This window comes from Cryobacterium sp. Y11 (assembly GCF_002929535.1).
Classification (GTDB): Bacteria; Actinomycetota; Actinomycetes; order Actinomycetales; family Microbacteriaceae; genus Cryobacterium.
This window is the reverse complement of the sequence record NZ_PJJO01000061.1, coordinates 400,055-515,397: the sequence shown is the minus strand read 5'-3', so window position 1 is coordinate 515,397 and position 115,343 is coordinate 400,055. Positions and strand designations below refer to the sequence as shown.

Below are 115,343 nucleotides of genomic sequence, written 5' to 3'. Positions count from 1 at the left end.
TGCCCGACATCTGGCGCATCCTCGTCAACGCCGGGTTCGAGTCCGGACAGGCATATGGCAAGTCGCTGCGCAATGTGAAGAGTTGCGTGGGGTCGACCTGGTGCCGGTTCGGCGTGCAGGATGCCGTCGGCCTCGCCATTCGGCTGGAATTGCGCTACCGCGGGCTGCGTGCCCCGCACAAATTCAAGTTCGGGGTGTCGGGCTGCGCCCGGGAGTGCGCAGAGGCCCGCGCGAAGGACGTCGGAATCATCGCGAGCGACAGCGGCTGGAACATGTATGTCGGTGGCAACGGCGGCTTTCAGCCCGCGCACGGGCAGCTGCTCGCGACCGACCTCGATGAAGAAACCCTGATCAAGTACATCGACCGCTACATGATGTACTACATTCGCACCGCCGATCGGATGCAGCGCACCGCTCGGTGGATGGAAGACCTGGGCGGCGGCCTCGAACACGTGCGCGACGTGGTCATCAACGACTCGCTCGACCTCGCCGACGAGCTCGAACAGGCCATGCTCGCCCACGTCGACAACTACGAAGACGAATGGGCCGCGACGCTCGCCGACCCGGAGCGGCTGCGCCGGTTCCGCTCCTTCGTGAACGCCCCGACCGAACCAGACCCGAGCATCGCGCTCGTTACGGAGCGTGACCAAATCAGACCGGCGACTCCGGCCGAACGAGCCGCATCGGGTACTGTGCTTCTAAGTGGAAGCCGCATTCCCGTTCGAAAAGAGTAAGCAGATGACAGCCCGCAGTTCCCGCTCAGTTGGGCACGTTACCCCCGGCCAAGTCACCCTCGTCGGCGGTGGGCCCGGCGCCGCTGGGCTGCTCACCATCGCCGCCGTGACGGCCTTGGCCCAGGCGGGTGTCGTGTTGTTCGACCGTCTCGCCCCCCACGACGAACTCGCCCTGCTCGCACCCCACGCGACTCTCATCGACGTCGGTAAGCGAGCAGGCAACCACCCGATCTCACAGACCGGAATCGAAGAACTCATGGTGGAGCACGCCCTCGCCGGCAAACGCGTGGTGCGGCTAAAAGGCGGCGACCCCTATGTGTTCGGGCGCGGCAGCGAAGAAGTGCTCGCCTGCCACCGCAACGGCATTGCGGTGACGGTCATTTCCGGCGTCACAAGTGCGATCGCGGTGCCGGCGGCGGCGGGAATCCCGCTAACCCATCGCGGCATCAGCCACGCGTTCACCGTGATCAGCGGCCACGCGCCGCTCACCGACAACGAACTCGCGGGCCTCACCCTGCTCGGCAGCACCATCGTCATACTGATGGGCGTCGGCACGTTGCCGACCCTGAGCCAAGGATTGCTGCGCCACGGCATGCCCGCCACTATGCCGGTAGCCATTATTGAACGTGGCTTCAGCGCCACCCAGCGCACGACCGTAAGCACGCTCTCGACGGTGCTGGCCGATGCCGCGGCGGCCAGCGTGCGTAGCCCCGCCGTTCTCGTCGTCGGCGAAGTCGTGCGTCTCGCCTTTAGTGGCGACGCCGCCGCGGAAGTTCTCGTGGCCCATGCTGCCGAGTTCGCGATGACCGACTGATGGCGGGAGCGAATGACGAAAGCTGGCCCGGCACCACCGAACCGATCGAAGCCGCTGCCCCGTTTCTGCAGCCGAACCAGCTCGAAGGCTTTCGCATTGGAGTCACCAGCGATCGGCGTTCGGGCGACCTGATCGACGCATTCGAGCGCCGCGGGGCGCGGATTGTGCACGCCCCGACGCTGCGCATCGCGCACTCCCAGCAGGACGGCCCGCTGCTCGATGACACTCGCAGCATGATCACAGCACGTCCCGACATTCTGCTCGCGACCACCGGTTACGGGGTTCGACGGTGGTTTGAAGTGGCCGAGGTCGATGGAATCGGCTCCGACCTCACCGAAGCCCTATCCGATACGACAATTCTGGTGCGCGGGCCGAAGGCCCGTGGCGGAATTCGCGCGGCCGGGCTGAACGACTCGGGTATGAGCGATTCTGAAACGACAGCGTCCCTCGTCGATAAGGTTTTAGCCGAGTATCCGCCGGGGCTGACCATCGGCATTCAGGTACACGGGGCCACCGACGAGGTGCAGCTCGACCGACTGCGCGCCGTGCACGAGCGCGTGCTCGTGGTCGCGCCGTATCGCTGGATCGCCATCGACAACAGCGACGAGCGCGTCTACAAGCTGGTCGAGGCCATTTGCGCCCGCCAGCTCGACTGCGTCACGTTCACGAGCGCGCCGGCCGTCGACGCCCTGTTCACCGCGGCCGAGGGAATGGATGTCTACCCCGAGCTGATTGCCGCGCTCCAGACCGAGGTCTGCGCCGCCGCCGTCGGCCCGGTGACCAGTGCGCCGCTCGTAGCAGCGGGCATCACGCCCATCCAACCGACCCGGTTTCGCATGGGCGCGCTGATTCGGCTGGTCTGCGAGCACCTAGAACAGAACATGATCGAGCGCGTTGAGACCCAGAACGGACTCGTCCAGCTACGCGGCTCCATCGTGCAGATCGGCAATGAACGCGTGCAGCTTCCGCCGACGGCGCTCGCGATTCTGCGCGCGTTGGTACGAGCGCGCGGGGCGGTCGTCTCCCGCGACGACCTCACGCTGATGCTGGCCGGCGACTCCGACGATCACGCCATGGAAGTCTCGCTCAGCCGGCTGCGGCAGACGCTCGGCGTGCCAGGGTTGGTCGCAACCGTGGTCAAGCGCGGGTACCGGCTCAACGTCTAGGGCTTCCGGCACACAAATGCCGGGTTCTGCCACTGCGAACTTCAGTGGGAGAACCCGGCACAGGTACGAGCAACGAGCCTTACGGACGGTCGGCCGGGGCAGCATCCGTTTCAGATTCGACTGCGGCGACAGCGTCAGCCGGGTCCTCTGGCAGCTCTTCGAGCAAGCCGGGCGGCGGCGTGATCGTGACCACGCCGTTCTTCACGTCGACGCTGGGCACGATGGCCTTCACGAACGGGATCATGACGTCGCCGGTGGGCGTCTTGACGATCAGCAAATCTTGCGCTGGCATGTGTTCGAGGCGACCGATGGTGCCGATGCGCACACCGTCACGCATGACGGCGAGACCGACCAGCTGGTGGTCGTACCAGGCGTCTTCTTCATCCGACTGCTCGGCGACGTCCGCATCGATCCAGAGGATCGCCTTCGCGAGCGTTTCTGCCGTTGACCGGTCGGGAACATCCTTGAAAAAACCGACAGCGTGCTGGTTGTACCAGCGCAACTCGACGAGTTCAATCGTCTTGCCGTGCCAGGCCGAGCCGGTTGGAACCTGCAGGGTGAACACGGCGCCCGGGACGAAACGTCGTCCCGGGTCGTCCGTGAACAGTTCGAGCTTGATTGCTCCCTTGAGGCCGTGAGCCTTGGTCAGGCGCCCCACCCTTAACTGCTGGGTGCGGTCCTTCTCGCTATCGTCCACAGATCTAAAAATCGGTGTCGACGACGTCAACGCGTACGCGTCGACCATCGGCCAGAGCCGCAACGAGGGTGCGCAGGGCCTTGGCGGTGCGACCAGCACGACCAATGACCCGGCCGAGATCCTCGGGGTTCACCCGAACCTCGAGCACATCACCTCGCGCAGAGTTCTTTTCTGCAACGTGCACATCGTCCGGGTGATCAACGATCCCCTTGACGAGGTGTTCGAGCGCGGGAGCAAGCAACAGTTACGCCTCGTCGGTTGCTTCGGCAGCAACCTCTTCTACCTTGGCGACCGGCTTCTCGACCTTGGGCTTGAGAACCGGCTTCTTCTTCTCATCAGCGACGAAAGCAACCTTCGGTTCCTTCACCTTGACGGTGTTCTTAGCGTTCTTGTCACCCTTGAAGATGCCCCAGTCGCCCGTGAGCTTGAGGAGCGCAGCAACCTGCTCGGTCGGCTGAGCGCCGACGCTGAGCCAGTACTGCGCACGCTCGGACTTGACCTCGATGACCGAGGGCTCTTCCGTGGGGTGGTAGATGCCGATTTCTTCGATGACACGACCGTCGCGCTTGGTGCGCGCGTCGGCAACGACGATGCGGTAATACGGTGCACGGATCTTGCCCATGCGCTTCAGACGGATTTTGACAGCCACAATTCTCCAGTGTTGATTCGGTGTTTGGCGAACCTTGGGCCGTGAGCGTGGGGGCACACTCGGCATAAGCTCTATAGGATCACGCTGCACCGAGATAGAGGGTCGGGCACAACGGATCGCGACTAATCATTCTGTCAGAGATTCGTTGCGCGGTGTTAATCGAAACCCGATAATCGAAACTCAATGACTTTTGCCTGCCCACCCAAGGAGCGCCCGTGCCACTGGACTTTGCCCGATCCGCACGCTCGACCGTGGGCATCGAGTGGGAGGTCGCGCTCGTCGACCGGTCGACCGGCGATCTGGTCAATATCGCCGACGAGGTGCTCGATACCCTGCGCGGCCCTGACGGCTCGGCACACCCGACGATCACCGGCGAGTTGCTGCTCAACACGGTCGAGCTGGTGTCCGGCGTGCATAATACCGTAAGCGGTGCGGTAGCGGATGTCGCCGGCCAGCTCGGCGAGGTACGCCGCGTTCTTGCGGAACGCGAGGTCGACGTCATCTGTAGCGGATCGCATCCGTTTGCGCAGTGGTTTGACCAGACCATCACCGACAAGGCGCGGTACCACAAGCTCATTGACCGCACCCAGTGGTGGGGGCGCAACATGATGATTTGGGGCATTCACGTGCACGTGGGCATTGAGGACAAGGCCAAAGTCATTCCGATCATGAACGGCCTGCTCAGCTACGTTCCGCATTTGCAGGCGCTGAGCGCGTCAAGCCCGTTCTGGGCTGGCATCGACACCGGGTATGCCAGCAACCGCTCCCTCATGTTTCAGCAGCTGCCGACCGCCGGCCTGCCGTGGGATCTGCCCGACTGGGAAGCGTGGGAGCGTTACGTCGACGACATGGCGGTGACGGGTATCGTCGAGGACGTCACCGAGGTGCGCTGGGACATTCGCCCCTCGCCGCGCTGGGGCACGATCGAAATTCGGGTCTGCGACGGCGTCTCGACCACCGTGGAACTCGGCGCGATCGCCGCGTTCATCCAGTGCCTGGTCGAGTGGATGTCCACCCTTCTCGACGCGGGCGAAGACGTACCGCGCATGCAGCCGTGGTTCGTGCGCGAGAACAAGTGGCGGGCGGCCCGCTACGGGCTCGATGCACAGATCATCCTCGATGCCGTAGGCACCGAGTGCCTGGTAACGGATGACGTGCGTCGCCTGATCCAGACCCTCTCCCCCCTCGCCGAGCGGCTCGGTTGCCTGCCGGAGCTGCTGGCCCTCCACCGCATCATCGACGACGGCGGCAGCTATCAGCGGCAGCTCGCCGTCGCCGCTGCAAACGGAGGCAGCCTGCCGGCGGTCGTTGCGGCACTCAGCCACGAGCTGGCGCAGGGGCTCGGGAGTTAGTTTCAGCTCCGCAGGTGCGGAACGCCTAGTATGCAAGCAGGTCACAGAATTCCTGACCGGTGCACCACTGAGCAAAGGCGAACCGTGAGATACCTTGTGGCTGCACTTCGGCTGGCTGTCGCAGTAGTGGGCATAGTGGCGATTGTGTCGACGTTCTACGACACGGCCACTCGCGCGACGATCAACCCGTTTAATTTTTTCGGGTATTTCACCATGCAGAGCAACATCATTCTGGTACTCGTGCTGCTGGTCACCGCACTCGTTTCCTTCTCTGGACGACGCCAGCGGCCATCGTTGGTCGTGGCGCGAGGCTGCGCCACAACCTACATCGTCATCACCGGCGTCATGTACAACGTGCTGCTGGCGGGACTCGAGGGCGGCGTTTCCCTCGCGTGGGCCAACACCGTGCTACACATCATTCTGCCCATCTACGCCGCCCTTGATTGGGTGATCTTCAGCGATCGAAGCCCCCTCCCCGTCAATAAAATATGGATTCCCCTCGTCTACCCCATCGTGTGGATCATCGTCATCATCATCCGCGGGGCAACCGATGGATGGGTACCGTACCCGTTCTTGGACCCGGCACAGGGCTACGGTGTCGTCGCGCTCTACGCCCTCGCTATCGCTGTGGCCACTGTCGTGTTTGCTGCCATTGTCTGGGGCATCAGCCGAGTGCACGGTGTCCGCAGTTCTGCACTGACCTCAAACGCACGGTGACCGGCACCCCACGAGCGCCGTTCAGCATGTCTGACGCAGTTCCCGTGGTGCGGGTGTGACGCGGGAGCATCCGCTGGCCTGCGTAGGGTCAGGCGTTTTTGCTGTCGCGCCAGGCTAGCCAGTCGATGGCTGGGCCAAGGTCGTAGTCTGGGCCGGAGATTCCGACCGTGAACAAGCGGGTGCCGAGGTCGTAGAGAGCGTCGGCGTCTTCCACGGTGCGGCCGCGCAGCTCGGTGGAAATCTCGATCTCGCTGATATCGCGGCCGACCTCGTCGCACCAGGCGGCGAGCACGCCGAGCTTGTGCTCGAGTACCTCGGGGTTGGAGAACGAGTGCCAAATGTCGGCGTGCTGGGCGACGATGCGCAGGGTTTTCTTCTCTCCGCCGCCACCGATGAGCACCGGGATGTCGCGGGTCGGCGGCGGGTTGATCGTGGCCCAGCGAGCCTTGATGCGGTTCAGGCTGTCGTCGAGGGCGTTCAGTCGGGTTCCGGGTGTGCCGAATTCGTAGCCGTACTCCTGGTAATCGCGCTCGAACCAGCCCGCTCCGGTGCCCAGAAGAAAACGTCCGCCGCTGATGTGGTCGATCGTTCGGGCCATGTCGGCCTGCAGGTCGGCGTTGCGGTAGCTGTTGCAGTTGACCAGGGCGCCGAACTGGATGGTCGTGGTCTGCTCGGCCCAGGCAGCGAGGATTGTCCACGATTCAAAGTGCAGGCCGTCTGGGTCACCGTTGAGCGGAAAGAAGTGGTCCCAGTTGAAAGCGAGGTCGAAGCCTCGGGCCTCGACCTCGGTGAGGGTGTCACGAATCTTGGAGTAGTGGGCATGCTGCGGGGCGATCTGCACGCCCATCCGCACGCTCTGCTTCGCCGCGCTCTGCTTCGCCGCGCCCGATTCGTTCGTCGTCGAGGTCATGTACCCACCCTAGGGCCACGCCCCGGCCGCGCCTCGGTGGCCCATTCCGCGCGGGTTCCCAGCTCGTTCACTGGGCCCACCTTATGAACAGGGGCCCAGTTTATAAACTGGGCCCGCGGACGGGGCCCGGGCCCCGTCCCAAAATAGGCCGGGCACGGGGCGAGCGGATGCTACCGGCCGAGCATTTTCTGCAGGGCGGCCATTTCTTCTTCGGTGGGGCCGCCTGCCTTGCCCTTGCCGGGCTGGGCGCCGGAGCCGAGGCCGAAACCGGAGCCGACGGCATCCGTTTTCGTGGTCTCGCCGGCAGGCTTGACGCCCGCGGCAATCGCGGCGTTTTCGGCGGCACGCTTGGCCGGGTTACCCGACTTGGAGCCCTTCTTCTTTTGTTGTACCTTCGGCTTGCCACCGTATCCGGCACCGGGGATCGGGCCCATGCCGGGAATATTGGGCATACCGCCCTTGGCGACGGTCTTCATCATCTTGGCGGCCTGCTCGAAGCGTTGCACGAGTTGGTTGACCTCGGTGACGCTTGAGCCGGATCCCTTGGCGATGCGCAGGCGACGGGAGCCGTTGAGCAGCTTGGGGGTGGTGCGTTCGAGCTTGGTCATCGACTGGATGATGGCCTCGGTGCGCACGATCTCGCGCTCGTCGAAGTTTTCGAGCTGTGCCTTCATGGCTCCGGCGCCGGGCAGCATGCTCATCATCTTCTTGATCGAGCCCATGTTGCGCAGCTGCTGCATCTGGCCCAGGAAGTCGTCGAGGGTGAAGGTGTCGGTCGCGAACTTCTCGGCGACCTTGCGGGCCTCATCTTCGTCGAACGCACCCTGTGCCTGCTCGATCAGGGTGAGAATATCACCGAGGTCGAGGATGCGGCCGGCCATGCGGTCGGGGTGGAACGGCTCGAAGTCGTCGAGCCCTTCACCGGTGGAGGCGAACATGATCGGGCGGCCGGTCAGCGAAGCGACCGAGAGCGCGGCACCACCTCGGGCGTCGCCGTCGAGCTTGGTGAGCACGACTCCGGTGAAGTCGACGCCGTCCTGGAAGGCCTTGGCGGTCGCGACGGCATCCTGGCCGATCATGGCGTCGATGACGAAGAGCACCTCGTCTGGATCGATCGCCTTGCGGATGTTGGCGGCCTGCTTCATCAGCTCCGCGTCAACGCCGAGGCGGCCGGCGGTGTCGACAATGACGACGTCGTGCACCTTTTGCAGGGCGTATTTCACGCCATCGCGGGCGACCTTGACCGGGTCGCCAACACCGTTGCCGGGCTCGGGTGCGTAGACGGCGACGCCGGCCTGCTTCGCGACCACCTCAAGCTGGGTGACGGCGTTCGGGCGCTGCAGGTCGGCGGCGACGAGCAGCGGGGTGTGGCCGTCTTTGGCGAGCCACTTGGCGAGCTTGCCGGCGAGGGTGGTCTTACCGGCACCCTGCAGTCCGGCAAGCATGATGATGGTCGGTGGCTTCTTGGCGAACTCCAGCCGCCGCTGCTGGCCGCCGAGAATGGTGATGAGTTCGTCGTTGACGATCTGCACGACCTGCTGGGCTGGGTTCAGTGCCTTGCTGACCTCGTCGCCAAGGGCGCGCTCGCGCACCTTGCCGGTGAAGTCCTTGACGACCTCGAGAGCGACGTCGGCGTCGAGCAGGGCGCGACGGATCTCACGAACGGTGCCGTCGACATCCGCTGCGCTGAGCTTGCCCTTGGTGCGGAGGTTTTTGAACGTCTCGGCAAGACGATCTGAGAGGTTTCCAAAAGTTGCCATTATGCGGTCAGTTTATCGCAGCCGGTGCGATCAGCCGTTCGACCGCGCGGATGACGTTGGCGCGTCGAGTTGCTATCGCTGCGGAGTCGAACGTGCCGCCGGGCTCGTGCACCCAGGCGGTGGCGATACCGAAAACGAGCGTCATGAGCTGCTCCGGTTCCCAGCAGACGTCGACCCGCCCGGCCGTCTGCGCCAAACGGATGCGGCGCACCTGTTCGTCTCGATAGCCGAGCATCACTTCGAGGGCCGGCAGCCAGGTACCGTCGGTTTCGAGCCGCGCCCAGTCGATCATGCGCAGGTGGTCGCCGTGGCGCACCGCGTGGTCGAAGAGTGCTCCGGCGAAGGCCGGTACATCGTTGTCGGTGAGCACTGCGTCGCTCGAAAACTCGCGCAGATTAAGCTCCAACACCTCGAGAAACAAGTGTTGCTTATCGGGGTAATAGGCGTAGAGACGTTCTTTACTGGCCGAAGCTGTCTTGGCAATTCGATCGATGCGCGCCCCGGCGAGGCCGTAAGCGGCGAACTCCGTGCGCGCCGCCTCGAGAATGCGGGTCTGCGGGTCTGCTCCATTGCGTGCCATATCTCGATTATAGCCAATTTCGTCGTGCAGAACGAACTAGTTCGTTCGGTATGATTGTGTTCATGTCGACCCCCAGCATGAGCACCGATCCGCCCCGTACCGTCCCGGTCTCGTTGGCGGCCGCAGCATCCGCTTCTACAGGTGAAACGGCAGCGAACCCGCGGCGCTGGTGGCTGCTCGCCATCGTGGCGCTCGCCCAGCTCACCGTCGTGCTTGACGGCACCATCGTGAATATCGCGCTCCCCCAGGCACAGACCGCGCTCGGCATGAGCGACGGCGACCGCACCTGGGTCGTCACCCTCTATTCGCTCGTGTTCGGCGCGCTGTTGCTGCTCGGCGGGCGCATCGCCGACTTCTGGGGGCGTAAACGCTCCTTCATCGTGGGGATGGCCGGGTTTGCCATCGCCTCCGCCCTCGGCGGTGCCGCGCAGAACACCTGGGAGCTACTCGCCGCGCGGGGCTTGCAGGGGCTGTTCGCCGCCCTGCTCGCTCCGGCCTCGCTCGCCCTGCTCACCGTCAACTTTCCCGGCGGCAAGGACCGCATCAAGGCCTTCGCCGTCTACGGTGCGATCGCCGGTGGAGGCGCGGCCGTCGGCCTCATTCTCGGCGGCATGCTCACCGAATACGCGAGCTGGCGTTGGTGCCTCTACGTGAATGTGCCGATTGCCGTTGTCGCGATTGCGGCCGCCATTCCGGTGATTCGGGAGAGCAAGGCGCACGGCAACACGAAATACGACGTGCCGGGGGCTATTCTCGTGGCGCTCGGTCTCGGATCCCTGGTTTTCGGCTTCGCGCAGGCCGAGAATGGGTGGGGCAGTTGGCCCGTGCTCGTCTGCCTCCCGCTCGGACTGGTGCTGCTGGCACTGTTCGTGGTGGTGGAAAGCCGGTCTAATCATCCGCTTCTGCCCTTGCGCATTATGATCAACAAGGTTCGCGGTGGGGCCTTTCTCACCGCGCTACTGTCGGGTGCTGCGATGCTCGGCGCGCTGCTCTTTCTCACGCTCTATTTTCAGATTGTGCTGGGATACACGCCGATTCAGTCGGGCCTCGCTTCCCTGCCGATGACCGCGACAATTATGGTCGGTGCGGGAGTGCTCTCGAAGTATCTGGCCAACACCGGCGTGCGCATTCCGATGACCGTCGGCCCGATCGTCGGCGCGTCCGGGCTGCTCTGGCTGACCCAGATCACCGTGGGCGGCAACTATGCGCTGGAGGTATTGCCCGGGCTTATTCTGCTCGGGGCCGGAATGGCGATGATCTTCGTGCCATTGCAGAATGTGGCGCTGTCGGGAATCGCCGACCACGATGCCGGTGCGGCGAGCGCGGCGGTGACGGCCATGCAGCAGATCGGCGGATCGCTCGGAACCGCGCTGTTCACCGCGCTCTATACCGCTGCGGTGAGCTCGTACCTGATCGGCAAGGTGCCCTCGCAGGCTGCGCAATTTGGCGCCCTGGTGAGCGGATATCAGTCGGCCTTCCTGTGGGCGGCCGTCATCATCTTCGCGGCGGCGCCGATTGCATTCTTCCTGGTGCGCCCGCGTAAAGAAGACCTACTCGGCACCGGCTCGGCTGCGCACGTCGGCTAGCTTGCGGGCTGGTCTGTCATTCGCGCTCCGGGCCCACCTTATGAACCGGGGCCCAGTGTATAAACGGTGCCAGTGGACGGGGCCCGGGCCCCGTCCAGAAGGCTTAGTTGTCTAGGGCTACCAGGACGGTGTCGCCGTGCACATCGATCGTGACGACGAGCAGGCCGTCGGTGTCGTCGGGGCTGATCGCGTACTCGAGGATCGCGAAGGGGGCCTCGCCTCCGCTGTGCTGCGGGTGAAAACCAATGCGCTGGAGGCGCAGCGATCGCAGGAAGTCGATCTGCTGGTCACCGGAATCCCAGATTATGGCGTCTTCGATCGCCTCTGCGTCCATCTCGTCGAGCTGCTCCGCGATGTACTGGCTGGTCACCGAGACCTCGGCGGACAGGTCGGCCACGAGAGACTCCCGCACCTGCGAGTCGAGGTCTTCGATCGAGCTAATCATTGCCGCGGCGATGTCGAGGGCTTCGGTCGTGACCGAGGCCTCGTCGGGCGAGCTGAGGTCTACCTCGACGCTCTGGTCGCCGAGTTCGGCGGAGTCGGACCAGTAGACCTCACCCTCGTCGTCGTCGCCGAGAATTCCAAAGAAATCGTGTTCGATGCTCATAGTGCTCCTCTAAGGTTTTTCGATCAGCCGACGAGTTTTTGCGCGAACACGTGCGGGGTGAAACCGGTGAGGTCGTTGATGCCCTCACCCTGCCCGACCAGTTTGATCGGAATGCCGGTCTTCTCCTGCACGGCCAGCACGAAACCGCCACGCGCCGAGCCATCCAGCTTGGTCAATACGAGGCCGGTCACTCCGGCATGCTCAATGAAGGCTTCAGCCTGGGCGAGCCCGTTCTGGCCGGTCGTTGCATCCAGCACGAGCAGAACTTCGGCGATCGGCCCCTGCTTCTCGACGACGCGGCGAATTTTGGTGAGCTCGTCCATCAGGCCGCCCTTGGTCTGCAATCGACCAGCGGTGTCGATGAGCACGATCTCAATGCCCTCGTTCTTCGCCTTCTCCACGGTCTGAAAGGCGACGGATGCCGGATCCTGGCCGGTCATCTGCGGCTTGACAATCTGCGCCCCAGCTCGCTCTGCCCAGGTTGCCAACTGCTCGACCGCACCGGCCCTAAACGTGTCCGCCGCACCGATCACGACGCTGCGGCCGTAGGTGTGCAGAAACTTGGCGAATTTGCCAATCGTGGTCGTTTTGCCTACACCGTTGACGCCGACGACGAGCACGACCGCTGGGCGCTCGGAGAGCGTCAGCGTGGAGTCGAGAACCGAGAGCCGTTCCTCGATGCCCTCGCGCAGCATCCGTTGTAAATCAGCCGGGTCGGTCGTGTTGTATTTGGCGACCTTGGTGCGGAGGTCGGCGACGACCGATTCGGTGACGGTGGGGCCGAAGTCCGCCTTCAGTAGGGCGTCTTCAAGGTCGTCCCAGGTGTCGGCGTCGATGGTCTTCTTCGTGAACATTCCGCGCAGTGCGCCGGAGAGGGACCAGGGGGTGCGTTCAGCCATGTGCCTAGCCTACGGGGGCCGGGCCGGGCCAATGTCATGGACCCTTCTCGGGGGCCACCATAACGCCGCCGGTGCTAGGCGGTGCATTGTGACGTTGTGCTACCTTCCGTGACCGGGCGTTACCCCCGTTTGAGCGCAAAACGCGCGGGAGTAGCTAGCTTTTCTACAACGCGCGGCGGTTGATGTCGATCGTCGTTCGAGACCAGAAGGAGCAATCGTGTCGCCGAAACTGAGCGAGAGTGCAGCACCCACCCGAACGGCCCGAGTGCAGACGCGCCCGAACGGCCAGTGGAAGATCGACGGCACCGAACCGCTCAACGGCAACGAGGTCTGGAAACAGATCGATAACGGCCTCGCTGTACGTGGCCGCATCGAAGAAATCTATTCCAAGCAGGGTTTCGACTCGATTGACGCCACCGACCTGCACGGCCGTTTTCGCTGGTGGGGTCTCTACACGCAGCGCAAGCCCGGCATCGACGGCGGCAAGACCGCCACGCTCGAGCCGCACGAACTCGAAGACCGCTATTTCATGCTGCGCGTGCGCATCGATGGTGGCCAGCTCACCACCGAGCAGGCCCGAGTGATCGGTGAGGTTTCCCGCGACTTCGGGCGCGACGTCGCCGACATCACCGACCGCCAGAACGTGCAGCTGCACTGGATCCAGATCGAGGACATGCCCGAAATCTGGCGTCGCCTGGAGGCCGTCGGCCTGGAGACAACCCAGGCTTGCGGCGATGTACCGCGCGTGTTTCTCGGCTCCCCTGTGGCCGGCATTGCCGCCGACGAACTCATTGACCCCACCGCGGCCATCAATGAGATCGCGCGCAAGTATCTCGGCACCGACGAATTCGCCAACCTGCCCCGCAAATTCAAGACGGCCATCACCGGCCATCCCAGCCAGGACGTTGTGCATGAGATCAACGACATCGGCCTCGTCGCCGTCGACCATCCCGAGCTCGGCATCGGTTATGACCTGTGGGTCGGCGGCGCCCTCAGTACCACCCCGCGCTTTGCCGAACGGCTCGGCGCCTTCGTGGCCGAAGACCGCGTGTCAGATGTCTGGCGCGGCGTCACCTCGATCTTTCGGGACTACGGCTACCGGCGCCTGCGTGGCAAGGCACGGCTGAAGTTTCTGTTGGCCGACTGGGGCACCGAGAAGTTCCGTCGTATTCTCGAAGACGAATATCTCGGCTACACCCTGCCTGACGGTCCGCCAGCGCCTCGACCCAAGACGCAGGGCGACCACATCGGCGTGCACAAGCAGAAGGACGGCCGCTTCTACATTGGCGTCGCCCCCTTCGTTGGTCGTGTCTCCGGCCAGACCCTGACGAAGCTCGCCGACCTGCTCGAAGCCCACGGTTCGACGCGGCTGCGCACGACCCCGCACCAGAAAATCGTGGTGCTCGACGTGGCCGAGGAACACGTTGAGCCGCTCATCGTGGCCCTCGACGAGCTCGGGCTGTCGGCCCGCCCTAGCTTGTTCCGCCGTTCCACCGTCGCGTGCACGGGCATTGAATTCTGCAAGCTAGCCATCGTCGAGACCAAGCAAACGGCAACGGATGCCATCCTCGAGCTCGAGAAGCGCCTCGCCGGCATCAAAGCCCCGCACCCGATCACCCTGCACGTAAACGGATGCCCCAACTCCTGCGCCCGCATTCAGGCGGCGGACATCGGGCTCAAGGGTCAGTTGCTGCCGGATGGAAACGGCGGCTCGACCCCCGGTTTTCAGGTGCACCTCGGCGGCGGCCTCGCCTCGGTCGACCGCGATGAGGCCGGCCTCGGCCGCACCGTGCGCGGCCTCAAGGTGACCGCCGATGACCTCGCCGACTACGTTGAACGCCTCGTGCGCCGCTTTCTGGCCGCCCGCACCGACGACGAGACCTTTGCCCAGTGGGCGCACCGCGTCGACGAGGAGAACCTCAAATGAGCGCCATCAACCTCAACGCCGACAAACTGAATGCGCGAGCCACAGCATCCGCTGCTCCCACTCGCCCGTTGCCGCCGCGCCGTACGTCCGCCGAGTTGCAGGCCGTCGCCGAACACGGCTCGGTCGAACTCGCTGCAGCCGCCAAGGCCAACGGTCGCGAGGCGACTGCGGCCGAGGTCGTCGCCTGGGTCGCCCGCAATTTCAACGCCGACTCCGTGGCCGTCGCCTGCTCGATGGCCGATGCGGTGCTGCCCGAGATAGTGTCGCAGCAGCTTCCCGGCGTCGACGTGTTGTTTCTCGACACCGGCTATCACTTTGCCGAAACCTATGAGACTCGCGATGCGGTCGCTGCAGCCCTGCCGGTAACGGTCGTCGACGTGCTGCCGCTCACGACGGTGCCCGAGCACGATGCCGCGCACGGCGCCGAGCTGTTTGCCCGCGACCCGAACGCCTGCTGCGCGATGCGCAAGGTCGAACCGTTGCAGCGCTCGCTCAATGGTTACGAACTGTGGTTCACCGGGGTGCGCCGCGACGAGGCCCCCACTCGCGCCAACACGCCGCTGGTCACCTGGGACGAACGCAACGGCCTGGTCAAGGTCAACCCCGTTGCCGCCTGGAGCTACGACGAGCTGATGGACTATGCCACCCTGCATCAGGTTCCAGTGAACGTGTTGCTCTCTCAGGGCTACCCCTCTATCGGTTGTGCCCCCTGCACCCAGCCCGTTGCGGTGGGTGCCGATCCCCGTTCCGGCCGCTGGGCCACCCTCGACAAGACAGAATGCGGGCTCCACCTGTGACCACGTCAATTGCTTCGCACCGCCTCTCCGAACTCGACGTGCTTGAGAGCGAAGCGATCCACATCATTCGCGAGGTCGTCGCCGAGTTCGAACGCCCTGTGCTGCTGTTTTCCGGCGGCAAGGATTCCGTCGTGGTGCTGCACCTCGCCGCGAAGGCGTTCTGGCCGGGCAAGATTCCCCTCGCGCTGCTGCACGTTGACACCGGTCACAACTTTCCCGAGGTGCTTGAGTTTCGCGACAAGACCGTGGCAGCACACGGGGTTCGGCTGACCGTCGCCAAGGTTGAGGACTACATCAGCGACGGCCGCCTGGTCGAACGCGCCGACGGCACCCGCAACCCCTTGCAGACCCTGCCGCTACTCGATGCGATCGCGGCCGGCCGGCACGACGCCGTCTTCGGCGGCGCCCGCCGCGACGAAGACAAGGCCCGCGCCAAGGAGCGCATCCTCTCATTGCGCGACGAATTCGGCCAGTGGGACCCGCGCAACCAGCGTCCAGAACTGTGGAACCTCTACAACGGCCGCCACACGGTCGGCCAGCACGTGCGTGCCTTTCCGATCAGTAATTGGACCGAACTCAACGTCTGGCGCTACATCGAACGCGAAAACATCGAGCTGCCCCCGCTGTACTACGCGCACGAGCGTGAGGTCTACCGCCGCGACAACATGTGGCGCGCGGTCAGCCCGGTCAGCCCGGCGAGGGCCGACGAAACCGTCGAAACACGCACGGTGCGGTACCGAACGGTGGGCGATATGAGCTGCACCGGCGCGGTCGACTCGCTCGCGGCATCCGTTGCCGATGTTGTGCGCGAGGTGGGCGTATCGACCATCACCGAACGCGGCGCGACCCGCGCCGACGACCGCATCTCAGAAGCCGCCATGGAGGACCGCAAGAAGGAAGGCTACTTCTGATGCGCGCGCCCATCTTTGCGGTCGGCGTGACCGTGGCCGCGACGCTTCTGCTGAGCGGATGCTCCGGTGCGGCCGCGGCCACCGGGCCGGTCCAGGAAGTCCGCCTCGGCTACTTCGACAACCTCACCCACGCCCCGGCCCTGGTCGGCCTCGAGAAGGGATTCTTCACCGACGCCCTCGGCGAGACAACCCTGAACGCCCAGGCTTTCGGAGCGGGTCCGGCCGCCATCGAAGCGCTCAGTGCCGGAGCAATCGATGCCGCCTATGTGGGCCCGAACCCGGCCGTGAACACCTTCGTGCAAAGCGCTGGACGGTCAGCCGTGATCGTTGCCGGTGCCACCACTGGCGGCGCAGCCCTCGTCGTGCGCGACGGTATCGACTCCCCCGCCGATTTGACCGGCACGATTCTCGCCTCCCCGCAGCTCGGTAATACCCAGGACGTAGCCCTGCGCTCCTGGCTGAAAAGCGAGGGGTACGCGACCAGCATCACCGGTGGCGGCGACGTGACGGTTGCCCCGACCGACAGCGCCCAGGCACTCACTCTGCTTCAGGGTGGGCAGATCGACGGTGCGTGGCTACCCGAACCGTGGGTATCCCGCCTGGTGCTCGAAGCGGATGCTCACGTACTCGTCGACGAGGCAGACCTCTGGCCGAACGGCGCGTTTCCCACGACCGTGCTGCTGGTCCGCGCGGATTTCAACCGGGACCACCCGGAGACCGTTCGAGCGCTGCTTCAGGGACACACGGCATCCATTGCCTGGCTGAATGAGTACCCGAACGAGGCGGCCGCCGTGATCAATAAGAAACTGGCCGCCGATACCGGAAAGCCACTCGCTGACGCGGTCATCGACCGCGCCCTGGGAGCCCTGCGCTTTAGCAATGATCCCCTGGCCAGCACCTTTGAGGTTTCGTTTGAGCATGCGGTCGCTTCCGGCACCGCCAAAGACGGCAACCTCATTGGTTTGTTTGACCTGACCCAGCTCAACGGCATTCTTGCCGCAGCGACAGGTGCGCCCATATCGGCCGCCGGACTCGGAACGGAGTAATCATATGACCCTGACGATTGACACCCACAACCTTGCTGCGGAAGCCGCCGTTTCAGCCCCCGCCGGCACCCTGTTTCGCTTTGCGACGGCCGGTTCGGTTGACGACGGCAAGTCCACCCTGGTGGGCCGGCTACTGCACGACTCAAAGGCTATTCTCGCCGACCAGCTCGAAGCGGTCGCCCGCACGTCTACCGAGCGGGGCTTTGGCGGTGAGAGCGGCGGCATCGACTTCGCCCTGCTGACCGACGGCCTGCGCGCCGAGCGCGAACAGGGCATCACCATCGACGTGGCCTACCGCTACTTCGCGACGCCCGCCCGATCGTTCATACTCGCCGACTGCCCCGGCCACGTGCAATACACCCGCAACATGGTCACCGGCGCCACCACAGCGGATGCCGTCATCATGCTCATCGACGCCCGTAAGGGGGTACTCGAGCAGACTCGCCGGCATCTGAGCGTGGTCGCCCTGCTGCGTGTGCCGCACGTGATCATCGCGGTCAACAAGATCGACCTCTTGGATTACGACGAGGCCGCGTACCGCGAGGTGGAGGCAAGCGTTCGCCAGGTCACGGCCGAACTCGGCCTCGGTTCTGGCTTGCCCAGTGAGGTACACGTCATTCCCGTGTCAGCCCTGGTCGGTGACAACGTCGTCGACCGTTCGGCGCGTACCCCCTGGTATGCCGGACCGAGCTTGCTCGAACTGCTCGAAACCCTCACCGTGATCGACGATCGTGATTCCACCGGCCGGGCCATCGAGGCGTTTCGTCTTCCCGTACAGCTCGTGCTGCGCCCGCAGGGAGCGGTCGTCGTCGCCCCCGAACTCGCCGACTCCTACCGCGATTACCGGGCCTATGCCGGGCAGGTCGCGAGCGGCAGCATCAAGGTTGGCGACACGGTCAGCGTCGAACCCGGCGGCGGAACCAGCACGGTCACCGGCATCGACTTCGCCGGAGTTGCCCTTGACGAAGCCTTCGCGCCGCAGTCGATCGCCCTGCGTCTGGCCGACGACCTCGACATCGCCCGTGGCGCCGTGATTGCAGCAGCGGGTACCCTTCCGCCGGTCACCCGCACCCTCGAAGCCGACCTGTTTTGGCTCGATCCGCGCCCGCTCGCACCGGGAGCGCGCGTTCTCGTCAAGTTCGGCACGACCGTCGTTCAGGCCCTGATCAGTGCCGTCACCGGCAGGCTCAATCTCGCGACGCTCGGCGCGGAACCGGCGACCGGCCTGGCCGTGAACGATATCGGGCAGGCCAGCATCCGCTTATCGCGTGATCTGCCGGTGGAACGCTACCGGCAGAACCGCCGCTCCGGCGCGTTCCTGGTGATTCACCCGCAGGACGGCGCGACGCTCGCCGCCGGCATCGTCACGGCGCCGGGCGAGGCCACTCCCGCCGGTGACGGCTCCGGTGCTGGCTCGGAAGTGTCACCGTGACCATTCTCACCGACGCTTCTGTCGCCGTATCCCCGACCGCGTTGGAACCGGCCGCGATCACGATCGAGGCCCTCGGCAAGCGCTACGGCACCGGGCCGCTCGTGCTCGATAACATCAACCTGTCTATTCCGGCTGGCCAGTTCGTCTGCCTGCTCGGGGCGAGCGGATGCGGCAAGTCCACCCTGCTGAACATCATTGCCGGACTGGAGAAGCCGACCGAGGGCGCCGTCACCGTGGCCAGCGGCAAGGCCGCCGTCATGTTTCAAGACGCTGCACTTTTTCCCTGGCTGACCGCCGGCCGCAACGTGGAGCTGGCCCTAAAACTGCGCGGGGTCCGGCGCAAGGACCGCTGGGGCGACGCGCTCGAACTGCTCGATCTGGTCAACCTGGCCGATGCCGCCGACAAACGCCCGCACGAACTCTCCGGCGGCATGCGGCAGCGGGTAGCGCTGGCCCGCTCGCTCGCGCAGGACCGCAAAGTTCTGCTCATGGACGAACCCTTCGCCGCCCTCGATGCCATCACCCGCGACCTGCTACACGAAGAACTCGAACGGGTCTGGCGTCAGACCGGCCGCACCATCGTCTTCGTCACGCACAACGTGCGGGAGGCCGCCCGGCTCGGGCAGCGTATTCTGCTGATGTCGTCGCGCCCCGGGCGCATCGCCAACGAATGGACCATCTCCGACACCCAAACCCGCCGGATTGAATCCCCCGAAGTTGCCCGATTGGGCGACGAGATCACCGACCAACTGCGAGAGGAGATTCGCCGTAATGCCACCTGACGCTCGAATCGACACCATTCGCATCGCACCGACCAACGACCCCAGCCACGACGAATTGCGCCGACTCGAATCGGGCCTTGACTCGCTGCAGGCCGTTCCCGACACGCCCCACGGAGCCTTTCGCCGCACCCTCGACGGTGTCCTGCCGCCGATTCTGCTGCTCATTGCCCTCGTCGCGGCCTGGCAGGTCTACATCCTCATCGCCAAGCCCCGCCCCGACCTGATTCCCGGCCCCCTCGACGTATTCGGCGCGTTAGCCAGCGCCTGGTCGAGCGACCGCTTGCAGCTCGCGGTTGCCACCAGCCTCGAGCGCGGCGGGCTCGGCTTTATCATCGCGGTCGTCATTGGCACGCCGATCGGGCTACTGCTAGCCGAGTGCCGCCCGGTGCGCCGCGCTCTCGGCCCGCTACTGTCCGGTTTGCAGGTGTTGCCCTCCGTCGCCTGGGTTCCCGCCGCGATCATCTGGTTCGGCATCTCCGACGCCACCGTCTACTTCGTCATCCTGATGGGCGCTGTGCCCTCGATAGCCAACGGACTCGTCTCCGGCGTCGACCAGATTCCGCCGCAGCTACGCCGGGTCGGCACGGTACTCGGTGCCTCGCGCTTTGAAATGGCCACCCTGGTCGTGCTGCCGGCCGCGCTGCCGGGTTATTTTTCGGGTCTCAAGCAGGGCTGGGCCTTCGCCTGGCGTTCGCTGATGGCGGCGGAGATCATCGTGATCGGCGGGAACATTGGCTTCGGCCTCGGTACGATGCTCGACCAGAACCGCGAGCTCGCGGACCTCTCCGGCGTGCTCGCGACGATCCTGGCGATTCTCTTCGTCGGCATCCTGGTTGAGCTCGTGATCTTCGCTCCGATCGAGCGTCGTCTGCTGCGCCGCCGCGGACTGATGGCCGCCGGTCTGCGCTGACTCGCGCATCCACTCTCTTATATTCGCTGTTGAAAGGCTTGCGCCATTGAAAGGCACACTATGATTCCCGCTCCCTCTGCCCTTCGCGTCGCTATCATTGGTGCCGGTCCGGCCGGCATCTACGCCGGAAATATTCTGAGCCGCCTCGTGCTTGAGGCCGGCCACGAGGTGGCCATCGACCTGTTCGATGCTCTGCCGGCGCCGTACGGACTCATTCGCTACGGCGTCGCCCCCGACCACCCACGCATCAAGGGCATCGTGAAGTCGTTGCAGGAGATGCTCGACGCCGGCACCATACGCTTCATCGGCAACGTCACTTACGGCACCGACCTAAACCTCGCCGACCTGCGCGAGCGCTATCACGCGGTGATCTTCGCGACCGGCGCCATTCTCGATGCCCCGTTGGCTATTCCCGGCATCGACCTGCCCGGCTCGTTCGGCGCCGCCGACTTCGTCTCCTGGTATGACGGCCACCCCGACGTGCCCCTGGACTGGCCGCTCGACGCGACCGACGTCGCCGTGATCGGCAACGGCAACGTCGCCCTCGACGTGGCCCGCATTTTGGCCAAGCACGCCGACGATCTACTCACGACCGACATTCCCGCCTCGGTCTATGCCGGGCTGGCCGGTTCGCCGGTGACCGACGTGCACGTGTTCGGTCGTCGCGGGCCGTCGAAGGTGAAGTTCACCCCGATCGAGCTGCGCGAACTTGCCGACATTCCGGGCGTCGACCTCGTTGTCTATGCCGAGGATTTCACGTCCGATCCGCACAGCGAAGCGCTCATCGCCAGCAACAACCAGGTCAAGATCATGACCCGTACGCTCAACGGATGGCTGACCCGGCCCCTGCAGGGCGCCTCCCGCCGCCTACACCTACACTTTCTGCATGCGCCGCTTGAGGTCTACGGTGACGAGCGGGTGGAGGGCATCCGTTTTGAACGCACCGAACACACCGGAGATGGCGGGGTGCGCGCGACCGGGCAGATCGTCGACTACCCCGTGCAGGCCGTCTATCGCGCGGTCGGCTACCGGGGCAGCGCCCTGACCGAGGTGCCATTCGACGCGGTGCGCGGTGTGATTCCGAACGACGGCGGGCGGGTGCTTGACGCGGCAGGCGAGCCTCTTTTCGGCCTCTACGCCACCGGGTGGATCAAGCGCGGCCCGGTCGGCCTGATCGGGCACACCAAGGGCGATGCCCTGGAAACCGTGACCCGACTCGTGGTCGACCTGCCGGCGCTCGTGGCCGGCAACAGCGCTGATGTGTCGTCCGACACGATTCTGGAGTTACTCGCGGAGCGCGGGGTCGAGTTCACGACTTGGGCGGGCTGGCGCACCCTGGACGCGCACGAGCAAATGCTCGGCTCGCAGGACCTCTTTAATCCCGGTCGTGAGCGCGTGAAGGTCATCTCCCGAGCTGAACAGGTCGCGATCTCTCGCGCGGAAGCGTTGGCGACGCTGTGACCTATGTGATCGCGTTGCCTTGCGTTGACGTGAAAGATCGTGCCTGCATCGACGAATGCCCGGTGGACTGCATTTATGAGGGGGAACGCTCCCTCTATATCCACCCGGACGAGTGCGTGGACTGCGGAGCCTGCGAACCGGTCTGCCCGGTCGAGGCCATCTACTACGAAGACGACCTGCCCGAGCAATGGGCCGAGTACTACAAGGCCAACGTTGAATTCTTCGACGACATCGGCTCCCCGGGAGGCGCGGCCAAGGTCGGCGTGCTCGCCAAGGACCATGCGGTGATCTCCGCCCTGCCCCGGCAGGTCTAGCGGGTAGGTCAGACTCTCGATCAGGGGTTGAACCATTGCCGTTCCGAGTCAAGGACCAGGCGCTGCGCGGGACTTACGGCCCTGCGCGGGAGGTACGCCACTGCGCGGGACCTCGAGCCTGACCGCACCTCCCGCGCAGCGCGATACGCGAGAGCTGCGCCAGTGCGCCGGAGTTGGGCCTCCCGCGCAGCGGCGTAACACGCGCGCAGCGTGAAACGGATGCCCGCAGAACCCGGCTGCCGGCAACCAGCGGCGGCCATGACACCCTGCAGACCAACTACAGTCTCATGTCTACAAGTGTCAACTTCAACAGGGTATATGACGTCGTCGGGATGCACGACGCTAGACGATTGTGGACGAATCACCAAGTGTCGGTTGTTGAAACACCTCAATCCTTGAACGCTGTCGACGCACTGACCAATTCATAGAGGAAGGAAGTCAACAATGAGCCCTGACGCTGAGAAATTGGTAGCGCAGGTCACTGCCCAGGCCGAAGCGACCCGCGACGACCCGATGCCCGCTGGCATCGCCAGCACTCGTCCGAATACGTCGGTACCAGTGGCAGTCCGACTCGCAACCGACGACGTCGCAGCGATCGAGGCTCTGGCCGGCAAACTCGACATACGGATGTCGGCTCTGTTACGCGGCTGGATCCTTGATGGACTCGCCGCCAAGCGCGAGGAGTCCGTCGCAACGGCCCTCGATCGAGTCACAGCAGACAGACAACGGCTGCGTGAACTGGTCGCGTGACCGGGATGCGGAGCGAGCCTGAACTCGTCCGCCATCGGTAGCAGTCACCGCTGCGCAAATAAGTCAAGCGCCGTTCGGCCCGCCGTAGCCAATCGCGGCCAGGCCAACGTGTCAGGCAGCGTGCCAGGCAAATGTCTCGCGCGCGCTGGCCAGGTGCGCGAGACGCCGCAGGTTTAGCTCGCGGCAGCGGGTTCCCGCGAGTCGGCACGCGTTCCGACGCGTTGGCCGACCACGGCGGAGACCCCGTCTTGCCGCATGCTGACGCCGTAGAGGGCATCCGCTATTTCCATAGTGCGTTTCTGGTGGGTGATGACGATGAGCTGGCTGGTCTCGCGCAGGTCTTCGAAGATGGTCAGCAGCCGGCCGAGGTTGGCGTCATCGAGGGCCGCTTCGACCTCGTCCATGATGTAGAACGGGCTCGGTCGGGCCTTGAAAATGGCGATCAACAGGGCTACGGCAGCGAGCGAGCGTTCGCCGCCGGAGAGTAGCGACAGCCGTTCGATCTTCTTGCCGGCCGGCTTAACCGACACCTCGATGCCCGTGGTGAGCAGGTTGTCGGGGTCGGTCAGCCAGATGCTGCCGCTTCCGCCGGGAAACAGTACCGGGAATACCTCGGCGAACGCCGCCTGGGTATCGTCGAACGCGGCCGAGAAGATGGTCTGCATCTTGATGTCGATGTCGGCAATGATGGTCAGCAGGTCGCTCCGGGTCGAGGTGAGGTCGGTGAGCTGCTCGGTGAGAAAGCGGTGCCGCTGTTCGAGCGCCGCGAATTCTTCCAGCGCGAGCGGGTTGACCCGGCCCAGCTGGCCGAGCTTGCGTTCCGCGGCAGCGAACCGTTTCTGCTGTTCAGCTCGGTTAAAGCGGATGCCGCCGGCCGCGCTGCCCGCGGACGTCGCGCCATCACCCCAGGCGCCATGGTCGCTCCAGTCGTGGTCGTCGGTGTCGCTCGCCCCGCTGCGGCGCGCGTTGCTTCCATCGGCTGTACCGACGTCGGTGCGCTCAGAGGTGATCGTGCCATCGGGCGGAATCAGTTGGTCTGGCCCATATTCACCGACGAGCACATCTTCGGTCAGTCCCAGTTCACTGCCGGCGCGTTCGAGCAGGGCCGAGAGGTGCAACTTCTTCTCGTAGATCTCGAGTTCGAGGCCGTGCACGTTATCGGTGATCGACGCCAGGCGCTCACGCAGGGCGTTCTCGCCCTGCCGCAGCTGCTGCAACTCGGCGTTCTGGCTGGTGCGTTCAGCCTCAGCGTTGACTAAGCGCAACCGTGCCTCGGCGACCGAGCGGTCGGCCGCGGCGAGCACGGCCGGAAGCGCTTCGGCGACGCGGGAAGCGGCATCCACTTGCCGGCGGCGAATAACAGCGCGACGAGCTGCGGCCTCGGCCACCGTGCGGTCAGCCACGAGCTGCTCACGCAGGGACACGACGCGCGCCTCGGCCGCACGCACCCGTTCGCGAGCCGTTTCGACCCGGAGGCGCGCCTCGACCTCGGTCTCGCGGTCGGCCTCAAGCTCACGGTATAGCGCGTCTCGCACGGTCGCATCGAGGAGAGGTCGCGGCCGGGACTCTGCGGTCACCAGGGTGGCGGCCGCCTGAGCTACGACCGCTTCGACCTCGACAACGGCGCTGCTGGCGAGCTTGAGTGCGGCGGCGACCCGCTCGAGGTCGGCGGCAGCAGCATCGGCCTGCACCGTGAGGCGTCCGCGGCGTTCCGTCTGAGTGGCGAGCTGGGATTCGAGTGCGCGCACGGCCACCCGCGCGTTCACCGACTGCTCTTGGTGCACCTGCAGCAGGCTGCGCTGTTCGCCGAGGTCGAACCGTACCTGCTCGATGACCGACGTGACGATTGCCAGCTTCTCGGCGGCGGTGTCGCGTTCGGCAACGAGTTCGAGCTTGCTCGGCCTGGCGCCGGAGCCACCGCGCACGACCCAGGGGCTCAGCACCTCGCCGGCGAGCGTGATGATCGTCAGCGAGTCGGGCAGTTGGGCGGCACGGGCCAGGTCGAGATCGTCGGCGATCACGGTCTGAGCGAGCAGCGCGTGTACTCCGGCCGGCCCGTCGACGACGGACCTCGCCCAGCGGATGCCGGCCTTCGCATCAACATCGACGGCGGGATAAGCACCGGGATCGGCACCGGGATCAGCACCGAGATCAGCACTGGGATCAGCACTGGGAAAGCTGGTGGGAAAAACAGTAGGAGTAACGCCAGGATCGACAGCTGGAGCAGTGGTGTCGCCACCGTCAGCGATGAGGAGCTCTACCCTCCCAAGATCATCGGTGTGCGCGTGCCCGATGGCATCTAGAGCCGCCTCGCGGTTCTCGGCCAGCACCGCGTCGGCCAGCGACCCGAGCGCGGCGGCGATCGCTGCCTCGAAGCCCGGCTGGACTTGCACATGGTCGGCCACCAAGCCGCGGATACCGGCCAGCTGCGCGCCGAGGAGCGCGGTGGAGCCGTCTTTTTGGTCAAGGGCGAGGGAAAATGCACCCTGACGGGCCGCCTGGGCGTCGCGTTCTCGCTCGTGCCGGTGCAGCTGGTCGCGCAGCCGCTCCACCTCGGCCTCGATGCGCTGCACCGCGGCTTGCGCCAGCTCGAACACCTCGGAAAGGTCGCCCGAGTCGGGTTCGTCGGCGAGCACTGTGGTGTCAAGCTCGTCGAGCTGCTGCTGCGCCTTCCGGCTGCGATCGGTTGCCGCGTCGAGGGCGTTTTGCTGCCGTAATTGTTCGCCGCGCACGGCCGCAAGCCGAGACGCCGCAGTCTCGGATTGGCCCCTCAACTGCGAAATTTCAAGGTCGTGCCTGGTCACGAGCACGGCCTGCGCGGCGATGTCTTCGTCGACAGCGTCGAGCTGCAACCGTGCGGCCGCGCTCTGTTCCCGGGCGCTGCCCCAGGCTGCCTCAGCCACCCCGATGCTCGCCCGCAACTGCTCGACCTCGTCCGCAGCATCCGTCAGCATGGCCGGCGTGACGCTGGAGGCGGGAGCAGAAGACTCGGCCTGCGAACCCAGCAGGGCCAGCCGCTGGTTGGCGAGGGTGAACAGGCTACGTAGACGTTCCTGTACCGATTCGAGGCCATAACTGGTGCGGCGGTCCCGGTCAACGGCATCGCCAGTCTGGGCGAGTTCGAGCCGTTGCACGCGCCCTTGTTTCTGCGTGAGCTGCTCCTGTAGAACGACGCGTTCAGTGTGCCGTTCGCTCTCGACGCGATTATGGGAGTCGAGTGCCGTGCGCAGGGTAATGACGTCGTCGGCGAGGAGTCGGGCACGGGCGTCACGCACGACGGCCGCGATGGTCTGCGCCTCCCGAGCAATTTCGGCCTGGTGGCCGAGTGGTTTGAGTTGCCGGCGAATCTCTCCGGCAAGGTCGCTGAGCCGGGTGAGGTTGGTCTGCATGGCGTCGAGCTTGCGCAAGGTCTTCTCTTTGCGACGTCGGTGTTTGAGAATACCGGCGGCCTCTTCGATGAAACCGCGGCGTTCCTCGGGGGTGGCGCGCAGCACCGCGTCGAGCTGGCCCTGCCCGACGATGACGTGCATCTCGCGGCCAAGCCCGGAATCGCTGAGCAGTTCTTGCACATCGAGCAGCCGACAGGTGCGCCCGTTGATGGCGTATTCGCTCGCGCCGTTGCGAAACAGGGTGCGCGAGATGGTGACTTCGGAGTATTCGATCGAAAGCGCGCCGTCGGCGTTATCGATGGTGAGGGTAACCTCTGCCCGGCCGAGCGGTCCTCGGGTCGACGTGCCCGCAAAAATGACGTCCTCCATCTTGCCGCCGCGCAGGGTTTTCACGCCCTGTTCGCCCATCACCCAGGCGAGCGCGTCGACCACATTGGACTTGCCCGACCCATTCGGACCGACAACACAGGTGACGCCGGGCTCGAACGCGAACGTCGTCGACTGCGCGAACGATTTGAACCCCTTGAGGGTGAGGCTCTTCAGATACATCGGTCACCCTTTCGGTCGCTTACCCGTGAAGCAGTGGTCGCGGGGTTGATTCAACGCTACCTTGCCCCACCGACACTGACCGGGACATCCGTTTCTGCACAGGAGTGGCGTGCAGAACTGCGAAGATCACCGTGATGTCGACGGCTTTCGAGGCGGTGCCGGGGGCGGGGGTGAAATTGTCCGCTGTTCTGTACGGAGCCAGGCGCACGGACTACTGTGGCGCAGCATGAGCAACTTCTCGATCGAGGAACTCGTCATTCCTGCGTCCCCGAATGCGCCCGGCTGGCCTTCCTGGGAGGCAGTCGCCGCGCTCCGCAACATCGTCGAAGCTGAGGGTTTTGGCACGGACGACCTGCAGTACTCGGCGGACGAGCTGCTGCCGGGGTGGCTCAACACCACATATGATCCCAAGCGCATGTTCGTGGCCCGGGTCAACAGCACCGTCGTGGCCCGCGCCACCTACGAAACCCTGCTCGAACCGAATGACAACCATGCCTGGCTGGGCGTGCAGGTGCTGCCGGCTTGGCGCCGCCGTGGCATCGGTGCTGCCCTCGCCGACCGGGTCGAGGCCCTAGCCGCGACCGAGAACCGGCGCGAACTCATCGCCTACACGGTGTCCGCCGAGGCCACTGGCGAACGTCTGGCCGCCCCGACCGGCTTCGGTTCGGTTCCGCGCGATAACCCCGAGGTGCGTTTTCTTCTCGCCCATGGTTATCGCCTCGAGCAGGTGGAGCGCGGCAGCCGACTCGCCCTGCCCGCCGACGACAGCGTAATCCGCCGCTTTCGAGCGGATGCTGCGGCGCGGGCCGGTCGCGATTACACCGTGCACTGTTGGAGCGGGGAAACTCCCCCGCGGTGGCGCGACGACCTCGCACTCCTTTTTACCCGCATGAGCACCGATGCCCCGACGGCCGGTCTCCAGGAGCCAGAAGACGTCTGGACCGCCGAGCGGTTGGTGAGCGCAGAGGCCTCCCGCGCTGCCAGCCCGCGGCGTATGCTCACCGCGGCCGCACTGTTCGAGCCGAGCGGTCATCTCGTCGCCTTCACTCAGCTGTCAGTTCCGGCCGAATCCAATCGGTCCGTTGGTCAGGAAGATACCCTCGTGCTTCGGGAGCACCGCGGCCACCGCCTCGGCATGCTGCTGAAAAGTGCGAATCTGGAGTATCTTGCGCAGGCGAGCCCCGGGCATCCGTCGGTGACAACCTTCAACGCGGAAGAGAACCGGCACATGCTCGACGTCAACGAGGCGCTCGGTTTCGTGCCGATGGGCTATGAGGGTGCCTGGAAACGCGTCGAAACGATCGCTGGCCTCGCCGAAAAACACTAGGTCGCTCGCGATTCATGGTGCAACGCGTACGCCCAACTGCTGCGCCCCGGTTCGGAGTCGCTGGCCTTACACTGCACACACACTGTCGGCGCCTCCGATCGCGCGAAAACTTGCCAGGTGCACTGCGTCGGCACCTCGAAGCGCGTAACTGCTGGCGAGTTGTCCCACACGTGCGGTGACGGTGTCAGTAAGTTCAATCGCCCTGACGGTCATCCACACGTGTTCCCATCCCGTCTCAGCGCGCGCCTGTTGATCCGGGGTAAGTCGATGCGCTCGCCCCGCTGCGGCCAGAGCGGCACGTACTTCGGGATAGGCAAGTTTGCTCGACACAGCCGCGTCGCAACCGTCCCACAGATCGGCAGCGAAATCGCTGCCCTCCTCCTCGACGATCAGCTTGACGAATGCGCTGCTGTCGAAGTAGACGATCGTCATGCGCTTTAGCGGCGCTGTTCGGTGACGAGACCGGCCACCGGGCCGCTGGCATGGGCCCTCAGAATGCCGCGGGCCGCGGGGTGCCACGCAGGCCCTCAATACCCCCTCCCAAACGAGCCGCTCCAAAATTGAGGTGGTGTCCACTTGGGTCAGGCGAGCCACCGGAACACCCCGATCCGTCACGACGACCTCTTCACCACTTCGCACCCGTTCGATCCAACTCGACAGCTCTGCGCGTAAGGTGCCGATCGCTACTTCCATGTCGCGACCGTACAACTGACAGTTCCAGATTGGTACAGATTGGCTCCTCCCCGTCTGCGCCTGGTGGCTGGCAGTCCGCAGACCGGGTTGCGTTGGGCGCATAGTGGTCTCGACCACCGGGATGGGCGCGTTACGCGGGAACTGCGCCGCTACGCGGGAGGCCGAACTCCGGCGCACTGGCGCAGCTCCCGCGCGGCGCATGGCGCGGGAGTAATGGCCAGACCCGAACCCCCGCGCACTGGCGCACCTCCCGCGCAGCGTGCAGGACCGCATCGGCCTCGATGCACCAACGCCAGCGCAGCCAACGCCCAGCGCAACGCGGCTACCGCAGCCGCTGGCAGCGCGGGCAGAAGTGCGAGCCCCGGTTCATGAATTGCTCACGCACGAGAAGGGTGCCGCAGCGGGAGCACGGCGTGCCCTGCCGGCCGTAGGCCTCGAGGCTGTGCGCGAAATAGCCGGACTGACCGTTCACATTCACGTATTGGGCGTCGAAGCTGGTGCCGCCCTCGGCCAGGGCGCGTTGCAAAATGGTGCGCACGGCCGCGAGCAAGGTCGTGGCTTTCGCGTGTGACAGCGATGCAGCCGGCTGCTCGTAGTGGATGCGCGCGGCGAACAGCGCTTCGTCGGCGTAGATATTGCCGATACCGCTGATCAGGTTCTGGTCGAGCAGGGCCCGTTTGATACCGGTCTTCTTGCGCGCCAGGGCCGCGAAGAAAGCGCTCGCAGAAAACGACGGGTCGATCGGGTCGCGAGCGATATGCGCGACCTGCGACGGAATGCGGTGCTGCCAGGCGGCATCCGCTTCGCTGGTTGCCGAATAGCCACCGGAAAACCCGTCAGCGGTCGGGCCCATGGTATCGACGGCCATGCTGCCGAAGATGCGCTGGTCGACGAAATTGACCCACAGTTCGCCGTGGGTCGGGTGTTCCAGCGTCAAACGGATGCGCAACATACGATCGGGCGCCGCTCCCGGTGCGCGCAGCAGCACCTGGCCACTCATCCCGAGGTGAATGACCACCGCGCGGCCGCTGTCGAGCGGCAGCCACAGAAACTTGCCGCGGCGCACGGCCGCGAGAATTCGTCGCCCAACAAGCCGCTCGGCGAACGATCCGGCCGCCGGCGCGTGCCGGCGCAAGGAACGCTCGTCGAAGATTTCGACCCCGGTAACCAGGGCGTCGGTCACGGCCGGCTGTAGGCCGGCGCGCACGACTTCAACTTCGGGCAGTTCCGGCATAGGCAGAAAAGTTAGAGTGCGTTGAGCCGGTCGATGGCGTCGCGGGCCGCGGCCATCTCGGCGAACTTCTTGCTCGGGCCAACGCCCTGGGCGGTCACGGCCGAGCCGATAACGACCGTCGCGACGAACACCTTGGAGTGATCGGGTCCGCTGTCCTCGAGGGTGTAGACAGGAACGCCGACCCCCCTGCTCGCGGCGAGCTCCTGCAGGCTCGTCTTCGGGTCCATCGACACGCCGAAGTGGCCGGGCTCGGCCAGAAGCGGCTCGATCAGGCGCAGCACAAACGCGGTGGCGACTGCGCCACCAGCATCCAAGAACGTCGCGCCGATAAGCGCCTCAACGGTGTCGGCCAAAATGGAGGCCTTGTCGCGTCCCCCGGTGAGAATCTCGCCCCGACCGAGCAGAATGTACTCGCCCAGATCAAGGCCGCGAGCGATCTGCGCGAGGGCTGCCGTCGACACCAGACTGGCCCGGCGCTTGGCGAGGTGCCCCTCGTCGAGGTGAGGGTAGCTGCGGTAGAGCATGACCGTGACGGCTTGACCCAGAATCGAGTCGCCGAGAAATTCCAGACGCTCGTTGGTGGGAATGCCGCCATTTTCGTACGCAAAAGACCGGTGGGTCAGAGCAAGCTCCAGAATCACCGGTTCAATCTGCACGCCGAGGGTCGCCAACAGGGGCGACCGCTCGGTCTTCACGCTTTTCATTGACCGAGTTCTGGTCTATGGAGCAGCGACGACTTAAATGTCGGCGACTTTACGGCCCTTGTATTCCATGAACAACGGGGTGCCGGTGGAGTCGGTGACGACCTTGGCGCGGTGAGGCAGGCTGTAGACAACCTTGCCGCCCTCCATGGTCTTCACGAGGGTGGGAGGCGTGGCCTTCCACTGCGCGCGACGCGAGTGGGTGTTGGAACGCGACATCTTGCGCTTCGGAACTGCCATGACTACTTCTCTTCTCTGTCTGAAACATGGGTGTCCGCACCCATGTCGTTGTCTGTGGAAGCCGTGAACCCCGCCAGCGCTGACCACCGGGGATCGAGCGCATCGTCGGAAACGAGTTCGGGCAATTCGTCAAGCGGCTGTCCGGTCTCACTGTCAAGACCAGGGCAATCCCGCCGACATACCGGCTGGAACGGAAGTGATAACACTACCGCGTCCCGGATCAAAGATTCCAAATCGACATGGTCGTCCAAAATCTCAAACTCGAAGGCTTCCTCCTGAGGATAACCGAAAAGCTCCGCAAAATGAACTCGAACCGGCAGGTCGATGTCTTTCAGGCAGCGGCCGCACTCGCCAAGCGCCCGCGCATACACCTCGACGCTCACCAAAATTCCCTCGTGCATCGCCTCAAGCCGCAGCTCAGTCGACAGAATCGACCCGGCTTTCACGGCTACGAGGCCGGCGCCGAGGTCGTCGGGCACTGCAATGTCGAGGTGGCGTTCGTGCATGGTGCCTGGGCGGTTAATGAGGTCACGCACATCGACCGTGTACGGCGTCTTCTTGAACTTAGTCACGGTCGTAAATTGTACGCTTTCTGCGTGGGTGCTCCGTTCAGGAGGCGATCGTGCTGGCCCGACGCTCGCCGCCCAGCAACGCACCGAGCGCGGTGAACAGCGAGGCAGGCAAAACAACAGCCCGCAAACGGATGCCGACACTCGCGCACCGGGTCAGCGCGCGCACGACCCGGGTAAGGTCCTCGGCCAGGGTCGGTGCCGGCGCACCGGCGCGATCGAACCGAGACCGCTCGACCGCGAGCAGCACCCGTTCCAGCGCCTCCGCTGTGGCGGCGTCGAGGGTGCCGAGCCGCTCCAACCGTGCCGCGAAGGCACGCGGAGTCTCGGTGTCTGGCACGGGAATCCACTGATCGCGACAGGTGTGCTGCAACTCGGTCCACGCGGTGGTTGCGCCGGCCTCTCCGGAACGGATGCGGCGCAGCCGCCGGCGCCGCAGCATCCGTCTGCCCGCTGCCGGCAGGAGGAGCAGCACGAGCCCGAGCGCGCTGAAGCCGACGACGGACGACAGGTTGCTGGCGCCGGAGGCCGTCTGCGCGGCGGCGCCGCCTTCGAGGGCCGTATCGTCGGCGAGCCGGTCGGGGCTCAGACCGGGAGCGCTCGTGGCGGCGGCTCCACCTGGCAGCGCCGACGATGTGCCGGAATCCACTATCGTCTCGTAGTTGGGTACCGTGCCGCGGCCCGGCGTCGGCTCAAATCGCACCCAGCCGATGCCGACGAAGTACAGCTCCGGCCAGGCGTGCAGGTCGTGCGAATCAACGTCGTACCGCACAGCGCCCGTCTCTTGGTCCTGCGATTTCACGCCGGGTAGATAGCCGAGCGACACCCGAGAGGGAATGCCGAGCGTGCGCGCCATGGCAGCCATGGTCGCAGCGAAGTGCACGCAGTACCCGCGCTGGGTTTGCAGAAACACGCCGATCACGTCGACGCCGCCACCGTCATAGCCATCTTCGACGGGCGCTTCGGTGTCGTAGGTGAAGACGCTGCTACGCAGGTAGTTCTGGATGGCAACGGCGGCGTCATAGTTCGACGCCGTTCCGGCCGTGACCTGCCGGGCCGTCTCCTCGATAATGAGCGGCGGTTCCACCGGCAGTTGAAGATTTTCTTGCACGCTCGCTGGAAAGTTTGTGCTCGAGCTGCGCAGCTGCGCGGCGGTCGGTTCAAGTTCAAGCGCCGACACCGTGTACTTCTGGCCGAAGGTGTTCGCTGTAACGCTTGCGATTGCCCGGGTGCGGCTATCCCAGTACCAGCGGCCGGTGAGCCCCTCGACGCTGGTCGCGCGGGCCGGTGCTGGCAGCCAATGACTGTTGACGCCGTCGATCACGACCGCGGTCGACGATTGGGTGGTCTCCACGTTGGCGGCGAGCCCGAACGGACGCTGGATGTCATCGACGGTGTTGCGGGTGTCTGTTCGATCTGTGCGCGCCGTCCAGTTCAGTCCGATCACCTCGTCGAGGGTCAGCAGGGTGAAATATGGCCGCTCCGTGCCGGTGGACGTGTAGTGAAACGCTGGCCCGGCCTTGGGACGACGCAGGTCCTGGCCCAGGCTGATCATGGGGCTGACCCCGCTTCCAAACAATAACCCGCCGGTTCGGGGCGAGACCAACCCGCCCGCCGTCAGCGCTGGCGCAATCGCACCGAGCACCAGTGCACTGACAATGGCGATCGATCCCACCGCCAACGTTCCCCACATTGGCCCGGGGCCGCGCGGCTGCGCGGCACGGTACGACCGGGGAGCGAGCGGTCCGACCGGCGGATGCCGCGTCTCCTGCGCTCGATGCACGTAAACGTCCACGCGCAGCAGCAGCAAAAACGCGATGGCAGCCACAATAAGCGCGGGGAGGTCTGCTCCGTCCTCGATAACAAAACTAGGCGCCAGCAGCGGCACCAGCACGGGAACCGCACCGAGGGCTGGCCAGCGAAAAGTGATGGCCAACAGGTCCATCACAACGGCGATGAGCCCGGTACCGCTGGCCAACAAGAAGAGGATGCCGATGGTCACCTCTGCTGGCGTGCTCTGCTGGGCGATGGAGGCCACCCCTGCGTCGACCAGGCCGCTGAAAGTCTGCACCGTTTTTGGCGTCGGAAGGAGCCAGAACAGCCCGGTTCCCGCGCCGAACAGCAGCGTCAGTGTTCCGACGAGCACCGCGGTGTTCGCGAATGGAACGACCCGGCGAGGCACTCCCAGACGTCGAAGCACCGCAGCGCCAAGCAGCACGGCCGTTGCCACGGCCGCACACACCCACCACCACGCGCTACCCCGCAACAACGGTCCGAGGGCCGCACAGGAGATCAGGAGCAACAGCAGCATGGTGAGGGCGAGAGGCCAGAGTGCGGCATCCGGGCCGCCGCGCCGGCGCCTCACCGGTCGCGGCGGTATGGGCACGGTCGGGTGCTGTGCAAAACCGACCGCTGGAGCCGGCTTGGTCGCCGGGCTAGTCATGAACGGAGCCTTGCTCCTGAAATACGCCCTCCCAGGCGCCGGGCAGGTCTTCGGCCGTCTGAAGCTCGACGCAGCGCCAGCCGGCCTCCTGCAGCCGCTCGCGGGCACGCGCGACTACGGTGCGTGCCACCAACGCGACGGCGGGCTCGCAGTGACGGGCGAGCGCGACGAGGTCATCGACATCCGCTTCAGAGACACTGGCGAGCATCGCAAACGTCGGCAGAGAGAGTTGCGCCCCGCGGAGCGCTGCCCGCACCGGAGCGCGGCGCGCCGCGGCGATGCGCTCGCTGCGACTGGGCCACGGAACCGGAACCACGCTCGCCAGGCTCTCCAGCAGCATTCGGTCACCGCCGGGAGCGCGGTAGACGGCCGGCACGTCACCGTGCAGCCCGCCCAGAGCCTGCTCAGCGCCACGAGTCTGCTCCCCCCCGGGCAGGAGCTGGCTCGCACCGAGTTCGCTCACCTCGACGCGGTAGCCGGCATCGAGCAGGTGCACACCAACGGATGCCGCCAGCTCGACCACGAGTTCGAATGCGGCCACGAGATGCGGCGGCACCCGACCGGCACCCATCGCAGCGCTTCCAGCCAGGGTGGTGTCAAGCACGATACGGGCCTCTGGGTTGCTGCGCGACTCCTCCTGCCGCACCATGATTTCGCCGTGCCGAGCCGTGGCCGGCCAGTTCACGCGCCGCATCGGGTCACCCGGGCGGTATTCGCGAGCGATGAGTTCGTCCGAGGTCACACTCGCCTGACGCAATAACTCGCGGATCGAACCGTCATTGCCGGTCTGGCCCAGTGCACTGCCCGGCAGGGGTATGACCCGCGGCGTCACGATCAGGTCATGCGGTTCACCCGCCACACGCGTGCTGTGGGCGAATCCAAACGGGTCATGCCGGGAGACCAGTAGCGGACCAATCTCGTACACCCCACGCTCCCGCGGCGTCACCGTGTATTCGAGCCGCACGCTGTCGCCGGTCGCGCCAAATTTGTCCACGAGCAACAGCGGGCTTGCCGCAGCCACGTTGATTCCGGGTTCGGGAGTGTCTGACCAGCTGGCACCGCTCAGCGGTGTCGCCGAGAGGTTGCGCAGCTGCAACGAGACGACACTTTCTCCCCCAGCGGGTACGACCGATGGGCGAAAGGTACGGATCACCTCAACGCGGGCTGGGCGTAGCGATACGTAGCCGATCGCCACGAGCGGGGCCATGGTGAGCAGCCCGGCCACGAAAATGAGGTCCCGGCTGTTCACCACCACGGCGGTGATGAGCAAAACAATGCCGGATGCGAAACACAGTCCGCCGCGCAGGGTAAATCGTGCGCGCAATCGCACTGCCAGATGCACGAGCCAGGCCGGACGGGTCACCCGTCCCGAATCACCGACAGCGCGCGCGTCCATCCGCTACGGCTGTCCTGCTGATCCAACCGGCCGAACCGGAACGGCGTGCACCGCCGGCGTCTCCCCCACTGGCACGGGAGTATCGGCCAGAATGCGGCGCACGATATCGTCGATCACCGGCCCGCTGTCCTGATGGTGATGCCCGAGCGCGCGGCTGGTGGGAACCAGTCGGTGTCCGAGCACGGCAACGGCGAGTGAATCGATGTCGTCGGGAAGTACGTATTCTCGGCCGTTCAGGGCCGCTTGTGCTTTCGCAGCGCGGATCAGCTGCAGCGTCGCGCGCGGGCTGGCGCCGAGGCGCAGATCGCGATCATCGCGGGTGGCCCGACTAATATTCACGGCATATTCTTTGACCGCGGCCGAGGCGAAAATTGTGCGGGCCGTGTGCATCATCGCCCGCAGAGTCTCGCCCGACACGACGGCCGCGATCAGCGCGAGCGGGCTGTTCGTGTCGCGTGAGTCGAGCATGGCCAGTTCCGACCGGGAGTCGGGATACCCCATCGAGATGCGGGCCATGAACCGGTCCCGTTGCGCCTCAGGAAGGGCATAGGTGCCTTCCATCTCGATCGGATTCTGGGTGGCAATAACGGTGAAAGGCAGTGCCAACGGGTAGGTAATGCCGTCGACGGTAACCTGGCGCTCTTCCATCGATTCCAGCAGCGCCGACTGGGTTTTCGGGCTGGCGCGGTTGATTTCATCACCGATGACAATATTCGCAAAGACCGGCCCTGGCTTGAATTCAAAGCGGCGCTCCCCCTGGTTGAAGACCGATACGCCGGTCACATCGGAGGGCAGCAGGTCGGGGGTGAACTGGATGCGTCCGACGGTGCAGTCCACGGATCGAGCGAGTGCCTTGGCGAGCATGGTCTTGCCCACGCCGGGAACATCTTCGATTAACAGGTGGCCTTCGGCGAGCAGCACGGTCAGCGCGATCTGCACCGCCTCGTGTTTGCCGTCAATGACCGTCTCGATGTTGCGCATGATGGCCCGACCCGCGGCTTGCAATTCGGACAGGTCTACCAGCTCGGGCAGATCACCGGCTGACACGTCCGTGACCCGCACTGTGTCGACCGACGGCTCTGAAGCGCGAGGCGACTGATCAAATGCCGAGGCGCGCGCCGGCTGATTCATACTCGCGACCGCTCCAGATATTCAGCGACGGCTCGTGGCACGTACGGCGAGACGTCGCCACCGAGGCCGGCCACCTGACGCACCAGCGAGCTGGAGACGTGGGCGTTGGCGGGATCCGGCAGCAGAAAGACCGTTTCGACGGCAGCCAGGTTGCGATTGACGATGGCCATCGGAGTCTCGTAGGCGACGTCAACCTGCGAGCGGATGCCCTTCACCAGCACGCTCGCGCCGACATCCATGCAGTAGTCAACGAGCAGGCCCATGCTCCAGCTGGCGACGACGATGTTTGTCGGCAGCCCGGCGTCTTTGATGGCTTGTTCCAGCAGCGACACGCGCTGGCTGATCGGCAGCAGGGCCGATTTGTCGGGGTTGTGCACGACAAGAACGTGAAGTTCGTCGAACAAGCCGGCCGCGCGATTGATCACGTCCAAGTGGCCCAGTGTGACGGGGTCAAATGATCCAGGGACGACGGCGATCCTGCGCATGGTCACACCCTACTGCCACAGACTGACGGTGCGCTGCCCGGTAGCGGGCGACGAGTGAGCATATTCAACCTTTCACGAGCCAGGTGCGCTCGGATTCGTTCAGCCGACGCGCGATCGCGTCGCGCAGGGCCGGGTTGGTGCGGATGCCCGGATCCCCCGAAACGAGGTGGTACGCGGCTTGTCGCGCCTCGGCAATTAGATCGCCGTCCACAGCTACCCGCAGAAAACGCAGCGACGTTCCCTCGCCGGATTGCATGTCGCCGAGCACATTGCCCTCGCGACGCAGCGCCAGGTCGAGTTCGGCGAGCCGGAAACCGTCGAGGGTCGCGGCGACATCACCGATGCGCTGGCGGGCAGGCGACCCGGTGCGGGAGTTGGTGACCAACAGACACAGCCCCGGCACACCGCCACGTCCAACTCGACCACGCAACTGATGCAACTGAGAAACGCCGAAGCGTTCAGCGTCCAGCACCACCATGGCCGAAGCGTTGGGCACGTCCACACCGACCTCAATAACGGTCGTTGCGACGAGAACGTCGATCTCACCGTCGGCGAACGCGCGCATGATGCGATCTTTTTCGTCGCTCGTCATGCGTCCGTGTAGGGCTTCTATACGATATTCGGCCAGCGGCGCGAATCCGCGCAGCTTCTCGTGCACGGTCTCGACGTTGGCGAGCGGAATCTTCTTGTCGTCCTCGGACACTGGTTCTGTCGCGGCCTCTGAGCCTTCTTCAATCTCGGCTGGCGAAATTGCCGGGCAGACCACAAAACCTTGCCGTCCGAGAGCGAGTTCCTCGGCCAATTTGGTCCAGATGCGTTGAAACCAGCTCGGGTGATCTGACAGCGGCACGACAATGCTGGTGATGCCCTGACGTCCGGCCGGCAGCATGCGGATGGTGCTCACGTCCAGGTCGCCGAATACGGTCATGGCAATGGTGCGGGGAATCGGGGTAGCCGTCATGACGAGCACATGCGGTGGCTCTGCGCCCTTGAGCCGTAGAGATTCCCGCTGCTCGACGCCGAACCGATGTTGCTCGTCAATCACGATCAGACCAAGATCGAAGAAGGTCACGGTGTCACTGAGCAGGGCGTGGGTGCCGATCACAATGCGTGACTGGCCAGATACCGTGCGCAGCAGGGCCTTGCGCTTCTGCGCTACCGGAAGTTTGCCGGTGAGCAGGGTTGGCATGAGTTCAGCCGCGAGATCGGGGCCGAGCAAGGTCGTAATCGACCGCAGGTGTTGCCCGGCCAGCACCTCGGTCGGCGCCAGTAGCGCCGTCTGGCCGCCGCTATCGGCCACGGCCAGCATAGCCCGCAGTGCCACGACGGTCTTGCCGGAACCGACCTCGCCCTGCAACAAACGGTTCATCGGGCCGGACTGGGACATGTCGGTAGCAATTTCGACCGCGCAGATCTCTTGGTCGACCGTGAGCACGAAGGGCAACGCGGCGTCAAAGCGTTCCAGGTACCCGCCGGGCGTTGGAACACGCGGCCGGGTGCGACGCTCCCTTGCCAGGCTGTGCCGCTGCATCAGCGCGCACTGCAGCACCCAAGCCTCGGTAAATCGCAGGGTGTTCTGTGCGGCCATCCACTGTTTTTCATCATCCGGGCTGTGAATCCAACGGATGGCCTGGGTGTGGCTGAGCAGGCCGTGTTCGGCCCGGAGATCGTCGGGAACAGGGTCCGGCAGAGTACCAATGCGCCGCAGGACCTGGTCGATCATCATTTGCAAGTTCCAGCTGGGTTCGGCCGCCGTTGCCGCGTAAATCGGAATGAGCGGCTTGCGCCGGAGCCGCACCGCCGGGTCGTCGCGCTCCTCTTCTTCTTCGCTCTCAAAGGTTTTATACGACGGATTCGTCAATTGACTCTCGCCCCTGTACACGCGCACTTTGCCGGAGAAACTGCCGCGCAGGCCTGGTCGTAATTGTTTGAGGCGCCACTCCTGGCTATTTTTACCGAAAAATGTGAGGGTGAACTCGCCTCCACCGTCGGAGATCACCACTTCAACGATTGTGCCCGGCCGCGACGACATGCGTTTTTCATGTACAGAAACAATGTCTGCGATGACCGTGATGTTGGCGCCGGGCGTGACTTGATTCAGGGGCCGGAGCACCTCGCGGTCGGCGTAATCACGGGGGTAGTGGCTGAGCAGATCGTTGACGGTATGCATGGCGAAGGCCTTCAACAACGCCGTGGCCTGAGGCGCGCTGAGGGCTTTTTTCAGGGGAGTGTCAAGCGTCAGCGGTTCACGCTGGGGAACTGGCAATGCAACACCATCGAATTCGGGGCCATGGGTAGCGCTCGAACCGGTCATAATTCCATCGTAAACCGAGCCTCCGACAGGGCAGCTAGGCTCAAAGAGTTATGACGCGAATTATTTCCGGGTTTGCCGGCTCTGTGACCCTGGCCGTTCCAAAATCGGGAACGCGGCCGACGAGCGACCGGGTGCGCGAAGCCATTTTTTCGGCACTCGACTCACGGGACGCCGTGTACGGCATGCGCGTGTTGGATTTGTATGCTGGCTCCGGCGCATTGGGCCTCGAGGCTGCCAGTCGCGGGGCGCGGGTGGTGACGCTCGTCGAGAACAGCTATGGAGCCGCGGCCATGTGCCGTAAGAACGCCGAAGCCGTGCAGCGCTCAGCGCCGACAGGCACCGAACTGAAGATTGCGGTGTCATCGCAGGCGGTCCAGTCGTTTTTGGCCGCTACTAAGGACGGCTTCGACGTTGTGTTCATCGATCCGCCCTATGACCTCAGCGAAGTCGAGCTCGGGCACAATTTGAGCGCGCTCGCTCCACTGCTGGCCGAAGACGCGCTCGTGGTGCTTGAGCGCAACTCGCGCTCACCCGAGCCGGACTGGGGCGCGCAGCTCGCGCTCGAACGTCGCAAGGAGTACGGCGACACGACCGTCTGGTACGCCTCCCCCATCGAACAAAACTAGCCCGCCGCACCGTCCCAGCCACGGTAAGGGTCCCAGCCGCCGTGAGCGTGTAGCACGCCGTCGAGCGTGATCGATCCGGCCGGGAGAGAAGCGGATGCCTCGGTGACAGTGCCGAGACGGCGGAAGCTCGCCGGGAGAACGGCGTCGGACGCAAAGGTAGCCAGCAGCCCGTGGTCTTCGCCGCCGCCGAGAGCCACCTCGATGCGATCGCCCAGGCGGGCGGAGTCGAAGTCGATGGCGACGCCGCTAGCCCTGGCGATACGACCGGCGTCGATGGCCAGCCCGTCCGAGACATCGAGCATGGCTGTGGCTCCGGCGAGGGCAGCGATCGGACCGCTCTCGATCGGCGGCTCGGGGGTGAGCTGGGCGGCCACCTCGCGCGGGTGGGTGAGCTTGAGAGCATTGGCACGGTCAATGTCGGGTACTCCGTTGGCGTCGACGCCGAGGCGAAACAGCAGCTCAAGGCCGACTCCGGCATCGCCGAGGCGCCCAGAGAGGGCCACAGTGTCCCCGACGCGCGCACCAGAGCGCACAACAGGGGCTCGGCCCTCAAGGTCGCCGAACGCCGTCACGGCGAGGGTCAGGGCGTCGGAAGCCGACAGGTCGCCGCCGACTACTCCGCAGCCGGGAGCTAGGGCCTCACAGCAATCGCGCAATCCGTCCACGATGCCTTCCAAGACCGAGACCGGTGTCGACGGCGGAGCAGCGATCGCGACGACCAAGGCGGTCGGGCGTGCGCCCATAGCGGCCACATCGGACAGGTTGGTCGCGGCAGCCTTCCAACCCAGATCGTGCGGTGTCGACCAGGCCATGCGAAAGTCGGGGCCCTGAATCATCATGTCGGTCGTGACGACGAAACGGCCGTCGGGCGCGGCGATGACGGCTGCGTCGTCGCCGGGGCCCAGTAGTTGGGCGGCTGCCACCGGCAGTCGCGGAAAGATCCGCGCCAGAACGGCGCCCTCGCTGAGGTCTGCGAGAGTCTCGCTTGGCGAAGTCGTTGGTTCGGACGTGGCGGTGTCCGCAGCCGTCGGCGTATCCGTCAGTTCAATCGCGGCCAGTCGCAGCGAGGACTCCGGAGTGGGCGACGGCGTGCGGTCTGAACGCGGGGCATCCGCAGCAGTAGTCATGTAAGAAACGGTAACCTGAATACGATGTCTCACCGATTCCTGCTCCCATACTCCGTGCCGCGACGCGCAGCCGTGGCCGCCCTGACCGTTCTGGCGAGTGCGCTGCTGCTCGCCGGCTGCGCCGCCGCCGTGCCGCTGACCGCCGCCCCGGATGCCACCAACGTGACCTGCGCCGACGTCATCGTGCATCTGCCGTCTACGGTCGCCGATCAGGAGTCACGGGAGACGAACGCGCAAAGCACCGGAGCCTGGGGGGACCCTGCCGCCGTACTGTTGCACTGCGGCGTCACGGTACCGGCACCAACGACGCTGCCGTGCCTGAATATCAACGGAGTCGATTGGATCGAAGACGACTCCGCGGCTCCGACGTACCGATACACCACGTACGGTCGCGATCCGGCCATCGAGATCGTGATCGACTCCGAAGTCGTGAGTGGTTCAACGGCGCTCGTCGACGTGTCCAACGCGGTCGGTTATGTGCCGGTGACCGGAGCGTGCATCGGCGCCGAAGACGTGCAGCTGCCTGCCGACGGGGCCACGACCGCTCCGTAGCCTCTGGTCTGGTTTCTCGTGTAGGCGCGTTCCGCAGACCGAGTCGCGTTGGTCGATGGGGTCTCGGCACGCTCGACCAACGGGAATGGGAGCGTCCCCGAGGCTGGATCACGACGATCGATGGCCAGCTTTAGCGCAAAAACGCCTCAATACGTCGTCGCGATGACACGGTTCCGAGCGCGGCAACGGGTCGGTTGCCTCTACTTTGCGCTACGCGGGAGATACGCCACTGCGCGGGAGGCCAAACCCCCGCGTAGCTGCGCAGGTCCCGCGAAACGCGTGGCGCGGGAGCTACGGCCCGGCTACAGCTCCCGCGCACTGGCGTAACTCCCGCGTAACGAAGTCCAAGCCAACGCATACCGGCGGACTCGGCGCTCAGGAGCCGTGGCGGGCGTGGGCCATGGCTACAGCGATGAGTTCGTCGATCAGCTCCGGATAGGTATAGCCGCTGGCCAGCCAGCAGCTCGGGAACATCGAGATGCTCGTGAAACCGGGCATGGTGTTGATCTCGTTGATGACCCAGCCGGTCGCCGTGAGAAAAAAGTCCACCCGGGCAAGTCCGGCTCCGCCAATGGCCTCGAACGCACGAATCGCTAAGTGCTGAACCTCGGCTAATTCCTCGGCAGTCAGTGGCGCAGGGCAGACCAAATCGACACCGGGTGCATCGAGGTACTTCGCGGCAAAATCGTAGAAGTCGCGGCCGGTCACGACGACCTCGCCGGCCACGGAGGCGCGCGTCGGATCGCCAGGGCGCCCCTGTAGCACGGCAATCTCGAGTTCGCGACCGATGAGCCCGGATTCGATCAACACCTTGTTGTCTTCGGCGAGTCCAACGGTCATCGCCTCGGCCAGCTGATCCGGCGTTGAGACTCGACTAACGCCAACGCTCGACCCAGCACGCGCCGGCTTGACGAAGGCGGGCAGCCCCAGCTCCTCCAGGGCAGCGTAAGCCGTTCCCGGGGCTTCCGCCCAGTCACTAGCGCTCAGGGTACGCCACGGCGCTACCGGCAGTCCCGCCTGCTGAAAGACGCTCTTGGCAAAGTGCTTATCCATGCCCAAAGCGGATGCGAGCACTCCCGACCCGACATAGGGCAGGCCGAGGAGGTCGAGCATGCCCTGAATGGTGCCGTCCTCACCGAACGGTCCATGCAAAATTGGGAATATGAGGTCGACCGGGCCGAGCGAGCGCTCACCCGCTGCATCGACGACGGTCATTTCCCGGCTCGACGCACTCTGCGGCCAGCGCACCCTGCTGCCGTTGTCAGCGACAACGGGCAACGCAGAAGAGTTGAGGGCGAACTTGGCCGGGTCGTTGTCTTCGAGTACGAACGCGCCCTCATGGGTGATTCCGACCGGAATGACGGTGTACGCTTCAGGGTCGAGGGCTGCCAGCACCCCGCCCGCCGTGGCGCAGCTGATCGAGTGTTCGCTGGAACGCCCCCCAAAGAGAAGCACCACCGTGAGCTTGTCCATCGTCAAGTGTCCTTTCGCCCTGCGGTTCGCCGGAGTCAGTTGTGAGGTGCGGCGCAATGTCGCGGGGGTTGAGTGTGCCGTCGAGAACCTGACGTACTTGTTCGACGATGGGCATCTCGACGCCCTTGGCGCGGGCGAGTTCGAGAATGGGCTTGACCGACGCGAGGCCTTCAGTGGTCTGCTGCATCTGCGTGACGACATCGTTGATGCTGTAGCCCTGGCCGAGCAGCCGTCCAGCCGTGTTGTTGCGCGATAGAGGCGACTGGCAGGTGGCGATGAGGTCGCCGAGTCCGGCCAAACCGGCCAACGTCTCTGCCTGGGCACCATAAGCAACGGCAAAGTCGGTCATTTCCACCAGGCCGCGCGTAATAATCGACGCCTTGGTGTTCTCGCCGTAGCCGACACCGTCGACGATGCCGATGGCGACCGCTATAAGGTTCTTCAGCACGCCACCGAACTCGGTACCGATGACGTCGGTGTTGACATAGGAGCGAAAGTAGCGGTTTGTGGCGAGTTTGGCCACGGCCTGCGCGGTCTCCAGACTCGACGAGGATACGACGGCGCCGGTGGGCTGTTCCTTGGCGATTTCGAGGGCGAGGTTGGGACCGCTGATCGCGGCGATGCGATCGGGGTCGATGCGCAGCACCTCTTCGATCACCGTGCTCATGCGCATGCCGGTCGCGCGTTCAACGCCCTTCATGAGCGAGATGACAATCGCGTTCGCTGCCAGATACTCTTCGACCTGCTTCAAATTCTCCCGCAGGGACTGGCTCGGCACCGAGACGAACACCATCTCGGCGTCGGCCAGGGCGAGGTCGAGGCGGCTCGTGGCGCGCAGACCCACCGGCAGGTTCACGCCGGGCAGATAGTCGCTGTTGCGACGGGCCTCAGCAATCTCCCTGGCCAATTCGGGGCGGCGAGCCCACAGAACGACGTCAGCACCGCCATCCGTCAGAATTTTAGCGAATGTCGTTCCCCAACTGCCCGCACCTAAAACGGCCACCCGGGTGCCTGGTTGAATCTTGGGCTGCTGGGGGGTTCTAGGCTTCAAAACGACCGGTCTCTTTCTGGTTGTGCTCCGCCGGATTCCAGCGCTTGACCGGCGCTTTTTCGCCGCGCAGATCTTCGAGCAGCGAGGTGATAGCCACCATCACAACCGCTGTCGCTTCGTTCAGCGTTGCCATGTCGAGGCTGCGCCCCCGAAATTGCGAGAGATCAACCGGGTCGCCAATTTTCACGGTGATGGTTTTGCGGGGAAAAGGGTGAATCTTCTTGGAATATCGTTCCATCAGGTGCTGGGTACCCCAGTGGGCGGCCGGCACGATGGGAATCCCCTGCTCGAGCGCGATACGCACGGCACCGGTCTTGCCGCGCATCGGCCACAGGTCTGGATCACGGGTGAGCGAACCTTCCGGGTAGACGACGACCATCTGGCCCTGGTCGACGAGGCGCTGGGCGGCTTTCACCGGTTCGCTTCCGCGCACAGAACCGCCGCGCTGCACCGGAATCTGACCCGATTTGCGCAGTACAGCGCCGATGACGGGAATAGTGAAAATTGATTCCTTCGCTAAAAACCGCGGCATCCGCCCCAATTTCCAAGCCACGACGCCCATGACCACCGGGTCAATTTCGCTGTAGTGGTTTGGCGCGAACACAAACGCGCCGGTGCGGGGAAACTTGTCCGCGTCGATGATCTCATACCGCGCGGCGACGTTCATCACCGGCAGAATCAGCCCAGCGAGAATCCAGAACGCGCTCGGACGGCTCTTCTCCGAACGGGTTCGGGTCGGTGTCTTGAAGGCGGCGGGAACGTCGTTATTATCAGGCACGCGCCTATTATCCTTCGAGATCGAAGTCCGCCCCCAAAAGCCGCAGCTTGCCGATGAAGTTCTCGTAGCCGCGGCTGATGATTCCCACATTGCTGACCGTAGAGGTGCCATCCGCCGAAAGCGCCGCGATTAGGTGGCTGAAACCGCCGCGCAAGTCTGGCACGACGACGTCTGCGCCGTGCAGCTTCGTCGGTCCGGTAATGACGGCGGAGTGATTGAAATTGCGCTGGCCAAATCGGCACGTATGGCCGCCGAGGCATTCCTTGTGAATTTGAATGGTGGCGCCCATCTCGACGAGCGCGTCAACGAAGCCGAACCGCTGCTCGTACACCGTTTCGTGCACGATGGACGTGCCGTGTGCCTTGGTCAGCGCGATAACGAGCGGCTGCTGCCAGTCCGTCATGAAACCGGGGTGAACGCCCGTTTCGATAATGACGGGCTTGAGATCGCCGCCGGGGTGATAAAAACGGATGCCGTCATCGTGGATGTCGAACGCGCCACCGACCTTGCGGAAGACGTTGAGAAAGGTGATCATCTCGGCCTGCCTTGCGCCACCGACGAAGATGTCACCGTCGGTGGCGAGGGCTGCGGCCGCCCAGCTGGCGGCCTCGTTGCGGTCGAACAGTGCGCGGTGGTTGTAACCCACCAGGCGTTCGACGCCCTCGATGCGGATCACCCGGTCGGTATCGACCGTGATGATGGCGCCCATCTTCTGCAGAATGTTAATGAGGTCCATGATCTCGGGCTCGATCGCCGCACCCTTGAGCTCGGTGAGGCCCTCGGCCCGCACCGCGGTGAGCAGCACCTGCTCGGTAGCGCCGACGCTCGGGTACGGCAGCTCGAGTTTGGCGCCCTTGAGACCGTTCGGCGCCGACATCCGAATGCCGTTGGGCTGTTTGTCGACGACGGCGCCAAATTTGCGCAGCACCTCGAGGTGAAAGTCGATCGGGCGGTCGCCGATGCGGCAGCCGCCGAGGTCGGGAATGAACGCCTCGCCGAGCCGGTGCAGCAGCGGTCCGCAGAACAAGATGGGGATGCGGCTGGAACCGGCGTGGGCATCGATGGCGGCGAAGTGCGCGCTCTCCACATTGACCGGGTCGAGAAGGAGCGTTCCTGGCTCGTCGCCCTCGGTGACCTTGACGCCGTGCACCTCGAGCAGACCGCGAACGATGCGAACATCGCTGATGTTCGGAACGTCCTTGAGCACGCTCGGGGTCTCGCCGAGAAGAGCCGCGACCATGGCCTTGGTGACGAGGTTTTTCGCCCCCTTCACCTCGATCCGGCCGACCAGCGGGCTCCCGCCGCGGATGGTGATCTTGTCAGCGGTCAAACCAACGGATGCTCCGTGGTTTTGAGCGCTGCCCCGCTCGTTCGCCTCGCCGTGGTCCGGCGCATCGTTCAAATTCTTTGCCTTGGTCACGTCGGTGTCGCTGAGAGTGCTCACAAATTACCCGTCCTGGTACAAGTTAGTGCCGTGCAAATTACTGCAAACTATTAGGAGATGATTCGGGGGAAAGTGCGGGAAGGGTGCGTGGCAACCATGATTCCCGTTTCGCTTCGAATTCACTGATTCGCGCTTCATCACGCAGGGTCAACCCGATGTCATCCAGACCTTCGAGTAGCCGCCATTTAGTGTAATCGTCGATTTCAAAATTCACGGTTAGATCGCCGACACTCACCGTTTTACTCACCAAATCCACGGTCAACTCGATGCCGGGGGCTGACTCGACGAGGTTCCAGAGCGTCTCGGCATCCGCTTCGCTGATCTGACCGGCAAGCAGACCCTGTTTGCCAGAGTTGCCGCGAAAAATGTCGCCAAAACGGGGGCTCAATACCACGTCGAAACCGTAGTCGCGCAACGCCCACACCGCGTGCTCACGCGAGGAGCCGACGCCGAAGTCGGCCCCGGCGATGAGCACCCTTCCGCCCTGATACTCCTTCTTATTGATCACGAATTCCGGGTCGAGGCGCCAAGCCGCAAACAAGGCATCTTCAAAACCGGTGCGCGTAACCCGCTTGAGGTGCACGGCCGGGATGATCTGGTCGGTGTCGACGTTGGAACGGCGCAGCGGTACAGCGATGCCGGTGACGGTGGTGAATTTCTGCATGTTACTGGTCTCCATCCTGAACGAGGTCCCACGGGCCGCTGAGTGTGCCGCGGATAGCCGTGGCGGCCGCGACGAGTGGCGACACCAGATGGGTGCGGCCCCCCTTGCCCTGACGGCCTTCGAAGTTGCGGTTGCTGGTCGAGGCGCAGCGTTCGCCGGGTTCGAGCTGGTCGGGGTTCATGCCGAGGCACATTGAACAGCCGGCGAAGCGCCATTCGGCGCCGAACTCCAGGAAGATCTTGTCGAGTCCCTCGGCTTCGGCTTCGATGCGCACCCGGGCCGAACCGGGAACGACCATCATGCGCAGCCCTTCGGCCTTGGTTTTGCCCGTGATGATCTCGGCGGCGGCCCGCAGGTCTTCGATCCGGCTGTTCGTGCAGGAGCCGAGAAAAACAGTGTCGACCCGTATCTCCTTCATCGGCGTTCCGGCCTTCAAGTCCATGTATTCCAGCGCCCGCTCGGCCGCCGAACGCTCGTTGGCGTCAACGATCTCAGCCGGGTTCGGCACCGAGCCACTCAGAGACACGCCCTGGCCGGGGTTGGTGCCCCAGGTTACGAAGGGTTCGAGTTCGTTGGCATCGATGATGACCTCAGCGTCGAAGGTTGCGCCCTCATCGGTGGCCAGAGTCTGCCAGTAAGCGACCGCAGCGTTCCAGTCGGCGCCGCGCGGGGCGTGTGCCCGACCCTCGAGGTAGTCGTAGGTGACCTGGTCTGGCGCGACCATTCCGGCGCGGGCGCCGGCCTCGATCGACATGTTGCAGATGGTCATGCGCCCCTCCATGGAGAGCGCGCGAATGGCCTCACCACGGTATTCGAGCACGTAGCCGGCTCCCCCGCCGGTGCCGATCTTGGCGATCACGGCGAGAATGATGTCTTTCGCGGTCACGCCGGTGCGCAGGGCGCCGTTGACGGTGATGGCCATCGTCTTGAACGGGTTGAGCGGCAGCGTCTGGGTAGCCATGACGTGTTCGACCTCGCTCGTGCCAATGCCGAGGGCCATCGCGCCAAACGCGCCGTGAGTCGACGTGTGCGAGTCACCGCAGACCACGGTAATGCCGGGCTGCGTCAGGCCGAGCTGGGGGCCGACGACGTGCACGATGCCCTGTTCGATGTCCCCCAGTGAGTGCAGGCGAACGCCGTACTCGGCGCAGTTACGACGCAAAGTCTCGATCTGGGTGCGGCTGGTCCGGTCGGCGATGGGCTTGTCGATCGCGAGGGTCGGAGTGTTGTGGTCCTCGGTCGCGATGGTCAAATCGGGCCGACGCAGCGGCCGGTTAGCTAGATGCAAGCCGTCAAAGGCCTGCGGGCTGGTGACCTCGTGCAGCAGGTGTAGGTCGATGTAGATCAGGTCAGGGGCGCCGTCTTCACCCTTGGTGACAAGGTGCTTGTCCCAGACTTTCTCGGCCAAGGTGCGTAGTCCGGTGTCGGAACCTACGGCAAATGTGGGTATTACGTTGGTCATTTTGAGCGTCTTCCTCACGAATCGATGGCAGCCACGCCGAACGCCGCGACGAGGGAGGCCTCAGTACAGGGACTCGTCGCGGCACAGAAGAAGTCGGTTCAGCACCATGGCATCAGGGTAACACCTCGCCCAACACCGTGCGGCACGAGCGCCTCAGACGACGGTCGACTCCACGTAGACAACACTCACATTGTCCCGACCTCCGCGCGCGATGGCCTCGTCGACGAGAATGTCAGCGCGCGTGCGCCCGGCAGCATCCAAGCGGAGATCCAGGGCCAGCACCCGCGCAATATCCGCGTTATCAAGTTCCTTCGTTAAACCGTCAGAACAGATCAGGAAGGAGCTTTCGCCGGTGGCCGGCAGCAGCCAGACGTCGGCGTCGACAAATTCGTCGCCTCCGATCGCTCGCGTGATGACGTTCCGTTCCGGATGCTTCTCGGCCTCCGCGGTCGAGATCAGGCCGGCATCCACCATTTCTTGCACGGCGGAGTGGTCGACAGACAACTGTTGAAGAACGCCGTTGGTGTAGGTATATACGCGGGAGTCACCGACGTTGAAGGCCATCCAGTGATAGCCGACTTCGTCTCCGGCATCGACCAGGGCGATGCCGGCCAGAGTCGTTCCCGATACCGCCGTACCGGAATCTTCGACCGCGCTCAGATCACGCACGGCATCGTTGGAGGAGTGGATGGCATCGAGGATACGTTCCGGCGTCGACGGCAGATCCCTGGCGATATGCTCGTCGAACACGCGCAACACGGTCTGGCTGGCGACGTCACCCTGCGCGTGCCCGCCCATACCGTCAGCCACGAGAAAGACCGGTGACTGAGCAAGAATGCTGTCTTCGTTAATCTTGCGCACGCTACCGACGTCGGTGCGTGCGCTGTAGCGAAGTCGTGCGGTGGCGGTGAAAAGTTCAATCGTGCTCTGCTGATTCAGAGTCATAAAAATCCCCCATTCGCCGACGCCCGGCTTCGATCAATCATTCCTTGGCGTTTACCGAAATCTCTTCGGCGAGCGTGTGCCCACGCTTCGTGGCGTCATGGCGTGCCTTGATCAGGCTTGCGATGGTAGCCACAGCCATGCTACCGATGATGACGCCGAGCGAGGTCCAGGTGTCGATTTCCGGGGCCCATTCAACGCCGTGCCCACCGTTGATGAAGAACACCTCATTGGTATGCAAGGCGTGCAGCACGAGCTTGACACCGATGAAGGCGAGAATGACCGCGATGCCGTACTTGAGGTACTCCAGACGTTCGAGCAGCCCACCGAGCAGGAAGTAGAGCTGGCGTAGGCCCATCAGCGCGAAAATATTGGCCGTGAACACGATGAACGGACTCGTCGTAATTCCGAAAATTGCCGGAATGGAGTCGAGGGCAAAAATCAGGTCGGTGGTGCCGATCGCGATGAACACGATCAGCATCGGGGTGAAGACCTTCTTGCCGTCAATCACGGTGCGCACCTTGGAACCGTCGAATTCCGACGAGATGCGAATGCGGCGGCGCAGCAAACGAATGACACCGTTTTCTTTATCTTCGGTCTCCTCCTCCGACGAGAACGCCTGCTTGACCGCGGTGTAGAACAAGAACGCGCCAAAGATATAGAAAATCCAGCTATAGCTTTCGATCAGCTGGGCGCCAAGCAGAATGAAGATTCCACGGAGTAGGAGGGCGATAATAATGCCTACCATCAGCACTTCCTGCTGGTATTTTCTCGGCACCGAGAACCGGGCCATGATGATGACGAAGACAAATAAGTTGTCGATCGACAGGCTGTACTCGGTCAGCCAGCCAGCCAGGAACTGCCCGGCGTGCTCGGCATCACCGAGCACTAGCATGAGCAGCGCGAAGACGAGGGCAAGCCCGACATAAAACGCCACCCACAGGCCAGCCTCGCGCATGCTCGGAACGTGCGGACGTTTATAGACGATGAGCAGGTCAGCGACCAGAATAAGGGTCAGAACGACAAGTGATCCAGCTTCGAACCAGAGCGGGAGAGCGAGTTCCATGGGGCCTTTCAAGGGTGAAGGAGTCGGTGTTACAAAACCCGAAAGTCTCTCCCGCAGCAGTAGGACCAAAACGGAACCAACCGGTGCCACCGCGACCGGGGCCCCGTCACTGCGGCCCGTATTGACGATCGCGACATAGAACCCGATGGGGCCCAGAGGGATACTCCCCTTCGCTAGCAAAATTCTACAGTGCTTGTCATGCTCTCTCGCGCATGGGCGCCCGAACGCCACACAACTCAAGCCCATCTACGCCCCAGATCAGCCAGTAGCCGCACCGCCAGTGCCGCACCCACGCGTGCGCCGTGGAGCCTATAGTTGGACGCTATGACTATGGACCGCTCACGATGACGGCCGCCGACATTTCGAGTGGCAACATCGACTGGTCTCAGAACGGTCAGCCGGCCCATGCGCCCTGGCGATCGGCCAACAGCGCACCGGCACCGAAGCGCGTTGTGCCGGTCGACGATACGATCACAGCAGATGCCGCCTACCGCATGGCCTCACAGGGCGTCGCGATGCTCTGGACCGGAGACTTCCAGAACGCCCGCCAGATTCTGACGGCCCTCGAGCACCGCACGCGCCCCCGCACCGATAGCACCGAGCGCACGACCGGTGAGCTGTTTTACCGCTATCGCCAGAACCGTTCACACCGAGCCCGAATTCTCGGGCTGCTGCTCGTTCCGCTCGGTCCCGGCAACGTCATCGCGCTGCGTCGGGCGCCCGATCTGCGTGCGGCGACGATCGAGGCCTACGGACTCATCACTGAGGGCTCCGTGGTATCACTGCACGAGGTACTGGGCAGTATCGGCGCCCATCAGTGGCGCACTAAGGGCATTCCGGTGGCGGCGCTGAACGCCTTTATTTACCCGCACTACGGCACGTTTTTTCCGGTGCGCAGCGAATACGTCGACCTCGTGGCGACGGCCCCGCTCGCCGCGCCGAAGGTCGCCTTCGACATCGGTACCGGCACCGGCGTACTTGCCGCGGTGCTCGCAACCCGCGGAGTGCCCCGGGTGATCGCAACGGATATCGAACCGCGAGCCATCGCATCCGCTGAGGAAACAATGTCACGGTTGAACCTGGGTGACCGGGTCGAGGTTCGACTGGCCGATCTTTTTCCCGAGGGACGTGCCGATCTGATCGTCTGCAACCCGCCGTGGATTCCGGCCACAGCACACTCGTTGCTCGACGCTGCCGTCTATGATCCAGGCTCGCGCATGCTCAAGGGTTTTCTGGCCGGCGTGAGGGCACACCTCGAGCCTGGTGGCGAGGTGTGGCTGGTGCTCTCCGACTTTGCCGAGCTGGTCGGACTGCGCTCCCGCGACGATCTGATGGCCATCATTGCTGCGGCCGGACTGCGCGTGATCGGGTCGCTGAACGCGCCAGCAGTGCACACGCGCGCTGCCGATTTGAGCGATCCGCTACACGCCGTGCGGGCCGCTGAAGTCACCTCGCTCTGGCGTCTCTGCCTCGTCGAATAAGCCCCTCGCATCGGTGCCACCCGGCGCACTGGAGAGGCCATTTTCGGGGAAAAATGGGCACTCGCCAGCGCAGCGGGCCCGTATTTCTGCAACAATGGAACTTTGACCTTGCCCATTTCTCGGGTAAAAACGTCCTGTAAGCCGGGCATCCCAACAAAGGAATCCCAAATGACGGATCAGACTTTTCAATTAATTGCGATCGTTTTATACCTCGCTGGCATGGTGGCCATCGGGTGGTTTGCATATCGGCAAACCAAAGATCTTGACGACTATATGCTGGCCGGACGACGGCTGAAACCGGGCACAGCAGCACTCAGTGCCGGCGCCTCCGACATGTCCGGCTGGCTTCTGCTTGGCTTGCCGGGCGCCATCTATATTGGTGGTCTGGTTGAGGCCTGGATGGCTATCGGCCTCACCATCGGCGCCTGGCTGAACTGGAAGTTCGTGGCCCCGCGGCTGCGCTCGTACACCAAGGTATCCAATAACTCGATCACCATCCCGAGCTTCTTCGAGAACCGACTCAAGGACTCCTCGCGCCTGCTGCGTGTTGTCTCCGGTGTCATTATTCTGGTGTTCTTCACGTTCTATGTCGCTTCCGGCATGGTCGCCGGCGGTGTGTTCTTCGAGAGCTCCTTCGGCTCCACCTTCTTAACCGGCATGCTCATCGTCGCCGGCGTCACCCTGCTGTACACGCTGTTCGGCGGCTTTCTCGGCGCCACTCTCACCGACGTCGCCCAGGGCATTCTCATGCTCGTCGCGCTCATCGCTGTGCCGATCGTCGCGCTCAACGCGACCGGCGGCATCACAGCAACGCTCGACTCCATTCGCGAGGTGGACCCGAACCTGCTCTCCATCACCGCTGGCGGAACAGCGCTGGGAATCATCTCGGCGGCGGCGTGGGGCCTCGGTTACGTCGGGCAGCCGCACATCATCGTGCGTTTCATGGCTCTGCGCAGCCCGCAGGACGCCACGGCCGGTCGCCGCATCGGCATTGGCTGGATGATCCTCACCGCCCTCGGCGCCGTCGCCGTGGCCCTGATCGGCATTGCGTACTTCCAGCAGAACCCGGATCTGTCGTTGGCTGACCCCGAAACGGTGTTCCTGATGCTCGCGCAGACGCTGTTCCACCCGTTCATTGCCGGCCTCGTGCTCGCCGCCGTGCTGGCCGCCATCATGAGCACCATCTCCTCGCAGCTGATCGTCTCCTCCTCGGCCCTGGTCGAGGATCTGTACAAGATCATCGGCAAGAAGGATGCCTCGAGCAAGCAGCTGGTCATGCTCGGACGCATCGGAGTACTGCTGGTCGCGATTGTCGCTGGACTCATCGCGCTCAACCGCGACTCGACCATCCTGGACCTGGTCGGCTTCGCCTGGGCCGGTTTCGGTGCAGCCTTTGGCCCGGTAGTGCTGCTCTCCCTGTACTGGAAGAAGCTCTCGACCTGGGGCACGCTGGCCTCGATGGTGACCGGCGCCGTCGTCGTCTTCATCTGGGGCAACTCCCCGTTGGGCGACACGCTGTACGAAATCGTGCCCGGCTTCGCGGCTAGCCTGATCGTCGCCGTCGTGGTGTCGCTTGCTACCTACAAGCCCAACGCCGAGATCGATGCCGAATTCGATGCAGCGGCAGAACAGGGCCACGCCGATTACAAGGCGCCGGAGTCTGTGTCCGTGTAACACAGCACCCGTCATAACACTGGCGCCTGCCGCCGGCCTTCACGGTCAGCGGCAGGCGCCAATGTCATTCCCGACAGCACGGCTCGCTTTAAAAAACGAAAGCCCGGCACCCTTCGGAAGAAGGGAACCGGGCAAGTGTGACCCCAGCGGGATTCGAACCCGCGTTACCGCCGTGAGAGGGCGATGTCCTAGGCCGCTAAACGATGGGGCCGTTTTTGCAACTTACCGAGTATGCCACACGGAGGAGCGCACTTCCAAACTGAGCACACGCGGCGCGTCGCGACGGGTTGGTACAGCCGTCGCTCGTGCTTGCAGAAACACCATCCAGAAAGCGGATGCTGTTGCGCCAGGGCTCCAATCGCGGTTAGCTCGGGGAATGAAACTGACCAAGCTGGAGCACGCGGCCCTGATCATTGAGCTCTCGGGCAAGAAGCTCTACATCGACCCCGGGTCGTTCACCACGGCGCTCACCGGGACGGCGGGTGCCGTGGCCGTGGTCATCACTCACGAACACGCCGATCATTGGACTCCCGAACAGCTCGTGCGCATCATCGAGATGAATCCTGACCTCTGCATTTTCGCTCCGGCCGGCGTGGTTGACGCCATTGCAGCATCCGCTCTCAACGGTATTGCCGTTACCACGGTCATGGCCGGAGATATCATCGAGGTCGCCCCGTTCACCCTGCGCTTCTACGGCGCGACGCACGCGGTCATTCACGAGTCGATCCCGGTCATCGGCAACGTTGGAGTGTTGGTCAACGACGAGTTCTACTACGCCGGTGACGCCTTCACGATTCCCGAAGGTGTCGATGTAGGCACGCTCGCCGTACCGGCAGCAGCACCCTGGATGAAAATGAGTGAAGCAATGGACTTCGTTCTCGCCGTGAAGCCCAGGCGCAGCTTCACGACCCACGAGATGCTGCTTTCCCGCGCGGGAAAAGAACTGTCGAATGCACGAATTCGGGGTGTGACAGAGCAGGGCGGCGGGGATTTCTTCGCGCTCGAGCCGGGCGAGAGCCTCGACATGTAAGCACGCCGACGCTGGCGCAACGCTCGGAGGTGCCCCTTCAGGTAACGTGCAGCAACTGCCTTTTAGAGTGCAGTTACGACACAATGCGCACCCGTGTGGGTGGCACAGAACTGAGGTAGTCCGATGAGCTCTGAGTGGGTAATTGATGCGCACGGCCTGGAGAAATCCTATGGGTCTGGCACGAGCCGTTTCGACGCGCTGAAGGGCGTGTCGGTACAGATCGCAGCCGGTGAAACCGTGGCCATCGTCGGCAAGAGCGGCTCGGGCAAGTCGACCCTGATGCACCTGCTGGCGCTGCTCGACGAGCCCGACCAGGGCACACTCGAGGTAGCTGGCCAGACTGCGAAGTCGCTGTCCAAGCGCGCCGTCAATGAGCTGCGCAATAAGGAGTTCGGCTTTGTCTTTCAGCAGTTCTTCCTCACCCCCAATGTGAGCGTGCTCGACAACGTCATTTTGCCGCTGAAGATCGCTGGCATGGGCGGCAAGGAACGACGACGCCGCGGCATGGAGGTTCTTACGCAACTCGAGCTCGCCGACAAGGCCGGCAACAAAGCGACCACCCTCTCGGGCGGGCAGAAGCAGCGCGTCGTGATCGGTCGGGCCTTGGTGAACGCTCCGCGCGTGATCTTTGCGGATGAACCGACCGGAAACCTCGACACCGCCACCGGAGCCGTGGTCGAAGACATCCTCTTTGAACTCAATCGCAGCCAGGGCATCACGCTCGTCATCGTCACCCACGACGAGGAACTCGCCGCCCGCTGTGACCGCCAGATCTACATTCGCGACGGACTCGTCGTGCAGCACACGGCCGCCCGCTCGGCCGCCCACAGCGCGGCCGCACCCACGAACACAGAAGCCCACAGTGCGGCCGCACCCACGAACGCAGAAGCCCACAGCACCGCCGGAGGCGCAGCATGAGAACCAAAGACCTCATCATCTCCGCGATCTCCAACACCTTTCGCAGCAAGCTGCGCACGACCCTGACCGTTCTGGCGATCTTCGTTGGAGCGTTCACCCTCACCCTGACTAATGCCGTCGGTGCCGGGGTCAGCCAGTACGTCGACGCCCAGGTTGGCGCCCTCGGCTCCCCCGACGTGTTCATCATCACGCAGGCCAGCGACGCCAGCACGGCCGGCGATGGCCCCGTGAAGTATGACGCAGCCAGTTCCGCGTCGGTGGCGAGCCAGCAAGGTCCCCCTGGAACAACGACCAAGGCGCTAACGGATGCCGACCTCGCGTCGATCGCCAACGTCGCCGGTATCGAGTCGGTCGACCCCATCCGTGCCGTGCAGGCCGACTACATTGAATCCGAGTCAGGAACCCCGTACGAGTTCAGCATCAATGCCACCTCGGCGGTGACCACAGCCGACCTGACGGCGGGCGCTCAGCTCGACGGCAGCGCCAGCGCGGCGCAGCTCGTGCTGCCAGATACTTTTGTGACTCCGCTAGGTTTTGCGTCGGCGGCCGACGCGGTGGGGACATCCGTTTCGATCGGTATTACCGACATTCTTGGTGCGAAGCACGTGGTCGCTGCCACCATCGTCGGCGTCTCACTGGAGAGTCTGCTCGCCTCGGGGGCCGGAGCCAATGATGCTCTGATCGCCGAATTGGCCGATGCGCAGTCCGGCGGAATCGATACCGCTGTGACCAGCTACGGTGTGGCCGTAGCTCACTTCGACACCGCGCTGTCGGCCGATGGCATCACAGCCCTCAAAGCCGATCTTGCTAGTGAGGGCTACACCGCGAGCACGATCGCAGACCAGCTCGGTGCCGTGCAAACCGTGATCACCGGCATCGTGGGTGTGCTCAACGCCTTCGCGGTGATCGCCCTGATTGCTGCCGCATTCGGAATCATTAATACTCTGCTGATGAGCGTGCAGGAACGCACCCGCGAAATCGGTCTCATGAAGGCCATGGGTATGAGCGGCGGCAAGGTCTATACGCTGTTCAGCCTCGAGGCCATCGTGATCGGATTCCTCGGCAGTGCGCTCGGCGCTGGCGTGGCCATCGGCCTCGGCTCGGCACTGAGCGCCGTGCTGTCGCGAGGCTTGCTGTCCGGTCTGCCCGGGCTGAACATCCTGCTCTTCGAACCGGCCTCCGTCGCGCTCGTTATCGGCCTGGTCATGCTCATCGCGTTCCTCTCCGGCACCCTGCCGGCGCAGCGCGCGGCCAAGCAGAACCCGATCGAGTCCCTGCGCTACGAGTAGCACCCGGCTAGAGTTCAGACGCCAACGGCAACCATTTCAGCAGCGCTGTCCGCAACTTGGCCAGGTGCAGGGGGCGCAGGAGGTACTCGTTCATGCCGGCTATGCGGCTATGCTCGGCGTCGCCGGGTCCAGCGCTGGCGGTCATGGCCATAATCGGCATGCGTGTCCCTGGTGGTTCCGCCGCCCGAATGGCCGATGCCAGTTCAAAGCCGTTCATCCCCGGCAACTGGATATCCATCAGAATCAGGTCCGGCAATTTGTTCCGAGCGAGCAACAATCCGCTTTCGGCGTCAACGGCTCCCAGAGTCGAGTGGCCCGCCCGGCTCACGAGAAGAGTGGCGAGCTTCATATTGAGGGGATTGTCTTCAATAATACGAATTCTGGCCACAGCATCACCCGCCCGCCTGGCCGCTCCGACGGCCTTCCGACTTGAGAGCTCGTTTGACCTCGGCCAAGAATGACGTTCGGTTAAAGTTCTCGGTGCCGAGCACACGCACGGGCTGGCTCGGGTCGCTGTTCACCGCTGCCGATTCCTGCCTGGTCAGCGGCTTACCGGTCACGATCAGCACGGGAATATGTTCGGTCCGCTCTTCGCTTTGTAGTGCCAACACGACTTCATAGCCACTAAACCCTTCCATCATGAGATTGAGCAGCACGAGGTCCGGATGCAAGCGCTGCGCCATCTCGATGGCGTCATCCTTGGTGAAGGCCCGTTCAACCACATATTCTGGGTGGGTCAAGAAGCGTGCGATCACGTCAACAGTTTCGGGATCGTCATCGGCAACCAGAACGCGACGGGTGCGCAGCGCGTCGGGGCTGAGGCCTAGCGCCTTCAACGACTCTTGCAGCGCAGCCCGGGTGATCGGCTTCTCTAGCACGGCGGCCGCGCCGTGGGTCAATGCCAGGCTCACGTCGGTGTTCCCCGCAATAATCACGATCGGAACCGCAGCGAGGTCGGAAAACTCGTGCAAACGCAACAGAAAACCCCAGCCGTCAATCCCCGGCAGACGGATGTCCAGGGTGATGAGACTCAGATTCTGATGCGGAGCAATTTCCAGCCCTTCTTCGCCGCTGGTAGCGACAATGACTTTAAATCCCTCGGCCTCCAGCAGGAGGCGAAGCACTTCAGCGCCCTTGGTGTCGTCCTCAATGACGAGAGCAACGTGTTTCTCCTCCTGTCCATCGTGTGCGGGTAGACCTTGCGGGTTCTCGGACGCCCCCGGCGACCTTTCCGTCGACACCCCCGAGGCATTGTCCTCTCGGTCAGGCTGGTAGGGCAATGCCGAGGCACCCAGGGTGCTCTCGTCTTCTTGGTTCGAAACGTCACCCCGTGCCGCGCCTGCCGGTTCAGGGTCGATAGACAAGAAACCGTTCTCTCCTGCACCGACCGCTGTGCGGTGTTCGTGGTACGGATGCGGCTTGGGCTTGTCGTGTACCGGGTTGGGTGCTACGCCTCTACTTTTCGCTGCTCGGGGCTCGGCGCCACCCCGCGAAATTTTCACCTCCGTGCCCGACCAAGCTGGCGCGACATCGTCCGTGGCGCCCAGCGGAATCCAGATGACAAAACTGGCACCCTCACCCGTCTCACTTGCCACGGCCACCGTGCCCCCCTGAAGCTCCACTATTCGTTTGACCGTGGCGAGACCGAGTCCAGTGCCTTCAAACTTTCGCGCCAAGGTGCTATCGATCTGGCTGAAGGCGAGAAAAAGCTTGGACATATTCTCGGCGGAAATCCCCATCCCCGTATCGTCGACACGAATCTCTAAAAAGTGTTTAATGTCGCTCTTGGGCAGCGGAAAATCATGCACCGGCCGAGTACCGGCGATAGTACCTACGGCGCCACGGGCTACCCGGTTTGCTTTGAGTGTGACCGTCCCGTTGTCGGGTGTGAACTTGACGGCGTTGGACAAGAGGTTATAAACAATTTGTTTGGTTCTACGTCGGTCAAGCAGCGGATCTCCCAGGTTTTCCGCTCCCTCAAAGGCGAGGTGCAGGCCACGCGCCGAAGCATCACCTCGTACGATCAACAGACTTTGGTTTAGTAGCGCACGCACATTCACCGGTTCCAACTCGATGACCATCATTCCAGCCTCAACTTTGGATAGGTCGAGGATGTCATTGATCAGGGATAAGAGGTGGTGCCCACTGGAGTAGATGTCCCCGATGTACTCACGCTGGGTAGTGGTCATCTCCCCCATGAGACCGTCCTTGAGCGCCTCAGAGAATCCGATGATGGCGTTCAGCGGGGTGCGTAATTCGTGCGACATCGTCGCGAGAAACTCCGTCTTCATGCGGCTCGCGTGTTCCAAATCGATATTCGTTTTACGGAGCGCACCCTCTAAACGCTTGCGCTCGGTTACATCACGGGCCGAAGCAAAAACACCCTGAACCACCCGATATCGATCATAGAAGGTCGCGGCGTTGTAGGAGACGTCGGTCTCTTTGCCGTCGATAGAACGCACCGTGAGTTCGTAATCGCTCACCGTACTCTCCACCAGAGCACGCTTTATCGCCGTGTCAGCCCGGGCTGGATTGGTAAAGAAGTTACGGCAGGGTGCGCCGATCAGCTCGTCCCTGGTACGCCCGGTCAATTCGATCATCTGCTGGTTCACGTCAGAGATGATCCCCCTGGTGTCGGTCATCATGAGCGCATCAATGTTGGATTCGATGAGAGACCGGGTATAAAACTGTTGGTCCCGCAGTCGTTGGTCGAGTACAGACTGGGCGATCGATGCCTGGTTACGCGCCGAATTGTCGGTAGTGATCAACAGATAGCCAATAATCTTCTTGTCGGCGTCGCGCAAGGCAGTGACCGAAATCGTGGTCGGAAAACGACTGCCATCCTTGCGAATCGTCGTCAAATCATAGATGTCCTCTATGCCCCGGCTGGCCTTGTACACGAGTGCTTCAAAGCCAGGCTCAACTTTCGCCCCGACCGCAGCACTCAGCTCAGCCGCCCGGGCGATGATTTCTTCTGGATCGTGCAAGTCCCCCGGCACGACCTTGTTTACGATTTCCTCCTCGGTGTAGCCCAGCATGCGCTGCGCACCCACATTGAAAATTTGAATGACGCCATCGGCGTCGGTGGCAATACTTGAAAAATTCACGCTGTTAAAGATCGCGTCCTGCAGGCTGACGGTCTGTCGCGAGAGTTTCTTCTTCAAAACCTTTTGGCGCTCGTTCGAGTCACCCGCATCAGCCCCCGTCTCGGTTGCCACGGGGCCCCGATCAACTATCGACGCGTGGGGATAATTTTTGCGTCCGTGGCGTGTCATAGTCGTTACGCCTTCCATGATCAATCGACTGTGCGGGCGTGCCTGCCAGCATCGCTCGCCGGTACTGAGGAAGAGGCTCACGGTAGGCAGCTTCGCCTCACTAGATAATTACGCGTCGACGAGAACATTTTCCTCAGTCAAAGGTATAGCACGCAGCAGAAAATGACCCCTATCGGGGGGACGATATCACCGCCGGGACTGTCTCTTAAACAGTGTTTCCGGCCTGACGTGCTGGACATGGTTCGGGCGGGAAAGGTGCCGTGGTGACGACACTTGATGCTGTGACGAAGAAAACGAAATCTGAGCCGATCCGTGAGGCGGTGGCGGCGAAGGAATGACTGCGCTTGGCTCAGGAGCAAGGCCTGGCCCTGGGCGGTCCGAATAGGCTGCTAGGCCAGTTCACAAAAACATTTCTTGATGCCGCGCTGACCGAGGAAATGACCGATCACCTCGACCATGAAAAGAACCGTGCCCCGGACGAGCGCGACGACAGCAACGTGCGTAACAGGACTCGAGCCAAAACGGTGATCAGTCCCACGACAGGGGTGCGTGGAGGATCAGCATGATGTAAATTAGTAGAAAAATTTTTAATGGCGAGCAATTCGCTTTGACACGGCACCACGTCGAACGTGCGGTTCATCTGCCGTGAACCTCACAGTTGACCGCTATTTCCTTTTGGTCGATCGAGGAAGGCGAGCTGGACATGACACAGGCTGAAAGCAAGAACGAGACTTCGCCGCACGAGGAACTGGACTCGGAAGAGCCCACGCTGACGAATGACGAGTATTCAGACGCACAAAAGAACGCTGCCGATAAAAACTTGTTGGAACAGACTGTCAGCTTGCAGAATGCAATTTTTAACAGCGCGAATTTTGTCAGCGTCGCCACCGATGCCAAGGGTGTTATTCAGATTTTCAATGTGGGAGCTCAGCGTATGCTCGGCTATACCGCTGATGATGTGGTGAACAAGGTTGTACCGGGATTCATGCATGATCCTGACGAGATCAATGCGCGGGCGGCAGCGTTGAGCGCTGAATTCGGTAAAAACATCAAGCCTGGCTTTGAAGCGATGGTTTACAAGGCGAGCCGGGGAATTGAAGACGTCTACGAACTGACGGCGATTCGCAAAGACGGCAGTCGATTTCCTACGACAGTGTCCGTTTCGGCGTTGCGAGACAGCGACGCCGAAATTATCGGTTATTTGCTGATCAGTACCGATAATACGGCGCGCAATCAGGCTGCGGTCACGCAGTCGGCTCTCGATCAACGGCTTCGTGACCAGCAGTTCTATACCCGTTCTCTTATCGAGTCCAACATTGATGCTCTAATGATGACGGACACGACTGGCGTCATCTCCGATGTAAATCAACAGATGATTGAACTCACCGGGCGCACCAGGGATGAACTCATTGGTGCTCCGTGCCGTAATTTCTTCGTCGATCCCGTTCGGGCTGATACGGCCATTAGGCGAGCATTGGCCGAGAGTAGGGTCATCGATTATGAACTCACCGTGCGGGCGTTCAACGGTGATGAAACGGATGTGTCATACAATGCGGCCACATTTTACGATCGTGATCGGGTGGTGCAGGGTGTTTTCGCCTCGGCCCGCGACGTAACAGAACGTAAGCGTTTTGAGAGCGCTCTGCAGAAGACGAATCTCGAGTTGGAACGCGCTAATCGTTTGAAGACAGAGTTCTTAGCCACGATGTCTCATGAGCTGCGTACTCCGCTTAACGCCGTCATTGGCTTTTCCGAGGTACTCAAGGAAGGACTCGTAGGGAACTTGACCGAGTCGCAGCGTGAATACATCGAGGATATTCATTCCAGCGGCCTCCACCTCTTATCTCTCATAAACGACATCCTCGATCTGTCCAAAATCGAAGCAGGAATGGTGGACATTGAGCTGGAATCAGTCGATGTGCGGTCCCTTTTAGAGGAGAGCCTCACGATAGTTCGCGAAAAGGCCGCTCTGCATAGCCTCCACCTCATGTATCGGGGCGGGGACGACTTAGGAACTCCGCTCCTCGACCGGCGCAAGATTAAGCAGATTGTGTACAACCTGCTGGCTAATGCAGTGAAGTTCACCCCCGACGACGGAACAATAACGCTTTCGGCGAAACGAGTCACCCGAAGCGCGGTAGGAAAGATCCCCGGCACATGGTCGGTTCATGATTTTCCCCTACCGAAAAGTGCTGTCGACAAATTTTTGGAACTACGAGTCGACGACACAGGCATAGGAATCTCCGCTGAGAACATATCGAAGCTTTTCCTTGCCTTTAGTCAAATTGACAGCAGCCTGGCACGAAAATTCGAAGGAACCGGGTTGGGACTCGCCACGGTCAAGCGGATAGTGGAGCTTCAAGGCGGAACCGTGGCCGTTGCCAGCGAGGAAGGTGTCGGATCTAGTTTCGTCGCTTGGCTTCCCTTGGGCGCGAGCGACACTCAAGCTCCGGAATGGACGGGCACAGGAATGAAGGTGATTAAGCCTGACGCCGTGCTTCCGGACGCGGAGAGTTGGAGCCCAGCACCGACCAGGCCCGAAGACAGGAGCACACCGCAAATCGGCAGCACCCCCAACGCCGCGCCGACTACTCCACCGAGTGCAGTGGAAAATGGCGTCGCGGTCGTTGCCGGTGAGGTCGTACGGCCAGAGGGCACAGCCTCGGAGGGTCAAGACAACGAATTCCGGGTCGAGACCGCGAGTGACAGTACCGTCGGGGTTAGAAATTCTTCTTCGGAGCGGCCTATGAACGACGCGAACGTCAAGCTGTCAGACGCCACAGACGTTGCGACCTCAGACTCCACAGGCGTCGCGCCTCCGGACGACACACAGGCAGACCCAATGGACGCCACAGACGATGAACCAGCACGTCCAATCGTTGAGGCTTTGCATGAAATCGCGGAAGGGGCCGCATCTTCTGAGCACCACCTCGCGTTGGTCATCGACGACGACGCGAAGGGCGCCGAAATGCTTCAGGTCCTGCTCGAGGCTGAAGGCTTCCGCGTCATCGTCGCCGGTACCGGCAAAAAAGGCTTGGAAATTTCACACACTCAACAGCTCAGCGTCATCACCCTCGACGCTCGTTTGCCCGGAGTCAACGGCTGGGGCTTTCTGCTCCGGCTGCATGAGTACTCGGAATTCGCTGCCGTGCCCATCGTCATTATCGTTGGTGATGGCGACGTGAGTCTCGCCCTGACCCACGGAGCGGCGGCCGTGCTGGAAAAACCAATCAGCGAAGAAGCGCTGCAGCAGGCGCTCGAGGCGCTCGGGCTCAGCCCGGATGCCCGCCGCACCCGTCGGGTTCTCGTCGCCGACGACGATCCCGAGACAGTCGACGTGATCGCACGATTCCTGACGAGACCGGAGTACGTCATCGAACGCGCCTCCAGCAAGGATGAGTCAATTGACATGGCACGACGCCTGCATCCCGATCTGATTCTGCTAAACCTTATGATGGAAGACTGTAGCGGCTATCAAATCGTGTACACCCTGCAACACGACCCCACAACCGAACATATTCCTGTACTCGTCGTGACGGGCAAAAAGCTAACCCATCAGGAAGCGGCAGCGGTCGAGAGCGACCCGTCACAGCCGGTCAGCGTGATCGGAGCTGATAAGTTCAATCGGCGTGCCTTCTTGGACGAGGTTAGACGCGCACTGTCAGCAAGCGCCCAACGCGCAGCAGAGTCATGACTGTGGGCAAAATATTGATCGTCGAGGACAACGCCATCAACATGAAGCTCGCCACGTTGCTTGTGCGCGCCGCGGGGCATATCGCCATAGAGGCCATCGATGCGGAGAGCGGCCTCCTACTGGCACACAGTGAGCTTCCCGATCTGATTCTAATGGATGTGCAATTGCCCGGTATGGACGGATTCGAGGCGACCACCATGCTCAAAAACGACCCGATAACAGCCTCTATCCCGGTGATTGCCCTCACGGCGATGGCCACGACACGTGATGAAGACAGAGCGCGAAACGCCGGCTGCGACGCGTTCATTACCAAGCCATTGCAGGTCCAGGAAGTGCACGATGCCATTAAATGGCTGATGCCACGAACTGACAAAGAAACCAGCTAAAACTGGGCCGTGCCACCTTTCCTCCTGCACGGCGTCGTAGATGGCAAATCAGAAGTTGACTCGGATTATCACCTCATCAACCAGCATCCGTTCGATCACAGTGACCTGTTCAACCTTGGGAGAAATCATTGGGTTTTACAAGACTGATCGCCGGGGCATTTCTCTGATGACGGCCACATCGACAATGCAGTTGCACGAACCTGAACCGAGTACATGGCCCTATCGAGAGCGCGTTTTCTGATTCGACTACACACTGGCACTCATTACTCGCCGGTGTCGCCGGTGAAAATGCGAGGCGGCTTTTTGCCCACTAGTCGCGTCTCTAGAAAAAAGAAATTCCCTTGGTTTCCGCGGAAACCAAGGGGAAAAAGCTGGGGTACCTGGACTCGAACCAAGAACAAATGAACCAGAATCATCCGTGTTGCCAATTACACCATACCCCAATGCCTAATCCGAAGATCGGGCCGAGTAGTAGCCTAGCCCACTCGGGCCAGAGAGGCCAAACCGGGGTGTCCCCCGGCGAGTCTCTCCGGCCTGACAGCGCCCTACTCGGAAACGATGACCGCCAACGCCCGGTCAAGGCGATCCAGAGTCTCGCCTTGTCCGAGAATTTCCATCGACTCAAACAGCGGCGGCGAGATCTTGCGGCCAGACAGCGCGACCCGCAGCGGCCCGAAAGCGACGCGCGGCTTGAGGCTCAGTCCCTCGACGAGCGTCACGGCCAGCAGCGTGTGCACCCGGTCGGTGGTCCATTCCGCTGACGGAATACTCGCAAGAGCGGTGCGAGACGCACCGAGAATGTCGGCGGCATTTTGCGGGAGGGAGGCGAGGGCATCCGCTTCAAGAACCAGGTCGGTGCTGGTCACGAAGAGGAAACCGAGCATGGCGGGTGCTTCGCCGAGCAGGGCGATGCGCTCCTGGATGAGCGGTGCGCCCTGGGCGAGCAGGGCCAGGTCGGCCTCGCTGGGGGTCTTTGCGAGCACGCCGGCGGTCACCAGGTAGGGAACCAGTCGGGCGGCGAAGTCTGATGCCTCGAGCTGACGGATCTGGTCACCATTAATCGATTCGGCCTTCTTGAGGTCGAACCGGGCCGGGTTCGGGTTGACGTTGACGACATCGAATGCGGCGGTGAACTCGTCGATCGAGAATACGTCGCGGTCGTGGGACAGCGACCAGCCGAGCAGGGCGAGATAGTTGAGCAGGCCCTCCGGAATGAATCCACGGTCGCGGTGCAGAAACAAGCTCGCCTCGGCGTCACGCTTGGAAAGCTTCTTATTCTTGTCACCCATGACGTAGGGCAGGTGACCGAAACGCGGCACGAAGGTGGTCACGCCAATGTCGATGAGCGCGTGGTACAGCGCGATCTGACGCGGGGTCGACGAGAGCAGGTCCTCGCCGCGCAGCACGTGTGTGACACCCATCAGTGCGTCATCGACCGGGTTGACGAAAGGGTAGAGCGGATGCCCGTTCGGGCGCACCACCACAAAGTCACTAAACGAGCCGGCCGGGAAAGTGATCTCTCCCCGAACCAGGTCATCGAAGGAGAGCTCCGTGTCCGGCACCCGCAGGCGGAGCGCCGGGGAACGACCCTCGGCGCGGTAGGCGGCCTTCTGCTCCTCGCTGAGGTCACGCTCGAAGTTGTCGTAGCCCATTTTCGGGTCGCGGCCGAGGTCGCGGTTACGCTTCTCGATCTCTTCACCGGTGACGAAGCTCTCGTAGATGTGGCCGCTCGCCTGGAGCTGCTCGATGACGCCACGGTAGATGTCGTAGCGCTCGGACTGGCGGTACGGAGCCTGCGGCCCGCCAACGTCAACGCCCTCGTCCCAGTTGAGCCCCAGCCAGCGCATGGCGTCGACGAGCTGCAGAAAGCTCTCTTCGCTGTCACGGGCGGCGTCCGTATCCTCGATGCGGAAGATCATTTTGCCGCCGGTGTGCCGGGCGTAGGCCCAGTTAAACATGGCGGTGCGCACGAGGCCGACATGCGGCGTTCCGGTCGGCGAGGGGCAGAACCGCACGCGAACGTCGGTTCCGGTGGCGGTAGAAAACGGGTGTGCAGTGGTGTCAGACATTACTCATGATTCTAGTTGCGCGGGGCGTGCTCCCTCACGTTCCGGGCCCGGGCTAGGAACGTGCGCCCATGATCTATCCTGGGCCCGGATTCAGAGGGTGGGACCGGACAAGGGCGCGGCGCCCGCAGTCTTACCGGGCGACGAAATCGCAACCAACGCGCGCAGCGCGGCGGCAAGTGCAGGAACGCGCTCGGCACCGGCGGCCGTCACGGCGTGCAGGGTGCGGTGGTCACGCCCGGTCGTGGCACGAATCACAACGCCTGGGCGAGCGCCGACCGAATCAATCGCCAGGGCCGGAAGAAGCGCCACCCCGATACCGGCCTCGACTAGGCCGAACACTGCGGCAACATTGTCGGTCTCGTAGAAGATGCGCGGGGCAAATCCACGGCGATCGCAGAGCTCGAGCAGGTGACCGCGGCAGCGGGGGCAGCCCGCCACCCAGTTCTCGTCGGCGAGGTCGCCGAGGTCGATACCGCGCGCATCGCGCGCGCCGGTGTCCCGTGCCCGCGCGATGGCACCGGGCGGGGCTATGGCGGGTACAGTGTTGCGTGTTGCGCCGGCGAGCGGATGCCCGACCGGCAGCACGAGCATCATCTCGTCTCGGCGCAGGGTCGCCACCCGCAGCCCCTGCGCGCTTTTCCGATGCGGATCCACCCGGTCTCCCGGATAGCTGAACGTAATGGCCAGGTCGGCGCGATTCTCGCGCACAGCCGCAACGGCCTCGGGCGGTTCAGCCTCCAGATAGGTGATGCTGATCTGGGCGTGCTGCTGCTTCATGCGCGCAAGCAGGCTCGGCACGAGCGTAGCGGATGCCGACGGGAACGCCGCCAGACGCACGAGCCCAGCTCGCAGCCCCTTCAGCTCGGCGATCTCCCCCTGTGCTGCATCGAGCGCCGTGGCCACGGTTACGGCGTGCCGCGCCAGCACGAGGCCAGCCTCGGTCAGTCGCACGCCGCGGCCGACCCGCTCAACCACGGCGAGCCCCAGTCGTTGCTCAAGGCGCTTGAGCTGCTGGCTCACGGCCGGCTGGCTGTAACCCAGGGAAGCCGCTGCGGCCGTAATGGAGCCGTGGTCGTGCACCGCGCTCACGACCTGCAGGGCCTGCGCGTCGAGGTCGGGGCTATCACCGAGCAGATGGATCATAAGGATAATCATAATCCCGGCTTATGAATTGCATCGGATACTGGCGGTTGTCGTATGGATACCCCACGGGCACACTGGAACCATGAGTCCCGCAGCCCTTCGCACCAATAGCCTCGCCGCCAACACCGAGACCACCGGGGAGAGCGGCACGAACACTGGTGCGATCATCCGCACGGACTCGAGCGCCAGCACCGTCACTCTCGCCGAAGCCCGCACCAAATACACCGCCGGTCGCGGCTATCTCGCCGCCTGCACGCTCGGGCTGCCGACGATCGACACGATCGCGGCGATGCGCGCAGATACGGAGGCCTGGGCCCGGGGAGAAGCTTTCGCCGCACAGTACGGCGATATCGTCGAACGTGTGCGCACCGGATATGCCGACCTTGTGGGCGTCACCTCGAGCCGGGTGGCGATTGGCTCACAGACCTCGGTCTTGGCCGGAATGGTAGCCGCGAGCGTCCCCGACGGTGCCGAAGTCGTGCTCCCGATCGGCGACTTTAGCTCGATGGTGTTTCCCTTTCTGGCCCAGGCCCACCGCGGCGTGACCGTGCGGCAGGTGGAACTTGCCGATCTGGCCGCAAGCCTGACGCAGAACACCTGGCTCGTGGCGTTCTCTCTCGTGCAGTCCGCCACGGGCATCCTCGCCGACAGCGATGCCATTTGCGCTGCCGCCCGAAAAACTGGCACCTTCACCCTGTGCGACACGACGCAAGCCACAGGGTGGATGCCGGTCGACGCATCCGCTTATGACGCGACGATCTGCCACAGCTACAAATGGCTCGGCGCCCCGCGCGGCGTCGCCCTCTTCACGGTATCTTCCGCATTCGCCGCGGAGCTGCACCCGGTGAACGCCGGATGGTATGCGGGAGACGACGTGTGGGCGTCCTGTTACGGCCCGGCAATGGCCCTGGCCCCGAACGCCCGCCGCTTCGACGTGTCTCCGGCCTGGCCAGCCTGGGTCGGCGCCGAGCCGGCGATCGACCTGTTCCGCAGCCTCGACCTGGCCGAGGTGCGCGCCCATAATGTGGCCCTGGGTGATGCTCTCTGCGATGGACTTAGCCTGCCTCGCCTCGGCCAGGCCATCATCAGCTGGCCGGATGCCGATGGCCGTGACCTTGCGCGCCTCACCGCCGCCGGCCTCACGGCGTCGGGTCGGGCCGGCCGCGCCCGCGTCGCGTTCCACCTCTTCAACGACGAGGACGACGTGGCCCTAGCCCTGGCCGCGCTCCGCCCCTAACCCCTCGGACGGGGCCCGGGCCCCGTCCAAGGGCCCAGTTTATAAACTGGGCCCACGGTCACAAGGTGGGCCCGTGATGCGACGCCCACGGGTCACGCCCCAGGCACCGCGCGTGTCAGGCCGGGCGCACCACGGGGTTCACGAGTGCCCCGATACCGGCAATCGCCATCGACACCGTGTCGCCGTCGACGACGGTCGCTGGCGTGTCCAGCGGTCCGGCCAGAATTACGTCGCCGGGCAGCAGGGTGAACACGCTCGAGGCGAACGACACGAGCGCCGCAACGGTGTCCTCGGTCGTGCGGTCGTCCTCGCCGAGTTCGACGGCCTGAAATTCCTCATCGTTGATGAGTCCGCGCAGGGGCGACAAGGCCTCGTCAAACTCGGTCTCGATGACCGGTCCGAGCGGCAGGAACGTGTCGAAGGCGCCGGCTAAACCCGACGAGCGGTCCGCCGCGGTGACGACCGTCGCGACGGTGTAGCCGAAGACGCGACTGGGGGCATCCGCTGCTGAGACGTTCTTGGCGATCTTGCCGATGATGATCGCCAGCTGACCGTCGACCTCGACCCGCTCCGACGCGGCAGGCAGCACAATGGCGTCGCCGGGCCCGACGACCGCGGTGTTTGGCCTCAGCACGAACGCCTCGGCCGACACCATCGCGACGATTTTCGAGCGGGGAATCACCGGCGCGAGCAGCTTCACGTCGGCCAGGGCGACCCGGTCGCCGGTTGTGTCGAATCCGGCGAACATCGGGTCGCTGGTAAGCACGACCAGTTCGTCGTCGTCAACGATGCCAAACGCGATGGCGCCCTGGTAGCTGTAGCGTGCGATCTTCACGTATCTCATTCCCGCCCGCAAAGGCCAAAAGGTTCAGTTTAGTCGAGGCGGGTGAGCCAGCCGTGACGGTCGGGCAGGCGCCCGTACTGAATGTCGGTGAGTTCCTGGCGAAGCGCCAACGTGATCTCGCCGGCCGGGGCATCCGCGTCGCCGATCGTGAAGTCGCGCGCCTTGAGCTGGCCGATCGGGGTGACCACTGCGGCGGTTCCGCAGGCGAAGACCTCGGTGATGTCACCGGATGCGACGCCCTCGCGCCACTCCCCCAGCGTCACGTCGCGCTCCTCAACGGTCATACCGCGATCGCGGGCGAGCTGCATGATGCTATCGCGCGTGACTCCCTCGAGAATGGTTCCGGTCAGGCGAGGAGTAACAAGGGTGTCGGTGCCGTGCACGAAGAACACGTTCATGCCGCCGAGCTCGTCGATGTGGCTGCCGGTCTCACCGTCGAGAAAGAGCACCTGGGCGCAGCCGTTTTCGTAGGCTTCCATCTGGGGCAGCAGCGAGGCGGCGTAGTTTCCACCACACTTGGCGGCTCCGGTTCCGCCGCGGCCAGCCCGCGAGTATTCGGTGGACAACCAGATCTTCACCGGGGCGACGCCGTCGGCAAAGTAGGCGCCGGCTGGGCTGGCGATCACGTAGAAGCTCACCTTGTGGGCGGCGCGCACACCGAGAAAGCTCTCGTTGGCGATCATGAACGGGCGCAGGTACAGACTGGTCTCGGGCGCAGATGGCACCCAGTCGCCGTCGATTGCGACGATCTGCTTGACCGATTCGATGAAGTCGTCGATCGAGAGTTCGGGCAGTGCGAGGCGTTGGGCCGAACGCTGCAACCGCTGCGCATTCTTCTCCGGACGGAAGGTCCAGATTGAGTTGTCGGCGTGCCGGTAAGCCTTCAGCCCCTCGAAGATCTCCTGCCCGTAATGCAGCACCGAGGATGCTGGATCGAGCAGTAACGGTCCGTAAGGCGTGACGCGGGCATCGTGCCAGCCGGTATCGACCGACCAGTCAATCGTGACCATGTGGTCGGTAAAGTGCTTGCCGAATCCCGGGTCGGCGAGAATCTCGGCACGTTCGGTTTCGGCGCGAGCCTCGGTCGACGGCGTCACGGCGAAATTCAGGGGAAAAGTGGTGGTCTTGCTCATTTGAGTACCTTGTCTGTCAGAAGCGTCACGATGGCGTCTCCCACCTCAGCCGTGCTGCGTCGTGCCGTGGCGGTGCGGCGCGCCAGGTCGTCGGTGACCGCCTCGTTGACCCGAGTCGCAGCATCCGTCAGACCGAGGTGGTCCAGCAGCAGCGCCACTGAGAGGATGGCCGCGGTCGGGTCGGCGACTTGCTGGCCGGCGATATCGGGGGCCGAGCCGTGCACCGGCTCGAACATGCTGGGAAAGCGACCCGTCGGGTTGATATTTCCGGAGGCTGCCAGGCCGATGCCGCCGCTGATTGCCGCTGCCAAATCGGTGAGAATATCGCCAAAGAGGTTGTCGGTGACGAGTACATCAAATCTACTCGGATTCGTGACGAAGAAGATCGTCGCAGCATCGACGTGCAGATAATCCACCGTGACCTGGGGGTATTCGAGAGCCACCTCGTTCACGATGCGCTGCCACAGGCTGCCGGCGAAGACGAGCACGTTGGTCTTGTGCACGAGGGTGAGGCGTTTGCGTTCTCGTCCCTTGGCCACCTCGAAGGCGTAGCGCACGACGCGTTCCACGCCGTAAGCGGTGTTGACGGAGACTTCGTTGGCGATTTCCTGCGCGGTGCCGCGGCGGATGGCGCCGCCGTTGCCGACATACGGGCCTTCTGTCCCCTCGCGCACGACGATGAAATCGACCACGCCGGGGGCGGCAAGCGGACTCGTCACGCCGGGGTAAATGGTGCAGGGTCGCAGGTTCACGTAGTGATCGAGGGCGAAGCGCAGGCCGAGCAGCAGCCCGCGTTCAATGTTGGCGTCTTTCAGGCGCGGATCGCCGGGAACGCCGCCGACGGCGCCAAGCAGGATGGCGTCATGCTGCTGAATCGACGCGAGGTCGGCGTCGGTGAGCACATCGCCGGTTTCGAGGAACCGGGCGGCCCCGAGCAGGAACGTGCTCGTCTCTATCGTGACGTCGTCGCGAGCGGTGACGGCGCCGAGCACCTTCACGGCTTCAGCGACAACTTCCGGTCCAATCCCGTCTCCGGGAATGACTGCGAGTTTGATAGTACGAGACATGCGGCTCCGAATCAGTCAACAAACACCTGAATTGCGTATAGTCAAACCTTACCTTTCTCACTGAAGTGCCTAGGCTGGTCACCAGCGCACCATCAAAGGAAAGCGGGAAATGATGAGTATCGGACTGGGAATCTTTCTGTTGGTCGTCGGCGCCATTTTGGTCTGGGCCCTCGATATCACCGTCACCGGAGTCGACCTGCAGCTCGTGGGCTATATTTTGCTCGCCGCCGGTGCGCTCGTCACGATCCTCGGCGTCGTGCTCATGACGCGCCGCCGCAACAGTGTGAGTACCACTCGCACGATCGCCGACCCGGCGAACGGCGAGCAGGTCACCCGCCGCGAGAACTCGATCGACGACGTCTAAGCACCTGCTCGCGAGAGCGGAAAAAGTGTTGCTTCACGAGTGCTGAAGCAACGTTTTTCCCGCTTTCGAGTGGTGGTTAGCGGGCTCGGCGCAGACTTATCACGGCCACTATGGCCGCGCCTAACACGAGGGCTACACCGATCCAGGCGCTCAGCCCGACGCCGCTGTCGAAGGCGTGCCGCGCCGAGTCGAGCAGTTGCCTGGCCGTGTCGGCGGGCAGCTGGCCGGACACCGCAACCGCGCCGCCCAGGGTTTCTCCCGCTGCCAGCCGCTCGGCAGCGGTCAGCCCGTCGGGCAGCAGCACGGCCGCGCGGTACGACGCCGTGAGAATGGTGCCGAGAATCGCCGTTCCGAGTACCGCCCCCAGTTCGTAGGCGGTTTCCGACACAGCGGATGCCGCCCCCGCCTTATCCGCCGGAGCCGTCGCCACGATCAGCTCGTTCGAGACAGTCTCGGCCGCCCCGATGCCAACGCCAAGCAGCACGAACGCCACGCCGATCCACGCGGCATCGATCTCGCCGCCGCGCACGGCGATCGAGGCAAAGCCCACCGCCGAGAAGAGCAGGGCGATCGGCACGACTCGCGACGGGCGCACGCGGCGCGCAATCGGCACAATAACCAGCCCGGCCACGATCATCGCAACCAGTCCCGGCACAAGCACCAGCCCGGCCACCATCGGCGACAGCCCCAGCACGAGCTGCAGGTGCTGCGAGATGAAAAACAGGCATCCGACGAGCGCGGTGACGCTCAGCAGGTTGATGCCGACGGCTCCGCTGAACGAGCCACGCCGAAACAGGCTCATGTCGAGCATGGGGCTGGGCAGGCGCAATTGCCGACGCACGAACAGCGCGCCGAGGGCCAGGCCGAGCACAACCGGCGCGACGGTGAGCGCACTCGGCCCGTTCTGCGCGATGGTCTTGATGCCGTAGACGATCGGCAGCATGGTTGCCAGCGAGAGCACGATGCTCAGAAAGTCGATGCGACCCGGCTTCGGGTCGCGCGATTCGGTCACGAGCAGCGGCGCCAGCACGAGCAGCGGCAGCAACAGCGGAACGGCGAGCAGAAACACCGAGCCCCAGGCGAAGTGCTCGAGCAGAATACCGCCGACGACCGGGCCGAGCGCGCTGCCGGCCGCAAACCCGGTGGCCCAGATCGCGATAGCCAGGCGGCGTTGGTCACGGTGCACGAAGGTCGACCGCAGCAGCGACAGGGTCGATGGCATGAGCATGGCGCCGAAGAAGCCGAGCACGGCGCGAGCCGCGATGAGCCAGTCGATACTCGGCGAGAAGGCCGCGGCCACCGAGACCACGCCGAAACCGGCCGAGCCGATCAGGAGCAGGCGACGACGCCCAATGCGGTCACCGAGGCTGCCCATGGCCACGAGCAGGCCGGCGAGCACGAGCGGGTAAATGTCGACCATCCAGAGCAGCTGTACACCGCTCGGCCGGGTCGCCTCCGAGATGGCGGGCAGCGCAAAGTTGAGCACGGTGTTGTCAATCGACACGAGCAGCACCGGAAGCATGAGCACCGCCAGCGCCCACCAGCGTCGGCGGTCGTGCACGATTGGCAGAGCGGATGCCGCTCCCCCGGTCTGTTGCGCGGCAACACCGGTCGAGTCGGCGCTGGTCACGTCGGCACCGGTCGAGTCAGCGGGTTCTTTGGGAACAACAGGGACAGACACGATCTCAATCACTTTCTCGCTCAATCAACCCGTCCAGTGAGGGGTCGAACATCGACCGGAAACCGACCCCGCATAACACGGTCGATTTCCAACCCCTCACTCTTGAAATTCTCACGGATTTGCAGCAGCTTCAAGACGGATGCGGGTGGGCGCCGGCTCTGCAGGCGCCCACCCGCATCCGTTCTGAACGAACCTACTCGGTCAGGTCGATCTCCACCATGATGTCGGCGTCGATCGCGGCGCGCACCGAGGTGAGCAGTCCGGCCGGAACCTCGGAGTCGACGGTGAGAACGCTGAGCGCCTTGCCGCCAGCCACGTGGCGGGCGATCTGCATGCCGGCGATGTTAATGTTGGCCTCACCGAACTCGCGGCCGTAGACGGCGACGATTCCGGGGCGGTCGGTGTAGAGCATGACGATGAGGTTCTTGGCGAACGGAACCTCGACGTCATACCCGTTGATCTCGACGATCTTCTCGATCTGCTTGGTGCCGGTGAGGGTGCCAGAGACGGAGACCTGCGAGCCGTCCGCCAGGGCACCGCGCAGCGTGATGACATTGCGGTACTCGGGCGATTCGGCGTCGGTGAGCATACGCACGGTGACGCCGCGCTGTTCGGCGAGCAGCGGAGCGTTGACGTACGAGACGGTTTCGCTGACCACGTTGGTGAAGATGCCCTTGAGCGCTGCGAGCTTGAGCACACTCACGTCGTACTCGACCAGTTCGCCGCGTACTTCAATGTCGACGCTGGTGAGCGGGCTGTGCGCGGCGAGGCCGGAGAATACCTGGCCGAGCTTTTCGACCAGCGGAATGCCGGGGCGCACGTAGGGGTCAATGACGCCGCCGGCCACGTTGACCGCGTCGGGCACGAGCTCACCGGAGAGTGCAAGGCGCACGGATTTGGCCACGGACACGCCGGCCTTTTCCTGCGCTTCGTCGGTCGAGGCGCCGAGGTGCGGGGTCGTGATGATGTTGTCGAGGCCCAGGAGCGGCGACCCGGTCGGCGGTTCGCTGACGAACACGTCAAGGCCCGCGCCGGCAATGGTGCCGGCCACGAGTGCCTCGTGCAGCGCTTCTTCGTCGATGAGTCCGCCGCGGGCGACGTTGACGACGAACGCCGTCGGCTTCATCAGCTTCAGCTGCGCTGCACCGATCATTCCCGTGGTCTCCGGGGTCTTCGGCATGTGGATGGTGACGAAGTCGGACTGCGCGAGCAGTTCGTCGAGGGTGACCGGGGTCACGCCGAGCTGCTGGGCGCGGGCCGAGGTGATGTAGGGGTCGTAGGCGATGACGTTGGTGCCGAAGGCCTGCATGCGGGCGGTGATGAGCGCACCGATACGGCCGAGGCCGATGATGCCGATGGTCTTCTCGTACAGCTCGACACCGGTGTACTTGGAGCGCTTCCACGCTCCGTCGGCGAGGGCGCCAGAAGCGGCCGGAATGTGCCGGGCCAGGCTCAGAATGTGCCCAACGGTCAGCTCGGCGGCCGAGATGATGTTGGACGTTGGGGCATTGACGACCATGACGCCGGCCGCTGTAGCGGCCTTGATGTCGACGTTGTCCAAGCCGACGCCCGCACGGGCAATAACCTTCAAGAAGGGAGCCGCGTGGATGGCTTCGGCATCCATTTTGGTAGCGGAACGCACCAGAACGGCCTGCGCGGTGGCAAGCTCAGCGAACAACGCGGACCGATCCGTGCCGTCGACGTGGTGAATGTCAAAGTCGGGCCCGAGAGCATCGACGGTGGCGGGGGACAGTTCTTCGGCGATCAGGACAACGGGCTTCGACAATAAAATCGGATCCTTAGATTGCAAGTCTTGGCGGCGCGACAATGGGCGCTACTCGCTTTCCAGCCTACCGGCTGCACAATTGAGCAATGAGCAACGAGGTAATAGACGGACTCCAATTGGGCCTGCGCGTCGTGCTGGGGATCGTCTTCATCGGCGCGGGGATGACTCATTTTCAACCATCCGTGCAGCGCACGATGGCGGCGATGATTCCCCCGCGCCTGCGCAGCCCGGGGCTGGCTAATCCGACCAATCTCGTTGTGTTCACCGGGGTGTGCGAGATCGCGGGGGGCCTGGGACTGCTGTTCCCGCCGACCATGATGCTGGCCGCCGGGGCGCTCGTCGTGTTTCTCGCGGCGGTATTTCCGGCCAACGCCTATGCCGCCCGGCACAAGAAACGATTTGGACGGATAGCTATACCGCTGGTTCCACGGCTGATCGCCCAACTGGTACTCATGGCATTACTTGTGGTTGCTGTGCTCTAAGACCTACACGATCAGTCTGCCCAGGCCGAACACGGCCGACATGTCGAGCGAGACGGCAGCACTGGCGCAGAGTCCCACAAGCAGGGTCAGAGCTTGCACACCGAAGGCCCGGTTACGCCCGATCCAGTAGGCCAGGGCGTAGACGAGAACCGGCAGGAGCACGCCAATAATCAGCACCGTCCATCCAAAACCGCTCAGCTGCGTGTCGAGGGACTGGGCCTGCAGGTTGAGTCCGACCAGATTACCGATGGCTTCCCAGACATCGTAAGCGTAGAACAGGCCAAAGACGACGGCGATGGTGAGCATCAGCCATTTTGGCGGACGGCGGCGGGTCGTTGCGCCGGCGCTCTGGGTCGATGCGTTGTCGCTCATGCGCCCGCTCCCGATCCGATAATGAAGGGAATCGGCGCGAGCACGAGCACACCGACCAGGAGCCAGACCAGGCGGGCACGCGGTCGCGCCGTGGTGAGCCAATAGGTCGCGCCGAACCACACCAGTGGCGCAGCGACGGCGAGCCAGGCGCCGAGGGAGAACATGAATTCCGCGACCGGGTCGTCGGTGACGGGCTGCCGTATTCGGGACACTCCGATAAACCAGCCGATCGTGTAGAGCAGATACATTCCGGCCAGAATTCCCATGCCGACCAGGGCAAGCGAGCTCTGCGGCGCTTCGGCGGAGTCGGTGACGACGGCATCCGGCGTTGTGTCAGTCTCGGCCGTGCGCTCCGGGCCGGCAGCTGTGGGCTTCGGGCTAGTCCATCCCTCTGGCAGGCCGGTTGGCTCGGGCGTTGCCGGGCCGCCTCCCTGCTGCAGGGTCGGATCGTCGTCACCGGCCCAGTTCAGTGCGTCGTCATCCCGTGTGGCGTTCATTTTTCTAGAGTATCCCGTTGCCGCCCACGGTGCCCGGTTAGGGCAGACGACGGATGCCGGCGCTCACCGAGACGATCCAGCCCAGAATTCCCACCAGCACCACACGCTCGGCGAGGCCACTGATGCCCGGCACAGGGGAAGGGGCCCTCGCGAGCGAGGACCCCTTCCCGTATTTAAGCGGATGCTTAGCGCGAGACCGAACCGTCGGTGTAGTCGTCGTCGGTCGACGCGTTCCACGCGAAGAGCTTGCGCAGGCTGCGGCCGGTGGCCTCGATCGGGTGCTCTTCGCCCTTCTTGCGCAGGGCGAGGAATTCGACTCCGCCGTTGTCCTGATCGGCGATGAAACGCTCGGCGAACGCGCCGCTCTGGATATCGGCGAGAACGGCCTTCATGTTCTCCTTGACGCTCGGGTCGATGACGCGCGGGCCGGAGACGTAGTCGCCGTACTCTGCGGTGTCGGACACGCTCCAACGCTGCTTGGCGATGCCACCCTCCCACATCAGGTCGACGATGAGCTTGAGCTCGTGCAGCACCTCGAAGTAGGCAACCTGCGGCTGGTAGCCGGCTTCGGTGAGAACTTCGAAGCCGTACTGGATGAGCTGCGAGGTGCCACCGCAGAGCACGGCCTGCTCGCCGAACAGGTCGGTTTCGGTCTCTTCGGTGAAGGTGGTCTTGATGCCGGCGGCGCGCAGGCCACCGATTGCCTTGGCGTAGCTGAGGGTGAGCGGCCAGGCGTTGCCCGAGGCGTCCTTCTCCACGGCAACGATCACGGGAACGCCGCGACCGGCTTCGAATTCGCGGCGCACGGTGTGGCCGGGTCCCTTAGGGGCGACCATGACGACGTCGACGCCGTCGGGTGCGGTGATGTAGCCGAAACGGATGTTGAAGCCGTGTCCGAAGACCAGCACCTTACCGGCGGCCAGGTTCGGAAGCACATCGTCCTTGTACAGGTGACGCTGCACCTGGTCGGGGGCGAGGATGACGATGACGTCGGCCCAGGCCGCGGCATCCGCTGTAGACAGCACCGTGAAGCCGGCTTCTTCGGCCTTGGCCGTGCTCTTGGAACCGTCCTTCAGACCAATTTTGACCTCGACGCCGGAGTCGCGCAGGTTCTGCGCGTGGGCGTGACCCTGCGAGCCGTAGCCGATGACGGCTACCTTCTTGCCCTGGATGATCGTCAGATCGGCGTCTTTGTCGTAGAAAATCTCAGACAATGTGTTTCTCCTTCTTATGTCGTTGGTCGAGCCTGTCGTCTCGGCAAGCTCGACCAACGGAGTGGTTAGTTTTTGAAAACTCGTTCGGTGATCGACTTCGAGCCGCGGCCAATGGCGAGCAGGCCAGATTGGGCGAGCTCCCGTATGCCAAACGGCTCGAGCACCCGCAGCAGCGCCTGGGTCTTGCCGCTGTCGCCGGTGACCTCGATCACGACGGCGTCCGTGGCCACGTCGACGACGCTGGCACGGAACAGGTTGACCGCTTCCAGCACCTGCGAGCGAGTTGTGTTGTCGACCTTCACCTTGATCAGCAGATGTTCGCGCTGCACGGACTGTGCAATGTCAAGCTCGACGATCTTGATGACGTTGATGAGCTTATTGAGCTGCTTAGTCACCTGCTCGAGCGGCACATCGTCGACATCGACGAGGATCGTGATGCGAGACAGGCCGGGGATCTCGCTGTGCCCAACGGCCAGGCTTTCAATGTTGAAGCCGCGCCGCGCGAACAGGCCGGCGACGCGCGTGAGCAGCCCGGGCTTGTCCTCGACGAGCAGACTCAGAACGTGGCTCGTCACGGTTATTCGTCTCCCCAGGTCGGTGCGTGGTCTTTGGCGTATTGAACGAAACTATTGCTGACTCCCTGCGGAACCATCGGCCAGACCATGGCGCCGGGGCTCACGATGAAGTCGATCACCACCGGTCGGTCGTTGGTGGCGAGGGCCAGTTTGATGGCGTCATCAACCTGATCCTTGCTGGTGACCCGGATTCCGAGCGCGCCATAGGCATCCGCCATCTTGACGAAGTCGGGAACCATGGCGGTACCGTGACCGGTGTTGAGGTCGGTGAAGGAGTGACGCCCGTCGTAGAACAGCGACTGCCACTGGCGCACCATCCCGAGCGAGGAGTTGTTGATGATCGCGACCTTGATCGGGATCTGGTTGATCGTGCAGGTGGCGAGTTCCTGATTGGTCATCTGGAAGCAGCCGTCGCCGTCGATCGACCAGACCACCCGGTCGGGCTCCGCCACCTTGGCGCCCATCGCCGCCGGCACGGAATAGCCCATGGTTCCGGCGCCACCGGAGTTGAGCCACGAGTTGGGGCGTTCGTACTTGATGAACTGCGCGGCCCACATCTGGTGCTGACCGACGCCGGCCGCATAGACCGCCTCGGGTCCGGTGAGCTCACCGATGCGCTGGATCACATACTGCGGAGCGAGCAGACCATCGGTCGGCTCGGTGAAACCGAGCGGAAACTCCTCTTTTAGTCCGCGCAGGTAGGTCCACCACTCGGCTGTGTCGGACGCGCCTGCCTGGGCGACTTCCGCCCAGGCGATGATCAGGTCGGCAATGACGTCCTTAGCGTCACCGACGATGGGTACATCGGCGAAGCGAATCTTGGAAATCTCCGCCGGGTCGACGTCAACGTGCACGATCTTCGCGCTCGGCGCGAATTCGCTGATTTTTCCGGTTACCCGGTCATCGAAGCGGGCCCCGAGCGAAATGATGAGATCGCTTTCCTGCAGCGCGAGAACGGCCGGAACCGTGCCGTGCATGCCCGGCATACCGAGGTGTTGGGGGTGCGAGTCGGGAAAGGCTCCGCGTGCCATGAGCGTGGTCACGACGGGTGCACCGGTCGCCTCGGCCAGGGCGAGCAGTTCAGCGGATGCGTGGGCGCGAATAACACCGCCGCCCACATACAGTACGGGCTTCTTGGCGGCCAGCAGCAGCTGCGCTGCCGCCTGCACCTGCTTGCCGTGAGCCTTGACGATCGGTCGGTAGCCGGGCAGGTCGAGTTTGGGCGGCCAGATGAACGGCGCCAGGTTCTGCTGCGCGTCCTTGGTGATGTCCACCAGCACCGGGCCTGGGCGGCCGGTGGAGGCGATGTGATAGGCCGAGGCGATCGCGGCGGGAATCTCGGCAGCGGTACGGGCGAGGAAGGAGTGCTTGGTGATCGGCATGGTGATGCCGATGATGTCGGCCTCCTGAAAGGCATCCGTTCCCATCGAGGTCGAGAACACCTGGCCGGTGATCGCGAGCAACGGAACCGAGTCCATGTAGGCATCCGCTATGGCGGTGACGAGGTTGGTCGCGCCCGGACCGCTGGTGGCGATCGCGACGCCGACCCGGCCGGTGGCTGAGGCGTATCCCTCGGCCGCGTGGCCGGCGCCCTGTTCGTGGCGCACCAGGATGTGGCGGATCTTGTTTTGCGTCATGAGCTCGTCGTAGAGCGGAATGACGGCGCCACCGGGGATTCCGAAGACGTCGGTGACGCCGAGCAGCTCAAGGGTGCGAATGATCGCCCCTGAGCCGGTGAGCATCTCCGGCTCCGCTGATGCGGGAGCCGAGGGCACGGGAGTGGGTTCCGTGGTCATGGTGGTTGAATCCCTACTTCGAAATCGGTCATTTCGACATCTAAGAGCATGCCCACTCGGGGCACGCTAGCTAACCGGTACGTCGTTAGCCGGTGATCGCGCCTTCAGCAGCGGAATGCACGAGCTTGGCGTACTTCGCGAGAACGCCACGGGTATAGCGCGGGGGAAGGGGCGCCCAGCCATCTCGGCGGGCGGCCAGCTCAGCCGGTGCGACCAGTAGGTCCAGCGTGCGAGCTGCGATATCGACCCGTATCAGATCCCCATCGCGCACGAAGGCGATTGGACCTGCGTCCACCGCTTCGGGTGCTATGTGGCCGATACACAGTCCGGTTGTGCCGCCTGAGAATCGACCGTCCGTTAATAGTAGTACATCGGAGCCGAGCCCTGCGCCCTTGATGGCGGCCGTGATCGAGAGCATTTCGCGCATGCCAGGCCCCCCCTTCGGGCCTTCGTAGCGGATGATGACAACGTCACCCTTGTAGATCTTGCCTTCGGTGAGCGCGTCCATCGCGGCGCGTTCCCGCTCGAACACTCGGGCCGGTCCTTCGAACACGGCAGCGTCGAATCCGGCGGTCTTGACGACTGCGCCTTCCGGGGCGAAGGTGCCCTTGAGGATGGTGATGCCACCGCTTTGGTGAATGGGGTTGTCGAGGGTACGCAGCACCTCACCGTCGAGGGCGGGCGGGTCGATCTCGGCGAGGTTCTCGGCCACGGTCTTGCCGGTCACGGTGAGGGCGTCACCGTGAATGAGACCGGCTTCGAGCAGCGCGCGCATGACGGCGGGAACGCCGCCCTGGCGGTCGACGTCGTTCATGACGTACTTGCCGAACGGCTTGAGGTCACCGATGTGCGGAACCTTGTCGCCGATGCGGTTGAAGTCATCGAGGGTGAGCTCGACCTCGGCTTCGCGGGCGATAGCCAGCAGGTGTAGCACGACGTTGGTGGATCCGCCGAAGGCCATGGCGACGGCGATGGCATTTTCAAACGCCTTGCGGGTGAGAATGTCACGGGCGGTGATGCCGAGGCGCAGCATGTTGACGACGGCCTCGCCGGAGCGGTGCGCGAAGTAGTCGCGGCGACGGTCAGCGGATGCCGGGCTTGCCGAGCCGGGCAGGCTCATTCCGAGGGCTTCCGCAACACTGGCCATGGTGTTCGCGGTGTACATGCCACCACAGGCGCCTTCGCCGGGAGCAAACGCGCACTCGATGCGCTTCGCATCCGCTTCACTCATGCGACCGGCTTTGACGGCGCCGACCGCTTCAAACGAGTCGATGATCGTGATGTCTTTTTCGGTGCCGTCGGAGAGCTTAACCCAGCCCGGCGCGATCGATCCGGCGTAGAGAAAGACGCTCGCCAGGTCGAGGCGCGCGGCGGCCATGAGCATGCCGGGCAGCGACTTGTCGCAGCCCGCCAGCAGCACGCTGCCGTCGAGGCGCTCGGCCTGCATGACGACCTCGACCGAGTCGGCAATGACCTCACGGGAAACGAGGGAGAAGTGCATGCCCTCGTGGCCCATCGAGATGCCGTCGGAGACCGAGATGGTGCCGAACTGCAGCGGGTAGCCGCCGCCGGAGTGCACGCCTTCCTTGGCCGCCTGCGCGAGGCGGTCAAGCGAGAGGTTGCACGGGGTGATCTCGTTCCACGAGCTCGCAATACCGATCTGGGGCTTGTCCCAGTCGGCATCCCCCATGCCAACAGCCCGGAGCATCCCCCGAGAGGTGGTGGCCTCTATTCCATCGGTGACGTCGCGGCTACGGGGTTTCACATCGATCTCAGACATGCCTTTGAGTCTAGAACCTCGGGACTCACTCCAATTTCAGCGGGGCCATTCAACGCGCACGTTCAGCCCGGAACGCGGCGATGCGCACCAATACCTCGGCGACTTCCTTCGGGCTGCGCACGCGGTGGCCGGCCAGGGTGGCGCCCTGGCCGATCTTGAGCCCGATATCGTCATTGCGCAGCACCGCGAAGGCGTCTTCGTCGGTCACGTCGTCGCCCGCGTAAAAAACCCGGTCAGCGCCGGTGTACTCGCGTAGTTTCGCCAGCGCGTCACCCTTAGTACTCGAGCGCACCGAGAATTCGAGCACATTTTTACCGCCGCGGATGGTCAGCCCTGGCAGTTGGTCACCGAGTTGTTCACGCGCCTGACGCTCGGCCGACTGGCCGTCTTGCTCGGTCGCGAGGCGGGTATGCAGGGCCAGACCGGCCGGTTTACGCTCGATCGTGGTGCCAGCGATCGACCCGGAGATGCCCTCAAGTACACGGGCCAGGGTGTCGAGCTGTTCGAGCTCGGAGGAGAGCAGGTTGAGTTCGATCTCAGGGGTGTCGAGCTGCACCTCGATGCCGTGCGAGCCGGTGAGTAGTACCGAGCTCTGCGGCTGGGCCACCTGCTGCAGGCTTACCAGCGCCCGGCCGGAAACGAAGGCGACGCGCACGCCCGGCAGGTCGAGCAATGCCTGCACGGCCTCGCGGGTGCCTGCGATGGCGCGGGCGTCGTCGGGATGATCGACGTGCGGGGCCAGGGTTCCATCGAAGTCGAGGGCGATCAGCAGGTTCTCGGCTTGGGCAATACTCTCCAAGGCCAGGTCGAGGTCGCCCGGGATGCCGGCTGGCACGGCAGCTCCCCCGGTGAGCGCCCCTAAGAAGGAGGCTGACCAGGCTGCGACATCGTTTTCGGCGACTTTGCGGCGCAGCGACCGCATGCGCCGGGTGCGTTCCCGCTTGGGCATCTCGACCGCGCGCACGATGGCATCCTTGGTGCCGTCAATGTCGTGCGGGTTGATCAGAATGGCCTGTTTGAGTTCGTCGGCTGCACCGGCGAATTCGCTCAGCACGAGTACTCCATCGACGTCGAAGCGGACCGCCACGTATTCCTTGGCGACGAGGTTCATGCCATCGCGAAGAGCCGTGACCAGCATGACGTCGGCGGCGAGGTACATCGCGACCATTTCCTCGCGCGGGTAGCTGTGATGGTGATAGCTGATCGCGGTGTGGCTGATGGTGCTGAAGTCACCGTTGAGCCGGCCGACGGCGAGTTCGATCTCGTCACGTAGGGCCATGTAGGTGCTGACCCGTTCCCGGGACGGGCTGGCGACTTGCACCAGCGTGACGTCTTCGACGCTGAGGCGGCCGTCGGCGAGCAGCTCGCCGAAGGCCTTGATGCGGTGGCCGATGCCCTTGGTGTAGTCGAGCCGGTCGACGCCGAGCATGAGCGTTTTGGGGTTGCCGAGGTCCTCCCGAATCTGCCGCGCGCGGGCCTGAATGTCGGGGCGTCTAGCCAGTTCTTCGTAGGCGACTGCGTCGATCGAGATGGGAAAGTGTTTGGCGATGACACGGCGCAGCTCCCCTTTCTCACCGGTCGGAACGTCAATGACGACGCCGCGGGTGGTATAGCCATAGAGGCGACGCACCGCTTGGGAGAAGTTGCCGGCATCCGCTAGGCGCTGAAAGCCGATGACATCGGCGCCGAGCAGCCCGTGCAGAATCTGTTTTCGCCAGGGCAGCTGGGCGAATATTCCATATGGAGGAAATGGAATGTGATTGAAGAAGCCGATGACGAGGTCGGGGCGGGCTTCGCGCAGCATGCGTGGAACGAGCTGCAGCTGGTAGTCGTGCACCCAGACCGTTGCGCCTGGGGCGGCGACCGCTGCCGCTGCTGCGGCGAAGCGACGGTTGACGGTGACGTAGGCGTCCCACGTTTCGCGATGGTAGCTTGGCGGCGCGATCACGTCGTGGTAGAGCGGCCACAGGGTGTCGTTGGAGAACCCCTCGTAATAGTCCTCAATGTCAGCTTCGTTCAGCCGCACCGGCACGAGCGAGATTCCGTCATTCTCGAACGGCGCGAAATCGCGATCGGCAACGCCCGGCCAGCCGACCCAGGCACCGTTCGAGGTACGCATCAGTGGTTCGAGGGCGGTGACCAAACCGCCGGGAGAAGTACGCCAGGTGACGGTGCCGTCTTCCGCTTCTTCGTAATCGACCGGCAACCGGTTGGAGACGACGACGAGCGTGTACGTGCCGTCGGGGGCTTCGGCGGGCACGACGGGCATCGGATCGGGCTGGGTCCGTGTAGATTCGGCTGAAGAATTAATGGATCATCCGTTCCGGGTACACCGAAGGTGCACGCCTGTGTCGCCTGTCTAGGGTACCAGCCGGTTCCACCCCCCGAATGGTCTACGCGCCGGCCAGACCGGGCCCCCACGAGCGGGCTCCGCGCTTGCGGGCAACGGCTGCGAACGAGAGCAGAACTCCGCCGACCAGAAACAGCAGCAGAATGGCCACCGCGGACGCGGCATCCGCTCCCCCGCCTGCGCTGACTATGGCCTGCAAACCGTTGACAGCCCAGGTCAGCGGCACAAACGGGCTCAGCGTCTGGAACGGTGTCGCCACGAGCTCGATCGGGTACAGCCCGCTCACCGAGGCGAGTTGCAGGGCGAGCAGCACGAGTGAAATGACGATGCCGACCCGGCCAAACGCGACGCGCAGCCAGTAGTGCACGGCCACAAAGACCGCGGCGAGTAGCAGCGCAAAACCGAACGTGGCCGGCAGCAGCGTCCAGGACACCCCGAGCGCGGTGTGCAACAGTGCGGTGACCAGCACGGCCTGCGCCGCCGCAATGCCGAACGCTTGACCGAGGCCGCGGCGCAGCAGGCGGCCGGTGCTGGCGGTCGAGGCCAGCGCGGCACGGCCGAGCGGCTTAACCAGCAGCACGATGGCCAGGGCGCCAAGCCACAGGCTGACCGGCACGACGATCATGCCGATGATCGGGCCGACCGAATCCACCGGGTTGTCGCGCGTGGTGGTGACCCCAACCGGGTTGGCGACGACCGCGGCGGTCACCGAGGCCTCGCTGCCGACACCGGGCAGAGCGGATGCGCGGGACGCGCCTTCCGCAAGCCCGGTCGCGAGGGTTGCCGCCCCGGCTTCTAGGGCGTGCGCCCCGGACTGAGCAGACTCGGCGCCCGTGGCCAGGCTGCCGAGCCCCACGGAAATGGTGCGCACGCCGGCCGCGAGGTCGCTCGCGCCACTCGACAGTGCCTGGCCGCTGGCGGCCAGGGCGCTCGCCCCGCCCGCGCTCGACGCGACCCCGTCGGCGACAGCTCCGATGCCGGCGCCGGCGGCGCTGATCCCGGCGCTCTGGGCGTTCAGCGCGGCCAATCCGCCCTGAATCTGTGCGAGTGCGCTGGCGTAGGCTGCGACATTCGGGTCTGCCTGCAGCTGCGCGTTGAGGGTCGTGAACGCGGCCGCGCTGGCCTGCACCCCGGCGGCGTAGGCGGGGAGCCCGGTTTGCAGCGGCGCGAGGGCGGTCGCTCCGGCGTTCAGCCGGGTCAATCCGGCGCTCAGGCCCGACACCCCTGTGGTGAAGCTCGCGACACCCGAGGCGTAGGTCACGGCGCCGGTGGCAGCGGATGCCGCTCCGGCGGCGGCCGCGCTCGTGCCGGCGGACAGGGAATCGAGGCCGATTGCCACGCCAGTGACCCCGGTGGCCAGTTGCGACGCGCCGGTGGCGGCATCCGTCAGCGCGGTGCCGAGCAGGGCGAGGTTGGAGTAGAGACCGTCGAGGTATTGCGCCGTAATGGCTTGACCGAAGGCGCCGGTCATTGCCGAGCCGACCGACTGGGCCAGCGAGCCGGCGAGAAAGGAGTGGGCGTCGTCGGTGCGCAGGTCGAGATCGGCCTGCACCGGGCTGGTACCCGAAAGTGACGTGATCGAGGCGGAGAAGTTCTTCGGGATCGTCAGCACGGCGTAGGCGTCGCCAGCGGCGAGCGCCTCGGCAGCGTCGGCGGTGTTGGAGATGGTCCAGTCGAATCCGGCCGTCTCGCCCGTCGTGGCGGTCAGCTCGGTGACCAGCAAGCGACCGGCCAACACCTGTTGTTCGGTGCCGTCGGCAAGCGTGCTGGTGACGAACTCGTCGTTGTTGACGACGATCGCAGGGATCGTGTCGATGCGATCGTCGGCCGATGCGAGGGCACCGGTGAACAGTCCGGCTACGGCCAGTGGAACGACGACGAGGCCCGCCACGAGGGCCACGATGCCGAACCGACGCTGCCGCGGGGAGCGGCTGAAGAGGGTGTCATATGCTGTGCTCATCGGCGCACGGCCTTTCCGTCAAGAGAATCCGAAAGTTGTGTCAGGTCGTCGTCAACGTCAACGGCCAGAGCGTCGAGATCGATGTGCTGCCAGGGCCGGTCGTTGGCCGATTCGGGGTCGTCCACACTAAATCGGCCGGCGCTGAGCACGAGGGTCGTGGTCAGCGGCGCGAGCACCGACAACTCGGTCGCGAGGCTTCGACCGCCCAGGGGATCGGGCAGGCCGTCACCGAGGTCGACAACGACGATGCCGGGGCGTTCGGTGAGCGCAGCAGCCACGAGCACGGTCGCGCGCGCCTGGGCCGGGAGCGCGGAGATCGTGGTAGCTGCGGCAATGGTCGGCCCGTCGCCGATGGCGAGGTTGATGCTGCCGATCCACTCGGCGCTGAGGTCACTCACGCGGCCGGCGCGGTACCAGGGTAGCGCGAGGCGCACCCGTTCGGCGAGGAGTTCACCGACCGTGATTGAGGAGTCGCGGTGTTGACCGACATCGACGAGGGCAACTCGGCGGAGCGCCCCTTGGCGTTCAGAGGGCAGTGGCGCGCCGAGAACCTGCAACCGGCCACTGACCGGGCCGAGCCGTCCCGCGAGGGTGGCCGCGACGACTCGGCGCTGCTCGGCCGGACCGGTCAGTTGCGCGAGTGAGCCGGCCGGAATGGTCAGGTCGAACGGGCCGAGTGGCGCGCGCTCCAGGCCGACCACTAGGTTATCGGCGGTGACTGCTGCGGTTTGCTCGGCCGCCCACTCACTATCGTGCAGATGCTGCCGCAGCCCCTCCCCCTCGATGTCGACGTTCGGAAGCAGCCGATCGAGCCAGCGCGGCAGCCACCAGGCAGCGTTTCCAGCGAGCGCCATCGCGGCCGGCACGAGCGTCATTCGCACCAGGAAGGCATCGAGAATGACACCGACGGCGAGCGCAAAGGCGATGCCCTTAATCGCTCCGGTGCCGTCGGGAACGAAGGCAAAAAACACGAAGAACATGATAAGCGCGGCGGCCGTGACGACCCGGCCGGCGTGCGCGAAGCCGTGGATGATTGCCTGGCGGGCATGTCCGGTGCGCACGAATTCTTCCCGCATGCCCGAAACCAGGAACACCTCATAGTCCATGGCCAGCCCGAATAGCACGGCCATCAACAGAATCGGCAGAAAGCTCAGGATAGGGCCGGGGTTGTCGATACCGAACAGGTCGGGCAGCCAGCCCCACTGAAAGATGGCCACGGTCGCGCCGAGGGCGGCGAACACCGAGAGCAGAAAGCCAAGCGCTGCCGTGATCGGCACGAACACGGAACGGAACACCATCATCAGCAGCACGATCGACAGCCCGACCACGATGAGGGCGAACGGGATCAGCGCGTTGGTCAGCCGGTTAGAAATATCGATGCCGACGGCGGTCGCACCGGTGACGGCGATCGGGGTTCCGAGATCGCTGCTGATGCCGGGGCCGAGGTCTCGAATCGCCTGAACGAGCTCTTTCGTGGCCGCGGCATCTGGTGCGCTGTTTGGCATCACCTGAATGATGGCGGTGTCGACGGTCGGGTTCGGGGTGCCCGTTCCGACGTAGGCGACGCCCGGCAGGCTTCGAATCTGGGCACCAATCGTGTCAAGGTCGCCCAAGATGTCGGTCGTCTGGGTGATGTCAACCACGACGATGAGCGGACCGTTGTAGCCCGGGCCGAAGCCGTCATTGATGAGCTGGTAGGCCGCCCGCTGGGTAGAACCGGCCGGCTCTGAACCACCGTCTGGCAGGTTCAGGTCGAGGCTCAGAGCCGGAATGGCCAGGGTACCGAGCACACCGATAACGACGACGACCGCCACGACCGGGGCCTTGAGTACGAGTGCGACCCAGCGGCGACCGAGGGTCGGCCTCCCGTCTTCGGGAGCCGTGGCACGGCGGTGTGCCCGTCCGCCGACCCTGGGCATGAGCCTGCCCTTGAACAGACCAAGTGTGGCCGGCAGCAAGGTGATCGCCACGCCGATCGAGACCAGCACGGCAAAAGCCGCGCCAAGTCCCATCACGCTGAGAAAGGGGATGCTTACCACGAGCAGCCCGAGCAGGGCGATGATCACGGTGATGCCGGCAAATACCACGGCGCCGCCGGCTGTGGCGACGGCCGTCGCGGCCGATTCGTGCGGTTTCATTCCGGTGGCTAGTTGCGAGCGGTGCCGGGACAAAATGAATAGGGAGTAGTCGATGCCGACCGCGAGCCCGAGCATGAGGGCGAGCATCGGGGCGGTACTAGAGACGGAGACGAAGGCACTCACGGCTGTGATCCCGCCAATCGCGACGCCGACGCCGATCATCGCCATGAGCAGCGGCATGCCGGCGGAGAGCAGTGAGCCGAACGTGATGAGTAGCACCACTCCGGCGAAAAGCACGCCGAGCACCTCGGTGACGGTGATGCCGAAGGTGTTGTCCTGAAAGACCTGGCCGCCGAAGGCGACTCGCATGCCGGCATCCGTTCCGATGCCTCTCGTTGCCACGAGGGCGTCGAGGGTGGCGGTGGACACGTCGGTGGACTGACCGGTGAGCGCTACTTGACTGAACGCAGTCTCTGAGTCGCTCGAAATGGCATCCGCTGCGTACTCGCTGAACGGTGTGATCACGGTGTCAACGCCGGCAATACTGTCGATCGTCGTTGCCATGCTCTCGATTGCGGCTCGATACGGCGCGTCTGTAACGGATGCCCCGCTCGGCACCCGATAAACGACCTGCACCTGGGCGCCAGCCGCCGAGGGAAAGACCGCGGCGAGCGAGTCGATGGCGTCTTGCGATTCGGTGCCGGGAATCGCGTATGACTCCTGCGTCTGCCCATTCAGGGCTACCCCGCCGCCAAAAATTCCGGCGAGCAGAACAACCCAGATGCCAATGACCAACCAAGCACGCCGATAGGCGAAATGGCCGATGCGATAGAGAACGGTTGCCATGAAAACTACTTTCCGACAGCGCAGCAGCGCCGGTAGACGGTCCTGAGTGAGACGGTTGCGGGTGAGGTCGCAGCTAGCGCGGAGCGCGCACGGAAACCGGCGCGAGCAGTTCGGTCATGACGGTGCGCAGCGCCGGACGTAGGTCTTCGTCGGGAAGGGACGCCTCGCCAAGAAAGGTCATGCCGGCCACGAGCGAATAGGCGGCGCCGCCGAGGGCGAAACCGAACCGCAAGCGATCTTCATTGCTCGCGTCGTCGTGGACGATGCTGCCGGCCAGACGCACGATGAGCACTCCGGCCCTGTCAATGATGGCGATGCCGCGTAGCGACTGGGCCTGGTTGATGAAGGTGTGCAGTTCGAGCCGAAACTGCAAGAGAAAGTCGATGAAGTCATCGACGAACAGCTGCCGGGTGCCGATCGTCTCCGGCCCGGCAACGAAGCGGTTCAGCACGCGCTCGAGCTGGTCGACGGCCGGCGTGAGAACTTCTTCGAGTATCGCTTCCTTGGAGGCGAAGTGGTAAAGCACGCTGGACTTGGAGAAACCGGCAATGTCGGCAATGTTCTGCAGGGAGGTCGCGGCAAATCCGACCGACGCGAACTGGGTGAGGGCGATGGTGCGCAGGTCGGCACCGGTATGTGAGCGGATGCCGCCGGCCGGCTGTGCGCTCGGCTTGGTCTGGCTCACGGTTTTCAGCGCCAACGGGGTCGGGCCTGGCACGCTGGGCGCCGTCGGGTTCGCGTCTGGCGGGTTGAGTCTGGATGGATTCACTGGCACGATCTCAGGATAGTTGACCGATCGGTCAGACTCTGTTCGATCGGTCAGTTCGAAGGTTTTTCCCAGCAAGATCGGATTCGCCCCGGCCGAGCCGGCTCCGGGTAACCTTGTGCCGGAGGTCCAGATGCGAAAGTTCATATTCAGCAGTGCCATGATCGGCGTCATCGCCGGTGGATGGAACACCGTACAGGCCACTCGGCACGGCCCGCGGGACTGGCGACTCGTCATGCTGTGGCTCGGCTGGGCGCTGAGCGCCGCCGTGGCCATCGGCACCGTCATCGAAGACGCCAATAAGCGCGAAATCGAGCACTGACTTCGGCCCGCACTCCGGTATGACTGCGCGGTCAGCGGTCACTGGACGTGTCCAATCATGGCCGCCACGGTTCTGCCAACTCTATGGGCGTGAAATGGCGGGAAAATTCTGCCCTCAAAACATTTCTTTGCGTATTCTTTGCCGGATTTCCCGGATTTAGTGCTTGTATGCGTGATTTTTCCTCGGGAATGTCGGTGGTCGAGTGTTGGGTTGAAATATGACCAGCATGGCGTTGGAACTCACCCGGGCGGCGGCCGCTGTTGCCGCGCTCGGTGGATCCAATGCCGAGTTCAACAGCCTGAGTGATGCGCAGGTACTCGCCGCTCGTGGTCCGATCGCGGACCTGCTGCGCCTGAGCAACACTGCCGCGGCGCTGCTGGCGGGCACGATTGCAGAGCGGTCTCGACCGGAGCTCGGCCAATCGGGCCTGGCGGCGCGGCACGGGTTTGGCAACCCAACGTTGATGGTGCAGCAAGCCACCGGCCTCAGCCGGGTTGAGGCCGGGCGGCTGCTCGCGGTCGGGGTGCTGATGAACGAAACTGAATCCGCGGAGCGTCGCGCCGCCGAAGCTGACCGCGAAGCAGCGCGGGCCACGCAGACCGCCGTCGACGCAGCAGCCGAGGCGATAGCGGAAGCCGCGCGAGAAGCGGAGCGAGAAGCTGCCCGCTGGGCCGCCCAGGAGGCGGAGCGAGCGGCAGCGTGGGCCCAATTGCACCCCAATCTGCCACTGCCAGCCGCCACACCGGGCCCCGTCGTGCCCGTCGCCCTGGTGCTGCCGAGCGCCCCGGTGGCGCCGCCGGCAGTCGTGGTGCCGTGGCAGGCGCCGATCATGCACGCCCTGGCCGCCGGCATCCTCGCGCGAGAAAAGCAAGCCCGCGACGACACCTCCTGGTCGCTCTGGCGGCGCGCAGACGGCATGGTGACCCTGCACGCCCTGATGGCACCCGAGCAAGGCGAAATGTGGATCGCAACCTACGACGCACTCACCAGTCCGAGACGCGGCGGCGTGCGATTCGTTGACCCGGAACGCACGAAGTGGGCGCACAGCGTCAAGGACGACCCGCGCACCGTCGCCCAGAACACCTATGAGACGCCGACTGACACACGGGCGGGCAGCGCAACGGGCAGCGCAACGGGCGGCGAAGCAAGCCGGATGACAGAACCTCGGCTGAGCACTCCGACTACACCCAGCCAAGAACCCTCAATCACCCACCCCGTTTTCGGCTACATCGAAGGTAATCCCGCACCAGTATCAGCGGAGACAATCGACCGGCACCTCTGCGACACCGGCTGCCTCGGCATCCTCTTCGCCCATACCGGGCAACCCCTCAACGTTGGACGAGACCAACGACTCTTCAACCGCGAACAACGCCGCGCCCTCGCCGCCCGCGACGGCGGATGCCGCTGGCTCGGCTGTGAACAACCACCAGCCTGGACAGAATCACACCACATCGAAAACTGGTCTGACCAGGGACTTTCCAACATCGACCACGCCATACTACTCTGTAGCCACCACCACATGCTGCTCCACAACCGACACTGGAAAATCCTTCTCCAAGACGGAGAGTTATGGCTACTACCGCCGATCGAGATCGACTCCGAACAGACTGTGATCGCTCTTCCTCGTAAGAACCCGCTCATGCAGGCACCAATCGCACTCAACCAGCCGACGTCAACTACCCCCGGGGCTGGCACGGCAGATCACGGCGCGTCACGGGATGGCGGTCTCGGCAAGCTCGACCAGCGACGCGGGGACGACCTGCGACCGAGCCACCGTAACGACGACTACCGAAACTAGACGTTCGCCCACCCGGCACCCCGCGGGCTGGCACGGCAGATCACGGCGCGTCACGGGATGGCGGTCGAGGCAAGCTCGACCAGCGGCGCGGGGACGACCCGAGACCGGGTCACCGTCACGACGACTACTGAATGGGAAAGGCCCCGTGTGGGGGTGGCGATGGCCAGATCAGGAGCGAACTTGGGCCCCTGATCGGCGCGCCGCCGGGCGAGTCGGCATCCGGTGACTGAAAATGGCAGCAGCGCATCTAACGTGCGCGTAACGGTCGCTCTGTCGACCCGCATGAGTGCAGTGACTGCACACTGAAAGGGGCTTGTCATGTTTGGTCGTCGACGCCGACGTTTGGCCGCGAGCGCGGCGATGAGCGTGGCCGCAGCTCCGGTCTTGCGCGACGAGCAGATTTTTCAGCTGCTGAACGACAAGCTCGGTGAGCTTATGGGCGAAAATGGCGCCTGGACGCTCTCGCCGCGAAATCCCGAAGACACCGACGTCATTTTTCACGGACTCAAGGCTCGCGAGATCGCGGTAGAGCTGACCGAGTCCATCCTCACCGAACAGGCCACCCTGCGCGGTGAGAGCAGCGGCGAGCCGACTGCGTTGTCCTGGACACCAGCACCGATCGTCACCTGGAATGAACCGGTCGCCTTAAACGCGAGCCTGGTCAGCGCAGCCCCGATCCACACGAAGTTGCGCAACACGGCGCCGATCGCGACCGTGCCCAGCGCGGACGATGCTCTGGCCGCGGCATCCGCTGCTTGGATCGACAAAGCCTCGGCGACCCTCGCCTCCGCCCGACTGGTTGCCTAACCAAACAGTCAGCACATTTTCACCCTTGTGCTGACAGGATGGCCTGATGGCACTCCCTATCGAGGACTACGCACTGATCAGCGATTGCCACTCGGCCGCGCTGGTCGGACGTGACGGCAGCATCGACTGGCTCTGCTTGCCGCGCTACGACTCGGCCTCGATGTTTGGCGCCCTGCTCGGCGACGAGAACCAGGGCCGCTGGCTGCTGGCTCCGGCCGATGCAGCGGCCACCGCCACTCGCAGCTACCAGGGAGACACCTTCGTGCTTTCCACGGTGTGGAGCACTGACACCGGCCAGGTGGAGGTACTCGACTTCATGCCCCACGGCGACGGCCGCGCCGACCTGGTGCGGCGCGTGCGCGGTATCAGCGGCACGGTGGCGATGACGCAGGATCTGCGCATCCGTTTTGGCTACGCCACGACCATGCCGTGGGTAAGGCAGCTCAAGGGCGAGTCGGCGCGCGGCCTCGTCGCGATCGCCGGGCCCGACGCTATCGTCGTGCGCGGCCCGGCCCTGCGCGCATCCGACCATCGTCACGTGTCGCACTTCGATGTCACGGCCGGCGAGAGCGTCGACGCGCAAATGACCTGGTTTCCCTCGCACCGGGAGATTCCGCCGGCCATCGACATCGATGCCGCCTACAGCTCGACCTGCGCCTGGTGGCAGAAATGGGCGTCCTGCTGCAGCCATGATGGGCCTTTGCGCGCCCACGTGGTGCGTTCCCTGCTCGTGCTGCGCGCCCTGACGCACGAGCGAACCGGCGGCATTGTCGCCGCGGCGACGACCTCGTTGCCCGAGAAGTTCGGCGGCACGCGCAATTGGGACTACCGCTATGTCTGGCTGCGCGACGCCTCGCTCACGCTCGAGGTACTGCTCAGCCACGGCTATGAGGGGGAGGCCGACGACTGGCGGTCCTGGCTGCTGCGCGCGATTGCCGGCGATCCCAACGATGTGCAGATCATGTACGGGCTCTCCGGCGAGCGCTACCTGCCCGAACGGGAGCTGACCAGTCTGCCCGGGTACAACGGCGCCTCCCCGGTGCGGGTGGGCAATGGCGCGGTCAACCAGTTTCAGTCCGACGTCATCGGCGAGGTCATGGTGGCCCTGCACGCCGCGCGCACGGCCGGTGTGCGCGAAACCGAATTCTCCTGGCCGCTGCAGCGCGCGCTGATGAGTTTTCTCGAGCAAAACTGGCGTCGGCCCGATCAAGGTATCTGGGAGGTGCGCGGGCAGGCCCGCGCATTCACTCACTCCCGCGTCATGGTCTGGGCAGCCTTCGACCGTGCCGTGCGTGGCATCGAGGAGTGCGGCCTCAACGGTCCACTCGAGCGGTGGAAGCAGCTCCGCGACGAGGTGCGCGCCGACATCGAGACCCATGGCTTCAACGCCGCGCGGGGTAGCTACGTGCAGTACTACGGCAGTACTGAAGTGGATGCCTCCCTCCTGGTGCTCCCGCAAGTCGGCTTCTGCGAATCCACCGATCCACGCATGCTCGGCACCGTGGCCGCGATTGAGGCTGACCTGATGCGCGATGGCCTGCTGCTGCGCTACCGCACGAACGCCGCGGTGGACGGGTTACCGCCGGGTGAGCATCCGTTTCTGGCCTGCTCATTCTGGTTGGTCGAACAGTATGCAACGTCGGGACGCGCCGATAACGCGAATGCGCTAATGGAACGGCTCCTGGGTTTCGTGAACGATGTCGGCCTGCTCTCCGAAGAGTACGACGTGGCCGGTGGCCACCAGGTCGGTAACACCCCGCAGGCACTCTCCCATTTGGCACTGGTTCGAGCAGCGGATGCCATCGTGGCCGGTTTGGCCTCTCCCACGCGCATGCTCGCGAGTTAGAGCCAGCCGGCCCGGGCTGACAGAAATGACGACCTCCAGACTTCGACGTCTTTTGTTGTAGGTATTCTTCAGCGCCGGGTGCTTGCTGAATTCTAAATTTGAATTCATGACCGACACCATTCACTCAAGCGCGCCAGCCAAGCGCGTTCTGCCCGCCCGCGATCTTGCCCAGATCGCAATTTTTGCCGCGCTGATTGCCGCGCTCGGTCTGCCGGGGCCGCTCAATATTGGCCCGGTGCCGATCACGATGCAGACCCTCGGCGTGATGTTCGCCGGAGCGATTCTCGGGCCGCGCAAGGGTACCTTGGCCGTGCTGTTGTTTCTCGTGCTGACCGCGGTCGGGCTGCCTCTGCTCGCCGGCGCCCGCGGCGGAATCGGCGTCTTCACCGTGAGTCCTGCCGCCGGTTACCTGTACGGTTGGCTGCTCGGCGCCTTCGTCACCGGATACCTCACCGCCCGACTGCTGCCGAAGTACCCGTTCTGGCCGGCCCTCGGCGCTACGATTCTCGGCGGCATCGTGGCTGTTTATCTGATCGGAATCCCGGTCATGGCCATCAACCTGGGGCTGCCGCTGGTGACTGCGATCGGCCTGAACGTCGCCTTCCTGCCCGGGGATCTGATCAAGGTCATCGTGACCGTGCTCGTTGCCCGCCAGGTGCACAAGGCCTACCCCGGCCTGATCGAACGGCCGAAGGGGCGTCAGCACGCGTGAGCAGCATCCGCTTCGAGCAGGTCTCGCATTCCTTCGGCGACCGCTCGGTGCTGCACGATGTGACTCTCGAGCTGACCGAGCAGCGCATCGGAATCGTCGGCGCGAACGGCTCCGGCAAGTCCACCCTGGTGCGCATGATCAACGGGCTCGTCGCTCCCCAGAGCGGCACCGTGACGGTCGACGGACAGAACGTGGCCAAACATGCCCGCGACGTGCGCCGCAAGGTCGGGTTCATCTTCACCAACCCCGATAACCAGATCGTGATGCCCACCGTGCGGGAAGACGTCGCGTTCACCCTGCGTCGCCGCGGCCTCTCCCCCGCCGAAATTGCCGAGCGTACGACGGCAGCGCTCGCAAAGTTCGGGCTGAGTGAGCACGCCGATCATCCGGCGCATCGCCTCTCTGGCGGCCAGAAGCAGCTCCTGGCTCTGGCCGCCGTGCTGGTCGCCGAGCCGGCCACGATCGTCGCCGACGAACCGACCACCCTGCTTGACGCTCGCAACATTCGGCGCATCAGTGAGCTGTGGCAGACGCTCCCCCAGCAGGTGATCGTGGTCACGCATCACCTGCACCTGGTCGAGAACTTCGACCGGGTCATCGTGATTGAAAAGGGCGAGGTCGTCGCCGACGGGGCTCCCGAGCAGTCTCTGGCGGCCTATAGCGCCCTACTGGCATGATCGGCGCGCCATGATCGGCCTCTACAGCCCCGGCAGCTCACTCATTCACCGGGCACCGACGCTGCTGAAGCTCTTTCTGCTCTCGCTCTGCGTTGTCGTGATCGGAACCTCGCCCGACCTGCGCGTGGTCGGCGGCGCTGCGGCCGGCGCCCTGCTTTTGTTTCTCATCGCCCGCGTTCCGATGCGAGCGGCCGCTGGCCAGATTGCCCCGATTCTGCTGATTTTGCTGGTCGCCGTGCCCATCCAGGGCCTGCTTTCCGGCTGGCTGGTGGCCACGCTGATGGCCGGGCGTTTGCTCGTCGCCGTCGCCCTGGCCGCACTGTTTACGATGACCACGACGGTCACGGCGGTGCTCGAAGCGTTCCAGAGGCTGCTCCGACCATTCCGCCGGTTCGTCGATGCTGACCGAGTCGGACTGCTCGTGGCGCTGACCATCCGCTGCATTCCGCTGGTCAGTGACATCGTGCGCGAGGTGCTCGAGGCCCGCACGGCACGCGGCACGCAGTGGTCCCTCATGTCGATCGCAGTGCCGGTGGTCGTGCGTTCACTCTATGCAGCGGACGCCCTTGGCGAGGCACTGATCGCGCGCGGTCTCGACGACTAAAGCGCCGTTGCCGCGCGCCACTCAGCCCACTCCTAGGCGAGCCGTGGCAGAGTAGGCACTTGGCCGTTCGCGCCATTAGATCAGTTGCCTGCCAGCAGGCTACGTTCTCGAAAGAGGCCTCGTGTCCAAAATTCCCGCCCTTCTGACCATTGTCGGCCTGACGCTCGCGCTCACCGCGTGCAGCGGCAGCGGAACACCTCAAGAAACGGATGCCGCCGCTACCAGCTCCCCCTCGGCCGACTGCACCGAGTCTGGCACGCTCTCCGACGAGGTGACGGTCACCGGTGATTTCGGCGCTCCGCTCGACATCTCCATCGATGCGCCGCTCACGCCGACGGTATCCCAGCGCACGGTCGCCATCGAGGGCACCGGAACCGACACCGCCAAGACGGACTCAATCGTCGAGGTGGCGATCACCCTGTACAACGCCAAAACCCAGGAAGTCATTCAGCCCACGACCTACAACACCGACGGTGCCAGTCTCGTGATTCCTATTAATGACACGAGCTTTCTGCCTGGGCTCGTGCGCTCCGCCAACTGCGCTGTCGAGGGCGACCGCATCGTCACCGTGAGCCCAGCAGCGGATGCCTTCGCCGACAAGGGCGCCACCGGCGTCGCCGCTGGCGAGCCGGTCATCTTCGTGATGGACGTCATTACCGTGATCGAAGACGTGCCCACCCAGGCCTCCGGCACAGACCAGCCGATCGAAGACGGCTTCCCCACGGTTGCTCTGGCTGATGACGGCGCTCCCACGGTCACCATCCCCGCCACCGAAGCCCCCACCGACCTGAAGATCTCTACCCTGAAGAAGGGCGACGGCAACGTCGTTGCCGACGGCGCGAGCGTCGCCGTTGCCTACACCGGCGTGATCTGGGCCACCGGCGAAACCTTCGACTCCTCCTGGGGCCGCGCACCGTACACCGTCTTCCCCACCGGCGGTGTGATTCCCGGATTCACCCAGGCACTCGTCGGCCAGACCGTCGGGTCGCAGGTCATCGCCGTTATTCCACCGGAATTCGGCTATGGTGAAGCCGGCACCCAGGGTATTTCGGGTACAGACACCCTCGTCTTCGTGATCGACATTCTCGCCTCGGAGGGCGGCCCGAAGGCCTAGACCACCCGTTTTACCGGGCACCGCCCGTCGACCTTCTGGCCGACGGGCGGTGCTTTTTTTTGCGCGCCGAAAACGCCGCTTCCTGAACGCCTGCCCAGCCTCGAGTGAGAATTCCGTGAGAGTGTGGAGGGACGAACAGATCTGCCCGACACCGCGCCGGGCCTGAACTCCAACCCGAAAGAGGCTATTCCCCTGACATCCACGCTCCCGTCCACATCCGCTTCCACCCTCGTCGACGCCCCGGCACCCGCCACCGTCGCATCCGCTGCCAAGCCAACGACGATCGACGAGTACGTGGCCGCGCCGGCCGAGCCGCTCGCGACCGTCGTTGGTCTACTCCGTGACACGTTTGACCTGGGCCTGCCGGAGACATCGACGGAACTATGGCACGGACATCCGGTCTGGCTTGACGATGATCAGCCGGTCGCCGGATTCAAGGCATACCCCACCTTTGTCACCGTGTTGTTCTGGCGTGGCCAGGCCATCACCGATGACTCCGGCAAGCTCAATGCGAGTGGGTTAGCCGAGATGAGTGAGTACAAACTGCGCAGTGTGGACGATTTCGACAGCGACCTCTTCGACGACTGGCTGCAGCAGGTGCGCGAGCTCGAAGCCGCGTAAGAACCTTAAACGGAACGGCCCGCGTCTAGGACGTGGGCCGTTCTTCGTGCAGAATCAGGGACTAGCTGGTGAAGCCGTCCACGTACTCCCGGCCGTCTTCGATCCACCGGGCGATGATCGGCTCGAAATCCTGGCCGCCGTTGCCGGTGGCTACAGCTGAACAGAAAGCCCCCACCACGTCTAAATGCTGCGGTGGTCTCGCACTGCGGCTTCCAAATCAGCGAGCTGCGGGGTCATCGCGGCGTCGACGGCCATGGGGTCTGAGATGTTCAGCCGTTGCATTCCTCGCCGGCTCTCCGGCGCCGTGTTGATTTCGTGGTCGCCAGCTTCGAGTCCGGCCATCACGTCGGTGATGACGTCGTCCAGGGATCGACGGTCCCAACCCAAGTCGGCGCCAGCGTTCTGCGATGTCATCATGTCCGTATCCGTCGCGCCCGGGTAGACGGTCGCCACGTGCACTCCCATTCCGGTCAATTCACGCCGCAGGGACTCACCGAAACGAGCGAGGCCACTCTTGGTAGCCGCGTAGACGGAATAGAACGGCAGTCCGACGAGGGCGATTCCACTGGATATGTTCAGGACGATGCTGTCTCGGTCAGCACCGGCCCGAAGACGCGGTAAAAGTGCCCTGGTCAGAAGCACGGGGGCAACTAGATTGAGATCGATCATTGATCGAATATCAGCCTCGCTGGTGCGTTCGAGCCGTCCGGCGCGCACATTGCCGGCATTGTTCACGAGCAGGTCAACGGTAGCCCAAGACACAACGGCCTCGGTAACCCGATCGACGCTGCCGGGCAGAGTGAGATCTTGGGCCAATACTTCGGCTGTGCCGCCGGCTGCTTCGACCAGCCGCGCCGTGGCCATGAGCGTTGATTGCTGGCGGCCCACCAAGAGCAAGTGCGCACCCCGAGAGCCGAATTCGAGTGCGAGGGCTCGTCCTATTCCTTGCCCTGCTCCGGTGATGATGCCGTGTCGATTGCGCAGATCCAAAATAGTCATTCCTTCGATTCGGGCGGAACGGGCCGCAAGCGCAAACCCGAACCGCGTCAGTCATGGAGATTAACGGTCTGCTGACACGCGCTATTCCACGAATGACCACACACGTCAAGCCAGGGCACGGTACAAAAAACGGCCCGCGTCCAAGGACGCGGGCCGTTTTCTGTGCAGAAACCGTGACTAGCTGCTGAGGCCGTCCACGTACTCCTGGTTGTCTTCGATCCACTGGGCAACGATCGGAGCGTAGTCCGAGCCGTCATAGTCGACGAACATGGCCTCTTCGAGGGTGTACAGCATCTCGAGCTCCATCTCGAAGCCTTCGATCCAACCGCTGGCTTCGGGGAACTTCTCGGAGAAGTCGGCGCTACCGAAGGAGTGCAGGCTCTCGACGGACTCGAGGGTGCCCTCGGGGTCTTCGAGGTTCTTGATCGGGAACGAGCCATAGGCCCAGTGCGGCTCCCAGAGGGTCACGACGACGTTCTCGCCGGCGTCCGTGGCCGCCTTAAGTTCGGTCAGCATGGCCGCCGTCGACGAGGTGGTGAATTCCATGCCTTCGAGGCCATAGGACGGAATGACGCGGTCTTCGGTCGCGGCGGTCAGGCCGGCGCCGGCCTCGATACCAACGATCTGGTTGCCGAACAGTTCGGCGTTCTCTGCCAGCTCGGCGAGCGAGTCGATCGGCGCGTCCTCATTCACCGCGATGGTGAGCTTGGACTCGTTGTTCCAGGCACCGAGGTCGGTGATCTCATCACCGTACTTTTCGAGGTACTCGCCGTGAGTGTCGGGCAGCCAGATGTCCATGGTGAGGTCGTAGTCACCGGTGGAAAGGCCCTCGTAAACGGAAGCGACGTCGGCATACTCGAGCTCGACGTTGTAGCCCTTCTCGTCGAGAATGGCCTTCCACAGTTCGGATACCGCGACGCCTTCGTCCCAGCCGTTGAAGACGGCGAGGCTCATGTCTTGCTGGTCGCCGTTTGACACGGTCGCGACCTCGGTGGCCGGGGCACAGCCGGCGAGGGCGAGAAGCGAAACCGCTCCGAGTGCGATGAGGGGTGCTGAACGAATTTTCATGCGTCTTCCTTTCGTGCCACCCGCTGCGGGTGGCTGGGGATTGACTCGTGGTGCGTGCGCGTGAGCACACATGGAACGGATGCGGGACATCCGTTGGGAGGAGGGACCCGGTAGGACCAGGTCAGACGAGAGCCGGTTCAGGCAGGTTTGTCGGCTGCGCTGCAGAATCCATGGTGTGGCGACTTGCCTTACGGGTAGCGAGCAGGCGACCCAGCGGGGTGTTTCCGTTGCCGAGCGCGGCGGTGACACGGTCGAGGAAAATCGCCAGGATGACCACGGCGAAACCCGCCTCGAAGCCGAGGGCCACGTCGAGGCGCGACAGGGCCGCCACGATTTCGCCGCCAAGGGCGCCAGCGCCGACCATGCCGGCGATGACGACCATCGAGAGCGCCAGCATGATGACCTGGTTGATGCCGGCCATGATCGTCGGTGTCGCCAGCGGCAACTGAATCTGCCGCAGAATACGCCACGGGCTGGCGCCGAAGGCCTGACCGGCCTCGACGACCTCCTTGTCGACCCCGCGGATGCCGAGCTCGGTGAGCCGCACACCGGGCGCCAGGGCGAAGATGATGGTCGCCACGATGCCGGGAACCTCACCGACCCGAAACAGAATCAGGGCCGGAACCAGGTAGACAAAGGCCGGCATGGTCTGCAGAAAGTCCAGGATCGGCCGGATGATTTGCGAGGCGAGTGACGATTTGGCCGCAAGGATACCGAGCGGAACACTCAGCCCGATGGCGATGAGGCTGGCCACAAGAACGAGCGCGAGGGTGGCCATCGCGTTTTCCCACTGGTTAACACCGAGAATGAGCCCGAGACCGACCACCGTTCCCACGGCGAACTTCCAACCGCGCACAGCGAAGCCGATGGCCGCCGCGATCACGATAATGACGTAAAACGGCGGTTCGACGAGCACGAAGGCTACGCCTTCGAAGGCACCGTCAACAATCAGGCGAATGAAATCAAAAACAACCCCGAAAGTGACGGTGATCCATTCGATGAAGGATTCGATCAAGGTGCCGAGGGGAATACGGAAGTCGTTCACGCTTCGGCTCCTTCCAGCGCGGTATCGCGCAAAATATCGGTCATAACGTTGACCGAAATGGTCGCGGGCGGGTCGATCACCGGCAGTTCATCGGTGCTCGTGGTGACGTTGCCAATTGCCGCCAGCAGCGTGACGCGCGGAATAACGCCGAGTAAGCGATTCTTGGAGTCGACGACTGCGATGGGCAGGTCGCTGCCGACGGACGGCTCGACGAGGTCGACGAGAGCGGTGTCGGGCGCGACGGGTGTGGCATCGTCTCGAATGATTGTGCGCAGGTCGGCATCCCCGGTCTTCACCATTTTGAGAACGTCGTGGTCGCGCACGATGCCGGCAAAGCTTCGGTCGCGGTTGAGCACGAAGACGACGGATGTCTGCAAGTCGCGCATCGTACGCAGCGCGGCCCTGGGTCCCGCGGTCTTGGTGATGACCGCACGTACGGGTTCCATCACGCTCGCCGCGGTGAGCACCCGTGCCCGGTCGACATCCTGCACGAACTGGGCGACATAATCGTTGGCCGGGTCGGTCAGGATCTCCTCCGGGGTACCGATCTGCACGATCCGGCCGTCGCGCATGACGGCGATGCGGTCGCCCAGGAACATGGCCTCGTTGAGGTCGTGGGTGATGAAGATGATGGTCTTGCCGAGGGCGGCCTGCAGCTCAATGAGCTGTTCCTGCATTTCACGGCGAATGAGCGGGTCGAGGGCTGAGAACGCTTCGTCCATCAGCAGCACGTCGGTGTCGGCGGCGAGGGCACGGCCGAGGCCCACCCGCTGCTGCATTCCGCCCGACAACTCGGACGGCAGGCTGTCTGCCCAGCCGGCGAGGCCGACCAGGTTGATGATCGTCTGGGCCTTGGCGAGGCGTTCGGCGCGACCCATGCCCTGAATTTCGAGGCCGTAGGCAACGTTGTCAATCACGGTGCGGTGTGGCAGCAGGGCGAAGTGCTGGAACACCATGGAGATGCTCTTGCGGCGGACGCCCCGCAATTCCTTGGCGGACACGTCGGTGATATCGGTGCCGCCGACGGTCACGGTGCCGGAGGTGGTGTCCCACAGGCCATTGAGCATGCGAATGAGGGTGGACTTGCCGGAGCCGGACAGACCCATGACTACGAAGATTTCGCCCTTCTTAACTTCGAAGGAGGCGTCGATAACGGCGGCTACTCCGAGCGAGGAGATCTCTGTGCGGTTTTTGCCAGCCTTGAGCTTTTTGACGATCTCATGAGGGCGGCGCCCGAATGCTTTGTAAAGATGATCTGCTTTGACGGCAATGGTTTGTTGGAGGGGAATACTCTCGGTCACGCGTTCTCCGGTGCAAGCCGAACGTAGCCGATTTCGCGACTGGATGTCTGGCGAGCTCTCTTGTCGGACGGGTTAGCACCAATCGGCCCAAACGCGACAATCAGAGTGAACTAAATCAGCGCAGGCTGGAGCGATCATGGGATCGCATCCTTCGGTGCTACACCATACGAACGCGGCCGTTCCATCTCAAATGGTGGCTACGCGTGCGCGTCCTGGTGAAGGGTTGTAAGACCGTCAATGAGCCTAACACAGTCAGTTTGAGGCATGCCTAAATCATCTCATCGTCTGGGGTGCCGCCCGGGAGGACTCCTCCGAGCGACACCCGTAGCGCGAGTCTAATGCTCGCGTTGTATGCGCACGTCTTGTACTCAGGCCCGCTGTAACACCTCGGACTGCGCGACCTTTTCGGCCGTGCGCTGGGTATCGGCGGCGCTGACGTGGCCGTGTGTGAGCATGGTGCGCTCGTCGAATGGTTCGAGTTTATCGAGCACCCGGTCAAGCTGCACCCGGTCAATCTCCTTGGTCCAGGAACCGATCATGACGGTCGCGACCGCATTGCCGGTGAAGTTGGTCAGCGCGCGCGCTTCGGACATGAACCGGTCGATGCCAACGATGAATCCGACGCCGCCGACCAGCTGCGGGGCGTGGGCCTGTAGCCCGGCGGCCAGGGTGGCCAGGCCGGCTCCGGAGACTCCGGCGGCACCCTTACTGGCGATGATCATGAACACGAGCAGTCCGATCTGCTCACCGAGCGCGAGCGGCTGACCGAGCGCGTTGGCGATGAACAGCGACGCCATAGTGAGGTAGATTGCGGTGCCGTCAAGGTTGAACGAGTAGCCGGTAGGAACAATGACCCCGACGACGGGCTTGGAGACGCCGAGGTGTTCCATCTTGGCGATCAGGCGCGGCAAGGCGGCTTCGGACGACGAGGTCGAGACGATCAACAGGTATTCCCGGCCGAGGTAGCGCATCAGTTTGAAGATGTTGACGCCAGTGACGAGCTTGAGCAGCCCGCCGAGAATGATCACGATGAAGAGGATGCAGGTGATGTAGAACGCCCCCATGAGGGTGAACAAACTGATCACGGCTTGAATACCGGTGGCACCGACCACCGCGGCGATCGCGCCGAATGCGCCGATCGGGGCGAGCCACATGACCATGATCAGAATGCGAAAGACCAGGGCCTGGACGTGGGCGATGCCGTCGAGAATGGGCTGGCCGGCGGAGCCCATCCGCTGCAGAGCGAAGCCGGCGATGAGTGCAACGAGCAGGGTCTGCAGAATGTTGCCGCTGGTCAAGGACGAGAACAACGTCTCCGGCACGATGCCGAGCAGGAACGATTGGGTGTCCGCAGATTCGGTGGCCTTGAACGTGGCCTCGGTGAGGTGAAGCCCCTCACCCGGGTGGATCAGGTTGCCGACAACCAGGCCGATACCAAGCGCGAAGGTCGACATGATCAGAAAGTAGCCCAGCGCGAGGCCACCGATCTTGCCGACGGTGGCCGCCTTGGCGATCGAACCGATGCCGAGAATGATCGTGCAGAAAATGATCGGGGAGATCATCATTTTGATCAGGTCGATGAACAGGTCGCCGAGCGGCTCGAGCGAAACCGCGAAGCCCTTCTCGCCGCCCCAGACCAGGCCGACGACAATTCCCAAAATGACCGCGATGATGACGGCCATATAAAGATAGTGCGATGAGTCGAGTCGCTTCTTTGGTTTGCCCGCCGTAATAAGTTTGGTGCGGGATGATGGCGTCGATGTCATGTCAGACTCCTTTGTCTAGGTTTATCGGGGCCACGTCGGACTCCGGCTACTGCAATGCATTCCAGACTGGTCGACACGAGTAGGTCGCGCGCGGTTGCGGTCATATTGTTCACGAAGCGTGAACCACGAAAGGAGCACACAGTGCGCAGGGAATGGAGCATCGCGAGGCGGCTCTTTTTTGCGCACGCGCTGTTCGTCGTTGTGCTCACGACGGTCATCGGAACGGCGTTATTCGTCGATGCCCGCGATCAGGGCTACGTCGGGACCAGCAGCCGAATGCTCGCGGTCGCCACCGCCATCGCCGACAGTCCCCTCGTGCTCGCGGCGAGCGAATCGGCCGACCCGAGCACCTCATTGCAGCCGTACGCCCTCGAGTTGACGACGGATGCCGGGCTCGACTTCATCACAATCATGGCCCCGGACCGCACGCGTTGGACCCATCCAAACCCGGCCGAAATCGGTCAGGATTACATCGGTGCGATCGAGCCGGCGCGTTCTGGAACGGCCTTCACCGAAACCAGCACGGGAACGCTGGGGCCATCCGTTCGCGCCGTTGTGCCGGTGACGGATGCTGCCGGCACGGTGCGCGCGCTCGTCGCCGTCGGCACCACGACGACGAACATCGAGATCGCCCTGAACGCCCGGTTGCCGTCGGTGCTTGGACTGGCGCTCGTGCTGCTCGCGTCTGGATCCGTGGCTACCTGGCTGCTCGGCCGCTATCTGCGCCGGGTCACCCTGGGCTGGGGACCGGAGCGGATCGCGCAACTCTTTGTTTACTACGATTCGGTGCTGCACTCGGTACGGGAGGGGCTCGTGCTGGTCGATCTGCACGGCGATCTCGTGCTCTACAACGATCAAGCAGCCCAGTTACTCGGCATTCCGCCGCGCCCGGCCGCTGGCAGTACCGAGCAACCAACGACCCTGACCGCGTTGAACCTGACGCCGAGTCTGGGCGAGTTGCTGCGCAGCGGTCGTACAGCGCACGATGAGGTTCATGTTACAGACACCCGAGTGCTCGTGGTCAGCCAGGAGCCGGCGGCATCAACGTCAGCTCCTGGCGGTAAGCCCACGCCGATGGGGTTCGTGGCGACGATTCGCGATCACACCGATTTACAACACCTCGGCAGCGAACTGCAGTCGATGCAGACTCTCTCCGACGCACTGCGAGCACAGACCCACGAGCATTCCAACCGGCTGCACACGATCGTGTCACTGATGGAACTGGGCCGCACCGACCAGGCCCTGGAATTCGCCACGAAAGACCTTGAGTTGAGCCAGCAGCTCGCAGACGAGATGGTCGGTTCCGTCGACGAACCCGTGATCAGCGCCCTGATCATGGGCAAATCGGCGCAGGCCAATGAGCTAGGCATCGCCTTGACCGTCACGGCGTCTGGAACGCTCGCGCAGTCCGGTCTGTCGATTCAGGACCTCGTGACGGTGCTCGGCAATCTGGTCGACAACGCGCTCGATGCCGCGGCCGCTGGCGCCGACCCGCGGCGAGTATCGGTCACGGTGTCATCGACCGAGCTCGCCGTGACGATCGAGGTCGCCGACAGCGGTTGCGGCGTGGCGCCCGAGGTGATCGACGACGTGCTGAGGTTCGGCTTCAGTACCAAGGGCGTTGGCACGGCAGAACCGGTCCGGTCGGTCGGCGGCCGCGGCCTGGGCCTGGCTCTGGTTCGGCAGGCCGTGACCCGCCTCGGTGGAACCCTGACGATCGGTCGGCGCGAGGGAGCGGTCTTCACCGTCACAATTCCGGCGGGCGAACATGACTAAGCCTGCACCGATCCGCGTGCTCGTCGTCGAGGACGAACCACTTGCGGCCGAAGCACACGCCGTCTACATCGGTCGCCTCGCGGGGTTTGAGCTCGTCGGCACGGTCGGCACCGGGCAGGAGGCGTTTCGCCGGGTCGCGGGCGCAGCCTCGGCCGGCATCCCCATCGACCTCGTGCTGATGGATATGAATCTGCCTGACAGCCACGGGCTCGACGTGAGCCGGCGCATCCGTGCGGCCGGTCTGGCCACGGACATCATCGCCATCACCGCGGTGCGCGACCTCGACAATGTGCGCGGGGCGATCGCGGCCGGCGTCGTGCAATACCTGATCAAGCCGTTCAGCTATGCGACCTTCGCCACGAAATTGTCTAGTTACCGGGACTTTCGTGCGGAACTGAACGCGCAGGCATCCGTTGTGACGCAGTCGGCGGTCGATCATGCGTTCGCGAGCCTGCGGGCACCGACCGATATTCCACTGCCGAAGGGCGTGGCCCATTCGACGTTAAATCCGCTGGTCGCCTACCTGCGGGCTCAGTCAGCGCCGGTGTCGGCCAGTGAGCTAATGGAGCCGCTGGGGCTATCCCGGGTGACCGCGCGCCGCTACCTGGAATATCTCGCCGACACCGGCCTCGTGCTGCGCGCCCCGCGCTACGGCACCCCCGGGCGGCCCGAGAACGAGTATCGCTGGAAGTCCGGGCGGTAGCGCTGCGTTCAGTGGCGAGCCCGTGTGGCTAGCGGTTCGTGAAAACCGGCGGGCGCTTCTCGATGAAGGCGGCCATGCCCTCACTTTGATCGTCGGTGGCAAACACCGAGTGAAACAGGCGACGTTCCAAGTGGATGCCGCCACTCAACATCGATTCGTACGCCGCATTCACGACTTCCTTGGCGAGCATCGCGATCGGCGCCGACTTCGCCGCGATCTCGGTGGCGGTCGCCAGGGCGTCGGCGAGTAGGTCAGCGACGGGCACGATGCGGGCGACGAGGCCGGCCCGCTCGGCCTCGACCGCGCCGATGGTGCGGCCGGTGAGGATCATCTCCATCGCCTTGGCCTTACCGACGGCGCGGGTGAGGCGCTGGGATCCGCCCATGCCGGGAATGACGCCGAGCTTGATCTCGGGCTGCCCGAACGTTGCGGTGTCGGAGGCAATGATGAAATCGCAGATCAGGGCGAGTTCGCAGCCGCCGCCGAGGGCGTGGCCGGAGACAGCGGCGATGAGCGGGGTGCGCACGGCGGCGAGCCGATCCCAACCGGCAAACCAGTCCTTCAGGTACATGTCCATGTAGCTCATCGACGCCATCTCCTTAATGTCGGCGCCGGCCGCGAAGGCCCGCTCCGAACCGGTGATGATGATCGCGCCGATCTCTGGGTCGGCGTCGAGCCGGGTGGCGGCACCGACGACGTCCTGCATGGTGGCGAAGTTGAGGGCGTTGAGCGCCTTCGGGCGGTTCAGCGTGATCACGCCGACGCGGCCAGGGCGTTCGAGCAGGATGTTGTCGTAGGTGTCGGTGGGCTTGGTCTCTAGCTGGGTGTTCTCGCTCACGCGGTGGCCTCTCGTTCGGTGATCTGGCGGTGATTTTCGGTGGCGCGAGGGTCGGTGGTGCCAGGCTCGCCAACCAGCGAAAATGCGCCGGTTGGGCGCGGTTCAGCACTCCTTCGGAGGGCGCCAGTGGAACCGGGCGCGGCGGCAACGTGCACGCGCCGCAAGCGCAGCGCACGCTCTCCCAGCGGCGCGAAGTGCGCCCGCACATCGGCGCCAGACACTGCGTCCAGGGTGCTCGGCTGCCAGTCGGGGTTGCGGTCTTTGTCGACGACCTGGGCGCGAATGCCCTCGACCACATCGTGGCCGGCCACCAAGCGCAGCGACACCCGATATTCCTGCTCGAGTACGTCCTCCAGGTCGGCCAGGTCGCGGGCTCGGCGCAGGGATTCGAGGGTGACCGTGACTGCGGTGGGCGATTTGGCGAGAATGGCGGTGGCGGCTTCGTAGGCCGCGACGACGGGTGACTTCTGCAACCGGTCGATGATCGCGGGCAGGTCGTTGCCGGCGTAGCACTCGTCGATCCAGGCGCGCTCGGCCAACAGCGGGGCAGGGGGCACCGCGGACGACTCGTGCTGGGCGATGGCCGCGGCAGCGGGCATCCGCTTGAGGGCGTCGATCAGGGAATCGAGCCGGGCAGAGTCGACGAAGCTGTCAGCCAGGCCGAGGGCGATCGCATCGGAACCGGTCATGGTCGCGGCGGTGAGGGCAAGATGGGTGCCGAGCTCGCCGGGAATGCGCGAGTAGAGGTAGGTGCCGCCAACGTCCGGCACGAAGCCAATGGTAGTTTCGGGCATGCCGAGCCGGGTGCGCTCGGTCACCACGCGGTGCGACGCATGGCCGGAGAGGCCGACTCCCCCGCCGAGCACGATGCGGTCCATCAGGGCGACGAACGGTTTGGGGTAGCGCTTGATCTGGGCATTCAGCGTGTACTCGTCGGCCCAGAACCGTGCATTCTCGTCGTCGCCGGAGTCCGTGCCGGCATCGCGGTAGATCGAGACGATGTCGCCGCCGGCGCAGAGGGCGCGGTCACCGCTGCCGGTGAGCAGGACGGTCTGGACGCTGTCATCGTCGGCCCATTCGGTGAGCGCCGCGGCAATGGATTGGATCATGCGGTGGGTCAACGCGTTGAGTGCCTTCGGCCGGTTCAGGATGATCCGGGCTAGCGGCCCGTCGCGGTGCAGCAGCACTTCGGTGCTGGCTTCGGTACTGGATAACTCGGTGGAAGACAAACGTGACCTTTCCGCGACGGAGCGGCCGTACTCCTGCACGAACCCGGAATCTCTTGGCCACAGTCTAACCAGGTGCGTCGGTTCGTCCTCGGCGCGCACCGAAGCATTGGCCAGTGCACCCCATAACTTATGGTCGATTTGCGGCTTCAGACCCCTCTGAACTGGGCTCGCAGGCACGGTCGCTGTCGGCGCGTGGCAGCATTTTCACGTTTCGCGGGTGCTGCGCCAGTGCGCGGTAGGTCGAACTCCCGCGCACTGGCGCGGCTCCCGCGCGACGAGTTACGCGGGACTTCGGGCTAAGTCAGAACTCCCGCGCACTGGCGTAGCTCCCGCGTACCGAGCCCGGTCGACACAGCCCGGTTTCGCCAACTCCCGCACACCGGCGTAAACCCCGCGTAGCGCGCCGACGATGAAAGCCCAAAACGGGCATAAAAAAACCCCGCCACACTGTGAAACAGTGACGACGGGGATTGGTGGTGCACCCCCCCGGACTTGAACCGGGAACCCACTGATATGAAGTGCCAATAGTAGGGGGCGGGACGTATGAGTAACAAGCGGGAGAACACCGGCACCCAAGGCAATCACTTATGTATTGGCAGGGACCCATTTGGAGTGATTCGTATCTCAAAGTAGAGAGTAAGTCGCGGATTCTGGGGACTGCGCGATCCCCCATCCGCTACCGTCGCGCATGGTCAACCCTTTCGTTCCCGCGGCGGTAACGGCGAAAAAACCCAGCCTCCGAAGGGACTGGGTTTCGTCACGCAGCGACAGTTTGTGCAGCTGTCAGGGGAATTAGAAGGTTTTTCTGAACGGTGCAATCGCGGCGTCTATTTCGGCTTGGTCGCCGCCAATTTCGCGGTACTGTTTGGCCAACCTGGTGACTTCCGCGGGGATGGCGACCAGTGTCGCCCGGCGTTCCTGCTCAGTGATGATGGTGATACGGTCGGCGTCGAGGTCGGCGTCGGTGGCGGTTTTGAAGTCCATGTGTATTGCCTTTCGTTATGCGGCGGTTCCAGGTGGTGAGGTCGGCCGTGCATGATCGGTCGTCCATGTTTCTGTGCCTTGAACCCGTTCGCCGGCTACCCAGTACAAGCCGGTACTGGAATCAAGATTTTTAAGTTGCCGGTGATTAAACCGTAAGGCTTCACGAACATAACGTACAGAGATGTCTAGATTCCTGATGCAATACGCAGAAAAGTGCGAACGCTGGTTGGGCTGTGTCTGATGCTGCACAAGACCTCGCCCGGTACCCACGGTTCCAGAAGCTTTCCGCCCTAGCACCCATCGCGCCGTTCAGATAAGTGAAAAATGTGCCCCGGGTCGGCCATCGTTTACTGGGTGCCGGCACAACGAGAAAAAGCCCCGCCACCTTGTGAGATGGGCGCGGGGTTGTGCGTCTTTCAGGACGGCCTTGAATCGGGTCAGACAAGCCACGGATAGGCTGCCAACATGGAAATCATTTTCTTCGCCTTCCTCATCGGACTCGGACTGATGGCGCTGTACGCACTCGTGCTGGTTTTCTGCGCAATCCTTGGCATCCCCCTGGAGTCGAAGGCGAAGGTTGCACGTCGCCAACAGATCGCTGAGAACATGCGCCAACAGAGCATTCAAGATGAGGCGCGACGTAACATTGCTGTGCGTGCTGCCGAGCAGGGCATGAGCAACTAGCTTCGCTCGCACCAACATTGTCTAGGGGGAACCACCATGAAGCTCGCCGCAATAACCATCCTCACCGCACTCATCCTCACCGGTTGCGCATCCACGCCTGCCACAACGCCGTGCGAGGATTCCGCACCAATCATGGAGGACTTTGCGTTTGCCTTAAAAGTTGCCGTCAACACTGAGGATCGGGCGGCAGCTCAAGACATGTTGAAAGAACGAATCGTCACGGCCACCGAGGGCTTGAACGCTATCGTCATGCAGGAAGGCGACACTGAGGTTGGTGCGGCTATGCAAACAATGTCGGATGCTCTCAGCGTTCTCGGCACCAACTTTTCAAGCGCGGCCAACGTGGACTTCACTATGGCTCAACGCGACTTCGACAATGCGTGCGGCAACTAACTGGGGCAACACAAAAACGCCCCGCCACCCAATCCGAAGATCAAGTCGCGGGGCGTTGGTGTGCGGGTGGTGGCTATGGGGAACTCGGCTAACTGGGCGAGGGTGACGGGGTTACGCGATGTGTGCCATGACGCGGGTTCCGCCGCTCGATGCCCCGACTGCTGTGAACGTGGCAGGCAGCGCACCCACCACGCCGTTCTGGTAATAGGAGTTGGGTCCAGTGCTTCCCCCGCCCAGTGTCGATGCCACGGGTGGCGCTGACGAGTTGCCGATGGAACGCAACGTCGGCGTGCCACCCTGGCTGACCGCAGCAAGCCAATACAAGCCCGCAGGAATCCGGGTGCTCAGGGCGAGGATCTCTTTGATGCCGGTCGTTGCCGAGTCCACGGTGCCCGCGTCGAGGACCAACGCGCCGGGGGTGTCTTCCGCAGTGGAGCCGTACAGTCCGAGCCGCACGGTGGAACCCGCAACCAAGGCCGTTACCTCGCAGGCGAGCCTGTCGATGGTAATTGCGCGCGGAACCCAAAGCGGTGCGGCCCACATCTGCTGGTTGGCGAAAGCATTGGTTCCCGGCATCCCGCCGTTCGCGCCGTAGTAGTTCCCGCTGACCATCTTGCGAAACCCGCCGAACAGGGCGGCACCCGCTGAGGCGTACTCTTGTCCCGCGTCGAAAAAGCCCCAGGTGTCGTTATAGATTTTTCCCATTGCCGGGCTCCTTAGATCGGGTTCATTTGAATGTCATCGAAATCCACGTCGCCGGGGGTGGTGCCGGTATCGAGGCGTGCGATGCGAATGGCGACATGCTCAGTAGGCGCGCCGCCTGGGTCGCTGCGGGGCATACAGAACGGCAGCCGGATTTTTGTCCACGGCGTATTCGCGGGCAATGCGTAGAACCCGTCACGTTGCGTTCCAAGGTCGGGGTATCCACCGGGTGAAGACACGAACACTTTGATGCGCGCCTGGGCGGCAGAAGCGGTTGTGTTGCGCACCCAAGCTGATACTTCCAACGCGGCGTTGTGGTAGCCGCCCTGATCGACGTATTTGAACGGCTGCTCAAGCAGGTTGTTTGTGCCAGAGAACCGAACATAATTCAGTCCTGTATGCCCGCCGTCTTGTCGCAGCGCAATGCCCGCGTCAACAGTTGCCGTCCACGCCCCGATGACGCCGCCAACTTTGGACGAACCCTCAAAACCGGACGTGTTCAGGAGGTTCAGCCGATAGCTGGTGCCAGGGTCAGCGAATGCCAGGCCAGACGGGGTGAGAACCTCGAGCAGCTCCGCCGCCCGCTTTGCCGCCACGTAGTCAAGAACGGCGGTGAAATCGGCAATAGACATGAACCCGGTGGTGCCCACCCACATCGGGTGAAACATCATTTCAATTCCCACACCCTCGCTGATCGCAAGGTCAACATACGATTTCGCCCCGGCCAGGGTCATCGTGTCGAGGGTGACGTGCGAGAGCAGGTAGCACCCATCAGTGGGCATGATGCGGGTACTGCCGTGAAGGTAGTTCTCGATGAGCCCATACCCGGCCATGAGGCGCTGTCCGGCTTCGGTGGTGCCTAGCTTGCCGAGGGTGTCGAGGTTACTGGAATAGCCGGGCGTCACACCTCCGGTTACGCCGGGCATCTGCCAGCCAACAGGGTGGAGCATCTGCGCCTCAAGGGTGGCGCGGCATCCTTGGATTTGCTGCTCAAGCGTGAACGGGCTGGCTCCGAGAGGGGCAGGGTCGCCGTGATCCGCAGAATGCCCCCATGATTCTGCGCCCTCGTAGTGCATGAGTCGTGCCTGCGCCCACGTCGTTGTTGAGGGTTCGTAGGCGGCGGTCGGGTTCTCGACGGAGCCGGACACGAACCCGAACCCGCACGACAGGTAGCGGTCACGCATCAGCGGCCAGTGAATAGAGCGGAATCTGTCGATGCCGTGGTCGATGCGGAAAGCAATAACACCCTTACCGCCCGTACCGATGCGCCCACCCTTGGTGTTTTTCACCTCAGCGAAACGAGATGCGTGCGCCATCACGCCATTCTGGGAGGTTGGTGCAAACGTGGCAGTCTGACGAATGCTCGGGGCGCTCGTCGGATCGGCGAACACCGCGTCTACCTGAGCGGCAGTAGTGACCGCAAAGCCTTCCACAGCGGCCCGGTGCTCACCTGCGAGGGTTGCCGATCCTGCCGACGCGGTAGCACTAGAACCGGATGCCGTGGCACTACCAGACGCTGCGGTAGCTGAACCACTCGCGGCAGTGGCAGACGAGCCAGCACCGGTGGCCGAACCGCTCGCAGCCGTGGCGCTACCCGAAGCCGCCGTTGCCTGAGCGGTTGCCGTGCCTGCCGATCCTGAAGCCGACGCAGCCGACTCAAGCGCAGCAGCAGCCTTGGCAATAGCAATCTGAGTATTGGCTGCGACAGATGGCGGCGCGAACCGGTCCGGGAATTGTCCGTTGGTGTCCAGCTGTGGGACGCGTCCTGTGGTCATGCGGATGCTCCTAGGGTCAGGTTCAGAATCAGGTTGTCGTTGGGGTCGAGCATGAAACTCGGGTAGTCCAGGAGGATCACGTCGGGATCGGCTGGGTCGACCGTCGCGGTGACGGTGCGCGCGATAGCAGCCTCGAGAATGGCCTTGGACTCATCGAGTAGCTCAGCCACGGTCGGCGGAACCTCGACCAGGGGTTGCAGCGTCGCCGGATCCACGATGACGAGATCCGTGAACACAGCATCCCCGGTGACTGCGACGTAGACCGTTCTGCGCCCGGCGATACCGCCGCCTTCTTCGATCTTCCACGCCTGATTCACGCCGGTCGTGGATAGCTCCACAGCCGCGGCGCCGTCGACGAGATGCACTGTCTCCGGCGCCGTGGTGCGGATGACACCGCCGACGACCTCGCGGAAGAGCAAGCTGATGTGGAGGTACCCGCTGGCCGGGACATCGCCATCAGGGCCCGGATTCGTGTAGTGGAAATTGATCAGGCCCATGATGCTCCTTCAGGTCGGTTACGCGGTGTAGACGGGCGTCTTCGAGCTGCCCAGCATGAGCGTTTCCATCTTCGGCCAGCGCTTCCCCAGCCACCGTGCAAGGGCGTAATACGCGAGGATCACCAGGGCGGTGACGAGTGAGTACAGCAGCGTGCGCCACTCGGGATCGACAGCTGCGAGGAAGTCGAAGACGGCGGGGATGCGGCTGGCGAGCCACGTGAGGAGCGCACCGATCAGTGCGGGAACGCCAGTGCGGACGTAGGCGAGTGCACGAATGCGGATGGTGTCGCCGAGGGCGAGTTCAGTGGTGGTCATGAGATCTTTTCTCCTTAGGGTGTGTGTCTTCGAGTTCTTGCCGGATGCTGTCTTCATCGGCGGCGGCGCGAATACCGGCCGCGTCGAGCAGGACGAAAACGGCTAGCATGCCGCGCTCGAGCCGATCGACTGCTTCTTCCGTGCGTAGCCCGGCATCTTTGATCGAGCTGCCGTCGTTCTTGTGCGTCTCGTGATAGATGCCGACGAGCTGATGATCTTGCGTCGCCATCGTCTTCGTCTGATCGGCCAAGGTCGCCGTGGTGGCTGCCATGAAAGCGGTCAGTCCTTGAATGGAATCGAGGGTCTTAGCGACTGCGAGAATCCCTGTCGCGACGGCTACGACACCCCGCCACCACCGCTTGCCCCATTTGAGTACGGCGGCGATGGCGAGCGCGTAGATCAGCAGCTCAATCAGCGTGACCGATGATGCCCAGGCGGTGAACCATGCGGGGAAAAGCTCAGGCATCAGTTCTGCGGGTGCTGGCATGAATCGCAGCTGCTGTCATGGCCGCACGTGGAATCT

General features: G+C 63.9%; 103 protein-coding genes, 2 tRNA genes and 1 pseudogene (1 of these 106 cut by a window edge). 42 read left to right on the top strand and 64 right to left on the bottom strand.

The features are described from left to right. The 3 genes in view from nirB to CXY75_RS19105 are tightly spaced (at most 4 nt apart) and all read left to right on the top strand, a layout consistent with a single transcriptional unit that may run on beyond the window. Window positions 1-734: the 3' end of a nitrite reductase large subunit NirB gene (gene nirB, locus CXY75_RS19115; protein WP_104084427.1), read on the top strand. The gene continues 1,966 nt to the left of window position 1, outside the view; only the last 734 of its 2,700 coding nucleotides appear in the window; its start codon lies beyond the left edge, outside the window; the stop codon is at window positions 732-734. 4 nt (window positions 735-738) lie between these two features. Beyond that, a complete protein-coding gene (cobA, locus tag CXY75_RS19110; protein WP_104084346.1) occupies window positions 739-1,548 on the top strand; it encodes a uroporphyrinogen-III C-methyltransferase in 810 nt (269 codons plus the stop codon). Next, window positions 1,548-2,714 carry a uroporphyrinogen-III synthase gene (locus tag CXY75_RS19105; protein WP_104084345.1) on the top strand — a complete coding sequence of 389 codons (1,167 nt, stop codon included), beginning with the start codon at window positions 1,548-1,550 and terminating at the stop codon, window positions 2,712-2,714. Before cobA ends, CXY75_RS19105 begins: the two co-directional genes overlap by 1 nt. Window positions 2,715-2,793: 79 nt before the next feature. On the opposite strand, the gene rimM is transcribed toward CXY75_RS19105, so the two are convergent. The 3 genes from rimM to rpsP are packed head-to-tail and all read right to left on the bottom strand — an operon-like array spanning window position 2,794 to window position 4,060. Then, window positions 2,794-3,411 (bottom strand): ribosome maturation factor RimM, encoded by a 618-nt coding sequence (gene rimM / locus CXY75_RS19100; RefSeq protein ID WP_233202026.1) that lies wholly within the window; start codon window positions 3,409-3,411, stop codon window positions 2,794-2,796. 4 nt (window positions 3,412-3,415) lie between these two features. Further along, window positions 3,416-3,652 (bottom strand): RNA-binding protein, encoded by a 237-nt coding sequence (locus CXY75_RS19095; RefSeq protein WP_104084343.1) that lies wholly within the window; start codon window positions 3,650-3,652, stop codon window positions 3,416-3,418. Between the two features lie 3 nt (window positions 3,653-3,655). Next, on the bottom strand, window positions 3,656-4,060 hold the full coding sequence (gene rpsP / locus CXY75_RS19090) for a 30S ribosomal protein S16 (protein WP_104084342.1): 405 nt from the start codon (window positions 4,058-4,060) through the stop codon (window positions 3,656-3,658). Window positions 4,061-4,275: 215 nt separating this feature from the next. On the opposite strand from rpsP, the gene CXY75_RS19085 reads away from it, so the two are divergent. Next, the gene (locus CXY75_RS19085) at window positions 4,276-5,412 is read left to right on the top strand and encodes a glutamate--cysteine ligase (RefSeq protein WP_104084341.1); all 1,137 of its coding nucleotides are present in this window, start codon (window positions 4,276-4,278) and stop codon (window positions 5,410-5,412) included. Between the two features lie 84 nt (window positions 5,413-5,496). Further along, entirely contained in the window at window positions 5,497-6,129 is a 633-nt protein-coding gene (locus tag CXY75_RS19080) for a Pr6Pr family membrane protein (RefSeq protein WP_104084340.1), read from the top strand. Window positions 6,130-6,217: 88 nt separating this feature from the next. On the opposite strand, the gene CXY75_RS19075 is transcribed toward CXY75_RS19080, so the two are convergent. From CXY75_RS19075 to CXY75_RS19065, 3 genes are all read right to left on the bottom strand, one after another. After that, window positions 6,218-7,039 (bottom strand): LLM class F420-dependent oxidoreductase, encoded by an 822-nt coding sequence (locus tag CXY75_RS19075; RefSeq protein WP_104084339.1) that lies wholly within the window; start codon window positions 7,037-7,039, stop codon window positions 6,218-6,220. Between the two features lie 170 nt (window positions 7,040-7,209). Next, window positions 7,210-8,799 (bottom strand): signal recognition particle protein, encoded by a 1,590-nt coding sequence (gene ffh / locus CXY75_RS19070; protein ID WP_104084338.1) that lies wholly within the window; start codon window positions 8,797-8,799, stop codon window positions 7,210-7,212. A 7-nt stretch (window positions 8,800-8,806) separates the two neighbouring features. Then, the gene (locus tag CXY75_RS19065) at window positions 8,807-9,379 is read right to left on the bottom strand and encodes a TetR family transcriptional regulator (RefSeq protein ID WP_104084337.1); all 573 of its coding nucleotides are present in this window, start codon (window positions 9,377-9,379) and stop codon (window positions 8,807-8,809) included. Window positions 9,380-9,441: 62 nt separating this feature from the next. Here CXY75_RS19065 and CXY75_RS19060 point away from each other — a divergent pair, with 62 nt between their 5' ends. Further along, window positions 9,442-10,965: an MFS transporter gene (locus CXY75_RS19060; RefSeq protein ID WP_233202025.1), complete on the top strand. Its 1,524-nt coding sequence runs from the start codon at window positions 9,442-9,444 to the stop codon at window positions 10,963-10,965. Window positions 10,966-11,068: 103 nt separating this feature from the next. Here the strand turns inward: CXY75_RS19060 and CXY75_RS19055 are convergent, their stop codons facing one another. Both CXY75_RS19055 and ftsY read right to left on the bottom strand, forming a co-directional pair. Beyond that, window positions 11,069-11,572 (bottom strand): DUF2004 domain-containing protein, encoded by a 504-nt coding sequence (locus CXY75_RS19055; protein WP_104084335.1) that lies wholly within the window; start codon window positions 11,570-11,572, stop codon window positions 11,069-11,071. A 23-nt stretch (window positions 11,573-11,595) separates the two neighbouring features. Further along, window positions 11,596-12,471 (bottom strand): signal recognition particle-docking protein FtsY, encoded by an 876-nt coding sequence (gene ftsY / locus CXY75_RS19050; RefSeq protein ID WP_104084334.1) that lies wholly within the window; start codon window positions 12,469-12,471, stop codon window positions 11,596-11,598. Between the two features lie 217 nt (window positions 12,472-12,688). Between ftsY and CXY75_RS19045 the strand changes: the two genes are divergently transcribed. From CXY75_RS19045 to CXY75_RS19000, 10 genes are all read left to right on the top strand, one after another. After that, window positions 12,689-14,398, top strand: a complete 1,710-nt coding sequence (locus CXY75_RS19045) for a nitrite/sulfite reductase (RefSeq protein WP_104084333.1) — start codon at window positions 12,689-12,691, stop codon at window positions 14,396-14,398. Next, on the top strand, window positions 14,395-15,195 hold the full coding sequence (locus tag CXY75_RS19040) for a phosphoadenylyl-sulfate reductase (RefSeq protein WP_104084332.1): 801 nt from the start codon (window positions 14,395-14,397) through the stop codon (window positions 15,193-15,195). The genes CXY75_RS19045 and CXY75_RS19040 overlap by 4 nt, the downstream gene beginning before the upstream one ends. Further along, entirely contained in the window at window positions 15,192-16,106 is a 915-nt protein-coding gene (cysD, locus tag CXY75_RS19035; protein WP_233202024.1) for a sulfate adenylyltransferase subunit CysD, read from the top strand. Before CXY75_RS19040 ends, cysD begins: the two co-directional genes overlap by 4 nt. Continuing rightward, window positions 16,106-17,152, top strand: coding sequence for an ABC transporter substrate-binding protein (locus CXY75_RS19030; RefSeq protein ID WP_104084330.1), 1,047 nt, complete (start codon window positions 16,106-16,108; stop codon window positions 17,150-17,152). The genes cysD and CXY75_RS19030 overlap by 1 nt, the downstream gene beginning before the upstream one ends. 4 nt (window positions 17,153-17,156) lie before the next feature. Beyond that, window positions 17,157-18,584, top strand: a complete 1,428-nt coding sequence (locus CXY75_RS19025; RefSeq protein ID WP_104084329.1) for a sulfate adenylyltransferase subunit 1 — start codon at window positions 17,157-17,159, stop codon at window positions 18,582-18,584. Continuing rightward, complete coding sequence (locus tag CXY75_RS19020; RefSeq protein ID WP_233202023.1) at window positions 18,581-19,366, top strand: ABC transporter ATP-binding protein; 786 nt, start codon at window positions 18,581-18,583, stop codon at window positions 19,364-19,366. Before CXY75_RS19025 ends, CXY75_RS19020 begins: the two co-directional genes overlap by 4 nt. Then, window positions 19,356-20,276 carry an ABC transporter permease gene (locus CXY75_RS19015; RefSeq protein WP_104084328.1) on the top strand — a complete coding sequence of 307 codons (921 nt, stop codon included), beginning with the start codon at window positions 19,356-19,358 and terminating at the stop codon, window positions 20,274-20,276. The genes CXY75_RS19020 and CXY75_RS19015 overlap by 11 nt, the downstream gene beginning before the upstream one ends. Window positions 20,277-20,336: 60 nt before the next feature. Then, the gene (locus CXY75_RS19010) at window positions 20,337-21,737 is read left to right on the top strand and encodes an FAD-dependent oxidoreductase (protein WP_104084327.1); all 1,401 of its coding nucleotides are present in this window, start codon (window positions 20,337-20,339) and stop codon (window positions 21,735-21,737) included. Continuing rightward, entirely contained in the window at window positions 21,734-22,051 is a 318-nt protein-coding gene (gene fdxA / locus CXY75_RS19005; RefSeq protein WP_104084326.1) for a ferredoxin, read from the top strand. Before CXY75_RS19010 ends, fdxA begins: the two co-directional genes overlap by 4 nt. A 444-nt stretch (window positions 22,052-22,495) precedes the next feature. Then, on the top strand, window positions 22,496-22,801 hold the full coding sequence (locus CXY75_RS19000) for a hypothetical protein (RefSeq protein WP_104084325.1): 306 nt from the start codon (window positions 22,496-22,498) through the stop codon (window positions 22,799-22,801). A 173-nt stretch (window positions 22,802-22,974) separates the two neighbouring features. On the opposite strand, the gene CXY75_RS18995 is transcribed toward CXY75_RS19000, so the two are convergent. Next, on the bottom strand, window positions 22,975-26,739 hold the full coding sequence (locus tag CXY75_RS18995; protein ID WP_104084324.1) for an AAA family ATPase: 3,765 nt from the start codon (window positions 26,737-26,739) through the stop codon (window positions 22,975-22,977). Between the two features lie 226 nt (window positions 26,740-26,965). Here CXY75_RS18995 and CXY75_RS18990 point away from each other — a divergent pair, with 226 nt between their 5' ends. Further along, window positions 26,966-28,066 carry a GNAT family N-acetyltransferase gene (locus CXY75_RS18990; protein ID WP_104084323.1) on the top strand — a complete coding sequence of 367 codons (1,101 nt, stop codon included), beginning with the start codon at window positions 26,966-26,968 and terminating at the stop codon, window positions 28,064-28,066. 66 nt (window positions 28,067-28,132) lie between these two features. Here CXY75_RS18990 and CXY75_RS20665 read toward each other — a convergent pair whose 3' ends face one another. The 11 genes and pseudogenes from CXY75_RS20665 to CXY75_RS18935 all read right to left on the bottom strand — a co-directional run bounded on the left by CXY75_RS20665 (window position 28,133) and on the right by CXY75_RS18935 (window position 39,272). After that, on the bottom strand, window positions 28,133-28,498 hold the full coding sequence (locus tag CXY75_RS20665) for a type II toxin-antitoxin system VapC family toxin (protein ID WP_104084425.1): 366 nt from the start codon (window positions 28,496-28,498) through the stop codon (window positions 28,133-28,135). A 195-nt stretch (window positions 28,499-28,693) separates the two neighbouring features. Further along, window positions 28,694-28,759: pseudogene (locus CXY75_RS21170) on the bottom strand (type II toxin-antitoxin system prevent-host-death family antitoxin); the annotation flags it as partial. Between the two features lie 322 nt (window positions 28,760-29,081). After that, window positions 29,082-29,993, bottom strand: a complete 912-nt coding sequence (gene mutM / locus CXY75_RS18975; RefSeq protein ID WP_104084322.1) for a bifunctional DNA-formamidopyrimidine glycosylase/DNA-(apurinic or apyrimidinic site) lyase — start codon at window positions 29,991-29,993, stop codon at window positions 29,082-29,084. An 11-nt stretch (window positions 29,994-30,004) separates the two neighbouring features. After that, window positions 30,005-30,697, bottom strand: coding sequence for a ribonuclease III (gene rnc, locus CXY75_RS18970; protein ID WP_104084321.1), 693 nt, complete (start codon window positions 30,695-30,697; stop codon window positions 30,005-30,007). Between the two features lie 33 nt (window positions 30,698-30,730). Beyond that, a complete protein-coding gene (rpmF, locus tag CXY75_RS18965) occupies window positions 30,731-30,934 on the bottom strand; it encodes a 50S ribosomal protein L32 (protein WP_092108959.1) in 204 nt (67 codons plus the stop codon). A gap of 2 nt (window positions 30,935-30,936) precedes the next feature. Further along, window positions 30,937-31,506, bottom strand: coding sequence for a DUF177 domain-containing protein (locus CXY75_RS18960; protein WP_233202022.1), 570 nt, complete (start codon window positions 31,504-31,506; stop codon window positions 30,937-30,939). A gap of 37 nt (window positions 31,507-31,543) precedes the next feature. Then, the gene (locus tag CXY75_RS18955) at window positions 31,544-33,946 is read right to left on the bottom strand and encodes a DUF3488 and transglutaminase-like domain-containing protein (protein WP_104084320.1); all 2,403 of its coding nucleotides are present in this window, start codon (window positions 33,944-33,946) and stop codon (window positions 31,544-31,546) included. After that, entirely contained in the window at window positions 33,939-35,342 is a 1,404-nt protein-coding gene (locus tag CXY75_RS18950; protein WP_104084319.1) for a DUF58 domain-containing protein, read from the bottom strand. The genes CXY75_RS18955 and CXY75_RS18950 overlap by 8 nt, the downstream gene beginning before the upstream one ends. A gap of 3 nt (window positions 35,343-35,345) precedes the next feature. Then, entirely contained in the window at window positions 35,346-36,323 is a 978-nt protein-coding gene (locus CXY75_RS18945; RefSeq protein ID WP_233202044.1) for a MoxR family ATPase, read from the bottom strand. Between the two features lie 146 nt (window positions 36,324-36,469). Beyond that, window positions 36,470-36,958 carry a pantetheine-phosphate adenylyltransferase gene (gene coaD / locus CXY75_RS18940; RefSeq protein WP_104084423.1) on the bottom strand — a complete coding sequence of 163 codons (489 nt, stop codon included), beginning with the start codon at window positions 36,956-36,958 and terminating at the stop codon, window positions 36,470-36,472. A gap of 64 nt (window positions 36,959-37,022) precedes the next feature. Then, on the bottom strand, window positions 37,023-39,272 hold the full coding sequence (locus CXY75_RS18935) for an ATP-dependent DNA helicase RecG (protein ID WP_104084317.1): 2,250 nt from the start codon (window positions 39,270-39,272) through the stop codon (window positions 37,023-37,025). 50 nt (window positions 39,273-39,322) lie between these two features. Here CXY75_RS18935 and rsmD point away from each other — a divergent pair, with 50 nt between their 5' ends. After that, window positions 39,323-39,898: a 16S rRNA (guanine(966)-N(2))-methyltransferase RsmD gene (gene rsmD, locus CXY75_RS18930; RefSeq protein WP_104084316.1), complete on the top strand. Its 576-nt coding sequence runs from the start codon at window positions 39,323-39,325 to the stop codon at window positions 39,896-39,898. On the opposite strand, the gene thiL is transcribed toward rsmD, so the two are convergent. Then, complete coding sequence (gene thiL, locus CXY75_RS18925; RefSeq protein WP_104084315.1) at window positions 39,895-41,025, bottom strand: thiamine-phosphate kinase; 1,131 nt, start codon at window positions 41,023-41,025, stop codon at window positions 39,895-39,897. The two genes, rsmD and thiL, sit on opposite strands and share 4 nt — an antisense overlap. 24 nt (window positions 41,026-41,049) lie before the next feature. Between thiL and CXY75_RS18920 the strand changes: the two genes are divergently transcribed. Further along, window positions 41,050-41,577 (top strand): DUF3515 family protein, encoded by a 528-nt coding sequence (locus CXY75_RS18920; RefSeq protein ID WP_104084314.1) that lies wholly within the window; start codon window positions 41,050-41,052, stop codon window positions 41,575-41,577. A gap of 375 nt (window positions 41,578-41,952) precedes the next feature. On the opposite strand, the gene CXY75_RS18915 is transcribed toward CXY75_RS18920, so the two are convergent. The 8 genes from CXY75_RS18915 to CXY75_RS18880 all read right to left on the bottom strand — a co-directional run bounded on the left by CXY75_RS18915 (window position 41,953) and on the right by CXY75_RS18880 (window position 50,457). Continuing rightward, on the bottom strand, window positions 41,953-43,050 hold the full coding sequence (locus tag CXY75_RS18915; RefSeq protein ID WP_104084313.1) for a D-alanine--D-alanine ligase family protein: 1,098 nt from the start codon (window positions 43,048-43,050) through the stop codon (window positions 41,953-41,955). Next, window positions 42,950-44,101 carry an NAD(P)H-dependent glycerol-3-phosphate dehydrogenase gene (locus tag CXY75_RS18910; RefSeq protein ID WP_233202021.1) on the bottom strand — a complete coding sequence of 384 codons (1,152 nt, stop codon included), beginning with the start codon at window positions 44,099-44,101 and terminating at the stop codon, window positions 42,950-42,952. The genes CXY75_RS18915 and CXY75_RS18910 overlap by 101 nt, the downstream gene beginning before the upstream one ends. After that, the gene (locus CXY75_RS18905; RefSeq protein WP_233202020.1) at window positions 44,091-44,879 is read right to left on the bottom strand and encodes a 1-acyl-sn-glycerol-3-phosphate acyltransferase; all 789 of its coding nucleotides are present in this window, start codon (window positions 44,877-44,879) and stop codon (window positions 44,091-44,093) included. The genes CXY75_RS18910 and CXY75_RS18905 overlap by 11 nt, the downstream gene beginning before the upstream one ends. A 7-nt stretch (window positions 44,880-44,886) precedes the next feature. Further along, complete coding sequence (murA, locus tag CXY75_RS18900) at window positions 44,887-46,209, bottom strand: UDP-N-acetylglucosamine 1-carboxyvinyltransferase (protein ID WP_233202043.1); 1,323 nt, start codon at window positions 46,207-46,209, stop codon at window positions 44,887-44,889. 151 nt (window positions 46,210-46,360) lie between these two features. Beyond that, window positions 46,361-46,987 carry a 3-isopropylmalate dehydratase small subunit gene (gene leuD / locus CXY75_RS18895; RefSeq protein ID WP_104084310.1) on the bottom strand — a complete coding sequence of 209 codons (627 nt, stop codon included), beginning with the start codon at window positions 46,985-46,987 and terminating at the stop codon, window positions 46,361-46,363. A 1-nt stretch (window position 46,988) separates the two neighbouring features. Next, on the bottom strand, window positions 46,989-48,449 hold the full coding sequence (gene leuC / locus CXY75_RS18890; protein ID WP_104084309.1) for a 3-isopropylmalate dehydratase large subunit: 1,461 nt from the start codon (window positions 48,447-48,449) through the stop codon (window positions 46,989-46,991). 153 nt (window positions 48,450-48,602) lie between these two features. Next, the gene (locus CXY75_RS18885) at window positions 48,603-49,394 is read right to left on the bottom strand and encodes a PP2C family serine/threonine-protein phosphatase (RefSeq protein ID WP_104084308.1); all 792 of its coding nucleotides are present in this window, start codon (window positions 49,392-49,394) and stop codon (window positions 48,603-48,605) included. Window positions 49,395-49,431: 37 nt separating this feature from the next. After that, complete coding sequence (locus tag CXY75_RS18880) at window positions 49,432-50,457, bottom strand: TerC family protein (RefSeq protein WP_104084307.1); 1,026 nt, start codon at window positions 50,455-50,457, stop codon at window positions 49,432-49,434. Window positions 50,458-50,759: 302 nt separating this feature from the next. On the opposite strand from CXY75_RS18880, the gene CXY75_RS18875 reads away from it, so the two are divergent. Together CXY75_RS18875 and putP are read left to right on the top strand one after the other, a co-directional pair. After that, the gene (locus CXY75_RS18875; protein ID WP_233202019.1) at window positions 50,760-51,938 is read left to right on the top strand and encodes a class I SAM-dependent methyltransferase; all 1,179 of its coding nucleotides are present in this window, start codon (window positions 50,760-50,762) and stop codon (window positions 51,936-51,938) included. Window positions 51,939-52,106: 168 nt separating this feature from the next. Continuing rightward, window positions 52,107-53,612: a sodium/proline symporter PutP gene (gene putP, locus CXY75_RS18870; RefSeq protein ID WP_104084305.1), complete on the top strand. Its 1,506-nt coding sequence runs from the start codon at window positions 52,107-52,109 to the stop codon at window positions 53,610-53,612. Between the two features lie 138 nt (window positions 53,613-53,750). Here putP and CXY75_RS18865 read toward each other — a convergent pair. Further along, window positions 53,751-53,823: transfer RNA gene (locus CXY75_RS18865), tRNA-Glu, on the bottom strand. 165 nt (window positions 53,824-53,988) lie between these two features. Between CXY75_RS18865 and CXY75_RS18860 the strand changes: the two genes are divergently transcribed. From CXY75_RS18860 to CXY75_RS18850, 3 genes are all read left to right on the top strand, one after another. Next, complete coding sequence (locus CXY75_RS18860) at window positions 53,989-54,642, top strand: MBL fold metallo-hydrolase (RefSeq protein ID WP_104084304.1); 654 nt, start codon at window positions 53,989-53,991, stop codon at window positions 54,640-54,642. 123 nt (window positions 54,643-54,765) lie between these two features. After that, window positions 54,766-55,560, top strand: a complete 795-nt coding sequence (locus CXY75_RS18855; protein ID WP_104084303.1) for an ABC transporter ATP-binding protein — start codon at window positions 54,766-54,768, stop codon at window positions 55,558-55,560. After that, the gene (locus CXY75_RS18850; RefSeq protein ID WP_104084302.1) at window positions 55,557-56,849 is read left to right on the top strand and encodes an ABC transporter permease; all 1,293 of its coding nucleotides are present in this window, start codon (window positions 55,557-55,559) and stop codon (window positions 56,847-56,849) included. The genes CXY75_RS18855 and CXY75_RS18850 overlap by 4 nt, the downstream gene beginning before the upstream one ends. 7 nt (window positions 56,850-56,856) lie before the next feature. Here CXY75_RS18850 and CXY75_RS18845 read toward each other — a convergent pair whose 3' ends face one another. Beyond that, window positions 56,857-57,237, bottom strand: a complete 381-nt coding sequence (locus tag CXY75_RS18845; protein ID WP_104084301.1) for a response regulator — start codon at window positions 57,235-57,237, stop codon at window positions 56,857-56,859. Window positions 57,238-57,241: 4 nt separating this feature from the next. Further along, a complete protein-coding gene (locus tag CXY75_RS18840) occupies window positions 57,242-60,205 on the bottom strand; it encodes a response regulator (protein WP_146069541.1) in 2,964 nt (987 codons plus the stop codon). A 577-nt stretch (window positions 60,206-60,782) separates the two neighbouring features. On the opposite strand from CXY75_RS18840, the gene CXY75_RS18835 reads away from it, so the two are divergent. Together CXY75_RS18835 and CXY75_RS18830 are read left to right on the top strand one after the other, a co-directional pair. After that, window positions 60,783-63,818 carry a response regulator gene (locus CXY75_RS18835; RefSeq protein ID WP_146069540.1) on the top strand — a complete coding sequence of 1,012 codons (3,036 nt, stop codon included), beginning with the start codon at window positions 60,783-60,785 and terminating at the stop codon, window positions 63,816-63,818. A 2-nt stretch (window positions 63,819-63,820) separates the two neighbouring features. Beyond that, window positions 63,821-64,204 carry a response regulator gene (locus CXY75_RS18830; RefSeq protein ID WP_104084421.1) on the top strand — a complete coding sequence of 128 codons (384 nt, stop codon included), beginning with the start codon at window positions 63,821-63,823 and terminating at the stop codon, window positions 64,202-64,204. Window positions 64,205-64,575: 371 nt separating this feature from the next. On the opposite strand, the gene CXY75_RS18825 is transcribed toward CXY75_RS18830, so the two are convergent. The 3 genes from CXY75_RS18825 to CXY75_RS18815 all read right to left on the bottom strand — a co-directional run bounded on the left by CXY75_RS18825 (window position 64,576) and on the right by CXY75_RS18815 (window position 67,428). After that, window positions 64,576-64,647: transfer RNA gene (locus CXY75_RS18825), tRNA-Gln, on the bottom strand. A 102-nt stretch (window positions 64,648-64,749) separates the two neighbouring features. Beyond that, window positions 64,750-66,273, bottom strand: coding sequence for a glutamate--tRNA ligase (gltX, locus tag CXY75_RS18820; RefSeq protein ID WP_104084298.1), 1,524 nt, complete (start codon window positions 66,271-66,273; stop codon window positions 64,750-64,752). A gap of 90 nt (window positions 66,274-66,363) precedes the next feature. Beyond that, entirely contained in the window at window positions 66,364-67,428 is a 1,065-nt protein-coding gene (locus CXY75_RS18815) for a LysR family transcriptional regulator (protein WP_233202018.1), read from the bottom strand. 70 nt (window positions 67,429-67,498) lie between these two features. On the opposite strand from CXY75_RS18815, the gene CXY75_RS18810 reads away from it, so the two are divergent. Further along, a complete protein-coding gene (locus CXY75_RS18810) occupies window positions 67,499-68,653 on the top strand; it encodes an aminotransferase class V-fold PLP-dependent enzyme (protein WP_104084296.1) in 1,155 nt (384 codons plus the stop codon). 115 nt (window positions 68,654-68,768) lie between these two features. On the opposite strand, the gene CXY75_RS18805 is transcribed toward CXY75_RS18810, so the two are convergent. From CXY75_RS18805 to CXY75_RS18795, 3 genes are read right to left on the bottom strand one after another with little or no spacing between them, the layout of a single operon-like run. Further along, window positions 68,769-69,497: a fumarylacetoacetate hydrolase family protein gene (locus CXY75_RS18805; protein ID WP_369826754.1), complete on the bottom strand. Its 729-nt coding sequence runs from the start codon at window positions 69,495-69,497 to the stop codon at window positions 68,769-68,771. A 29-nt stretch (window positions 69,498-69,526) separates the two neighbouring features. Continuing rightward, window positions 69,527-70,630 carry a branched-chain amino acid aminotransferase gene (locus CXY75_RS18800; protein ID WP_104084295.1) on the bottom strand — a complete coding sequence of 368 codons (1,104 nt, stop codon included), beginning with the start codon at window positions 70,628-70,630 and terminating at the stop codon, window positions 69,527-69,529. Further along, a complete protein-coding gene (locus CXY75_RS18795; protein ID WP_104084294.1) occupies window positions 70,627-71,697 on the bottom strand; it encodes a 3-isopropylmalate dehydrogenase in 1,071 nt (356 codons plus the stop codon). Before CXY75_RS18795 ends, CXY75_RS18800 begins: the two co-directional genes overlap by 4 nt. A 109-nt stretch (window positions 71,698-71,806) precedes the next feature. Between CXY75_RS18795 and CXY75_RS18790 the strand changes: the two genes are divergently transcribed. Further along, on the top strand, window positions 71,807-72,061 hold the full coding sequence (locus CXY75_RS18790) for a DUF6458 family protein (protein ID WP_369826753.1): 255 nt from the start codon (window positions 71,807-71,809) through the stop codon (window positions 72,059-72,061). 76 nt (window positions 72,062-72,137) lie between these two features. Here CXY75_RS18790 and CXY75_RS18785 read toward each other — a convergent pair whose 3' ends face one another. Both CXY75_RS18785 and serA read right to left on the bottom strand, forming a co-directional pair. Next, entirely contained in the window at window positions 72,138-73,631 is a 1,494-nt protein-coding gene (locus CXY75_RS18785; RefSeq protein WP_369826757.1) for an MFS transporter, read from the bottom strand. A 304-nt stretch (window positions 73,632-73,935) separates the two neighbouring features. After that, entirely contained in the window at window positions 73,936-75,528 is a 1,593-nt protein-coding gene (gene serA, locus CXY75_RS18780; protein ID WP_104084293.1) for a phosphoglycerate dehydrogenase, read from the bottom strand. Between the two features lie 86 nt (window positions 75,529-75,614). On the opposite strand from serA, the gene CXY75_RS18775 reads away from it, so the two are divergent. Continuing rightward, a complete protein-coding gene (locus CXY75_RS18775) occupies window positions 75,615-76,010 on the top strand; it encodes a DoxX family membrane protein (protein ID WP_104084292.1) in 396 nt (131 codons plus the stop codon). Between the two features lie 3 nt (window positions 76,011-76,013). Here CXY75_RS18775 and CXY75_RS18770 read toward each other — a convergent pair whose 3' ends face one another. The 10 genes from CXY75_RS18770 to CXY75_RS18725 form a co-directional block, all read right to left on the bottom strand. After that, window positions 76,014-76,382 carry a bacitracin resistance protein gene (locus tag CXY75_RS18770; protein WP_104084291.1) on the bottom strand — a complete coding sequence of 123 codons (369 nt, stop codon included), beginning with the start codon at window positions 76,380-76,382 and terminating at the stop codon, window positions 76,014-76,016. Beyond that, window positions 76,379-76,879: a DNA polymerase III subunit gamma/tau gene (locus CXY75_RS18765; RefSeq protein ID WP_104084290.1), complete on the bottom strand. Its 501-nt coding sequence runs from the start codon at window positions 76,877-76,879 to the stop codon at window positions 76,379-76,381. Before CXY75_RS18765 ends, CXY75_RS18770 begins: the two co-directional genes overlap by 4 nt. Before the next feature lie 185 nt (window positions 76,880-77,064). After that, window positions 77,065-78,093, bottom strand: coding sequence for a ketol-acid reductoisomerase (gene ilvC / locus CXY75_RS18760; RefSeq protein WP_104084289.1), 1,029 nt, complete (start codon window positions 78,091-78,093; stop codon window positions 77,065-77,067). A gap of 65 nt (window positions 78,094-78,158) precedes the next feature. After that, complete coding sequence (gene ilvN / locus CXY75_RS18755) at window positions 78,159-78,668, bottom strand: acetolactate synthase small subunit (RefSeq protein ID WP_104084288.1); 510 nt, start codon at window positions 78,666-78,668, stop codon at window positions 78,159-78,161. A 2-nt stretch (window positions 78,669-78,670) separates the two neighbouring features. Continuing rightward, window positions 78,671-80,464, bottom strand: a complete 1,794-nt coding sequence (locus CXY75_RS18750; RefSeq protein WP_104084287.1) for an acetolactate synthase large subunit — start codon at window positions 80,462-80,464, stop codon at window positions 78,671-78,673. Between the two features lie 85 nt (window positions 80,465-80,549). Next, on the bottom strand, window positions 80,550-82,244 hold the full coding sequence (ilvD, locus tag CXY75_RS18745) for a dihydroxy-acid dehydratase (protein ID WP_104084286.1): 1,695 nt from the start codon (window positions 82,242-82,244) through the stop codon (window positions 80,550-80,552). A gap of 49 nt (window positions 82,245-82,293) precedes the next feature. Beyond that, on the bottom strand, window positions 82,294-84,513 hold the full coding sequence (locus CXY75_RS18740) for a bifunctional alpha,alpha-trehalose-phosphate synthase (UDP-forming)/trehalose-phosphatase (RefSeq protein WP_104084285.1): 2,220 nt from the start codon (window positions 84,511-84,513) through the stop codon (window positions 82,294-82,296). Between the two features lie 124 nt (window positions 84,514-84,637). Beyond that, window positions 84,638-86,554 carry a YhgE/Pip family protein gene (locus CXY75_RS18735; protein ID WP_104084284.1) on the bottom strand — a complete coding sequence of 639 codons (1,917 nt, stop codon included), beginning with the start codon at window positions 86,552-86,554 and terminating at the stop codon, window positions 84,638-84,640. Next, window positions 86,551-89,478 (bottom strand): MMPL family transporter, encoded by a 2,928-nt coding sequence (locus tag CXY75_RS18730; protein WP_104084283.1) that lies wholly within the window; start codon window positions 89,476-89,478, stop codon window positions 86,551-86,553. Before CXY75_RS18730 ends, CXY75_RS18735 begins: the two co-directional genes overlap by 4 nt. A gap of 73 nt (window positions 89,479-89,551) precedes the next feature. After that, window positions 89,552-90,247, bottom strand: coding sequence for a TetR/AcrR family transcriptional regulator (locus CXY75_RS18725; protein WP_233202017.1), 696 nt, complete (start codon window positions 90,245-90,247; stop codon window positions 89,552-89,554). A 130-nt stretch (window positions 90,248-90,377) separates the two neighbouring features. Here CXY75_RS18725 and CXY75_RS18720 point away from each other — a divergent pair, with 130 nt between their 5' ends. After that, window positions 90,378-90,566: a hypothetical protein gene (locus CXY75_RS18720; protein ID WP_104084416.1), complete on the top strand. Its 189-nt coding sequence runs from the start codon at window positions 90,378-90,380 to the stop codon at window positions 90,564-90,566. A gap of 217 nt (window positions 90,567-90,783) precedes the next feature. Further along, entirely contained in the window at window positions 90,784-92,364 is a 1,581-nt protein-coding gene (locus tag CXY75_RS18715; RefSeq protein WP_104084282.1) for an HNH endonuclease signature motif containing protein, read from the top strand. Window positions 92,365-92,414: 50 nt separating this feature from the next. On the opposite strand, the gene CXY75_RS19575 is transcribed toward CXY75_RS18715, so the two are convergent. Beyond that, window positions 92,415-92,648: a hypothetical protein gene (locus CXY75_RS19575; protein ID WP_146069539.1), complete on the bottom strand. Its 234-nt coding sequence runs from the start codon at window positions 92,646-92,648 to the stop codon at window positions 92,415-92,417. Window positions 92,649-92,682: 34 nt separating this feature from the next. Here CXY75_RS19575 and CXY75_RS18710 point away from each other — a divergent pair, with 34 nt between their 5' ends. The 7 genes from CXY75_RS18710 (at window position 92,683) to CXY75_RS18680 (ending at window position 98,745) form a co-directional block, all read left to right on the top strand. After that, on the top strand, window positions 92,683-93,171 hold the full coding sequence (locus tag CXY75_RS18710) for a hypothetical protein (protein ID WP_104084281.1): 489 nt from the start codon (window positions 92,683-92,685) through the stop codon (window positions 93,169-93,171). 46 nt (window positions 93,172-93,217) lie between these two features. Then, window positions 93,218-95,017, top strand: a complete 1,800-nt coding sequence (locus CXY75_RS18705; protein WP_104084280.1) for a glycoside hydrolase family 15 protein — start codon at window positions 93,218-93,220, stop codon at window positions 95,015-95,017. A gap of 106 nt (window positions 95,018-95,123) precedes the next feature. Continuing rightward, the gene (locus CXY75_RS18700) at window positions 95,124-95,729 is read left to right on the top strand and encodes a biotin transporter BioY (RefSeq protein WP_104084279.1); all 606 of its coding nucleotides are present in this window, start codon (window positions 95,124-95,126) and stop codon (window positions 95,727-95,729) included. Beyond that, window positions 95,726-96,406: an energy-coupling factor ABC transporter ATP-binding protein gene (locus CXY75_RS18695; protein WP_104084278.1), complete on the top strand. Its 681-nt coding sequence runs from the start codon at window positions 95,726-95,728 to the stop codon at window positions 96,404-96,406. The genes CXY75_RS18700 and CXY75_RS18695 overlap by 4 nt, the downstream gene beginning before the upstream one ends. A gap of 10 nt (window positions 96,407-96,416) precedes the next feature. Continuing rightward, the gene (locus CXY75_RS18690; protein WP_104084277.1) at window positions 96,417-97,010 is read left to right on the top strand and encodes an energy-coupling factor transporter transmembrane protein EcfT; all 594 of its coding nucleotides are present in this window, start codon (window positions 96,417-96,419) and stop codon (window positions 97,008-97,010) included. A gap of 121 nt (window positions 97,011-97,131) precedes the next feature. Beyond that, window positions 97,132-98,124 (top strand): FKBP-type peptidyl-prolyl cis-trans isomerase, encoded by a 993-nt coding sequence (locus CXY75_RS18685; protein WP_104084276.1) that lies wholly within the window; start codon window positions 97,132-97,134, stop codon window positions 98,122-98,124. Window positions 98,125-98,247: 123 nt separating this feature from the next. Further along, a complete protein-coding gene (locus tag CXY75_RS18680) occupies window positions 98,248-98,745 on the top strand; it encodes a DUF1801 domain-containing protein (protein ID WP_104084275.1) in 498 nt (165 codons plus the stop codon). 180 nt (window positions 98,746-98,925) lie between these two features. On the opposite strand, the gene CXY75_RS18675 is transcribed toward CXY75_RS18680, so the two are convergent. From CXY75_RS18675 to CXY75_RS18655, 5 genes are all read right to left on the bottom strand, one after another. After that, entirely contained in the window at window positions 98,926-99,744 is an 819-nt protein-coding gene (locus CXY75_RS18675) for an SDR family oxidoreductase (RefSeq protein WP_104084274.1), read from the bottom strand. Between the two features lie 177 nt (window positions 99,745-99,921). Next, entirely contained in the window at window positions 99,922-100,812 is an 891-nt protein-coding gene (locus CXY75_RS18670) for a glycine betaine ABC transporter substrate-binding protein (protein WP_104084273.1), read from the bottom strand. A 121-nt stretch (window positions 100,813-100,933) separates the two neighbouring features. Continuing rightward, window positions 100,934-101,857 carry a proline/glycine betaine ABC transporter permease gene (locus CXY75_RS18665; protein ID WP_104084272.1) on the bottom strand — a complete coding sequence of 308 codons (924 nt, stop codon included), beginning with the start codon at window positions 101,855-101,857 and terminating at the stop codon, window positions 100,934-100,936. Beyond that, complete coding sequence (locus tag CXY75_RS18660) at window positions 101,854-103,158, bottom strand: glycine betaine/L-proline ABC transporter ATP-binding protein (protein WP_199182505.1); 1,305 nt, start codon at window positions 103,156-103,158, stop codon at window positions 101,854-101,856. Before CXY75_RS18660 ends, CXY75_RS18665 begins: the two co-directional genes overlap by 4 nt. A gap of 368 nt (window positions 103,159-103,526) precedes the next feature. Next, complete coding sequence (locus CXY75_RS18655; protein WP_104084271.1) at window positions 103,527-104,924, bottom strand: cation:dicarboxylate symporter family transporter; 1,398 nt, start codon at window positions 104,922-104,924, stop codon at window positions 103,527-103,529. A 141-nt stretch (window positions 104,925-105,065) separates the two neighbouring features. Here CXY75_RS18655 and CXY75_RS18650 point away from each other — a divergent pair, with 141 nt between their 5' ends. Beyond that, on the top strand, window positions 105,066-106,700 hold the full coding sequence (locus CXY75_RS18650; protein WP_104084270.1) for a sensor histidine kinase: 1,635 nt from the start codon (window positions 105,066-105,068) through the stop codon (window positions 106,698-106,700). After that, the gene (locus CXY75_RS18645; protein WP_104084269.1) at window positions 106,693-107,403 is read left to right on the top strand and encodes a response regulator; all 711 of its coding nucleotides are present in this window, start codon (window positions 106,693-106,695) and stop codon (window positions 107,401-107,403) included. Before CXY75_RS18650 ends, CXY75_RS18645 begins: the two co-directional genes overlap by 8 nt. Window positions 107,404-107,431: 28 nt before the next feature. Here the strand turns inward: CXY75_RS18645 and CXY75_RS18640 are convergent, their stop codons facing one another. The 3 genes from CXY75_RS18640 to CXY75_RS18630 all read right to left on the bottom strand — a co-directional run bounded on the left by CXY75_RS18640 (window position 107,432) and on the right by CXY75_RS18630 (window position 110,454). Next, the gene (locus tag CXY75_RS18640; protein ID WP_104084268.1) at window positions 107,432-108,241 is read right to left on the bottom strand and encodes an enoyl-CoA hydratase; all 810 of its coding nucleotides are present in this window, start codon (window positions 108,239-108,241) and stop codon (window positions 107,432-107,434) included. Then, complete coding sequence (locus CXY75_RS18635; protein ID WP_104084267.1) at window positions 108,238-109,470, bottom strand: enoyl-CoA hydratase/isomerase family protein; 1,233 nt, start codon at window positions 109,468-109,470, stop codon at window positions 108,238-108,240. Before CXY75_RS18635 ends, CXY75_RS18640 begins: the two co-directional genes overlap by 4 nt. 792 nt (window positions 109,471-110,262) lie before the next feature. Continuing rightward, the gene (locus tag CXY75_RS18630; RefSeq protein ID WP_104084266.1) at window positions 110,263-110,454 is read right to left on the bottom strand and encodes a hypothetical protein; all 192 of its coding nucleotides are present in this window, start codon (window positions 110,452-110,454) and stop codon (window positions 110,263-110,265) included. 465 nt (window positions 110,455-110,919) lie between these two features. Between CXY75_RS18630 and CXY75_RS18625 the strand changes: the two genes are divergently transcribed. Together CXY75_RS18625 and CXY75_RS18620 are read left to right on the top strand one after the other, a co-directional pair. Beyond that, window positions 110,920-111,138 carry a hypothetical protein gene (locus tag CXY75_RS18625; RefSeq protein ID WP_104084265.1) on the top strand — a complete coding sequence of 73 codons (219 nt, stop codon included), beginning with the start codon at window positions 110,920-110,922 and terminating at the stop codon, window positions 111,136-111,138. A gap of 36 nt (window positions 111,139-111,174) precedes the next feature. Further along, complete coding sequence (locus tag CXY75_RS18620; protein ID WP_104084264.1) at window positions 111,175-111,531, top strand: hypothetical protein; 357 nt, start codon at window positions 111,175-111,177, stop codon at window positions 111,529-111,531. Between the two features lie 111 nt (window positions 111,532-111,642). On the opposite strand, the gene CXY75_RS18615 is transcribed toward CXY75_RS18620, so the two are convergent. Genes CXY75_RS18615 through CXY75_RS18595 form a run of 5 tightly spaced genes read right to left on the bottom strand, consistent with a single transcriptional unit; the run spans window position 111,643 to window position 115,307 of the window. Continuing rightward, a complete protein-coding gene (locus CXY75_RS18615; protein WP_104084263.1) occupies window positions 111,643-112,236 on the bottom strand; it encodes a hypothetical protein in 594 nt (197 codons plus the stop codon). A gap of 11 nt (window positions 112,237-112,247) precedes the next feature. Further along, the gene (locus tag CXY75_RS18610; protein WP_146069538.1) at window positions 112,248-114,008 is read right to left on the bottom strand and encodes a hypothetical protein; all 1,761 of its coding nucleotides are present in this window, start codon (window positions 114,006-114,008) and stop codon (window positions 112,248-112,250) included. Next, a complete protein-coding gene (locus CXY75_RS18605; RefSeq protein WP_104084261.1) occupies window positions 114,005-114,505 on the bottom strand; it encodes a hypothetical protein in 501 nt (166 codons plus the stop codon). The genes CXY75_RS18610 and CXY75_RS18605 overlap by 4 nt, the downstream gene beginning before the upstream one ends. Before the next feature lie 18 nt (window positions 114,506-114,523). Further along, window positions 114,524-114,820 carry a hypothetical protein gene (locus CXY75_RS18600; protein WP_104084260.1) on the bottom strand — a complete coding sequence of 99 codons (297 nt, stop codon included), beginning with the start codon at window positions 114,818-114,820 and terminating at the stop codon, window positions 114,524-114,526. Next, window positions 114,807-115,307 (bottom strand): hypothetical protein, encoded by a 501-nt coding sequence (locus tag CXY75_RS18595; protein WP_104084259.1) that lies wholly within the window; start codon window positions 115,305-115,307, stop codon window positions 114,807-114,809. The genes CXY75_RS18600 and CXY75_RS18595 overlap by 14 nt, the downstream gene beginning before the upstream one ends. Between the last annotated feature and the right edge of the window lie 36 nt (window positions 115,308-115,343).

Excerpts from the sequence above, each read along its gene's own strand:
- CXY75_RS18620 (WP_104084264.1), top strand. The coding sequence starts at position 111,175 with ATGAAGCTCGCCGCAATAACCATCCTCACCGCACTCATCCTCACCGGT.
- CXY75_RS19030 (WP_104084330.1), top strand. The coding sequence starts at position 16,106 with ATGCGCGCGCCCATCTTTGCGGTCGGCGTGACCGTGGCCGCGACGCTT.
- CXY75_RS18655 (WP_104084271.1), bottom strand. The coding sequence starts at position 104,924 with ATGACATCGACGCCATCATCCCGCACCAAACTTATTACGGCGGGCAAA.
- CXY75_RS19040 (WP_104084332.1), top strand. The coding sequence starts at position 14,395 with ATGAGCGCCATCAACCTCAACGCCGACAAACTGAATGCGCGAGCCACA.
- CXY75_RS19105 (WP_104084345.1), top strand. The coding sequence starts at position 1,548 with ATGGCGGGAGCGAATGACGAAAGCTGGCCCGGCACCACCGAACCGATC.
- CXY75_RS19075 (WP_104084339.1), bottom strand. The coding sequence starts at position 7,039 with ATGACCTCGACGACGAACGAATCGGGCGCGGCGAAGCAGAGCGCGGCG.
- CXY75_RS19060 (WP_233202025.1), top strand. The coding sequence starts at position 9,442 with ATGTCGACCCCCAGCATGAGCACCGATCCGCCCCGTACCGTCCCGGTC.
- CXY75_RS19025 (WP_104084329.1), top strand. The coding sequence starts at position 17,157 with ATGACCCTGACGATTGACACCCACAACCTTGCTGCGGAAGCCGCCGTT.
- CXY75_RS18850 (WP_104084302.1), top strand. The coding sequence starts at position 55,557 with ATGAGAACCAAAGACCTCATCATCTCCGCGATCTCCAACACCTTTCGC.
- CXY75_RS18750 (WP_104084287.1), bottom strand. The coding sequence starts at position 80,464 with ATGACCACGGAACCCACTCCCGTGCCCTCGGCTCCCGCATCAGCGGAG.
- CXY75_RS18995 (WP_104084324.1), bottom strand. The coding sequence starts at position 26,739 with ATGTATCTGAAGAGCCTCACCCTCAAGGGGTTCAAATCGTTCGCGCAG.
- CXY75_RS18645 (WP_104084269.1), top strand. The coding sequence starts at position 106,693 with ATGACTAAGCCTGCACCGATCCGCGTGCTCGTCGTCGAGGACGAACCA.
- CXY75_RS18615 (WP_104084263.1), bottom strand. The coding sequence starts at position 112,236 with ATGGGAAAAATCTATAACGACACCTGGGGCTTTTTCGACGCGGGACAA.
- CXY75_RS19000 (WP_104084325.1), top strand. The coding sequence starts at position 22,496 with ATGAGCCCTGACGCTGAGAAATTGGTAGCGCAGGTCACTGCCCAGGCC.
- CXY75_RS18790 (WP_369826753.1), top strand. The coding sequence starts at position 71,807 with ATGATGAGTATCGGACTGGGAATCTTTCTGTTGGTCGTCGGCGCCATT.
- CXY75_RS18735 (WP_104084284.1), bottom strand. The coding sequence starts at position 86,554 with ATGAGCACAGCATATGACACCCTCTTCAGCCGCTCCCCGCGGCAGCGT.
- CXY75_RS18935 (WP_104084317.1), bottom strand. The coding sequence starts at position 39,272 with ATGACCGGTTCGAGCGCTACCCATGGCCCCGAATTCGATGGTGTTGCA.
- CXY75_RS18675 (WP_104084274.1), bottom strand. The coding sequence starts at position 99,744 with ATGACTATTTTGGATCTGCGCAATCGACACGGCATCATCACCGGAGCA.
- CXY75_RS18670 (WP_104084273.1), bottom strand. The coding sequence starts at position 100,812 with ATGAAAATTCGTTCAGCACCCCTCATCGCACTCGGAGCGGTTTCGCTT.
- CXY75_RS18705 (WP_104084280.1), top strand. The coding sequence starts at position 93,218 with ATGGCACTCCCTATCGAGGACTACGCACTGATCAGCGATTGCCACTCG.
- CXY75_RS18955 (WP_104084320.1), bottom strand. The coding sequence starts at position 33,946 with ATGACTAGCCCGGCGACCAAGCCGGCTCCAGCGGTCGGTTTTGCACAG.
- CXY75_RS18710 (WP_104084281.1), top strand. The coding sequence starts at position 92,683 with ATGTTTGGTCGTCGACGCCGACGTTTGGCCGCGAGCGCGGCGATGAGC.
- CXY75_RS18720 (WP_104084416.1), top strand. The coding sequence starts at position 90,378 with ATGCGAAAGTTCATATTCAGCAGTGCCATGATCGGCGTCATCGCCGGT.
- CXY75_RS20665 (WP_104084425.1), bottom strand. The coding sequence starts at position 28,498 with ATGACGATCGTCTACTTCGACAGCAGCGCATTCGTCAAGCTGATCGTC.
- CXY75_RS18990 (WP_104084323.1), top strand. The coding sequence starts at position 26,966 with ATGAGCAACTTCTCGATCGAGGAACTCGTCATTCCTGCGTCCCCGAAT.
- CXY75_RS18730 (WP_104084283.1), bottom strand. The coding sequence starts at position 89,478 with ATGGCAACCGTTCTCTATCGCATCGGCCATTTCGCCTATCGGCGTGCT.
- cobA (WP_104084346.1), top strand. The coding sequence starts at position 739 with ATGACAGCCCGCAGTTCCCGCTCAGTTGGGCACGTTACCCCCGGCCAA.
- CXY75_RS19055 (WP_104084335.1), bottom strand. The coding sequence starts at position 11,572 with ATGAGCATCGAACACGATTTCTTTGGAATTCTCGGCGACGACGACGAG.
- CXY75_RS19010 (WP_104084327.1), top strand. The coding sequence starts at position 20,337 with ATGATTCCCGCTCCCTCTGCCCTTCGCGTCGCTATCATTGGTGCCGGT.
- CXY75_RS18810 (WP_104084296.1), top strand. The coding sequence starts at position 67,499 with ATGAGTCCCGCAGCCCTTCGCACCAATAGCCTCGCCGCCAACACCGAG.
- CXY75_RS18610 (WP_146069538.1), bottom strand. The coding sequence starts at position 114,008 with ATGACCACAGGACGCGTCCCACAGCTGGACACCAACGGACAATTCCCG.
- CXY75_RS18595 (WP_104084259.1), bottom strand. The coding sequence starts at position 115,307 with ATGCCAGCACCCGCAGAACTGATGCCTGAGCTTTTCCCCGCATGGTTC.
- thiL (WP_104084315.1), bottom strand. The coding sequence starts at position 41,025 with ATGACTACTGCTGCGGATGCCCCGCGTTCAGACCGCACGCCGTCGCCC.
- leuD (WP_104084310.1), bottom strand. The coding sequence starts at position 46,987 with ATGCAGAAATTCACCACCGTCACCGGCATCGCTGTACCGCTGCGCCGT.
- CXY75_RS18805 (WP_369826754.1), bottom strand. The coding sequence starts at position 69,497 with ATGAGATACGTGAAGATCGCACGCTACAGCTACCAGGGCGCCATCGCG.
- CXY75_RS18690 (WP_104084277.1), top strand. The coding sequence starts at position 96,417 with ATGATCGGCCTCTACAGCCCCGGCAGCTCACTCATTCACCGGGCACCG.
- CXY75_RS18860 (WP_104084304.1), top strand. The coding sequence starts at position 53,989 with ATGAAACTGACCAAGCTGGAGCACGCGGCCCTGATCATTGAGCTCTCG.
- CXY75_RS18880 (WP_104084307.1), bottom strand. The coding sequence starts at position 50,457 with ATGGAACTCGCTCTCCCGCTCTGGTTCGAAGCTGGATCACTTGTCGTT.
- CXY75_RS18855 (WP_104084303.1), top strand. The coding sequence starts at position 54,766 with ATGAGCTCTGAGTGGGTAATTGATGCGCACGGCCTGGAGAAATCCTAT.
- CXY75_RS18740 (WP_104084285.1), bottom strand. The coding sequence starts at position 84,513 with ATGCCCGTCGTGCCCGCCGAAGCCCCCGACGGCACGTACACGCTCGTC.
- CXY75_RS18920 (WP_104084314.1), top strand. The coding sequence starts at position 41,050 with ATGTCTCACCGATTCCTGCTCCCATACTCCGTGCCGCGACGCGCAGCC.
- leuC (WP_104084309.1), bottom strand. The coding sequence starts at position 48,449 with ATGACCAACGTAATACCCACATTTGCCGTAGGTTCCGACACCGGACTA.
- CXY75_RS18815 (WP_233202018.1), bottom strand. The coding sequence starts at position 67,428 with ATGATTATCCTTATGATCCATCTGCTCGGTGATAGCCCCGACCTCGAC.
- ftsY (WP_104084334.1), bottom strand. The coding sequence starts at position 12,471 with ATGGCTGAACGCACCCCCTGGTCCCTCTCCGGCGCACTGCGCGGAATG.
- CXY75_RS18630 (WP_104084266.1), bottom strand. The coding sequence starts at position 110,454 with ATGGACTTCAAAACCGCCACCGACGCCGACCTCGACGCCGACCGTATC.
- rpmF (WP_092108959.1), bottom strand. The coding sequence starts at position 30,934 with ATGGCAGTTCCGAAGCGCAAGATGTCGCGTTCCAACACCCACTCGCGT.
- CXY75_RS18800 (WP_104084295.1), bottom strand. The coding sequence starts at position 70,630 with ATGAGCAAGACCACCACTTTTCCCCTGAATTTCGCCGTGACGCCGTCG.
- CXY75_RS18765 (WP_104084290.1), bottom strand. The coding sequence starts at position 76,879 with ATGAACGCCACACGGGATGACGACGCACTGAACTGGGCCGGTGACGAC.
- CXY75_RS18915 (WP_104084313.1), bottom strand. The coding sequence starts at position 43,050 with ATGGACAAGCTCACGGTGGTGCTTCTCTTTGGGGGGCGTTCCAGCGAA.
- rnc (WP_104084321.1), bottom strand. The coding sequence starts at position 30,697 with ATGAAAAGCGTGAAGACCGAGCGGTCGCCCCTGTTGGCGACCCTCGGC.
- CXY75_RS18600 (WP_104084260.1), bottom strand. The coding sequence starts at position 114,820 with ATGACCACCACTGAACTCGCCCTCGGCGACACCATCCGCATTCGTGCA.
- putP (WP_104084305.1), top strand. The coding sequence starts at position 52,107 with ATGACGGATCAGACTTTTCAATTAATTGCGATCGTTTTATACCTCGCT.
- CXY75_RS18625 (WP_104084265.1), top strand. The coding sequence starts at position 110,920 with ATGGAAATCATTTTCTTCGCCTTCCTCATCGGACTCGGACTGATGGCG.
- ilvD (WP_104084286.1), bottom strand. The coding sequence starts at position 82,244 with ATGTCTGAGATCGATGTGAAACCCCGTAGCCGCGACGTCACCGATGGA.
- CXY75_RS18950 (WP_104084319.1), bottom strand. The coding sequence starts at position 35,342 with ATGGACGCGCGCGCTGTCGGTGATTCGGGACGGGTGACCCGTCCGGCC.
- CXY75_RS18770 (WP_104084291.1), bottom strand. The coding sequence starts at position 76,382 with ATGAGCGACAACGCATCGACCCAGAGCGCCGGCGCAACGACCCGCCGC.
- ffh (WP_104084338.1), bottom strand. The coding sequence starts at position 8,799 with ATGGCAACTTTTGGAAACCTCTCAGATCGTCTTGCCGAGACGTTCAAA.
- CXY75_RS18700 (WP_104084279.1), top strand. The coding sequence starts at position 95,124 with ATGACCGACACCATTCACTCAAGCGCGCCAGCCAAGCGCGTTCTGCCC.
- CXY75_RS18795 (WP_104084294.1), bottom strand. The coding sequence starts at position 71,697 with ATGTCTCGTACTATCAAACTCGCAGTCATTCCCGGAGACGGGATTGGA.
- CXY75_RS19575 (WP_146069539.1), bottom strand. The coding sequence starts at position 92,648 with ATGCGGGTCGACAGAGCGACCGTTACGCGCACGTTAGATGCGCTGCTG.
- CXY75_RS18605 (WP_104084261.1), bottom strand. The coding sequence starts at position 114,505 with ATGGGCCTGATCAATTTCCACTACACGAATCCGGGCCCTGATGGCGAT.
- gltX (WP_104084298.1), bottom strand. The coding sequence starts at position 66,273 with ATGTCTGACACCACTGCACACCCGTTTTCTACCGCCACCGGAACCGAC.
- mutM (WP_104084322.1), bottom strand. The coding sequence starts at position 29,993 with ATGCCGGAACTGCCCGAAGTTGAAGTCGTGCGCGCCGGCCTACAGCCG.
- CXY75_RS19065 (WP_104084337.1), bottom strand. The coding sequence starts at position 9,379 with ATGGCACGCAATGGAGCAGACCCGCAGACCCGCATTCTCGAGGCGGCG.
- CXY75_RS18885 (WP_104084308.1), bottom strand. The coding sequence starts at position 49,394 with ATGACTCTGAATCAGCAGAGCACGATTGAACTTTTCACCGCCACCGCA.
- rsmD (WP_104084316.1), top strand. The coding sequence starts at position 39,323 with ATGACGCGAATTATTTCCGGGTTTGCCGGCTCTGTGACCCTGGCCGTT.
- coaD (WP_104084423.1), bottom strand. The coding sequence starts at position 36,958 with ATGCGCAGGATCGCCGTCGTCCCTGGATCATTTGACCCCGTCACACTG.
- CXY75_RS18775 (WP_104084292.1), top strand. The coding sequence starts at position 75,615 with ATGAGCAACGAGGTAATAGACGGACTCCAATTGGGCCTGCGCGTCGTG.
- CXY75_RS18715 (WP_104084282.1), top strand. The coding sequence starts at position 90,784 with ATGACCAGCATGGCGTTGGAACTCACCCGGGCGGCGGCCGCTGTTGCC.
- CXY75_RS19015 (WP_104084328.1), top strand. The coding sequence starts at position 19,356 with ATGCCACCTGACGCTCGAATCGACACCATTCGCATCGCACCGACCAAC.
- CXY75_RS18945 (WP_233202044.1), bottom strand. The coding sequence starts at position 36,323 with ATGCGCAACATCGAGACGGTCATTGACGGCAAACACGAGGCGGTGCAG.